79 protein-coding genes and 6 tRNA genes (1 of these 85 running past the window's edge) are annotated in these 115343 nt (G+C 44.7%); 47 read left to right on the top strand and 38 right to left on the bottom strand.

What is annotated here, in order from left to right; translation table 11 throughout:
• From kdpC to AC1DFM_RS14915, 4 genes are all read left to right on the top strand, one after another.
• On the top strand, nucleotides 1-86 hold the final stretch of the coding sequence (gene kdpC, locus AC1DFM_RS14930; protein ID WP_477077529.1) for a potassium-transporting ATPase subunit KdpC. Its footprint begins 478 nt before the window's first position; the window shows 86 of its 564 coding nt (coding positions 479-564); the start codon falls outside the window, past its left edge; it ends in the stop codon at nucleotides 84-86.
• A gap of 133 nt (nucleotides 87-219) precedes the next feature.
• Nucleotides 220-1308, top strand: coding sequence for a porin (locus AC1DFM_RS14925; protein WP_477077528.1), 1089 nt, complete (start codon nucleotides 220-222; stop codon nucleotides 1306-1308).
• Nucleotides 1309-1317: 9 nt separating this feature from the next.
• On the top strand, nucleotides 1318-2442 hold the full coding sequence (locus AC1DFM_RS14920) for a sensor protein KdpD (RefSeq protein ID WP_477077527.1): 1125 nt from the start codon (nucleotides 1318-1320) through the stop codon (nucleotides 2440-2442).
• Entirely contained in the window at nucleotides 2439-4142 is a 1704-nt protein-coding gene (locus AC1DFM_RS14915) for a HAMP domain-containing sensor histidine kinase (RefSeq protein ID WP_477077526.1), read from the top strand. Before AC1DFM_RS14920 ends, AC1DFM_RS14915 begins: the two co-directional genes overlap by 4 nt.
• On the opposite strand, the gene AC1DFM_RS14910 is transcribed toward AC1DFM_RS14915, so the two are convergent.
• Entirely contained in the window at nucleotides 4139-7081 is a 2943-nt protein-coding gene (locus tag AC1DFM_RS14910; protein WP_477077525.1) for a PAS domain S-box protein, read from the bottom strand. The two genes, AC1DFM_RS14915 and AC1DFM_RS14910, sit on opposite strands and share 4 nt — an antisense overlap.
• Before the next feature lie 282 nt (nucleotides 7082-7363).
• On the opposite strand from AC1DFM_RS14910, the gene AC1DFM_RS14905 reads away from it, so the two are divergent.
• Nucleotides 7364-8071 (top strand): porin family protein, encoded by a 708-nt coding sequence (locus tag AC1DFM_RS14905; protein WP_477077524.1) that lies wholly within the window; start codon nucleotides 7364-7366, stop codon nucleotides 8069-8071.
• A 123-nt stretch (nucleotides 8072-8194) separates the two neighbouring features.
• On the opposite strand, the gene AC1DFM_RS14900 is transcribed toward AC1DFM_RS14905, so the two are convergent.
• Nucleotides 8195-8971 carry an enoyl-CoA hydratase-related protein gene (locus AC1DFM_RS14900; protein WP_477077523.1) on the bottom strand — a complete coding sequence of 259 codons (777 nt, stop codon included), beginning with the start codon at nucleotides 8969-8971 and terminating at the stop codon, nucleotides 8195-8197.
• 22 nt (nucleotides 8972-8993) lie between these two features.
• A complete protein-coding gene (locus AC1DFM_RS14895) occupies nucleotides 8994-10979 on the bottom strand; it encodes an alpha/beta hydrolase family protein (protein ID WP_477077522.1) in 1986 nt (661 codons plus the stop codon).
• 228 nt (nucleotides 10980-11207) lie between these two features.
• Between AC1DFM_RS14895 and hflX the strand changes: the two genes are divergently transcribed.
• From hflX to AC1DFM_RS14865, 6 genes are all read left to right on the top strand, one after another.
• Nucleotides 11208-12398 (top strand): GTPase HflX, encoded by a 1191-nt coding sequence (gene hflX, locus AC1DFM_RS14890; protein ID WP_477077521.1) that lies wholly within the window; start codon nucleotides 11208-11210, stop codon nucleotides 12396-12398.
• On the top strand, nucleotides 12398-12739 hold the full coding sequence (locus AC1DFM_RS14885) for a Rieske (2Fe-2S) protein (protein WP_477077520.1): 342 nt from the start codon (nucleotides 12398-12400) through the stop codon (nucleotides 12737-12739). Before hflX ends, AC1DFM_RS14885 begins: the two co-directional genes overlap by 1 nt.
• A 68-nt stretch (nucleotides 12740-12807) precedes the next feature.
• A complete protein-coding gene (locus AC1DFM_RS14880; RefSeq protein ID WP_477077519.1) occupies nucleotides 12808-14442 on the top strand; it encodes an ArnT family glycosyltransferase in 1635 nt (544 codons plus the stop codon).
• Nucleotides 14443-14591: 149 nt separating this feature from the next.
• Nucleotides 14592-14665 (top strand) — tRNA-Asn (locus tag AC1DFM_RS14875).
• 119 nt (nucleotides 14666-14784) lie between these two features.
• A tRNA-Asn gene (locus AC1DFM_RS14870) sits at nucleotides 14785-14858 on the top strand.
• Between the two features lie 194 nt (nucleotides 14859-15052).
• On the top strand, nucleotides 15053-15349 hold the full coding sequence (locus tag AC1DFM_RS14865) for a hypothetical protein (RefSeq protein WP_477077518.1): 297 nt from the start codon (nucleotides 15053-15055) through the stop codon (nucleotides 15347-15349).
• 27 nt (nucleotides 15350-15376) lie between these two features.
• On the opposite strand, the gene AC1DFM_RS14860 is transcribed toward AC1DFM_RS14865, so the two are convergent.
• Genes AC1DFM_RS14860 through AC1DFM_RS14845 form a run of 4 tightly spaced genes read right to left on the bottom strand, consistent with a single transcriptional unit; the run spans nucleotide 15377 to nucleotide 17490 of the window.
• Nucleotides 15377-15958 carry a suppressor of fused domain protein gene (locus AC1DFM_RS14860; protein ID WP_477077517.1) on the bottom strand — a complete coding sequence of 194 codons (582 nt, stop codon included), beginning with the start codon at nucleotides 15956-15958 and terminating at the stop codon, nucleotides 15377-15379.
• 51 nt (nucleotides 15959-16009) lie between these two features.
• Nucleotides 16010-16960: a HipA domain-containing protein gene (locus AC1DFM_RS14855; protein ID WP_477077516.1), complete on the bottom strand. Its 951-nt coding sequence runs from the start codon at nucleotides 16958-16960 to the stop codon at nucleotides 16010-16012.
• A complete protein-coding gene (locus AC1DFM_RS14850; protein ID WP_477077515.1) occupies nucleotides 16953-17285 on the bottom strand; it encodes a HipA N-terminal domain-containing protein in 333 nt (110 codons plus the stop codon). Before AC1DFM_RS14850 ends, AC1DFM_RS14855 begins: the two co-directional genes overlap by 8 nt.
• On the bottom strand, nucleotides 17260-17490 hold the full coding sequence (locus AC1DFM_RS14845; protein ID WP_477077514.1) for a helix-turn-helix domain-containing protein: 231 nt from the start codon (nucleotides 17488-17490) through the stop codon (nucleotides 17260-17262). Before AC1DFM_RS14845 ends, AC1DFM_RS14850 begins: the two co-directional genes overlap by 26 nt.
• A 271-nt stretch (nucleotides 17491-17761) precedes the next feature.
• Here AC1DFM_RS14845 and AC1DFM_RS14840 point away from each other — a divergent pair, with 271 nt between their 5' ends.
• A complete protein-coding gene (locus AC1DFM_RS14840; RefSeq protein WP_477077513.1) occupies nucleotides 17762-18328 on the top strand; it encodes a dihydrofolate reductase family protein in 567 nt (188 codons plus the stop codon).
• 27 nt (nucleotides 18329-18355) lie between these two features.
• Here AC1DFM_RS14840 and AC1DFM_RS14835 read toward each other — a convergent pair whose 3' ends face one another.
• Complete coding sequence (locus tag AC1DFM_RS14835; protein ID WP_477077512.1) at nucleotides 18356-18736, bottom strand: hypothetical protein; 381 nt, start codon at nucleotides 18734-18736, stop codon at nucleotides 18356-18358.
• Nucleotides 18733-20112, bottom strand: coding sequence for an MFS transporter (locus AC1DFM_RS14830; protein ID WP_477077511.1), 1380 nt, complete (start codon nucleotides 20110-20112; stop codon nucleotides 18733-18735). Before AC1DFM_RS14830 ends, AC1DFM_RS14835 begins: the two co-directional genes overlap by 4 nt.
• A gap of 92 nt (nucleotides 20113-20204) precedes the next feature.
• Here AC1DFM_RS14830 and AC1DFM_RS14825 point away from each other — a divergent pair, with 92 nt between their 5' ends.
• From AC1DFM_RS14825 to AC1DFM_RS14815, 3 genes are all read left to right on the top strand, one after another.
• Nucleotides 20205-21065 carry an AraC family transcriptional regulator gene (locus AC1DFM_RS14825; RefSeq protein WP_477077510.1) on the top strand — a complete coding sequence of 287 codons (861 nt, stop codon included), beginning with the start codon at nucleotides 20205-20207 and terminating at the stop codon, nucleotides 21063-21065.
• Nucleotides 21066-21283: 218 nt separating this feature from the next.
• Nucleotides 21284-22054: a hypothetical protein gene (locus tag AC1DFM_RS14820; RefSeq protein WP_477077509.1), complete on the top strand. Its 771-nt coding sequence runs from the start codon at nucleotides 21284-21286 to the stop codon at nucleotides 22052-22054.
• A gap of 29 nt (nucleotides 22055-22083) precedes the next feature.
• On the top strand, nucleotides 22084-22521 hold the full coding sequence (locus AC1DFM_RS14815; RefSeq protein ID WP_477077508.1) for a hypothetical protein: 438 nt from the start codon (nucleotides 22084-22086) through the stop codon (nucleotides 22519-22521).
• A 14-nt stretch (nucleotides 22522-22535) separates the two neighbouring features.
• Here the strand turns inward: AC1DFM_RS14815 and AC1DFM_RS14810 are convergent, their stop codons facing one another.
• The 3 genes from AC1DFM_RS14810 to AC1DFM_RS14800 are packed head-to-tail and all read right to left on the bottom strand — an operon-like array spanning nucleotide 22536 to nucleotide 27979.
• Nucleotides 22536-25721 carry an error-prone DNA polymerase gene (locus tag AC1DFM_RS14810; protein ID WP_477077507.1) on the bottom strand — a complete coding sequence of 1062 codons (3186 nt, stop codon included), beginning with the start codon at nucleotides 25719-25721 and terminating at the stop codon, nucleotides 22536-22538.
• 19 nt (nucleotides 25722-25740) lie between these two features.
• A complete protein-coding gene (locus tag AC1DFM_RS14805) occupies nucleotides 25741-27243 on the bottom strand; it encodes a Y-family DNA polymerase (RefSeq protein ID WP_477077506.1) in 1503 nt (500 codons plus the stop codon).
• A gap of 1 nt (nucleotide 27244) precedes the next feature.
• Entirely contained in the window at nucleotides 27245-27979 is a 735-nt protein-coding gene (locus AC1DFM_RS14800) for an ImuA family protein (protein ID WP_477077505.1), read from the bottom strand.
• A gap of 205 nt (nucleotides 27980-28184) precedes the next feature.
• On the opposite strand from AC1DFM_RS14800, the gene AC1DFM_RS14795 reads away from it, so the two are divergent.
• From AC1DFM_RS14795 to AC1DFM_RS14785, 3 genes are all read left to right on the top strand, one after another.
• Nucleotides 28185-29276, top strand: a complete 1092-nt coding sequence (locus AC1DFM_RS14795) for a glycosyltransferase family 2 protein (protein ID WP_477077504.1) — start codon at nucleotides 28185-28187, stop codon at nucleotides 29274-29276.
• Nucleotides 29277-29416: 140 nt separating this feature from the next.
• Nucleotides 29417-30115, top strand: coding sequence for a dTMP kinase (tmk, locus tag AC1DFM_RS14790; RefSeq protein WP_477077503.1), 699 nt, complete (start codon nucleotides 29417-29419; stop codon nucleotides 30113-30115).
• 232 nt (nucleotides 30116-30347) lie between these two features.
• On the top strand, nucleotides 30348-31523 hold the full coding sequence (locus AC1DFM_RS14785) for a glycoside hydrolase family 76 protein (protein ID WP_477077502.1): 1176 nt from the start codon (nucleotides 30348-30350) through the stop codon (nucleotides 31521-31523).
• A gap of 31 nt (nucleotides 31524-31554) precedes the next feature.
• Here the strand turns inward: AC1DFM_RS14785 and recB are convergent, their stop codons facing one another.
• Genes recB through recD form a run of 3 tightly spaced genes read right to left on the bottom strand, consistent with a single transcriptional unit; the run spans nucleotide 31555 to nucleotide 40045 of the window.
• Entirely contained in the window at nucleotides 31555-34980 is a 3426-nt protein-coding gene (gene recB / locus AC1DFM_RS14780) for an exodeoxyribonuclease V subunit beta (RefSeq protein WP_477077501.1), read from the bottom strand.
• Entirely contained in the window at nucleotides 34977-38186 is a 3210-nt protein-coding gene (gene recC, locus AC1DFM_RS14775; protein ID WP_477077500.1) for an exodeoxyribonuclease V subunit gamma, read from the bottom strand. Before recC ends, recB begins: the two co-directional genes overlap by 4 nt.
• A 44-nt stretch (nucleotides 38187-38230) precedes the next feature.
• Nucleotides 38231-40045, bottom strand: a complete 1815-nt coding sequence (gene recD / locus AC1DFM_RS14770) for an exodeoxyribonuclease V subunit alpha (protein ID WP_477077499.1) — start codon at nucleotides 40043-40045, stop codon at nucleotides 38231-38233.
• Between the two features lie 182 nt (nucleotides 40046-40227).
• Here recD and pth2 point away from each other — a divergent pair, with 182 nt between their 5' ends.
• On the top strand, nucleotides 40228-40623 hold the full coding sequence (gene pth2, locus AC1DFM_RS14765) for an aminoacyl-tRNA hydrolase (protein ID WP_477077498.1): 396 nt from the start codon (nucleotides 40228-40230) through the stop codon (nucleotides 40621-40623).
• On the opposite strand, the gene AC1DFM_RS14760 is transcribed toward pth2, so the two are convergent.
• The 6 genes from AC1DFM_RS14760 to AC1DFM_RS14735 all read right to left on the bottom strand — a co-directional run bounded on the left by AC1DFM_RS14760 (nucleotide 40620) and on the right by AC1DFM_RS14735 (nucleotide 43141).
• Entirely contained in the window at nucleotides 40620-40829 is a 210-nt protein-coding gene (locus tag AC1DFM_RS14760) for a YwbE family protein (RefSeq protein WP_079471660.1), read from the bottom strand. The two genes, pth2 and AC1DFM_RS14760, sit on opposite strands and share 4 nt — an antisense overlap.
• A 73-nt stretch (nucleotides 40830-40902) precedes the next feature.
• Nucleotides 40903-41997, bottom strand: a complete 1095-nt coding sequence (locus AC1DFM_RS14755) for a slipin family protein (protein WP_477077497.1) — start codon at nucleotides 41995-41997, stop codon at nucleotides 40903-40905.
• Between the two features lie 507 nt (nucleotides 41998-42504).
• Nucleotides 42505-42579: transfer RNA gene (locus AC1DFM_RS14750), tRNA-Phe, on the bottom strand.
• 8 nt (nucleotides 42580-42587) lie between these two features.
• Nucleotides 42588-42673, bottom strand: a tRNA-Tyr gene (locus AC1DFM_RS14745).
• A gap of 311 nt (nucleotides 42674-42984) precedes the next feature.
• Nucleotides 42985-43057 (bottom strand) — tRNA-His (locus tag AC1DFM_RS14740).
• An 11-nt stretch (nucleotides 43058-43068) separates the two neighbouring features.
• Nucleotides 43069-43141, bottom strand: a tRNA-Ile gene (locus AC1DFM_RS14735).
• Nucleotides 43142-44054: 913 nt separating this feature from the next.
• Between AC1DFM_RS14735 and AC1DFM_RS14730 the strand changes: the two genes are divergently transcribed.
• From AC1DFM_RS14730 to AC1DFM_RS14715, 4 genes are all read left to right on the top strand, one after another.
• Entirely contained in the window at nucleotides 44055-44447 is a 393-nt protein-coding gene (locus AC1DFM_RS14730; protein ID WP_477077496.1) for a response regulator, read from the top strand.
• The gene (locus tag AC1DFM_RS14725; protein ID WP_477077495.1) at nucleotides 44437-44727 is read left to right on the top strand and encodes a winged helix-turn-helix domain-containing protein; all 291 of its coding nucleotides are present in this window, start codon (nucleotides 44437-44439) and stop codon (nucleotides 44725-44727) included. The genes AC1DFM_RS14730 and AC1DFM_RS14725 overlap by 11 nt, the downstream gene beginning before the upstream one ends.
• Nucleotides 44728-44839: 112 nt before the next feature.
• Nucleotides 44840-45562, top strand: coding sequence for a response regulator transcription factor (locus tag AC1DFM_RS14720; protein ID WP_477077494.1), 723 nt, complete (start codon nucleotides 44840-44842; stop codon nucleotides 45560-45562).
• Between the two features lie 106 nt (nucleotides 45563-45668).
• On the top strand, nucleotides 45669-45944 hold the full coding sequence (locus AC1DFM_RS14715; RefSeq protein WP_477077493.1) for a hypothetical protein: 276 nt from the start codon (nucleotides 45669-45671) through the stop codon (nucleotides 45942-45944).
• A gap of 85 nt (nucleotides 45945-46029) precedes the next feature.
• On the opposite strand, the gene AC1DFM_RS14710 is transcribed toward AC1DFM_RS14715, so the two are convergent.
• Nucleotides 46030-46299: a hypothetical protein gene (locus tag AC1DFM_RS14710; protein WP_477077492.1), complete on the bottom strand. Its 270-nt coding sequence runs from the start codon at nucleotides 46297-46299 to the stop codon at nucleotides 46030-46032.
• A gap of 166 nt (nucleotides 46300-46465) precedes the next feature.
• Here AC1DFM_RS14710 and AC1DFM_RS14705 point away from each other — a divergent pair, with 166 nt between their 5' ends.
• Nucleotides 46466-46678 carry a helix-turn-helix transcriptional regulator gene (locus AC1DFM_RS14705; RefSeq protein ID WP_477077491.1) on the top strand — a complete coding sequence of 71 codons (213 nt, stop codon included), beginning with the start codon at nucleotides 46466-46468 and terminating at the stop codon, nucleotides 46676-46678.
• Nucleotides 46679-46686: 8 nt separating this feature from the next.
• Entirely contained in the window at nucleotides 46687-47412 is a 726-nt protein-coding gene (locus AC1DFM_RS14700) for a hypothetical protein (RefSeq protein ID WP_477077490.1), read from the top strand.
• Nucleotides 47413-47424: 12 nt separating this feature from the next.
• Here the strand turns inward: AC1DFM_RS14700 and AC1DFM_RS14695 are convergent, their stop codons facing one another.
• Nucleotides 47425-48165: an HNH endonuclease gene (locus AC1DFM_RS14695; RefSeq protein WP_477077489.1), complete on the bottom strand. Its 741-nt coding sequence runs from the start codon at nucleotides 48163-48165 to the stop codon at nucleotides 47425-47427.
• A 202-nt stretch (nucleotides 48166-48367) separates the two neighbouring features.
• On the opposite strand from AC1DFM_RS14695, the gene AC1DFM_RS14690 reads away from it, so the two are divergent.
• The 5 genes from AC1DFM_RS14690 (at nucleotide 48368) to AC1DFM_RS14670 (ending at nucleotide 56590) form a co-directional block, all read left to right on the top strand.
• Complete coding sequence (locus AC1DFM_RS14690; RefSeq protein WP_477077488.1) at nucleotides 48368-48910, top strand: RNA polymerase sigma-70 factor; 543 nt, start codon at nucleotides 48368-48370, stop codon at nucleotides 48908-48910.
• 49 nt (nucleotides 48911-48959) lie between these two features.
• Nucleotides 48960-50102: a FecR family protein gene (locus tag AC1DFM_RS14685; RefSeq protein ID WP_477077487.1), complete on the top strand. Its 1143-nt coding sequence runs from the start codon at nucleotides 48960-48962 to the stop codon at nucleotides 50100-50102.
• 90 nt (nucleotides 50103-50192) lie between these two features.
• Nucleotides 50193-53720 carry a SusC/RagA family TonB-linked outer membrane protein gene (locus tag AC1DFM_RS14680; RefSeq protein ID WP_477077486.1) on the top strand — a complete coding sequence of 1176 codons (3528 nt, stop codon included), beginning with the start codon at nucleotides 50193-50195 and terminating at the stop codon, nucleotides 53718-53720.
• A gap of 20 nt (nucleotides 53721-53740) precedes the next feature.
• Complete coding sequence (locus AC1DFM_RS14675; protein WP_477077485.1) at nucleotides 53741-55117, top strand: RagB/SusD family nutrient uptake outer membrane protein; 1377 nt, start codon at nucleotides 53741-53743, stop codon at nucleotides 55115-55117.
• Nucleotides 55118-55120: 3 nt separating this feature from the next.
• Complete coding sequence (locus AC1DFM_RS14670; protein WP_477077484.1) at nucleotides 55121-56590, top strand: TlpA family protein disulfide reductase; 1470 nt, start codon at nucleotides 55121-55123, stop codon at nucleotides 56588-56590.
• 108 nt (nucleotides 56591-56698) lie between these two features.
• Here the strand turns inward: AC1DFM_RS14670 and AC1DFM_RS14665 are convergent, their stop codons facing one another.
• On the bottom strand, nucleotides 56699-58534 hold the full coding sequence (locus AC1DFM_RS14665; protein WP_477077483.1) for an ABC transporter ATP-binding protein: 1836 nt from the start codon (nucleotides 58532-58534) through the stop codon (nucleotides 56699-56701).
• A gap of 59 nt (nucleotides 58535-58593) precedes the next feature.
• Nucleotides 58594-60084, bottom strand: a complete 1491-nt coding sequence (locus AC1DFM_RS14660; protein ID WP_477077482.1) for an aspartyl protease family protein — start codon at nucleotides 60082-60084, stop codon at nucleotides 58594-58596.
• A 360-nt stretch (nucleotides 60085-60444) separates the two neighbouring features.
• Between AC1DFM_RS14660 and AC1DFM_RS14655 the strand changes: the two genes are divergently transcribed.
• Both AC1DFM_RS14655 and AC1DFM_RS14650 read left to right on the top strand, forming a co-directional pair.
• Complete coding sequence (locus AC1DFM_RS14655) at nucleotides 60445-61656, top strand: glycosyltransferase family 87 protein (RefSeq protein WP_477077481.1); 1212 nt, start codon at nucleotides 60445-60447, stop codon at nucleotides 61654-61656.
• 64 nt (nucleotides 61657-61720) lie between these two features.
• Nucleotides 61721-63997 carry a GH92 family glycosyl hydrolase gene (locus AC1DFM_RS14650; RefSeq protein ID WP_477077480.1) on the top strand — a complete coding sequence of 759 codons (2277 nt, stop codon included), beginning with the start codon at nucleotides 61721-61723 and terminating at the stop codon, nucleotides 63995-63997.
• Nucleotides 63998-64077: 80 nt separating this feature from the next.
• Here AC1DFM_RS14650 and AC1DFM_RS14645 read toward each other — a convergent pair whose 3' ends face one another.
• From AC1DFM_RS14645 to AC1DFM_RS14630, 4 genes are all read right to left on the bottom strand, one after another.
• Entirely contained in the window at nucleotides 64078-65166 is a 1089-nt protein-coding gene (locus AC1DFM_RS14645) for a family 10 glycosylhydrolase (protein ID WP_477077479.1), read from the bottom strand.
• Between the two features lie 52 nt (nucleotides 65167-65218).
• On the bottom strand, nucleotides 65219-66319 hold the full coding sequence (locus AC1DFM_RS14640; protein ID WP_477077478.1) for a carbohydrate-binding family 9-like protein: 1101 nt from the start codon (nucleotides 66317-66319) through the stop codon (nucleotides 65219-65221).
• Nucleotides 66316-66705, bottom strand: coding sequence for a GxxExxY protein (locus AC1DFM_RS14635; RefSeq protein WP_477077477.1), 390 nt, complete (start codon nucleotides 66703-66705; stop codon nucleotides 66316-66318). The genes AC1DFM_RS14640 and AC1DFM_RS14635 overlap by 4 nt, the downstream gene beginning before the upstream one ends.
• Before the next feature lie 164 nt (nucleotides 66706-66869).
• Nucleotides 66870-68918 (bottom strand): M13 family metallopeptidase, encoded by a 2049-nt coding sequence (locus AC1DFM_RS14630; RefSeq protein WP_477077476.1) that lies wholly within the window; start codon nucleotides 68916-68918, stop codon nucleotides 66870-66872.
• Between the two features lie 151 nt (nucleotides 68919-69069).
• Here AC1DFM_RS14630 and AC1DFM_RS14625 point away from each other — a divergent pair, with 151 nt between their 5' ends.
• The 3 genes from AC1DFM_RS14625 (at nucleotide 69070) to AC1DFM_RS14615 (ending at nucleotide 70914) form a co-directional block, all read left to right on the top strand.
• Nucleotides 69070-70245 carry a DUF5009 domain-containing protein gene (locus AC1DFM_RS14625; RefSeq protein ID WP_477077475.1) on the top strand — a complete coding sequence of 392 codons (1176 nt, stop codon included), beginning with the start codon at nucleotides 69070-69072 and terminating at the stop codon, nucleotides 70243-70245.
• A 159-nt stretch (nucleotides 70246-70404) separates the two neighbouring features.
• Nucleotides 70405-70659, top strand: a complete 255-nt coding sequence (locus AC1DFM_RS14620; protein ID WP_477077474.1) for a hypothetical protein — start codon at nucleotides 70405-70407, stop codon at nucleotides 70657-70659.
• A 6-nt stretch (nucleotides 70660-70665) separates the two neighbouring features.
• On the top strand, nucleotides 70666-70914 hold the full coding sequence (locus AC1DFM_RS14615; protein ID WP_477077473.1) for a hypothetical protein: 249 nt from the start codon (nucleotides 70666-70668) through the stop codon (nucleotides 70912-70914).
• Here the strand turns inward: AC1DFM_RS14615 and AC1DFM_RS14610 are convergent, their stop codons facing one another.
• From AC1DFM_RS14610 to AC1DFM_RS14590, 5 genes are read right to left on the bottom strand one after another with little or no spacing between them, the layout of a single operon-like run.
• The gene (locus AC1DFM_RS14610) at nucleotides 70915-72810 is read right to left on the bottom strand and encodes a monovalent cation:proton antiporter-2 (CPA2) family protein (protein ID WP_477077472.1); all 1896 of its coding nucleotides are present in this window, start codon (nucleotides 72808-72810) and stop codon (nucleotides 70915-70917) included. It abuts the gene before it with no gap.
• A 1-nt stretch (nucleotide 72811) separates the two neighbouring features.
• Nucleotides 72812-73417 carry an NAD(P)H-dependent oxidoreductase gene (locus AC1DFM_RS14605; RefSeq protein ID WP_477077471.1) on the bottom strand — a complete coding sequence of 202 codons (606 nt, stop codon included), beginning with the start codon at nucleotides 73415-73417 and terminating at the stop codon, nucleotides 72812-72814.
• Between the two features lie 33 nt (nucleotides 73418-73450).
• A complete protein-coding gene (locus AC1DFM_RS14600; RefSeq protein ID WP_477077470.1) occupies nucleotides 73451-75301 on the bottom strand; it encodes a chloride channel protein in 1851 nt (616 codons plus the stop codon).
• A 16-nt stretch (nucleotides 75302-75317) separates the two neighbouring features.
• A complete protein-coding gene (locus tag AC1DFM_RS14595; protein ID WP_477077469.1) occupies nucleotides 75318-76226 on the bottom strand; it encodes a transglutaminase domain-containing protein in 909 nt (302 codons plus the stop codon).
• A 33-nt stretch (nucleotides 76227-76259) separates the two neighbouring features.
• Complete coding sequence (locus tag AC1DFM_RS14590) at nucleotides 76260-78863, bottom strand: NACHT domain-containing protein (RefSeq protein WP_477077468.1); 2604 nt, start codon at nucleotides 78861-78863, stop codon at nucleotides 76260-76262.
• Between the two features lie 629 nt (nucleotides 78864-79492).
• On the opposite strand from AC1DFM_RS14590, the gene AC1DFM_RS14585 reads away from it, so the two are divergent.
• The 3 genes from AC1DFM_RS14585 to AC1DFM_RS14575 all read left to right on the top strand — a co-directional run bounded on the left by AC1DFM_RS14585 (nucleotide 79493) and on the right by AC1DFM_RS14575 (nucleotide 98286).
• A complete protein-coding gene (locus AC1DFM_RS14585; RefSeq protein ID WP_477077467.1) occupies nucleotides 79493-95062 on the top strand; it encodes an Ig-like domain-containing protein in 15570 nt (5189 codons plus the stop codon).
• A 92-nt stretch (nucleotides 95063-95154) separates the two neighbouring features.
• Nucleotides 95155-96162: a PorP/SprF family type IX secretion system membrane protein gene (locus tag AC1DFM_RS14580; RefSeq protein ID WP_477077466.1), complete on the top strand. Its 1008-nt coding sequence runs from the start codon at nucleotides 95155-95157 to the stop codon at nucleotides 96160-96162.
• A 63-nt stretch (nucleotides 96163-96225) separates the two neighbouring features.
• Nucleotides 96226-98286 (top strand): OmpA family protein, encoded by a 2061-nt coding sequence (locus AC1DFM_RS14575; RefSeq protein WP_477077465.1) that lies wholly within the window; start codon nucleotides 96226-96228, stop codon nucleotides 98284-98286.
• A gap of 181 nt (nucleotides 98287-98467) precedes the next feature.
• On the opposite strand, the gene AC1DFM_RS14570 is transcribed toward AC1DFM_RS14575, so the two are convergent.
• Nucleotides 98468-98977, bottom strand: coding sequence for a hypothetical protein (locus AC1DFM_RS14570; RefSeq protein WP_477077464.1), 510 nt, complete (start codon nucleotides 98975-98977; stop codon nucleotides 98468-98470).
• A gap of 492 nt (nucleotides 98978-99469) precedes the next feature.
• Here AC1DFM_RS14570 and AC1DFM_RS14565 point away from each other — a divergent pair, with 492 nt between their 5' ends.
• Together AC1DFM_RS14565 and AC1DFM_RS14560 are read left to right on the top strand one after the other, a co-directional pair.
• Nucleotides 99470-100885: an MATE family efflux transporter gene (locus AC1DFM_RS14565; protein WP_477077463.1), complete on the top strand. Its 1416-nt coding sequence runs from the start codon at nucleotides 99470-99472 to the stop codon at nucleotides 100883-100885.
• A gap of 76 nt (nucleotides 100886-100961) precedes the next feature.
• Nucleotides 100962-101885 carry a PfkB family carbohydrate kinase gene (locus tag AC1DFM_RS14560; RefSeq protein ID WP_477077462.1) on the top strand — a complete coding sequence of 308 codons (924 nt, stop codon included), beginning with the start codon at nucleotides 100962-100964 and terminating at the stop codon, nucleotides 101883-101885.
• An 82-nt stretch (nucleotides 101886-101967) separates the two neighbouring features.
• Here AC1DFM_RS14560 and AC1DFM_RS14555 read toward each other — a convergent pair whose 3' ends face one another.
• Complete coding sequence (locus tag AC1DFM_RS14555; RefSeq protein WP_477077461.1) at nucleotides 101968-102759, bottom strand: S1/P1 nuclease; 792 nt, start codon at nucleotides 102757-102759, stop codon at nucleotides 101968-101970.
• 105 nt (nucleotides 102760-102864) lie between these two features.
• On the opposite strand from AC1DFM_RS14555, the gene uvrB reads away from it, so the two are divergent.
• The 4 genes from uvrB to AC1DFM_RS14535 all read left to right on the top strand — a co-directional run bounded on the left by uvrB (nucleotide 102865) and on the right by AC1DFM_RS14535 (nucleotide 108931).
• Nucleotides 102865-104919 (top strand): excinuclease ABC subunit UvrB, encoded by a 2055-nt coding sequence (gene uvrB / locus AC1DFM_RS14550; protein ID WP_477077460.1) that lies wholly within the window; start codon nucleotides 102865-102867, stop codon nucleotides 104917-104919.
• Nucleotides 104920-105327: 408 nt separating this feature from the next.
• Nucleotides 105328-106719: an ammonium transporter gene (locus AC1DFM_RS14545; protein ID WP_477077459.1), complete on the top strand. Its 1392-nt coding sequence runs from the start codon at nucleotides 105328-105330 to the stop codon at nucleotides 106717-106719.
• Nucleotides 106720-106997: 278 nt separating this feature from the next.
• Entirely contained in the window at nucleotides 106998-108083 is a 1086-nt protein-coding gene (locus tag AC1DFM_RS14540) for a porin (protein ID WP_477077458.1), read from the top strand.
• 185 nt (nucleotides 108084-108268) lie between these two features.
• Nucleotides 108269-108931 carry a DUF2461 domain-containing protein gene (locus AC1DFM_RS14535; protein ID WP_477077457.1) on the top strand — a complete coding sequence of 221 codons (663 nt, stop codon included), beginning with the start codon at nucleotides 108269-108271 and terminating at the stop codon, nucleotides 108929-108931.
• A 79-nt stretch (nucleotides 108932-109010) separates the two neighbouring features.
• On the opposite strand, the gene AC1DFM_RS14530 is transcribed toward AC1DFM_RS14535, so the two are convergent.
• Together AC1DFM_RS14530 and AC1DFM_RS14525 are read right to left on the bottom strand one after the other, a co-directional pair.
• On the bottom strand, nucleotides 109011-109262 hold the full coding sequence (locus AC1DFM_RS14530) for a hypothetical protein (protein WP_477077456.1): 252 nt from the start codon (nucleotides 109260-109262) through the stop codon (nucleotides 109011-109013).
• A 317-nt stretch (nucleotides 109263-109579) separates the two neighbouring features.
• A complete protein-coding gene (locus AC1DFM_RS14525; protein ID WP_477077455.1) occupies nucleotides 109580-110569 on the bottom strand; it encodes an aspartate-semialdehyde dehydrogenase in 990 nt (329 codons plus the stop codon).
• Between the two features lie 147 nt (nucleotides 110570-110716).
• Here AC1DFM_RS14525 and AC1DFM_RS14520 point away from each other — a divergent pair, with 147 nt between their 5' ends.
• From AC1DFM_RS14520 to AC1DFM_RS14510, 3 genes are all read left to right on the top strand, one after another.
• Complete coding sequence (locus AC1DFM_RS14520; RefSeq protein ID WP_477077454.1) at nucleotides 110717-112420, top strand: lamin tail domain-containing protein; 1704 nt, start codon at nucleotides 110717-110719, stop codon at nucleotides 112418-112420.
• A gap of 93 nt (nucleotides 112421-112513) precedes the next feature.
• Nucleotides 112514-113182: a DUF5606 family protein gene (locus tag AC1DFM_RS14515; protein ID WP_477077453.1), complete on the top strand. Its 669-nt coding sequence runs from the start codon at nucleotides 112514-112516 to the stop codon at nucleotides 113180-113182.
• Between the two features lie 209 nt (nucleotides 113183-113391).
• Nucleotides 113392-115113: a M3 family oligoendopeptidase gene (locus AC1DFM_RS14510; RefSeq protein WP_477077452.1), complete on the top strand. Its 1722-nt coding sequence runs from the start codon at nucleotides 113392-113394 to the stop codon at nucleotides 115111-115113.
• The last annotated feature ends 230 nt before the right edge of the window (nucleotides 115114-115343 follow it).

Here is a 115343-nt window from a genome sequence, read left to right as displayed (position 1 = left end):
ATACTAAGCCAGCTGTGTTAGGTGTATTGGGAGTAACTACTGTTAATGTGTTAAAATTGAATATCGCGCTCGATGAGTTGAAGTAAGTTGAGTGCTGTCCTCTTATTCCTTTCGCCTATGAATATCCTATGATTAACTATCTTGCCTGGCAATCTGTTGCTGCAGATTGCCAGGGATTTACTAAACACCAGCAACCTATATTAAAAGTCAACTTGAAAGATGAAAAAAATTCTATTACTGGCCGGCGCGCTGGCAGCAGCTATTACTATGTTCGCCCAGGACGCTCCGAAGACAGACAGCATCAAAAACAAAGGTGTCATCACCTTCTCCGGATACGCAGAAGCGTACTACAGCTACGACTTGAGTCAGCCGGATCACCACACCAAACCTGGATTTCTGTACAACTATAATCGTCATAATGAACTGAATCTGAATCTGGCCATGGTAAAAGCTAATTATACTTCAGATCGTATGCGCGCTAACGTGGGGCTGATGGCGGGAACTTATCCACAATACAACTTGTCATCAGAACCGACTATGATGCAATATGTATACGAAGCCAATGTAGGTATTCGTGTAGGCAAAAACGTTTGGATTGATGCCGGTGTGATGCCGTCACATATTGGTTTTGAAAGCGCTATCGGGAAAGATTGTCCTACCCTTACCCGCAGCATTATGGCAGAGAACACGCCTTACTATGAAACCGGCGCAAAAGTAACCTGGACGCCTAACGACAAATGGACATTCGCAGCCATGTACCTCAACGGCTGGCAACGGATTAAACGGGTAGATGGTAATCAGACGCCCAATTTTGGTACACAAATCACTTTTAAACCATCGGATAAAATATTGTTGAACTGGAGTACTTACGTAGGTAATGATCTCCCGGATAGTATTCGTCAGATGCGCTATTTTAATGATGTTTATGGTACCTTTAATATAACGGAAAAATTCACTCTTACGGCTGGATTTGACTACGGTCTGCAGCAAAAAGCCAAGGGTTCTTCCGATCTGAATAGCTGGTATAGCCCAATTATCATCGGCAAGTATGCATTCACGAATAAATTCGCCATGGCCGCCCGTGTAGAACATTATAATGATCAACATGGCGTAGTAATCAATACCGGCACAACTAACGGTTTCCAGACAACCGGCTATTCACTGAACCTCGACTTCACCCCGGTGGATCATGTGATGTTCAGACTGGAAGGAAGAACATTTGATGGGAAGGACAAAACCTTTATGAAGGGCACAGAATTGAAGAATACCAATACCTCCATCACCGCCTCATTGGCAGTATGGTTCTAAGCACCTCCTATGACAGATAAAGAACACTCGGTACAGCATTTTCTTAACCTGGCCAATCGCGCTGGCAGAGGTAAATTTAAGATTTACATTGGCATGAGCGCCGGTGTGGGAAAAACTTATCGCATGCTGCAGGAAGCACATGCCATGTTAAGAAATGGGGTAAACATCCAGATTGGTTACATTGAAACACATGGGCGTGCGGAGACGCATGCCCTGCTGGATGGTTTGCCCCAAATACCCCGCAGGCAGGTATTTTACAAAGGCAAAATGCTGGACGAGATGGATCTCTCCGCCATATTACTACTGGCGCCCGACTGGGTGGTAGTAGATGAACTGGCCCACAGCAACATCCCCGGTTCAAAAAATGAAAAACGCTGGCAGGATGTAGTGGATCTCCTCAATGCGGGTATTAATGTGCTGTCGGCCGTCAATATCCAGCACATCGAAAGCATTAACCAGGAAGTGAAATCCATTACCGGCGTGGAAGTGCAGGAACGTATTCCGGACCTGATATTGCAGATGGCCGATGAAGTAGTAAACATTGACCTGACAGCAGACGAGTTAATTACCCGTTTGAAAGAAGGTAAAATTTATGATCGTTCCAAAGTAGAGAGTGCCCTGAGTAATTTTTTTCAGGCAGATAAAATCCTGCAGCTGCGGGAACTGGCGCTGAAAGAAGTAACCACACAGGTAGAAAGGAAGGTAGAAACAGAGATTCCCCGAAACCTGCAAATGCGCCACGAGAGCTTCCTGGCATGCATTTCTACCAATGATGAAGTAGCCCGGAAAGTAATCCGGAAAACCGCCCGGCTGGCGGCTTATTATCATGCCGATTGGTTTGTGTTGTATGTGCAGGTGCCTGGAGAAAGCTCCGATAAAATAGCATTGGCTGCCCAGCGACATCTTATTAATAACCTGAAACTGGCTACAGAACTGGGTGCGGAAGTAATCCAGGAGCATAGTGCCAAAGTTTCAGAAGCTATCATTAACATTGCATTACAAAAGCGGGTCACTACCATCTGTATGGGAAAGCCACATATCAGTCTTTTCCGTATCATTTTGCGCACTAACCTGTTTAATCAGTTATTGAAAACGCTTTCTTCAAACGATATCGACATCATCATATTATCATGAGTAAGTTCAGGCTAAAAACGAAGATTACGCTGGGGGTACTGTTCCTCTACATCATGCTGCTGGTGGTGAGCATACTTGGCTACTACTACCTGAACCGCCTAAACGAAAAGGCGAAGTTTATTCTCAAGGATAATTATGAATCGCTGGAATATTCCAAAAATATGCTGGTGGCTTTGGAAGATTTACCGGAACATCGTACCGCTGCTATGGCCGTTTTCTCCGACAACCTGAAAAAACAACAGGCCAACGTAACGGAGCGCGGGGAAAAGAATGCGACCGCTGAAGTAACCCGTATTTTTCAACTGCTACAGAAAGACACCACCACCGATATCGGCGCCATAAAAAAAAGTATTTATACCATCATGGACCTCAACATGGCCGCCATTGTTGGTAAAAATGAGAAAGTAAAGAAAACCGCCGACAATGCCCTGATGTATATTGCCATCATCAGCGGCGTTTGTTTTTTACTGGGCTTTACATTCGTGTATAACTTCCCGGGATATATTGCCAACCCTATTCATGCCTTAACGGAAGGGATCAAAGGCATTGCCAATAAGCAATACAGCAAACGACTATATTTTACTTCCAGCGATGAATTCGGGGAACTGGCGGCTGCTTTTAACACCATGGCCCAGCGACTGGATGAATATGAACATAGTAACCTTGCCCGCATTATGTTTGAAAAACAACGGGCAGAAGCCGTGATTGGTAGTTTGAAAGACGCTACCATCGGCTTTGATGTGAATAACATCATTCTGTTTGCCAACGTACAGGCGTTGCAGTTATTGAGCTTACCGGAAAAAGATTTGATTGGTCAACCCGCTGAAAGCGTGGCCAAACGTAATGACCTGCTTCGGTTCCTGCTGAACAACGGAGAAAATGCACCGCTGAAAATTGTGGTCGACGGTAAAGAATGCTTCTTCACCCGGGAAACGACGGATATAAAACATGAAGATACACGTATAGGCAACGTCGTTATATTGCGGAATATTACCACGTTCAAAGAGCAGGATATTGCTAAAACACATTTTATTGCTACTATTTCACATGAGCTGAAAACCCCGCTGGCAGCATCTGACTTTAGTATTAAGCTATTGGAAGATGAAAGAACCGGTACGCTGAATCATGAGCAAAAGGAATTGGTGGATAGTATGAAGCAGGATAACCGGCGGATGATTAAAATTGTAAGTGAGTTACTGGATTTATCGCAGGTGGAAAGCGGGAATATACAGTTGCAGCCGCAGCCGGTGCCAGCGTTTAATATTGTGCAATATGCCATGGATACGGTACAGAAACAGGCCGCTCAAAGGGAAGTAACCATTCGTATCAATGTACCTGATGATTTGCCGAAGGTATTGGCAGATGTAGAAAAAACAGCGTGGGTATTAGTCAATCTGCTGACCAATGCTATCCGGTATTCTACACATGGTGCGGCCATAGATCTGGCCGTAAGTTCTACCGGTACGGAAATGGTTTCTTTTGTGGTACAGGATTACGGAAAAGGTATTCCGGTAGCTTTCCGAGGCCGGATTTTTGAACGTTTTTTCCAGGTGCCCGGTATGAAAGGCCATAAAGGCAGCGGGCTAGGACTGGCCATCAGTAAGGAGTTTATTGAAGCGCAGGGAGGTATTATCGGCGTAGAAAGCGAAGAAGGAAAAGGCAGCCGCTTTTATTTTACGTTACCGGAAGCTACTGTTTAGCATTGATCTACGTGTTCTTTGATCAGGTGTGCATGTTGATAATAAGTATGCATAATTTCGTTGAGGCGTGGTAGTATGGTGTCGAGATTTTCTTCCAGCCGCGCGTCTCTTTCAATGGTGTAAGCCATGTTGGATGCATGTTGCAGCCCTGCCACGTTTAAGTTAAATTTCATTTGATGCGCCAGCATGTATAATGGTTGCCAGTCCTGTTCTGTCACCAGGTCGTTCATTTCCAGGAATTTTTTGGGGATGCTGTCCAGCAGTTCTCCCAGTAATATTTTCACATGTTCTTTTTCTCCCGACATCATGTTGTACACGGTGGTGAAATCCAGGGTGCTGGCCACAGGAGCGGCTGTGCCTTGCCTGGTATTGGGTTCCGGAACCGTTTCTCCCAATCCTTTGAGGATTTTATGAAATAGATCGTCTCTATCAAAAGGCTTAGAGATATAATCATTCATGCCGGCCTGCAAACAACGTTCTTTTTCTCCTTTTAATGCGGAGGCAGTCATGGCAATAATACAGGATTGAATGCCTTTATTACGTATTGCCTGGGTAGTTTGGTAGCCGTCCATGCCGGGCATTTGAATGTCCATGATGATGCAGTCGTAGGATTTGTAATCTACCATTTCCAGCCCGGCTTTGCCGCTGTTGACTACATCTGTTCTGGCGCCGGCGTTGCGTAGGGTATGGAATACTACCTGTTGATTGATATCATTATCTTCTACTACCAGGATGGTTTTCCCCTGGAGTGGTTTGTCGATACGCTCGAGGTTTACTTTTTCATCTCTCTCATTTATTTTTCCGGTACTACTGGTAAATGGTAGTTCAAAATAGAAGCAAGCGCCTTCATAGAGTTGGCTGTCAACGCGGATGGTACCATGTTGTAATTCTATCAGTTCTTTACTGATGGCCAGTCCCAGGCCGGTGCCGCCAAATTTCCGGGTATTATCTGTGTGCGATTGAGAGAAGCTTTGGAAGATCATTTTATGCTGTTCCGGGGCAATACCGATACCGGTATCCTTTATTTCGAAGCCCAACGTGAGCGTGGAAGCTTCTTTATTTTCCGCCACCAGTGATACTTTCATCATTACTTTGCCGTGATGGGTGAACTTGATGGCATTTTCCACCAGGTTGGTTAATATTTGTGCGAGTCTTATTTCGTCGCCCATCACGTAGGTAGGAACGTTGTTATCAATTTCATCAAAGAACGACAATCCCTTTTGCTGGGCCTGTAGTTTAAGCGGGAAGAGGGTATTGTCGATCACTTCATATATATCAAACGATTCGTTTTGCAGGTGTAGTTTACCGGCTTTTATTTTAGAGAAGTCAAGAATTTCGTTGATGATAACCAGCAGATGATTAGCGGATGTTTTAATGGCGCTGGTATACTCCAGTTGCGAGGTAGTTAGTTGTTGCTGCATGAGGAGGTTACTCATGCCAATGATACCGTTCATGGGCGTACGAATTTCATGGCTCATATTGGCCAGGAACATTTCCTGGGCATTAATAGCTTCTTTCGCCTGTTCGTTGGCCTCTTCTACCGCGATAATATATTTGGCTTTTTCTGTGAAGTCTGTTCCGATGCCGCAGATGCCGATCATCTCCCCTTCTGCATTGCGTAATGGGAATTTGGTGATGATGAAGTGGTAGTCGATGCCATTGTGGCTAATGATATCTTCTACTTTAACCCTCGATTTGGTGGCGAGTACTTCCCGGTCGAGCGGCGCGTATTTGGCTACCCAGTCGTAGGGCAGTTCTGCGTCTGTTTTACCGATCACATCTTTTTTCTGTATGCCATGCATTTCTGTAAACCGGTTATTGACCAGGAGGTATTTGCCGGGAACGTCTTTAATGAACATCATGGCGGGCATGTAGTCAACAATGGCATCCAGTCGTTTCTGGAGATACATGGATTGGTCCTCATTGCGTTTCTCTTTGTCGATGTCCCGGACAATACATTGGAATTCTCTAATGCGGCCGTCTTCGTTGTAGATAAGTGTGGCGAGTTGTTCCACCCACTTTTTAGTGCCTGATTTGGTGATGATTTCAAACTCGATAAACGTATAGTCGTCGCCGGTTTGCACCTGGGTGGTGTAAAATTCGTCCAGTCGTTTCCAGGTATCGGGTTCCAGGAAGATGGAATAATGTTGTCCTATTAGTTCTGCGGCGGTGAAGCCGGTGATTTCTGTGGTGCGTTTGCTCACGGAAGTGAAGATACCATCCAGTCCAGCTTTGTACAGAATGAGTTCTGTTTCTTCTGCCAGGCGCATGAAAGATTGTTCTCTTTTATAGAGGCGGTTTGCCCGGCTTTTTAATTTTAGGAAAAGACGGTATATGTAGCGTGATTCTCCCAGCAAAAGTACCAGGGTAAAGAGGCTGATAATGACGGTCGTCCAGAAGGAGTAGCGGGTGTATTCCGTATCTTTTTCTATGCGGGTGATAAGTCTTAGGCGATTTTCCTGGATATATTTATTGACGTTTTCCCGGATATTGGTCTTTAGTGTGGTTTCTTTTTCTGCGGTGACGAGTTGTTTAGCCAGTACAGGCTGGGTAGCTGCGATGGCAACAATATGTTGGTTGTAGGCGTTTTTTTCGTCCAGTACCACTTGTAGATTGGCTAGTATACGCCCTGAAACCGTATCATCTTCTGTATTGTTCCGGATATTCGTCAATATGGATTTCATGCTGTCCGGTAACAGATAGGCTGCGGAGGGAAGGGATGATTTATCCATGAGCAGCATATCCCGGATATACGTAGTGTAGTTGGTTTCGAGGATGGAGATGGTTCTGATACGGTCTATCTGGGCATTGGTTTGCGACATGAGTTCGGCCGCGCTTTTACTTCTTTTTTGTACCATCCAGGCGTAGTATACAAATCCGGAGAGCGCCATTAACACCACCAGTACGAGGACTAAAACGGTATTTACAATTTTTTTCATGCGTAGTTTTCAACGACCCATTAAAAGCATTGGCAGGGGTTCTGGCCTTAATGGAGGATTATTTATTTAAATTAGGTTTTTTTGTGTCAATATTGCTGTTCATCTTGTTCAGTATGGATGGGGAGTATCACGAAAAGATTATGGTAGTAATATCACTTTTTCTGTAACTTTCGGCCCGGGAATGTATAATACGGAACATGTTTTTGCAATATTTTAACCAATTGTGTTACAATCATTCCATTATATTTGCCTAATATTCTTTTTCCTAAGTATGTATATTATATGAAGAAAATAATTTTTACCCTTGGTCTGATAGCTGTTTCTATTGGAGTTTTCGCGCAGGATGGTGGCTCACCGATGAATAAAGCGGTTAATAAAGTTACCCATTCCAACGACTTTTTGATGATACAGTTGTCTTACGATGGCTGGGCAGGTTCGCCAGATAGTGTTAAGACCGGCCTGAACAGGGGTTTTAATGTTGCTCTGATGTATGACTTCCCTTTTAAAAAATCCAAACTGAGCATGGCAGCGGGTTTAGGCATCAGTACCAGCGGTGTTTACCTGAAAGATCACTCTATGAACATAGAGGGAACTACCACGAATAGAAGCCAGGCAACTTTCCCTACTTCTACCGACAAAAAGAATAAGGTAGCGACTACCTACCTGGAAATTCCCATTGAATTAAGATATCGTAGTGTGCCAGATAACGCCAACAAAGGCTTTAAAGCGGCTATTGGTGTGAAAGTAGGCGCTCTGGTAGATGCACATACCAAGGCTAAAAATACTGGCGCCAATGGCAGCAAGAATATTGAGAAAGACGCGAACCGCGGATTCTTTAACCCATGGCGCTTTGCAGCAACTGCCCGTGTAGGTTATGGTAACTTCGCCCTGTTTGGCGCTTATTCCCTGAACCCGTTGCTGAAGGATAATGCCAGCGGCAACCTGGATATCAGACCGTATTCAATCGGTATCTGCCTGAGCGGACTGTAATAAAGCATAAGGCATAAAGCCGAAAGCAAAAAGCTATAAAAGCGAATGACCAGAGCGAGTATTTAATTTACTCATACGCTCTGGTCATTCGCTTTTATAGCTTTTTGCTTTCGGCTTTATGCCTTATGCTCCTTTAAATACCGGCTTTCTCTTTTCAATAAAGGCCTGTATTCCTTCAGCATTATCGGCGGAATTACCGGCTATTTCCTGACAATAGGCTTCGTAGTCGAGCACATTGTCCAGGTTGTCGGTCATGCCTTTTGTCAGCATTTTCTTCATCAGGGCGATGGCTTTCGTAGGTGCGGCGGCGTAATAGGCAGYTTCGGCCTGTACGGCGGCATCCAGTTCAGTGGCCGGTACTACTTTGTTGATCAGTCCCATTTGCAGCGCTTCCGGGGCCGTGATCTTAGTGGCTTTGGTGGCCAGCTCAAAAGCACGGTGGTAGCCTACAGTACGGGGCAGGAAGTAAGAAGAGCCGGAATCCAGCACCAGGGCAATATTTACAAATATTTCAATCATGGTGGCTTCCTCGCTGGCAATAATCATATCGCAGGCCAGGGCGAGGGAGCAGCCGGCGCCAGCCGCCACGCCATTGAGCCGGCATATCACCGGCTTAGGCATGTTGCGGATGGCGCGTATAATAGGATTATAACGTTTATGTAGCGACTCGCTCAAATCACGCTTCCCCGACTCCATGGAAGCTTTGAGGTCTTGTCCGCTGCTAAAGGCTTTTCCGGCCCCTGTCAGCACTACCACTCTCACCGAGGCATCCTTCTCAGCCGTTTTTAGTGCGTCCTGCAGCTCATAACTGAGCGGATCATTGAATGCATTGTATACTTCAGGTCTGTTGAGTGTGATGGTAGCAATACCATCCTGGATATCCATTAATAAAGCCGCCATGGTAGCTGGATTGTTTGGTGATTTACAGGGTTTCTTTCAGCCAGTTAAAGAATTCACGCTGCCATGCAATGGCGTTTTGTGGTTTCAATACCCAGTGATTTTCTTCAGGGAAGTAGAGCAATTTGCTCTTGATACCTTTCAGCTGTGCCAGCTGGAAGGCTTGCAGGCCTTGCTCAATGGGCACGCGGAAGTCGATGCCTCCTTGTATAATCAGGATAGGCGTATTCCACTTGTTAGCGTGTTCACTTGGGTTGAAGTTTTTATATTCATTGGTATTAGCCGGGTCCCAATAAGCGCCGATGTCCCAGTTGGCGAACCACAGTTCTTCGGTGGTGCCATACCAGCTTTTCAGGTCAAAAAGACCATCATGGGCAATAAAGGATTTGAAACGGTTTTCGTGTACGCCTGCCAGCATGTAAACAGAGTAACCGCCATAGCTGGCGCCTACGGCACCTAAGCGGGCTTTGTCTACATAGCTTTCTTTACTCACCGCATCAATGGCGCTCAAATAGTCTCTGATGGGTTGACCTCCCCAGTCTTTGCTGATGGAAGCGTTCCACTCAACGCCATGTCCGGGCATTCCTCTTCTGTTGGGAGCTACTACAATATAGCCCTGGGAAGCCATCAGCTGGAAGTTCCAGCGATAAGAATAGAACTGGGAAACGGCTGATTGTGGTCCGCCCTGGCAGTACAGCAAAGTGGGATATTTTTTTGCCGGATCAAAATCCGGTGGGAAGATGACATACGTCAGCATGTCTTTTCCATCGGTGGTTTTTACCCAGCGCTTTTCAACTTTGCACATGCCTATTTTATCGTAGGCGGCTTTGTTAACGGTAGTCAGGGCCGTGATGGCGCCTTTCTGCAGATCTACGGTAAACAGTTCTGCAGCGTGGTTCATATCGGTGCGGGATACTACCATGGTATTGCCGGTTTGTGCCAGCATATCATTGATATCGAAATCACCGGTGGTTACCTGACGTATATGCTTTTCCGTTGTTTGAGCGATATTTTTCTGCAAGGTAATTTCCAACAGTTGTTCGGTGCCTTTGATTACCGCGAGGAAATATATTTTTTTGCCGTCGTTGCTGAAGCGGGTAGCGCCGGCAGTACCATCCCAGCCTTTGGTGAGATTGGTAATAGTGCCGGTAGCGCGGTCCATGATGATGACATCATTTTTATCGGCTTCAAAGCCATCGCGGGCCATGCTTAACCAGGTAATGTATTTGCCATCCTGGCTGAAAGCAGGGGCCATATCGTAGCCCATCATGCCTTGCGACAGGTTACGGGTAGCCTTGGTATCAAGGTTATACTCGTAGAGATCCGTATTGGTGCTGATGGCGTAATCTTTTCCGTATTTCTTTTTTGTAACGTAGATGATGCTTTTGCCATCCTGGCTCCATATCATGTCTTCAGGGCCACCGGAAGGCATTTGCGGGCAATCGTATGGCTCATCTGCCATAATATCTACGGGTGTGCCTACTTCTCCGTTATTGTAAGTAGCATAAAACACATGGGAGAAGTTTCCATCTTCCCAGGTATCCCAATGGCGGTAGTTCAGGTTATCATAGATCTGTACGTTGGATTTCGGAAGATCGGGGTAATGATCAACGCCGGAAATCTTCTTTACTTTCACTTCTTTCGAAAACAAGATATGTTTACCATCGGGAGAAATACGGATGTTTTGCATACCGCCTTCCACATTGGTTTTCTGTACCGGGTTGGTACCATCGGCATCCATTTCATACCATTGTCCTTTGAGGGAGTAGCCAATTTTATTGCCTGGCAATATGGCTACATCGCCTTCTGCACCGGCGGTTTGGGTGAGTTGCTTTGGCGCACCACCTGTCAGCGGAATAGCAAAGAGATTTTTCTCTCCTTTGTTTTCCGACATATTAATCTGAGAAACACCGTAGATCACGGTTTTACCATCAGCACTGATTGCTTCTCCACTCACCCGGCCTAATTGCCATAGCAATTCGGGCGTCATCTTATCCTGGGCTACTGCCATAGTTGATATGAATAGTCCTGTAATTAATAAAGGTTTATACATGATTTGGAAAGGTTGTTTTGGATCGGGTAAATGTAGGAAGAAAAGGGGACTGCCCGCTTACATTTCTTACCCCTGACTGCACTGATTTTGATGATTTTTGCCGAAACCAGCGTCATTTGAGGAAGAAAATCTATAGTGGCGTAACGACTAAATTCTCTGTAAATTTGCAGCAAATTCAGAAATAACTTGATTGAAAAGAAACAAGTAGTAGAAAAAGAGGAAAGGGCCGTCATTGTGGGTGTTATCACCAAGGAGCAGACAGAACGCCAGGTAAACGAATTCCTGGATGAACTGATGTTCCTGGCAGAAACCGCAGGCGCTACCGCCGTAAAACGCTTTACCCAACGCCTGGCGCACCCCGACAGGGCCACGTTTGTAGGAAAGGGTAAGCTGGAAGAAATACATCAGTTTATTGCAGGCAGGGATATATCACTGGTTATCTTCGATGATGAGCTTACCGGCTCTCAGATATCCAATATTGAAAAAGTGTTGAAAGTAAAGGTGATAGACCGTAGTGATCTTATCCTGGATATTTTTGCCCGCCGCGCCCGCACCGCACAGGCCAGGGTTCAGGTAGAACTGGCGCAGTACCAGTACATCCTCCCCCGCTTACGTGGTATGTGGAGTCACCTGGAAAGACAAGGAGGTGGTATCGGAAGCAGAGGTCCCGGTGAAACGGAGATTGAAACGGATCGCCGTATCGTAAAGGATAAAATTGCCCTGTTACGCAAAAGATTGGAGGACATCGACCGTCAATCCCTTACCCAGCGTAAGGAAAGAGGCGAATTTATCCGGGTAGCACTTGTTGGTTATACCAACGTTGGTAAAAGCACCACCATGAATTTGCTTAGCAAAAGTGAAGTGTTTGCCGAAAATAAATTGTTTGCGACCCTCGATACCACTACCCGTAAGGTGGTATTTGAACAAACGCCTTTCCTGCTCAGCGATACCGTAGGGTTTATCCGCAAACTGCCGCATCACCTGGTAGAAAGCTTCAAATCCACGCTGGATGAGGTGCGCGAGAGCGATATCCTGATTCACGTAGTGGATATTTCACATCCGCAGTATGAAGAGCAGATTGAAGTGGTAAATCGTACCCTGCAGGAGCTGAAAGCCTTTGAGAAGCCCACTATCATGATCTTTAATAAGATGGATCTGTATGAGGCCAACACCTTCGACCAATGGCTGGAACCAGAGGTGAAACAGGATATCCTGGATAACCTGAAACAACATTGGGAAACCAAGTCCCAGGGGAATTGTGTATTCATTTCCGCCACAGAGAAAAGGAATATTGAAGAGTTGCGCAAAACCATTCTGGACAGGGTATMAAAACTCTATAAGGAGCGCTTCCCTTATAAAACAGAATTCTTCTACTAATGGCCAAAGAGTATTCCTGGTATAAGTTAGATGAAGGCCAACTACCATTAGCAGAGAAAGCGATCAGCGTGATCACTGTAAATGGCAAAAAAATGTGCTGTACCCTCCACGAGGGACGGCTTTTCGCCTTTGCGTATAAATGTCCGCATGCCGGTGGCATTATGGCTGATGGAGTGATCGATGCCGCCGGTAACGTGGTTTGTCCGCTGCACCGCTACAAGTTTAGTGTGAAAAATGGCTATAACTGTAGCGGAGAGGGCTATTACCTGAAGACCTACCCCATAGAACAGCGTGAAGACGGCCCCTGGCTGGGCATGGAGAAAAGCGGCTGGTTCTGGTAAGCAATTATCTTTCTGTTAAAAGTCGCGGGTGTATTTGAAGTGCCGGCAGATGCCTGTAACTTTTCGGTATGCTGACCTCCCCTACAACTATCACACAAACCCGCAGATATGTGCTTACTGAAAAGCAGGTATGGCTGCTAATAACAGCCATGGTTATACTGTTGCAATTCAGTGCACTGTTTGTACCCATTCTGGAGCCAGATGGCGCGCTCTATGCCGGCATTGCCAAAACCATGGTATTGAAACATGACTACTGGAATCTGTATGCAGATGGTCATGACTGGCTGGATAAGCCCCACTTCCCTTTCTGGATAGCCGCTTTGAGCTTCCAGCTCTTCGGTATCCACACCTGGTCTTATAAGTTGCCCGCTATCCTGTTTCTCTTGATGGGCGCAGCTTATACCTATCGGTTTGCACGATTGTTATACGATGAAAAAGTGGCCCGCTGGGCGCTTTGTATCTTGCTAACAGCCGAACACCTGGTTATTTCCAATAATGATGTACGGGCCGAGCCTTATCTCACGGGGCTTATTATTGCCGCCGTGTATCATTTCTACCGGCGCGGAATACTCCTGGGAGCCGTTTTTACGGCTTGTGCCATTATGACTAAGGGCATGTTTGCCCTGGTGCCTATTGGCGCCGCTATAGGCGGCCAAATGCTGTTTACGCGCAATTGGAAGGAGCTGTTTCACCTCCGGTGGGTGCTGGCCTTGTTACTTATTGCTTTGTTTATTACCCCCGAGTTGTATGCACTTTACATGCAATTCGACCTGCATCCGGAGAAAATAGTTTTTGGTAACACCGGCGTTTCCGGATTACGGTTTTTCTTCTGGGATAGCCAGTTTGGGCGTTTCATGAACACCGGACCGATCAAGGGTGCGGGAGATCCGTTTTTCTTCTTTCACACAGTGCTGTGGGCTTTTCTGCCCTGGTCAGTGATGTTATATGCGGCGGTGATCATCTTCATAAAAAAATGGAAACAACAAAAGGAATATTACTGTATATGTGCAGCCCTGGCTACTTTTGCCCTGTTTTCATTGTCCCGTTTTCAGCTGCCTCATTATCTGAATATCATCTTTCCTTTTTTTGCCATTCTTACGGCGCAGTATATTTTATCGTTGGAAAGTAACAAGGGGCTGAAGTTTTTCCGGATTACACAATATACCATCATCATCCTGTTGGTCATTGGCGTAGTGGTGATAGATCTGCTGTATAAGCCCGCTATGCATTATGMCTGGTTACTGCTGGCAGCGGCCTTGTGTGCGCTATACCTCCTCCTCCACTACTGGCTTGACAAATCTACCCGCCAGGCGATATTTTATCGTACCGTGGCGGTGAGTATCCTGTTGAATTTATATCTGAATACTATTTTATATCCCGATATGATGCAATACCAGAGCGGAAGTACCGCCGCTGCTTATGCAAATGCCTATCTTCCGGGGCGTAGTATTGGATTATATCAGGCGAATTCCTACGCATTCGACTTTTATTTAAAGGCGCCTGTATTACGCGCCGATAGCGCTACACCACTCATTTTTACTACCAGAGAAGGTCTGACTTCTCTGCAACAACAAGGCTATGCTTGTACAGTGGTAAAGTCATTCCCCCATTTTTACGTAAGTAAACTGGATTTGCCCTTCGTTCGAAAGGTGACCCGGGCGGATGTTTTAGGAGAAAGAATGCTGGTGGAGGTAAAAAAATAAATTTTTTTATTTTGATGTAAATGTAGTGTGGTGGCTAATTTTACGCTATTGGGTTCAGTTTTTTTGAAAAATAATAGAATTAGATTTTGCAAAAATAAAAATTTGCCTATTTTTGCAATCCCAAATCGCGTAAGCGGTACGGGAAACACTCCTCCTTAGCTCAGTTGGTTAGAGCATCTGACTGTTAATCAGAGGGTCTCTGGTTCAAGTCCAGAAGGGGGAGCAAAAAGCTGAAGTTCTTTTAAGGATTTCGGCTTTTTAATTTAAAAGAGAGGTGGCGAATAATTTTATTTGAGGAAATAAAAATTTGTTTAGATTTGCCGCCGGAAGAAGAAAATACATTCCTCCTTAGCTCAGTTGGTTAGAGCATCTGACTGTTAATCAGAGGGTCTCTGGTTCAAGTCCAGAAGGGGGAGCAAAAACAGGGAAGGCTTGCAGAAATGCAGGCCTTTTTTGTTGGACTATTTAAGTATAATTTATCCTTATGACCCAACAATCTGTTGTTAAAATTAATTTGCTCTTATTGAGTATCTGGTTATGGTTCCTGATGTCCTATTTTGGAATGAGTAAGACAGAGTACATGGGGATTGATACAAACCCCTATTATAACATGACTATGTGGGCAATGTATTTTCTCGCCATATTATATGCCCGTCTTTTTATTTCCAGACATTTATTTTTTAATGTAGTGCTTACCACTTTATTATTTATGGTGGCTTATAGGATCAGATATATACCAACAGATTGGTTCGAAGCATACCTTTTGAAAAAAGATAAAAACAGAACACCATTAGGCTGGACATTTAAGTACAGGTTCCTGGATCTTGCGGTGATGAATGTTTTTTTGTTGGCGGCATTCGGGATAGTACGAGGCATGGTGCCGGTAAAATGGCGGCCCGCAGTGTAATATCTATGATTTAGGTAATTCGTTGACTTATCTCCCCGTTACCAGGCATTTTCTGTCTGGGTTCAGATAATCAAGCGCTTTTTCTTCGAAAAGTTGTTCTAACGCTTCGCAACCATTTTCAATCTTATAATCTCTTTCCTCTTTTGTTATTGGAATAAGCCAGTAACAGTGGATCTCATGTCCATCAACGTTTAAAACGTGAAAATCCTGTTCGTTGAGATAAGGCAATGATATAAAAGCATGGTCGCAGGTGGAGCTATCCAGCCAGGGCTGACCAATATTGATGGTGTGATGGATGTTTAAGGGAAGGCTGGTTCTATGGTAAGAAGCACAGTAAGTCATTAATTCCACCAGTTGATCAGATGGTTTGGGAGAAAATGCAAATAACTCAATCAGATTATTATCTATTCTGTCGGCAGACATGCCCACAGTGCAATATACAAACATGCCATGACGCCTGTTGGGAGGCATTTCCAGTACGTAGAAGTCGGGATGTAGTTTTTCTTTAGGGCCTTTATCAAGTACTTTTCTTGTTCCTTCAATACCGAAATAATTCTGATAATGTTGTTCGAGCTGACTGATATATTGTTTTGAATCTAATACCTGCATTTTATTCTAAAAAGATGATTGGAAAAAGATAATGAAGGAAGATGTCGGTATTTAATTGCGTACGCGATCATATCGCTCCATTAATAAGTGTATATATTTTTGTTTATAGAGGTCCGTGAGGAAAGAATGCGCTATTAAATCCAATGCTGTTTTTTCATTCTTTAGTACACGACTAAACACACCTTCTATTTGTCTGGCTGTTAATCCTAAATGTTGCCCAAATTCCACGAAACGAGAGCGATTGAATTTACTCTTTCTCCCGTTGATAGTCAATGCCAATTCTTCTTTATCTGTAGGATTTACAATGGCTACATTTAATAAATCGTAAGCGGGGGCTAAATCCCATGTATTGTTCCCTTTAACGATCATCGAGAAATTCTTCAGATGCATGTCGTTGTTTCCAGTTAAAAAACAGAAGACGGTCAGTTCAAAAAAGTTAGATAGATCCAGGAGTGTATTTTCCGCGTATTTGACAATTGCTTGCCCAACTCTTTCCATCGAACTTTTATATTTATCGAATGCTTCCAGTATCTGGAACATGTCTAGCATGTGGATTTTTTCACCAGTTGGTGTTCGGTCTATTCGCTTAGTGATATACGATAGTTCTCCTGACGACAATCGAATTAAACTTGATGGCACAACCTTTATTCCGAAGAACTCCGCCATCCGCATGGTTAAATGTTCGTTTTGCGGCATCTCGGGGTAGTTTTTGTGCGGAGGTTTAAGAATATAGTTTCCACCTAAAGCGCCTACAATGGTCAGGCGATCGGTGCTGTCATTGGCCATTGAATCTTTAACCAATGTTAAGGAAAGCTTGGGTTGGACTCCTGGGACGGTTACACTTCGTTGAACAAGGTTAGCCGCCAGTTCTGTCATTTGATCCAGACTATAATCCAGCTTCGGAGGTTCATCTGTTCCAAAAAACTCCCTGCTGCAACGTGGATGAAAATCTACCTGCCCTGCTTCCAGTGGTTGATAACAATATAAACAAGATTTATTCATGATCTATTTCTATTGGAATTACACTTACGGCACCTATGCAATTCTGGCAACAGACCAATAAAAGGCCCATTCTATCATTCGGATTTAATTTCCAATTTTTGCTAGCTATTTCCAACAACCATCCTTCTGGAATCAGTCCTTCAAAGAATGGAAATAACCGATTGTCTTGGTAAGGCTCTTTTCTGACTGGCATTGTAAAATTGAGAAATTGATTTTCGTGATGTTCGACGTAGTCTTCCTCATATTGAAACACATATTCCCCATCATCCGTTTCAGTCAGATAACCAGCTAAATCTTCTTTATAATATATCTGTGCTTTTCTCATCATTGATTTGTTTTAAGCTGATAGGCGCCAGCGCGTGTCCAAACATTTTAAGCACCTGGTTTACTTTCTCCAATTGGAGATCATTTTTCCCCTGTTCTATTTTTCGTACTAYAGTTAAAGCGACACCGGCTTTCTCCGCAAATTCTTGCTGAGTAAGCCCAACCTCTCTACGCTTTAACTTTACAAAGGCTTGTAATGACTTCATGGTGATTATATGCTTTTAGATATAAATCTATATGAAGATAAGCAATTATATGCTTTTAGATATAATCTAGTAAATATTCTCAATATTATATGTATTTGCGTATAGTATTRCAAGAGACGGGTACATTGAATATTTGTAAACGGTTTCTTTTGACCTGGATTATTACTGCGTTTAAATTTGTCTGCAAGCCCGACGCATTTCTCCCCTAAAATGTCTCATTCTCCCCTCGCCTCAGAAATCCATCTCCACTAATTTTATAAAAAATAAAACCATGAGAAAGATTATCGTTACCGAATTCATCACCCTTGATGGCGTAATGGAGGCCCCTGGTGGCAATGAAACCAATCATCCACACGCTGGCTGGCAATTCTTATACAACGCGCCGGAAACAGGTAAATACAAGGTAGAAGAGCTGGCATCTGTAGATGCGTTACTGTTAGGCAGAAAGACCTACGACGTGTTTGCCGGATATTGGCCCAATCAGACCGGCAAAGAGTTCGCTGATCCCATTAATAGTTTGCCTAAATATGTAGTATCAAAACACCTGCAAAGCGCCGAATGGAATAATAGTCATATTCTTCGCGATGTAGCCACAGATGTAGCCACGTTGAAGAACACCGCAGGAGGTAATATTCTTGTTTATGGCAGCGCCACGCTCGTTAAAGCACTGCTTCATCATGATCTGGTGGATGAGTTGCGGTTAATGGTATTTCCCCTCTCTATTGGCGGCGGCCTGAAAATTTTTGACGACAACCGGGAGTTGAAGAAATATGAATTGAAATATTCACAAGCTACAGACAAAGGAGTACTTATTCTTGAATACCAGCCGATACGTTGATCGACGCATCAGCTGGCATAAGGTGCCTTATATCCATTCTTCTTTCAGTTCCTTCCATTTTAACGTTTCCCCTTCCACCTGGAAGATGGCACTGGATCTTCTTTTGGTAGTGCTATCTGCATGTACTTGTTGCTCTTCGTAGTATACCAGCACATGAAAGAAAGTGCTGTAGGATTTTATATTGTCAAGGGTGATTTTTATGCCAGGTTTCAGGCCTCGTATACCAGGCAACCACTGGTATAGTTGTTCAAAGTTCATTAGCACACCGGAAGCGCCCTGCATGTTAAAATCATTGCTGAAAAAAGTGGCCATATCTTCCAGTGTTTCTTCTCCTGTTCCATTAAACCATTTTTCTATTGCCAGGACAAAATCAATCACCCGTTGTTTTGCTTGTTCTGAGAGATTCATATTGTTATATGTTTAAAGTAATTACGTGCTATTAACCAGCCTGCACATTGTATGAATGCCAGTATAAAGAATGACGCTATGAGCGCTGTTTCAAAAGAGCATGTTGCTATCAAAGAGAAAAATAAAGAGCCTATCACTGCCGCACCAACAACACCGCCTACCTGGATAGCGGTGCTCACAATTCCTGCGGCTTGTCCTACCAGTTCAACGCGTACGGATGACATTACCTCTCTTAGCATAGCCGGCATTACTGTACCATGACCACAACCCGCAAAAAATAACCCCACTCCCAATAATATACCCGGTTGCGAATGCCCGTAAATGGCTACTGCTGCTATGAGAAAACCTGCAGTTAATAAAAGCAAGCCTCCTTTTACTAATACTCCCGATGACAGGCCTAACCTTGGACTCAGCAACGGCGCTACAAAGAATCCTGCTGCATATGGCAATATAGACAGTCCTGCATCAAAGGCGTTCCAGTGCAAACTATTCTGCAGGTAGTATGGAAAAACTAAAAAGAACGCCGCGGTGAAGTTGTAAAGAAAAATAATAGTGATCCCTTTTAGAAAAGATTTCTTTTTAAACAAAGGAACATACAATAAGGCTGCTTTCCCCTGCTTCAATAATCTGGTTTCAAAACGAAACAAAACGATGCCGGTGATCACTGATATTATCATAGACCCAAACACCCACCAGGGCCAGTTTGCTTCACGCCCTTCTACTATCGGGAATATAAAAAGTACCAACGTTAGCGTTACTAACAGCATTCCTCCAATATCAAGTCTGGTTCGCTGTTTGGAGCGATTTTCCTCCATAAACAACATGGCAGCTACACTACACAGTATTCCTACGGGAATGTTCACCATGAAAACGCTTTCCCAGGTCCATCCAAAGAAACGTGCCTTTATCAAAAGTCCACCCAGTAGCTGGCCCGCAATGGATGCCAATCCAAATGCGGCCCCGAAAATTCCCATTGCTTTGGGCTGTTCTACCGGAGGGAAGATGACCCTGATGGTGGCCATTACCTGTGGTGCCAGCATGGCGGCGCCAGCGCCCTGTACTATCCTGGCTATAATTAGCATCCTTGTATTCGGTGAAAGGGCACAGGCTGCGGACGCAAAAATAAATATAGCCATGCCCGTAATAAATACTCTTTTTCTGCCATAGATATCCCCTAATCTGCCGCCCGTTACTACCAATACAGCATAGGTAAGGCCATAACCGGCTACTACCAGTTGCAATGCGGTATCAGTAGCCTGTAATGAAGATTTGATATCGGATAATGCCACATTTACAATGAAAAAATCTAATGGTGAGAGAAAAGCCCCCATCGACAGAATGAATAAGATCAGCCATCTATGCCTACTGTACTCCAATTGGCCTGTTGTTAAATGATTCATGGTGCAAAGGAACAGGGATGAGTACAAATAAATTAGCACTTTAAGAGGTTTGTTTGGTACTTTTGAGTATGAGTCAAATAAGTATAACAGAGCAGGCGGAGATACAGATAAAGAAGATAGCAGGAGGCGTTTTTAAATACCGCTCCCGTCAGCTTTTTGAAATGGCGTGGATATTAGAAGGAAATGGATCACATACCGGTAACGGATACGACTATCGCTATTCTTCCCGCAGACTGTTCATGATGCAAAGCGGTGAGCAATATACTTTCGTTGCTGAAAAGCCAACCACCATCGCATTTCTGAAGTTCAGCCCTGCTTTTATTGATCAGGTAAGATTTGAGAACGAAAGAATAGAAACCTGCGATAACCTTAAAAAGATCAACTACATACTCAATCACTACCATGCCAAAGCAGGAAATATTTTCCGGGATAAAAATGATCATCATATGGCTGGCGCCCTGCTGGATACCATTATGCGGGAATATGATCAGAAAGGTTATGGCCATGCGTTGATTATCCGGCAATCGCTTTCTATACTCATTAACCTGATAGCCCGTAATCTGATTAACAGTGAAGGACCGGGAGTTACTGACGGTAGTACACAACCCCTGGTCATGCAGGTGGTCAGCTATCTCCAACAAAACATTGGAGATCCGGAGGCTTTAAAAATGGAAGCGCTGGCTGCTCAGTTCAATATTTCACCTAACTATTTAGGAGAGTACTTTAAAAAGCACACCGGTAGTAGTCTACAAGATTACTTGGTGGAATACAGAATTAAGCTGGTAGAAACAAGGTTGGCCTATAGCAATATGCGGCTCAAGGAAATAGCGCTGGAGCTATCTTTTACAGATGAAAGCTATCTATCCAGGGTGTTTCGAAAACAGAGAGGCATGTCCCCGGGTGCCTATAGAAAACTGCATAAACAATAATCTGGCAATCCTTTACTGTCTTAGTTATTGGTATACTGGTTCAATTATTCAAAGATTAAAATTAAACTTTGATCAATTATCCGCGTCTATTGCAACGACTGAAATAATCAATTATCTTTATTTCAGGCAGATTCAACCAGCAGGGACTTAATGAACTAGTCCAGATGTAAATATTAAAATTCCAGACTTTTAATTTCATCTTTTTAATTAGGAAAACAATGAAACTCCCTATTGCCTTAATGGTACTCGTACTTTGCAGCACTGCAGGTATTGCTCAAAAAAATGAACTAAAAATTAACGCCAGCGCTAACACCACGATCCTTCCCAATTTTCAAAACCAGATATTTATTGCAGATGGTTTTACGATACCTAATTTTATTAACCCCGCCAATTCCAAAAATACTCCTCAGACGTGGAAAACGAACTCCACCACGAAATCGAAAGTAGGATTTGTTGTGGAAGCAGAAGCAGGAAGGAAGTTAAATAATCGGTGGAAGTTATCGCTTTCATTAGGTTTGATGCAGATGAACTATAGTTACGATACCTATATTCCTCAATCCTTTTACAAGAATGATTTTCATTTGAAGGATATTGCGAGTAACTATGGAAATACTAAACTGACTTACCTCACCTCCCGTCCTATCAATGTGGGCGTGACGTTCAATAAATTTTCTATCCAGGGAGGCGCTATTTTAAATTATCTTGTAGGTAAAAAGTATACGAATACAGTTGTGGTGTATGATAATAATGGACAAGCAGCAGGTGCGTTCTTTGAAACCAAGGGAGAGCCTAAGCAATTTCTTTTCGGCGCTCACCTCAATGCCCGGTACGAGATAGTACCTCATCTTGAAGTGATGTTAGGTGGCCAGTATTTCTTTAATTCTCTTTATAAAAAGGACGGTACTTATCAGCCAATGTATGATAAAAGTAAAGCCCTGCAGCTGCAGTTGGGATTGAGTTATAACCTGGCGCCGTTGTTTCGGAAGTAGTATGGATAAAGTAGGAAAAGCATAGTGAGATGAATAAATTTGATCTCGAAATACTGATTCCGGAGTCAATTAGAGTTATTCACATGAAGCGTAAAGTTAGGTTTTGTGGGAAGAAGGATGATATTGCGTTATTCGTAAAGGAGTTCTATAAACTTAAAGTGCTTACCGATGGACAGCTTTGCAAATTGGGTAATTATGTCTTGAAGGTTTCTGATTATCTGACGCCAGATAGGGAAAAGGAAAACTGGATTGAATTACCGGCCTTGGCCTGGGCTATTATGGGAAGCAAATTTCTGGAAGTGACATATGGAGATGAGTGCAATCCATTTTACTTTAATGACTGTGCATATACTAATCGTAATCCATTTGATATAGGAATAGAAGTCATTGATTTGCCAATTTCCTACATCAAATTTTATAAAGATGGAACTTATGAGGAGAAGACCATCATCAGAAAGCCCTTATAGCCAGTATTTGACCGTTATCTGAAGTTCCTTGACTCAGCAAAAATGTTTCCCTGCGTCACCTCTTTTTTCTGTTCCAGCTGCTGCTCACCGGTTGTTGTATTCGCAACATTGGAGGGCAGCAGCTGTTGTAATAAGCGTGATATATTGTAGCATCGCTGTACTACAATATGTACTACTTCACCTTCGCGTTGTAGCTTGCCTTCTACCATCAGCAGTCGCGATTGCACAATTTCCTTCCTGAATTTGTCGAATGTTTTTTTGAAAACAACCAGGTTGCTACATCCGGTTTCATCTTCTATGGTAATAAAACAAACGCCACTGGCGGTTCCGGGTCTTTGCCGTACCAGCACGAGGCCAGCTACTTTTACCGGTTGACCATCCAGGATGCTGTCCAGTTCTTTACTAGCGGTAATATGAAGTTGCTGCAGTTTCTCCCGTATAAAGCTGACGGGGTGGGCCTTTAAAGAAAGCGTAGTGGCATGGTAATCGTGTACTACATGTTCCGAGTCTGTCATTTCCGGCAGTTGTATATTGCTTTCTGCTACGCTATCAGACGGTTGTCCGGTAAACATGCCGGTGGGGCGGTCGTGGAGCGCGGATACTTCCCAGAGTGCGCGGCGGCGGTCTAATCCCATAGATCTGAAGGCATCTGCATCTGCTAGTTTTTCGAGTGTAGTTAATGAAAGACCGGCATCCCGTAACGCAGGGATGCTGCTGTAATGTTGGACTCTATCCGATAGAAATGTTTGGAGATCATCTTCACGAAGGCTTTTTACCTGTCGGAAGCCCAATCGTAACGCGTGTTTTTTGTCGGTGATTTTTTCGAGTGTATTATCCCAGAAAGATAGATTCACATCTACAGGTCTTACTTCTACGCCATGGTTGCGGGCATCAATCACGATCTGCGGAGGATGATAAAAACCCATAGGCATGCTGTTGAGTAATGCGCAGGCGAAAACGTCGGGATAGTAACATTTGATGTAAGAAGATACATATACCAGTAACGCGAAGCTCACAGCATGACTTTCAGGGAAACCATAGCTACCAAAGCCTTCCAGCTGTTTGAAGATGCGGTTGGCAAAGTCTTCTTCGTAGCCGTTTTTTACCATGCCGGATACCAGCTTTTTCCGAAGGTTGGCAATGGTGCCAACTGATTTGAAAGTGGCCATACTGCGCCGGAGTTCATCTGCTTCTGTTGGCGTAAAACCTCCTGCAACGATGGCAATTTGCATGGCTTGTTCCTGAAATAATGGAACGCCTAGTGTTTTGCCCAGAATGGCTTCCAGTTCAGGTTTAGGATAGGAAGGCTCCTCTAGTTTATTCCTCCGCCGCAGATACGGATGCACCATATCTCCCTGAATGGGTCCGGGCCTTACAATAGCCACTTCTATCACCAGATCATAAAAGCATTCAGGTCTTAATCGCGGCAGCATCGACTGCTGCGCCCTGCTCTCAATCTGAAACACCCCGATGGTGTCTGCGTGGCTGACCATTTCATACACCGCTTTGTCATCCTGAGGAATGTTTGCCAAGGTGTATTCCCTATTGTAATGCGCTTTAGCAAGATCGAATGCTTTGCGGATACAGGTGAGCATACCAAGTGCCAGTACATCAATTTTGAGAAACCCCAGGGCATCGATATCGTCTTTATTCCACTCGATGTTGGTTCTGTCTTCCATACGTGCATTCAGTATAGGACACAGCTCCGATAGCTTTCCTTGCGTGATCACAAAGCCACCGGTATGTTGTCCCAGCTGTCGGGGGAAGCCAATCATTTGGTCAGTGAGTTCCAGCACTTTGCTCAGATGTGGGTCATTGGGGTTGAGYCCTTGTTCGGTAATACGGTCATTGCTGAAAGTATCCCTGTAGTCTTGTTGAATAACGCCGGAGAGACGGTTAATCATATCCACAGAGAGCCCCATGGCTTTACCTACATCACGAATGGCGCCTTTGTGGCGTTGTTGGGTGACAGTAGCTACAATAGCGGCTCTGTCGCGACCGTATTTGTTGTAGATGTATTGCATGACCTCTTCTCTCCTTTCATGTTCAAAGTCTACATCAATATCTGGTGGCTCATTACGTGCGGAAGAAATAAATCGTTCAAATAGTAAATCAAATTTTGTTGGATCAACAGAAGTGATGCCCAGGCAGAAACAGATGGTAGAATTGGCAGCAGAGCCACGTCCCTGACAAAGGATATGTTGTTCCCGTGCATATCTTACAATATCATACACCGTCAGAAAGTACGGTGCGTAATCCATCTCATTAATAAATTTTAACTCATAGTTGATATTATCAATGACCTTTTGTGGAATAGATGCGCCGTAAATTTCTTTGGCTCCTTTCCAGGCGAGAAGTGTTAGCTCTTCTTGTGGGGTACGCCCTTCTGTGGTCAACTCTTCCGGGTAAATATATTTCAGCTCATCCAATGAAAACTGGCAGGCTGCGGCAATTTCCTGTGTACGTTGGATCGCATCAGGGTATTGGCGGAACAGGCGTTGCATCTCTGCCTGCGATTTCAGATATCTTTCTGCATTTTCGTGTAGCCGGTAGCCGGCAGTATAAATGGTGCATTTCTCCCGGATACAGGTTAATACATCTTGTAGTTGCCGGCGTTCAGGATGATGAAAATGTACGTCATTAGTGGCCACCAGCGGGATATTCAGCGTTTCGGATAACTGGGAAAGACGATATAGCTTTTTCGCATCATCGCCCTGATAAGAACGTGTGGCGGCGAGATACAAATTATTTTTTAAAGCGGTGCGGTATTCAGCCAATGCCTGTTTGAAATCGTCATTATAATCGAATTGTGCATTTAAGGTAGGTGGAGGTAGTACAATGAATGTAATATCCTGCGCATGTTGATATACATCTGCTTTGTATAGATGGCATTGGCCTTTCTCTGCGCGTAAATTCCCGATGGTTAATAAGCCAGATAAGCGGCTGTAAGCGGCTTTATTAGTAGGATAAGCCAGTAACGACGGGCCATCCAGCAGGTTCAGGCAGCACGCGGGAATCATGCGGATGCCGGTCTTTTTTGCCGCTACATGTGCACGAACAATACCGGCCAGGGTATTATGATCTGTGATCGCAACGGCAGTATGACCTAAGCTGGCAGCATGTTCTACCAGTTCTTCCGGATGGGAGGCGCCACGCAGGAAGCTAAAGTTGGAGGTAATTTGTAATTCGGTGTAATGCATACTTCTTCTATTTCATTCATCACGCAAAAAAGCCATGGATAAACCACCGATGGGGTTTATCCGCATCATAATGTCCTGATCTGAAAATCCAATAGCGGTTTCCTGCTTCGTCTTCTACCGTGTAATAGTCGCGGTGGGACCCTGTTTCCAGCCACCATTCGCGTTCAATTCTTTCCGGACCATCTGCTTTTTTAATCCGGTGTACTTCTCCCCTATACCGAAATAGCATCGGTGGATAATCTGGTATAGGGGCAGATACTTCCACCATTTCGGGGGTAGCCAGCAGCCGGATGGGCCGGGGGCGGTCTGTTCTCCAATGAATAGTAGGCTTCTCTTCCAGGCTGGCAGCCAGTTTTATAGAACGTTCCGGCCAGTGATGTTGATCTGGTAAGTAACGTTGTATAATACCAGGACCAATTTTGCCGGTCAGCCGGTCCAGTAGTTCGGCTACTATTACGCTTTCGAGGCCACTGTGACTCACCCACAACGCTTCCTGGGCGGGTGTGATGTCTTCTGTTTTGGTAGCTTCCAGCACAAATAATTCTATGCCTAAAGCCGGTTCAATCGTGGCTATTTTGTTATCGAACAATTTGAAAAGGTGAGCCGGGTTATGTGAGGCCCGGTTGGTCCCTATTGCTATTTGCTGGATGTTTCCATCTATGCGATAACATTTCAATACGCAGGTGCGCAGCCCTTTTCCTTCCTTAGTGAGTTGCTGACAAAGTGTAGCCAACAGCTGATGCAGGGCTATTTCAATGCCGGTGGCAGTAAGAATAGGCTCCATGCAGGGAAGTCTTTCCTGGAAAGGTTCCGGAGGTTGTAAGGGCATGATGGCTTCCTCCTCATGTCCCAGGGCCTGATCCAGCCGATAGAGTATTTGCTGGCCGAAGCGTCTGCGCAGGGCGGATCGGGGCATGGCAATAAAGTTGTTGACCTGGTACAGGCCGAGTTTCAGCAGGCGGTCTACCACAGCGGTTTCCAGGCGCAATGCAGCAGGTGGCAGGGATAGCAGGGAAGCCATTTGTTCTCCCGGGGGGATAATGGGAGATGTAGTGCTATATCGTGCAATGGCCCATGCTGCGCCAATGGTATCGGCCATGCCGGCACGTACCTGGTAACCGAAATTAGCCAGGCGGGAAAGGATATCTTCGAGGTAGGGCGCTTCGCCGCCCCATAGATGAGGGCAACCACTGATATCAAGGATGAGGCCATCCGGCGGATCAATGGCGGTGATGGGGGTAAAACGGATACACCAATGACCTAATGCGGTTAATAGCTTAACCGGTAATTCCGGTACATCATCTAATACCAGCAAGGAGGAAAAAAGTGCCCTGGCATCGGCTACAGACATTTCTGCATGGATACCATGCGTTTGTGCGGCGGCATTGGCGGCAGTTACTTTCATGCGGCCATGGTCGGGTGCTGCTAATACAAAGGGTGTATTACGCAGGTAAGGTTGCCGGCGGGTGAACCAATCCGTCAGCAAATGGCGGAACCATATTGTTACAAAGCGCCGCGACATATCAACCAATTTTGCGGATGGGTTGCTGTGGCAATACCGGCGCAGCTTTGCGCACCGGCTGGAATCTGCCGGACGACCATTCTACCTGCCACCTGCCGGGCTGGCCATGACGGATTTTCTCCAACTCAACATTCCAGCGAGGAAAGCCAACACCGGGCATATGGTCAATTGCTTCACTTTGGAGGGAGGTAATTTTCCACCGGGATACACAGGTGGTAGTACCAACGCTGCGGGGCTGATGCCGGTGAATAAAGCCGGTTACCCTGCTTTGTTCTACGGCCAACTGCAGCCGCCTCGAGTTGGTGAAGCTAAGCTCCCTTATTTCGCCGATAACAGCGGCCAGTCCTTCACATTTCAAGGCTTCTTCTATCGCCCATAAGGCATCTTTATCGCGCTGCAGGTCCACAAAAATGACCTGATCAGGCGCAATACCAAAACTCATTAAAGCCGGTGGAAAAATAGTCCGGGAAGTACTGATCCACAAACAAATGCCGCCTCCCGCCATCAAACAACCCGTTAACCCACTGATGAAACCAGTAGTGGCAGCCGCATCTTCTGCGGCGGTACTTAAAAATTCATGCACAGCGCCTGTAGGAAAGGAATGATTGGGAAATGCATTCTTTATAGGCCCAAGCCCCACATCTACGGCAGCACTGTTTAATGTTGGTTTGAGCCCTTGTAAAAGAAGGATATCTTTCTGCAGCTGCGCAATGATATCTGCTTTTGTGTCGGGCATCGGTATAAAATTTAAAGCTAATTTATTTAGCAATTATACTAATTTAATTAGTATTTTTCGCATATTATTTTCCCTCTTTTACTAGTGATTCAAAGACAAAACGTTAGCAGTAGTCACGAACAGTATCCCTGTTTTTTTAGCAAACAATCCTGCTCTCCCATTGTTATATAAGCCAGCACTCATCGTACCATTAAAGTAACCATCCATGAAACACCGGATTTCTCTATGTACAGTATGCATGAACCGGACCATGCACCTGAAACAAACACTGAAACGTAATATCTCCGATAATGAGGGGTATCCTGATATTGAGTTTGTAGTGCTTAACTACGGTTCCAAAGACGATCTACACGACTGGATACACACCGAATTACAACACGAATTAAATACCGGACGATTGGTGTATTTCGCCACCAAAGACCCGCAGTTTTTCCATATGAGCCATTCCAAGAATATGGCTTTCAGACTGGCTACCGGCGATATCCTATGCGGCATAGACGCCGATAATTACACCGGTCCTGGGTTTGCTGCATATGTAAATAACATGTTCAACCAGGATCAGGATATCTATTTGYTGCCACCCCGCATCGGTCCCAACAAAAAATGGTGGGATGTACAGGGTAGAATATGCGTAAAACAAGCCGATTTCTACGCCTTGCGGGGCTATGATGAGAAAGTGAAAGACTACGGTTATGAAGATAAAGACTTTAAATGCAGGCTGGAAGCCCATGGCCGCAAAGGCGTAACCATTAAAGATCCTGATTTTTTACAAGCCATCACACATACCGATACCATGAGAATGGCAGATGGATTTTCAACAAAGAAAACGAAGGATGTACTTGTTTCAGCTACATCAGATGAGCTCACCGCTATTATTTATCTGGAAGAAAATAATGCATTCGAAATTTTTTATGTCCCCGGGGAAACGCTTGTAAGCGGAAAACTAACCGATTGTGTACTTCATCCGAAAAAAAGATTTACAGGTACTTACCAACTGGACGATCGGGAACTTCGGCTGTACAAAGAGAATGGCAGCCCGTTTCAGACATTGACTTATAAAAATAGTAACCACTTGTCAGGAAACGCTGGTGAAGCATTTCATCGCATCAGCTCTGATTTGTTACGGGAGAACTTCCTGCTGAAAAGAGCTATTTACGTAGGAAAAAAGATCTTCTACAATAATAAAGTCAAAGKAGGAACAGTGAATGAAGATGGCTTCGGAGAAGGGACAGTATACCGGAATTTCTCCGATATCCCTATCCACCTGGGAGATGGCATCACAGTCGACCGAATTTGAATTTAGTAAAACTTTGTTACCTTCGTGCCTGAAAGTCCGCCGTAACGCGGACTTTCCCCATTTAATACCCGGTACATTTCCGGAACATCAAAAGCACGGGAGTTTTTTATTAATTTCCCATTTTTAACAGCCAGATTACAATGATAGCAAGCAACAAATTTATAGCGGTAGAAGGTTTGGATGGTGCAGGAAAATCTACACAGATTGAACTGCTGACTCAATACCTGGCATCTAAAAACGAGAAAACCAAATTCGTACATTTTCCCCGCAGCAATGAGGGCGTTTTTGGTGAGTTGATTGCCAAATTTCTCCGTGGTGAATTTGGTGACGTGAAAAGCGTACATCCGCAACTGGTAGCCCTGTTGTTTGCAGAAGACCGGAAAGCCTTTGCTGCTACAATCAATGAATGGCTCCGTGATGGCTATTTTGTGCTGGTAGATCGTTACGTACTTTCCAACATCGCTTTCCAATGCGCCAAGCTGCACCGTGACGAAGAAAAAGCATACCTCCGTAACTGGATCAACGATTTTGAATATCAATACAACCAGATACCCAAACCTCAGTTTTCTATCTACCTCGATGTACCGTTTTCTTTTGTGTCTGCCGCACTGGAAAAAAGACGCGCTAATGAAAATCGGGAATACCTCCAGGGAAAAGATGATATCCACGAAAAAGATACCTCTCTGCAACAGGCTGTAAAAAAGGAATATGAAGCCATGCTGCTGGCCGATGACAGCATTAACCGGATTGTTTGTGCAGATGATGCACAGGGAATGCGCTCTATTGCCGACATTCATGCAGAAATTGTACAACTGGTGAATAGCCGCATTCAATTATAAGCTCGCCCTCCCCTTAAAAATATTTTTTGCGTTTGTAGGGAATTCAGTTTTGTATACCTGTCCTCCGGGTATAGGATATCCGTGTAAACCCGGTTCCACTGTTATATGCCCGCATGGCCTGCACAACCAACACGCCATGGTGGCCATGATACAATAAGTATGGCTTTATCTGAAGACAGGCACTGATATTATTCCACGAAACACGATTCTTTATTCCACAAAACTGAAAAACATGAAAACTCCTTCGTGCGTAAAAACGCTTTTCCCCATCAATGCTATGGTAGCCCTGTTACTGATCTTTACAGGATGCCAGAAAAAAGAAATGATCGCCAGTAATAATACGGCACTTACTGGAACCCAAGCAAATGTAGTTACCATTAATTCCGTACAGCCGGTGAAGTCGGAAGCATTGCTGGCCATGCAATGCTATAACAATGCTTTCTATCACCAATACGGTACTTATGGTCCCTCCTTTAAAGCCTACTATTATTCCGATGTTACCCAATCTGGCCGCATGGATTTCTGGCGACAGGCAGAAGCCATTGAAACATTGATTGATGCGTATAACATCAACAATGATGCAGACCTGAAAAATAAAATGGTATACCTGTACAACGGTATGAGAGACGCCTACGGGCTGCTATGGACATCCAACATTTACAATGATGATGTGATATGGGGTGCGCTGATGTGTATCCGTGCCTTCCAGATCACCAATGATGGTGGCATGAAAGACATGGCTAAGAATAATTTTGACATGGTATGGGCTCGCGCCTGGGATACCAACCTCGGCGGAGGGCTGTGGTGGACTACCGCCAATAACACCAAAAATGCCTGTGTAAACGCCCCTGCAGCCATCTGTGCCATGTATCTCTATCAGGCCACCGGCGACATCAGTTATCAGAATAAGGCTAAACAAATCATCGACTGGATGGTCACTAAGTTATATACATCCGGTACCGGCGAAGTGAAAGGCGCCATGAATGCCGCAGGCACCATTACAGAAGGTGCACGCACTTATACGCAGGGTACGTTTATTGGCGCCTGTAGCATGTTGCACAATGCCTACCCTTCCGGTGGTTACAAAGCCATGGGCGCTAAAGCCATGGACTATACGAAAAGCAATATGTGCAATGCACAGGGATTGTTACCGGATGAGTATGATAACGACGACTGCCAGGGCTTTAAAGCCATCTTCGCCCGTTGGGCCTGTAAGTTTGTTCATGATCAGAACTATCAAAGTACCTATGCTGCGTGGCTCAATTATAATGCTGCGGAAGCCTGGAATTACAGAAACTCCAACGGCCTGATGTGGGGACAATGGTGGCACAGAACACCTGATAACTACGTGAACTCCTTTGAAACCACGTGCGGTGTGGCTATGATGAATGGTGTTTGGCTCTTTTAGAGKAGAGTCAAAAGCTGTTAACAGTTAGCTACTAACTGTTAACAGCTTTTGTAAGTAAAGATTCCAGTAATTGTATTTTTTTGAGAGAAGGCTTTGCCGTAAAAATCCCTTGCCCGCTGGTGTTTCTCACTCCACGTACAAAACAATAAATCACGCCGCCGAATTGTTTCTCATAATTGAAGCCGGGGATGCGGGTTTCGAGATATTTCTTCACCGCTACGGTATAAATGAAATATTGCAAATGGTAGTTATTTTCATTCATCGCTGCAGCTAGCCCGTCTTTGTCGTAGTCTGTTACGCTGTTGCCCAGGTAGTTCGACTTCCAGTCCAGGATATAGTATTTACCCTGGTATTCGAAGAAGAGGTCAATTTTTCCATTCATGATTCCTTCCAGTCCGAGGCTGCCATATTCGGAGAAACGTTTTACACTCACGCTGACCTCATCATCAGAAAGATTATTGAGCAGGTTAGACTGAAACACAGGTACCGGAAAATCAAATTCGAACTCTGCCAGTCGCTGATGACGCCCTACAGACGCCAGCTGGAAGCTGGTGCCAGCAATGTGGATAGTAGTATACATGACCTGTTGCAGCATTTCGTGTAGCCGTTCCAGGTATACTTCCCGTTGCCCAGGTACAAAGCGACGGATGGCTTCTTCAATCCAGTGTTCCCATTTGCTGTTGTCAGAAAAGTTGATGCTTTCAAAAATGAAGTGCAGCAGATTCCCTGTTTTGGCGCCACGACGCAGCGTGGTAAAAATGAAATTATCGTAAGGGTCTGTTTGTTGGAAAGAGCGCACCCGTGGCCGGTGTTCTGCTTTGGCGGCCAGCATGGTATAGCTCATCTTGCGCCAGTTTTGTTCCAGCAGCTCAAACTTTACAGGCGGCCGGTTTACTGCCAGCTGTCCTTTTTGTGTTTGCTGGCGGTAGGTTTGTTCCGTTTCTGCTGGAATACTGCCTTGTAATTGTATCAGCGAAGGATCAGGATTCGCTACCGTTAAGGCTTTCAGGAACACTGCCAATGAGGAGTCTTTAAACCGGGTGTAGTTGTTCCTGAACAGGTAACATTTGTACACTGCACGGGTAATGGCCACATAAATTAATCGGCGGTTTTCCTGCTCTTGTTGTTGCTGGTAAGCGGTTAGTTGATCTTCTGAGAGACGGGAACGCTGTGAGCTTAAGTAGTCTCCGCTTATTTGGTCGCGGAAGCTGATCAGGTCAATGTTTTGTGATTCTACGAAGTCCAGGAAAGGAGCCATCACAATTTTATATTCCAGTCCTTTACTTTTATGGATGGTCACAATATTCACGGCTTCCTCATCACTTTCTACCCGCTGAGCGAATTCATCGCCATCGGTGGTCATGCCGTCGATGCCGCGTTTCAGCCAGGAGATAAGGTCCCGCATGGAGAGGTTCTTACGACTCTGCACCTGATGTACCAGCTCAGAAAGCTGGTATAGATTGGTGATAATACGCTCGCCGTTTTCGGTATGACCATCCAGCAAAGTATGACGTACATTGAAATCCGTAATGAATTCCATCAGGGCGGTGTAGGCGCCGTCGCGTTGCCAGAGGTTACGGTATTTCCCGAAGAGGTCCAACATGGTTTCATCATCCAGCTTTAAAATAGTGCTGGTGTTGTAACCCGTGAAAGATCCAAGCAACGCCCGGTTAATAGAAGATCTATCCGGCGTTTCCATGGCCTCCAGGATATGAAGCAGCTGTTGCGCTTCTCCCGATCTTAATACCCTGGCCTCATCAATGGTTACTGCCGGTATGCCCAGTTTGGCGAGGGCGTGTTTAATATCTTTCCCTTCCTGCCCGGTGCGCACCAGGATACCAATGTCTGAAGGCGTGATGTTACGCGACCCTTTTTCATTTTCAATCCGATAATCTTTATCCAGCAAGAGCTGTGCTATTTGCCCGGCTACGGCCTCGCAGATGGTTTCTTTTTTATCGCAGGGAATCACCTCAATGGGCACTTCCTTGCGACTGCCTTTAAACAGATACCCTTTGGTATTGTTATCCGGACTGTTCACCGGAATATAATCTATGCTATCGCTTTGTCCGCTGAAATCGAAGGTGTCGAATCCGGGCGTAGGTTCAAAGAAGATGTTCATGGCCCGAATCAGGTTTTCGGCAGAGCGGAAGTTCTGATTCATATCGTACACATGCTGTACAATATTACGGGCATTGAAATAGGTGAAGATATCTGCTTTGCGCCACGCGTAAATACTTTGTTTAGGATCGCCGATGTAGAACAGCGTGGTGTTTTGGCCGAAGGCTTTATCAAATACTTCAAATTGTTCGCGGTCGGTGTCCTGGAATTCATCCACAAAAACAGCCTTGTACTTATTTTGCAGGTTGGCGATGAGATCCGGATTTTCGTTTTTCACCAATGCCGTATGCAGGTTGTTGATGAGATCATCATAGCCCATCATATTGCTGCGTTCCTTGAACAGGCGCACCTGCTCTCCTACTTCCCGGATGGCAGTATAAAAAATTTCCCGACGGACTTGCTGTTGATAGTCGCTGAGTTGTTGGCGAAGTTCTTCTACCTTATCCAGTTCTTCCAGTATCTCCGGGAATACGGCTTCAATATACTTAGCGTCTCTTTTGGCGATGATTTTTTTAACCAGCAGTTCCGGTTGTTTTACTAATTCCGGCCATTMTTTTTTGGTGTACCGGTTAGCTTCGCAGGCGGCCACAATGTTGGTGGCATTGGCGGTAATGCCTTCGTACAGCGCTTCTATGGCCGCTTGTATCTTGGCAGACTGCCGATCTATTTCCTGTATCCATTGCTGTTGCTGTGCTTCAGAGATGGTATCCGAAATATCGTCGTGATATCCGATATATTTTTTCCCACTGAGATGTTCCTGTATCACCTTTTGCAGGTCGGTTTTCATCTTTTCCTCCCAGATACTTTCCAGTAAATTGGTGTGGAGGGTGGTAATATTTCTGCGCCAAAACTTATTCAGTTCATTTTCTACTACCGGCGTAAGGTCCGGCACCATTTGCGCGCCAAATAGCTGGTTAGTTTCAAAGGCGTACTCGTTCAGGGTTTGCTGGCAGAAGCCATGTATGGTGAGTACAGAAGTTTCATCCAGCAGCAGGATAGCATCGCGCAGCAGTTGTTGTACCGGCTGCGGATTTTCCGGATCAATTACTTCCAGTACCAGGTCGAGGATTTTGTCATCAGCGATGTCTTTACCCATGCTGGCCTTGTATGCCTGCCGGATAAAAAGACGAATTCTTTCTTCCAGTTCGGCTACCGCTGCCCGGGTAAAGGTGACCATCAATATTTCTTTGATAGATAGCTTTTGCTCCAGGATGAGCCGCAGCACGAGGATAGCGATGGAATAGGTTTTCCCTGTTCCGGCGCTGGCCTCAATCAGGTTGCTGCCTTCCAGTGGAACTGTAACGGCGTCAAACTTTTTATATATAATGCTATCGATCATTTCTCTTTGTCTGGTTTTTCAAAATACGCTGGTAACAGTGTTGTTAGCGGCGTTATCAGCAGGTCGTAGATATCAAGGAAACCCGTCAGTGCTTCTTCTCTGTCAAAAAAACCTTGTTCATACACCTGCGCGATATAAGGATCCGGCGATTCCTGTCGCTCAATTAATCCGGTAATTTTGTTCTTGAATTTCTTTAGATCCAGTGTGAGCACATCTTTGGCGGTGATCTCCAGGTCTGGATAAAAAGGAATAATATGTGTGAATCCCGTTTTATATACTTTAATAATTGCTGTCAGGCGCCGGGTGGCTTCTTCTTGTGTCAATGCCAGCGCTTCAAAGGCATCTTCTTTCTTAGTACCTGAAATAAAGCAGAGATGCGTGATTACGCCGGCAGCTCTCCCCGCGAGATAGCGGATATAGGCTTCTACCAGGTATTTGCTTTCTCTCTTTGACCAGGACACCTGTAACAGGGTGTGGTCAAAGGTTCTGATATATCCTTTTAAGATGCTGTTGTCGATGGTGATTTCAATCGGCAATCTTTTTTCCGTGGTTCCCTGGGTGCAGGCTTCGTATAGATTGCGCACAGGTACTACCAGGTCTTCCATCCGGTGAATGGCTACTGCGGCCATGTTACGGAGAGGAAGTCGACCTTTCTTTACCATGGTAGTTTGCAGCGTTTGTTGGGCTGCAGGCGCCACAGGTAGTAATTCATTTTTAACGGACCATTGCTGTAGCTTATTCAGATCAAAAATTTCTGTTTCACTGAGCAATAGTTGGCTATCGTTGTAACGAATACCTAAAACTTTATTGTAGTACGACCGCACAGGATTTTTGAAGAAGCTGATCAACTCATCTAAAGTGATTTCTTCAAAAGTGAGCGGTGTCGTGACTTTATTTTCATTGAGAAAAGACGCGGTGGCAGCTTCTTTGGTGCTGAGGTAAGAAAAAAGCCGTTCGTCGGTGCCAGCATATTTCCTGCTGAAACTTTGCAGGGGCTGTAAGGTCACTAACTCCTGGCGGATTTTTTCCGGTTGGGTGGCGCCTGCTTCTATATAATCTATTAGTTCGTCTACCAGCGCCGATGGTGGCAGGTCTGCGTTATCTTTAGCGTTTTTGCCGAGATAGCTGATGTATAGATATTCCCTGGCGGAAAGTAAAGTTTCCAGGAACAAGTGCTTATCATTTTCCTTCACGTTACGATCGCCTTTCTGCCGGTTTTCTTCCATGATATTAAAGCTGGATTTATTTTCCCGGCGGGGGAATTTATCGTAATTCAATCCCATCAGGGCTACTACCTTAAAGGGAATACTACGCATGGGAATGAGTGAGCAGAAGGTAATACCTCCGTTTACAAACAGCCCTGCGCGGGTGCTACCAGTGAGGGTATCGAGGAAGCTATGGCTGAATACTTCAAACGTTACTTTTTCACTCATGAATTCGTTGAGTGCATTGTAAGCGGTGAGTTGTTTCACCAATGTGTTATAATCTTCATCGATATCTTCCACGGGTTCAAACACCATGTTATGCAGCACTCTTTCTGTATACGCTACCCATTCTACAATGGTGCGGGGCCGGCGCCGGTCTGTAATAGACGACATCAGCACTTCCGCGAAATGGCAGAACCGGATCACATCGTGGGCATCGCTGCCTTCGGTGATATCCAGCGGGAAGAAGCTGTCTTCCCCGTTGCCATATTCTTCTTCCCCGCTCATACAGATGCCGTACATAATCCGCTGAATCCCGTATTGCCAGCTCACAAAATGGGTTTCATCCTTTTTCTGGCCGTTGATGCCGAAGCGGATATTGGCGGCTTCTATAATACGGCGAATGAGTACCGGGTCCTGTAGATTGAACCGTTTACGGATATACGAAAAGTCGAGTAGCTGCATGACTGCTTCTGCCTTGAAATTCTCTTCGTTCATGGTGAGAATGGCATGCAGGGCATTGAATAGGTTGTCGTTATCCGTATAGCTTTCATCGGCAATGGTGTAGCGGAATGGATACGGCGCATTGTTGAATACGGCTTTGATGTAGGGAGCGTAGGCATCAATGTCGCTTACCATTACTACAATATCTCTGGGCGATAGTTGTTCTTTGCGTTCGGCTACCAGGTGTACCAGGTAGTTGTAAAGCACTTCTACTTCTCTGGCAGGCGTATAGCAGGCGTTGATGGTAATGGAGCCATCTTTAATCTCTTTTAGGGAGATAGGTTCTCGGTCTGCAGTTGTGGCTGCGATGAAGATGTCGTGCTGAATTTTATGTAGCAGGGTATCGGTGTTGGGTTCCACGGTGTCTATTTCTTCGTAGGCGTTGATGAATGCATCATACGCGAAGAAGAGGCCGAAGGAATCCTGTATAACCCTACCCCAGCCGGTTAGCAGGGCATTGCCGGCTTTGGAGTTTTCCAGTTCTTTGAGGCCTTTTTGCCGCCAGCGGGCCAATTGTTTTTCGTTGCGGTCATCAAACCAAAATACTACCGGCGATGGGTTGATGATGTGAAAATGTACGTCGATGAAGCTGGATAGCTCATGCAGAATTTTCACGTGGTACGCAGTGATAATGGATAATCCGAACAGGTGAATGACCGGCATACGGGAAGTAAGGCCAGCTTTGTTGTTGGCGGCACTGCGCAGTGCATCCAGGATAAAGTTACCTACGATGGTTTTATCCGGAAGGGCGCCGCCCGACAGCTGTTTTACTTTTACCCACAGCCAGTGTTGCCAGCCTGCGCTGACTAAATCGGGCATATGGGTATTGGTCCAGGCCTGGATCATTTCCGGGCGGTATACCTGGTATTGGTCGAATAGATCGGCTACCTTTTCCGCCAGGGCCATGCGTTTCAGGTCACTTTCGGCGTGATGATCGGCATAGTAGGCGGCTACTTTGGGAAATTTGGCCATGAACTCCTCCTGCCCCAGCAGTTTAAATACCAGCCAGGAGAGGTTTTGCGGAGAAAGTACTTCTGAGAAGGGACCTCCAAGCAGCACATATAGTTGGTATAGCAGGTCGTTGGGCTTCAGGAAGCGGCAGTTGGCTGCAATGCCCAAACGGTCTGCCAACTGGAGCTTTAGCCAGTTGTTCATACCTTCCGTTTGTGTAATAATATAATGAGGCTGGAACACGCTGTTGTCCGCATCCTGGAGGTCTTTTGCCAATCCGGACGATAAGCTATTGAGTGAGTTCGAGACTTTTAAAAACAATGCCATTGATAACTCCTTTGTTTACACTCCGCCATTCCCGAAGCATGTTATTAATTCGCATGCGTATCTACTTCTCTGAATCTGGAGGCGATACCGGAAGCTCTTTCTACGAAGCGTTCTGCTGCCATAAGAATTACTTCCGGTGTTCCCTGAACATACACTTTCTGTTTGGCACGGCTCACCGCGGTATATAGCAGTTCGCGTGTAAGAATGGGTACATCTGTAGTATCCGGCAAAAGTACCAGTACTTCTCCGAATTCGGAACCCTGGCTTTTGTGGATGGTCATGGCAAAAGCTGTTTCTGCCTGAGTCAGATAGCCGGGTAATACCGCTTTCAGCGCGCCGGTGCTGTCTTCAAACCAGGCCATCAGTACACCATTTTCATCTTTCCTGATAATACCGGTATCTCCGTTAAACAAACCATGTTCATAATAGTTACGGGTAAGTATTACCGGGCGGTTTTGATAAAATTCGGTATTGGCCTGAATCAGCCGTTTGTCGTGTAAATATTTTTCGATTTGTTTGTTAACGGTATATAATCCCTGAGGCCCTTCTCTTACGGCAGTGAGTACACGTTGTGTATTCAGCAGCTTCAGCGCTTTGGCAATATCCTCTTCTGCTATAAATGTTTCATATCCGGCGATAAAGTCGTCGAATAGTTTTGATGATATGGTTGGGTCAATCACTACCTGTTCATCTGCCGAAGGCGGAAAAAAACTTTGGATCACCGGTACATTATTGGCAATAATAGCTTTACTGAATTTACCAATGCCGGTATTACCAGTAAAACGATGACTGCGCCTCAGTTCCACCAGGTGTTGAAATAGCGGGTGCTGGCTATCGGCCTCAATAGCGGCAGGTAGCTGGCGGTTGACGTCTGTAATAAAACTATTGATGAACTGCCGGCGGGCAGGGGTAAAAAGATTTAACTGTTCCTGAGCCTGACAGAGATCTCCAAACAAGCTGCCGGCTTCCACGGAGGCGAGCTGGTCTTTATCGCCCAATAAAATAAGGCGTGTTTGCGGATGGATGGCTTGCATCAGTTTCGCAAACAAGGCGACGTCTATCATGGAGCACTCATCCACAATGACTACATCATAGTTCAGCGGGTTTTCCCGGTTGTGTCTGAAGTAGGGAGTGCCACTGATCGGTTTCAGCAAGCGGTGGATGGTGGCAGGTTGCAGCGCCCGGAATTTTTCGGCGATGGCTGCATCTACGGCAATGGTAGTATTGCGTAAACTCTCTGCCATACGGGCGGCGGCTTTACCGGTAGGTGCGGCCAGCGCTACTTTCAACGCTGGGTCGGTAGCAAACAGGATGGCCAGAATTTTGGCCACGGTAGTGGTTTTACCGGTACCCGGGCCACCGGTGATGATGGTGAAATTATTCAGTACGCCGGTAATGGCAGCGGCTAGTTGCCAGTCGGTCGGATCGTTGTCGTCAGTAGTGGCGGTAGCTGCAAACAGCTGACGGATCAGTGTTTGCTGATTTTGCAACAGCTGCATTCTTTCCGTCAGAGAAGCTTGTTCTGTTAGCAGGAATTGTTTTATCCGCTGAAGAAACGCCGTTTCGTACCGGAAATAGCGTTGCAGATACAGCCGGTTCTGATAAATCACAAAGGGCTGTTTATCGTTGCCGTGGAGGCCTACCACCGGTAAACTTTCCAGGATGCTGTTGTTGGTATCTATTTTTTGATAAGATTCCGGCAAATTTGTTTGCTCCTCTTTTACTTTATCAAGATGCAGACAGATATGTCCTTCGCTACCTTTTTTTGATAGCAGATAAGCATACGGTTTTAGCGCCGGTATATCAAAATACTCGGCAAATTGTTGATGTACATCGTTCAGCGTGGGTATGTTTCGCATTCTTATCCGGACACTTGAAAAGATTAAAGTACGACTTTTTCCGCATCGTTTGGGCATTTTAGTTTTGAGGAACAATTTGATTTTCCGGATGACCAAAATGATTATGAAACCGCTATGGAAGGGCCGGCGGTACGTTTAAGTAATTTAGTAAAGTTGTACATTCGTTACCTAAACGGAGTTATATGTCATCGCGGATAATTAAGCAGGTAATAGTGATGCGCAAGGATTTGAACATGCGCAAAGGTAAAATGATAGCGCAGGGTGCGCATGCTTCTATTGCGTTTCTGACACGGCATGCAACCATTGATGGGCATACATTGCAAACTAACCTGAGAAATCCGGAGGAGGTATCCGAGTGGATGACGAAAGGATTTACTAAAATTTGTTTGTCGGTAGATTCAGAAGAAGACCTGGAGCGGGTATATCAGCAGGCGGTGGATGATGGGCTGAATGCCACGCTGATAACAGATTCGGGGTTAACAGAATTCGGAGGTGTGCCTACTAAAACCTGTTGCGCAATAGGACCCAATTTAAATGAGGAAATAGATCGTATCACGAAGGATTTGAAATTGCTTTAGTCCTCGTCGCCAACCACGTCTGTTTCTACAACCCTGCCGACTTGTCCATCTTCCAAACGCACTTTAATACCACGGGAGTGATAGGCAGCAGAGGTCAATAAATCTTTTACGATGCCGTAAGTTTTTTTACCGCTGCGCTGGTCTTTTTTCAGTATGATAGCCACTTCCAGGCCTGGGTAGATGTCTTTTCTATATTGTCCGTCCATGCTGCAAAGCTAGAAAATTTCTATTACACTATAAATGGCTAAAGGCACTACCATTACAGCAGTGCCTTTTCGCTTATTTAGGGATAAATATTTGCCTTAACTGATCAATGAGCACACCGTTTCCGCTTACGCTGATGTTATTGATTTTTTCTGCGATTTTTTCCACATATTCCATTTCCTTCAGCTTAAATAGCATCGGGTTATCTTCCATCAGCTTAGCGGTATTCAGCAAGCTTCTGGTGCTGGCAGTTTCTTCTCTTCGCATGATAATGTTGGCCTGTGCCTTCTTTTCGGCCACTAGCACCTGGTTCATGATTTCCTTCACATCACCTGGCAGGATGATATCTCTGATACCAAATCCGGCGATGGTAATGCCCAGGCTTTCGGCCTTGGCGCTAACGGCTTGCATGATATGAGGCGCCAGTGTATCCTTCTTATCCAACAGTTCATCAAAGGTCAGTGCCGCAATATATTCCCGCAAAGCCAGCTGAAAAAGGATGTAGAGCTGCCGTTCGTACTCCTTATTTTGAAGCACGGCTTTGTTGATATCAGCGATGCGATACTGCGCCCAGGCGTTGATTCTCAGTGCAGCCTTGTCTTTGGTCAGGATTTCCTGTCCGTTCAATTCAGCCTGTAATTGTCTGGTATCAATTTTAGATACTACGATGGAGATGTTATTCTTMCACCAGAAATAAATACCTGGATACAGGGTCATGGAATATTTTCCGTCAACGAGCAGGATGGCCTGTTCGTGGTTGTCTACATTGAAGCTTCTGACGAATGGAGCTACCAGTCGGTGGCACAAGGTAGATCTGTCGATGTTATCAGGTATTGCAATACCTGAAATATCGGCCCGAACGAACTTATAGTCGATCATATTTTTCCAGAAAGTATATCTTCCGGCAGTCAATACCTGCTTCAGCAATCCATTTTCGTAGTGCAATACGATTTCATTTTCTCCCACTTCCACTACGTGCAAAGCGGCGGTGATAGCGGGATCTTGCAGCAATATATTTAATTCAACGGGGGCTACAAATGGTTTGGTGATATCGTAGATGTGTATATCTTCGTTAATCATCCAGTGTCTTCCTTCCAGCAACATTCGCTGGTAAGCACCGTTCTTAAAAACCAATCCTCTTTCGTAGGCGTTGATAGTTACTCTTTTCATTTCAATTTTCATTTTTGGGGTTAATAAAAAAATCAGTGCTGTTGCCCGTTTCGTCAATACGGAAGCAGTTGTCAACCGGCTGTTAGTCATCAGTTAGGGCGGAAGTGCTAAGTGATGGTAATGGCGCGATGTATATACCTGTTTGCTGGTATTGTCGAAACTGTTGCTATCATCCTTTTGATGTAGCAGCAGGGCCTACAGCCCTGACTTTTTTTGTTTGTTGTTAGATGCTATTCAAAGTAGCATGTTATCAGTTTTCAAGACTGACTCCTTTCCAGGGAGTTATCTGTTGCTCTGCCGCTGAGCTACCACCTTAAAGGCGGATAGGATTCGAACCTACGACCCACAGGTTATTTGGAGAGACTTGTGCCTTGAAGCAACAGCATACAGCGTGTTACTACGGCTGCACTGCAGGGCTCTTAGAAACCCTTGCCTGGTTTGCGTTCAGCGACATCAAATCTCTTCTTCCCGTGAGGGAAGCTTTTTAGTAAATGCTTTTCATTTACCTGGTGGATGAAGCAGGACTCGAACCTGCACTGGCGGTGCTTCAAACCGCTGCTCTACCATTGGAGCTATTCATCCGTTTGTTGTGTGAGTAGCAGGATTCGAACCTGCTAAGCCCGCTAGGGCGATGGTTTTACAGACCATTGCGACACTCCCGCTTCGCCGTACTCACGTGATGGGTTAACAAACATTTCAATCAACTTTGTCAGGGAGAATGTTTTTTGGGGGTTAACATTTTCCTTAGGTCATCGTTCGGGTTAACGCATTTGCTGGGTTAACGTTTTCTTTTTCCTTGTTGAGGTTAACACGCTTTTCGGGTTAACTTTTTTGTTCTTCTTTTGGGGTTAACGCATTTACTGGGTTAACGTTTTTTTTTTCCTTGTTGGGGTTAACGCGCTTTCCGGTTAACATTTTTAGGGGTTTACACCTGTTTGGATGAACAAATTTTGGGTTAACAAACAGGGTTAACAAACTTGGTTCTCGGGGTACAGGCGGGGTTCGAACCCTGATCTTCCGGTTCACAGCCGGATATTCTAACCGTTGAACTACATGTACCATTTTACAAAGTTGGCCCGACCGGACTCGAACCGGTAACCCGCTGCATATAAGGCAGACGCTCTGACCATTGAGCTACGGGCCACTTTTTAGCACAAAAAAACCGGGCGTTTTTAACGACCGGTTTTTACGTTGTACATAAGCAATTACTTATGTTCGTTGACACCAGGGTCGTTGATATTTTTTCTCATAGCCATACCACTTCGATAACAGTTGCCCGTTATGAATACCAATAAATCGTATGCTATGACAATGCGTTTGCATGCTTAGTTTTTTCGTTATAAATACAAATAAAAAGCCCCGCAATCTCTTGCGGGGCTTATGTTATATTGAATTCGTTTTTTCAACTATTCTGTAGCATAACATGCCCCGCAACTTGTATAGTCTTCCCGCAGACTAAACCAGTTTTTTATTTGTATGTGAATTGTTGAGCGGTACATGTTTTGTGATTTTTTTAACAGTGCAAAGATGGATATAATTTTTTAATATCTCCAAATTTTTTTGAAAAATATTTTTTAGCTAGATAAGTGAAGATGTTTTTTATGTATTGATAATGACTGTGAGGATAGCGAATTGTTTATGTAAATAGACAATATTGTGTCAATTATTTTATTGATAATAATGTCAATCTAAAATCTAAATAAAATGAAGTTTTATTAACAAATTCTGGTGGTAAATCTGTTACGCAAAGTATTTGTTAATACGGATTAACATATTATCTGATTTTTCGACAAAATCTTTTATAGCAAGCATTTTGAAAAAAGATGTCTTAATTCAAAATGAGATTTTTAATTAAAATTTTTCTGTTAAGGATTCAAGATGACTCCGGAATATTTTTTTCCTTTGTAAGGTTAAAATTAAAAAAATCATGATCCTATTTTTTTATGATAATTGTAACGATCCTACAAATTATCGTTTATCCGTACCATTTATAGGCAACACAACTGCAATAATATCACCTGTACGCTGGTTAAGTGTTAATGAAATCAAAACTTCCTATGAATATTCGTATTCTTCACGCTGACGATGATACCGTTTTCTCCGGTATTGTAAAGAAAATACTGCACCAGAGCCGCTTCGAGGTATATAATGCCTACGACGGAGAAGAAGCCTGGGGGATTTTTAATGAGCAAAGCTTCCATTATTGCCTGTTGGACATTATGATGCCCCGGCTGAATGGCATTGATCTGGGTGAAAGAATCCGGAAAGTAGATAAGCAGATGCCTATTTTTTATTTATCTGGGGAAGATCCTTTAATAGTAGAAAAAGAGGTGTTTGGTCGCGGCGGGGGAAATGGATATTTTAATAAAACATTCAATATTAAGCAGTTGTCGGATATTCTGTTGCATTATTTTATATGTCCACCTATAACCAAATCTTATGGCACTTGAGATCGGAGCAGCCAAGTATGACGAAACCAATCGTGAATTAACAGGTCCCAACAAGAAGAAGGAAAAACTTCCTCCAGGTATTCATGACCTTTTAATGTGTCTGATGGCCACCCCTGATGTAATGGTAAAGAAAGAGGTCTTATTAAAAGTTGTATCCGGAGATGAAAATCAATTGTGGGTCTATGTATCCAGACTCAAAGGGTATTTTGAAAAGGTAGGTGCACCGCAGGATATTGAGAACATGTATGGAGAAGGATATGTGTTGAGTCTCCCAAAATAACCACGGACCGGCTGTCGAAGAAGCCTTGAAAACCTTTACCCTCCTACTCCTCCCGAAGGATACTATCTCGTACGTAAAATGAAAAACCGATTTTTCACATAAACATGTACTTATGGCAAATCATAAAAGACGCAGGGAACCCATGACCATTCTATACGCAGAAGATAACGTCATTACCGCCAGATGCCTGAAACAGGCATTGGAGCAAGCAGGTAACTATGAAGTGGTTGTTGCTACAAACGGAATGGAAGCCTGGCAATACTTCAGCAATAAATTTTTCGATGTTTGCTTACTCGATGTACACATGCCGGAATTAGATGGTGTAGAACTGGGTGCAAAAATACGTGGAGTCAATACCATTGTTCCCATCGTGTACATATCCGCTGATGCCCACCGGGATACTCAATTGAAGGGCTTTAACGTTGGCGGCGCAGACGACTATTGCGTTAAACCTATTGACGTCCCCGTGCTGATTCCTAAAATGGAGGCACTTTGCCGCAGAGCAAAGGAGCAGCTCGAAGCTTGTGAAACCATTGTGCTGGACAGCTACATTATTAATACGCGTCTGGCTACGCTTACTGTTGATGATATGTCTATTTCCATTACAGCCAACGAAATACGAGTCCTAAAGTACTTGCTAGCCAATGTCAATAAAACCGTAGAGAATGATGTGCTGAAACTGCTGGTTTCCGGCGTCGACAAGCAACGAACGTTATATACCACTATTTCTATGCTCAGAACGCATTTCAAGTATAGTCGTAATGTCGAAATATTTACCATTCAATGTTCCGGATACCTGCTTTCAGTACCCAAAGATATTATCCGATATTTTTAATGTTTAGTTCGTTTTCCTCATCAAATATTTTCTTATATTCGGTACCTGTTTAGTAAACCCAAAAGAGAATGTTAACCATATTTTTAAAAACTCAAAAACAATGACCATGAAACTCCACAGAACATTACATCATCCAGATGGTGGGCGTTCATTATCAGAATATGAAATCAGAGATAATCATGTTTTTACTACCATACACCATCCGAAGGGCTCCAGCTCCCTCCCCTGGTATGAGGTCAGAGAAAATAAGTTATACCCCACCATGCATCATCCCAATGGCAGAAGTTCATTTCCCTGGTTTGAAATTAATGGGAATAATATAACGCCGTCTATTCATCATCCGAAAGGGGTGGATGGATTGGCCTGGTATAAGATTGTATAGTATTTTATTTCACATGGGTTTATAAATGGAGGCCTGGCACATGGTTGTCAGGCTTTTTTGTGGGAGAAGGATCGGACGTGGTTGGTTATATGGTTTCTTTTGCCAGGCTTAATAAATAGCTGGCATCTATTAATCTTAATACTTCATGGTAAAATAATAATAAGTCCGCCCGTGATTGTGCATCTTCGTACTGCGTATCCGCTGCCGCAAGGGTTTCGGAAAGCCAGAGCCAGAGTGTTTGTCGTGCTTCGGTGGGTGGGAATAACTCCGAGAAGTGGGCCAGGACGAGTGTTGGGTCATTGGATTCCTGTTCAGAAAGGTGTGTGTGGTAGAAGAAAGGATGTGAGGTTTGCATAACAATATATTTTAAATGTATCCCTAATTTACATATAAATATCTGTATAAAGGCTATTTAGCTCCTGAATATTTATATAAATATGCTTATTAGGGATACTTTTTATCTGGTTTCATAATTTCTATTATGCTTAGATTGTAGAAAAATATGCTTTAAAAGCGTTTTTATGAGCGATAAAGTATTAAATAGAATAAAAGCTGTATTGGCCGAAAAGGCTAAGGCAAATAAGTGGTTAGCGGAAGCAATAGGCGTGAATATTAATACCGTATCGAAATGGTGTACGAATAAAATACAGCCTTCGGTGGAGACACTATTTGAAATAGCAGAGGCATTAGAAGTGGAAGCGAGAGAGTTACTAGTCCTTAGAAAAGGTCAATGATTTTAAAGATGGAATACAAAGAACAACTCGATACCCTACGCCAGCAAATGCCCATTGGTATTCGCCAAGGACTTGATCTACTCCGCAAAACCGGCGGAGACATTGTTGCAGCCCGTTCCCTGTTTGAAGAAGAAATCACAGCGATTATTATTAGCAAAACCTCCGTTTCGCGTGAAGTGGCTCAAAAACATTTAAAAGCTGCTAACTATGACATCCCCAAAACGCTTGTTAGCATTGAAGAGGAACGTTTCTCTTTGCCTGAGCGCATATTGCGTAATACAAAAGATAAAGAAGCAGCGTTATCTCTGCTGGCGCAGAACCTGGAAGATGCAAAAGGTATAAAGCGCGATCATTGGCTGGCACTGGATCAATTGCAACATTTATCGCCGGTGCAGCAATGTTTACTGGTAGTAATGGACTGGCTGGATTATGAAGATTATGAAGGGTTTGACGCTGCCATTTACTTTTATCTGGATCTTGTCATTACTCAAATAGAGGCGCAGCTATTGCTTCCCGAATTGGCAGACACACTACGTCATGCAGGAATACGACGTGACGAAATCAAAGCAGGGCACAGAGCCAAGAATGCAGTAAACAAGTCATTTTTTTTAGTTAATAAGCTTAGTAAGGACAGGAAATTGTTGAGTTATGAAGATGCTTTTAAAGCATCTAAATCTGCTATTGTAGATAAGCTTTATGATTTAGTAACGAATAATATCAAAGAGTTTCAATGAGGGCCGTTGACGCTACATTGGCCGCATCCCCGGTTTTAATTGCTCTCTCAGCCCTTCTACAGACATCACATTTATGTTTTTATGAAGCATCCGATGACAATTAGAACATACTAATGCCAAATCTTTTAAGCTTGTCTGTGTGGATGCTATTATGTTTGCAAGTGGTGTTTTATGATGGCATTCAATAAACCCTTTTCCAATTTCTCCATAAGAATCGTAAAAATCAAATCCACAAACCTCACACAACAATTTCCCATTCCTCTTTAGTACATCTTGCTTTTTCTGCTTAATAATTTTTGGTGAACGCTCCCTTACTTTATGGAGTTTATACAGGATGGTACCCTCTTCTACTTTATCTTCAAAGGTTTGCTCATCGTCTTCAATATGAAAAATTTCTTCTTTAATGCCTTCGTCAGAAATAACAGCCTTGATTTTCTTCACAATGTCGCCGAGTTCTTCTTGTTTATGAAAGAATTTATTAAATAGAATCTCATCAAGCTTGGAAGCGCCCTTCATACCTTTACCTGGATATCTTTCATCTATAAATAAGAAGTTGGAAAGTTTCAGTGTAACGCTGTTGGGATTTCTGAATTTCTCTTCATCAATACGGTTAGTAATTAAAGGAAGGCTAATCAATAGTTTACTTAATGCAATTATTTGAGGATTCTTTTTGTCAATACTGCCTCTATTTGGAGAAAAGTACAGTTGAAGCGCAAGTAAAATCTCATCGCTATGCCACTTTGGATTGTTCATATTAATACAATGTTTATCGGTACAGTACGGACGCTCAAATAATGATGCAGTAAATAGTCTTCACATAAATGTGATCTAATCAAGATGAAAACTATAAACTCATTTAATTATGTCAAATTTCAAAATGATAAACAAATATAAAAAATAAGCAACATCCCCCCACAATTGCAAATCCCCCCTATTCTCCCTAAATTTACCCCACATGCATACCGGCCAGTCACACCGCTCCCATCACCAACTAAAGTCATTATTTGACCTGCTATACCTGCGCCTATGCCGATTTGCTGACCAAATTATCTCCGATTCCGCTACTGCAGAGGATATCGTTCAGGAAGCATTCATAAAATTMTGGCAACGCAACACCGAAATTCCAGACCTTCCAGCCATTAAAACATTTTTGTATGTAATGGTGAGGAATGCTTGTCTGAACCACCTTAAGCACCAAAAGGTGGCAAAAAAATTTGCAGAAACACAAGTCACAGAAGCAGAAGATGCCGCGGTATTGAAAGCGGAGGTATGGGGAGAAGTGCATCGGGCGATTGCTTCATTGCCGGAAGGCTGCCGTAATGTTTTCAAGCTCAGTTACCTGGAGGGACTAAAAAACCAGGAGGTGGCAGATGAATTGAAGATTTCTGTTAATACGGTAAAAACGCAAAAAGCCCGTGCATTGGCATTGTTGAAACTGCGATTAACACCAGAATCCTTTATGGCATTGTGTATCCTCGTTTCAGAAAAATATTTTTAGGTCTTTCACCCATTTGAGGTTAGTAGATTGTTTATAGATATAGTAGCACATGGAATCATATAATCACCTGTATCACACGTCCCGGTTAATAGTGAAGTATTGGGATAATACGTTATCTGAAGAAGAGCGCGTATCGTTAGAGGCATGGATAGCCGAGAGTGAGCATAACAGGCTGTTATTTGAGGAATTGAGCAAGGAAGAGGTGTTGAAGGAGGAGATGTTGGAGATGGGGAAATATCATCCGGAGCAGGCCTGGGATCGTATCCGGGGGGAGATGATGGTAAAGCGCATAATTCCCTGGGGACGGATAGCCGCCGCGATGGCGCTGTTGCTGCTGGCCATTGGAGCCAGGTGGTGGTATACGAGTACGGAGGTGGAGAAACAACAGCMGGTGATTGCAACCACGGCGCCTGTGAAAGGCAAGCCGGTATTGGTGATGAGCAATGGAGAGGAAATGGTGCTGGGCGCTGCGAAAGATACACTGCTCACGGGTCAGAATGGGGCCAGTATCCGGCAGCAGGGCAATAAGCTGGCGTATAACAATACAAGCGGACCGCTGGTATATAATACGCTGAAGATCCCGAGGGGCATGGATTACAGTCTTACGCTGAGTGATGGCACACAGGTATGGCTAAACGCTGAATCGTCGTTACGGTTCCCGGTGCACTTTACGGAGGCTGACCGGAAAGTATATCTTACGGGAGAAGCCTACTTCGTAGTGGCCGCTGATGCCCGCAAACCCTTTAGCGTGGTAGCCAAACAAGCAGAAGTGGCCGTATTGGGAACGGAGTTCAACATCATGGCGTATGAAAATGAGCCAACGATGCAAACGGCTTTAGTGAGTGGCAGCGTGAAAGTTAAGACGGCAAGCGGCGAAACGCTGCTACAACCGGGGTGGGTAGGCATTACGGAAAATGGTACCACCACCGCGAAGCAAATGGACATTAACGCGCTGACAGGCTGGAAACGTGGACTGTTTGTATTCCGAAACGCTGATATTACTACGGTATTACATCAGCTGGAGCGTTGGTACGATGTAACAGCGGTATATCCAAAAGAGAATGTCGGTAGCCAGCATTTTACTGGCGCTATTAAAAGATACGATAATATAGAACAGGTACTGGAGATGCTAAATCAAACAGGAGGAGCCAATTTTAAACTAAGTGGTAAACAAATAAACGTAGCATTTTAATCAACAACCAACCAGTGTAATGTCAGATGTGTGCCCGGAACGTTACGGGCGCGATTGTCATGCTCGCTGAGCCAAAATCTCTTGTAGTCAATGAAACGATTGTCGATGTTACTGCTTTGTATGCAGTATATAGGGTCGCTATGCGCGCAGTCAGTCACGACCAGCCTGCAGCAGGTGCCCGTTGAAAAAGCGTTTGCTGTTATTCAGCAACAAACCGGGTATGAATTTTTATATAACAACGAGTCTATAAAAAAGGCGGGAACGGTGAGCTTGTCGGTAAAGCAGGTGTCGCTGGAAGCGGCATTACAGCAATGTTTCAGCCAGATTCCATTTACATGGAAGGTGGTAGATAAAACCATTGTGGTAACGCCGAAGGGCGCCACCGCAGCGGCGGAGTATACCATCAGTGGCAGGGTGTTGTCGTTTGAGGGAAAGCAGCCGTTGATAGGCGCTACTATCCGCGTACGGGGTACTGATAAAGGCGCTACCACCAATAGCAGTGGCGCGTTTACTATTACTACGGGTATGCAGCATCCGGTATTGCAGGTGTCTTTCCTGGGATATATCACCAAAGAATTGAGAGCGGAGGATAACGAGGTTATTTATTTAGAGGAAGATAAAAAGAAGCTCAACGAAGTAGTGGTGACTACAGGATATATCACCCTGCCGAAGGAGCGCGCTACGGGCTCGTTTTCACAGGTAGATAAATCGCAGTTGGATAAACGCGTGTCTACCAATATCCTGGATAAACTGGAAGGGTTGAGCACTGGTTTGTCTTTTTCAAGGAGTGTAACTTCTGATAAGCCCAAGCTGAGTCTCCGTGGCCGCAGCACGCTGTTCTCCGAAGATCAGCCACTGATTGTGGTAAACGGCTTCCCCATTGAAGGCGACCTGAATAGCATTGACCCCGACGATGTAGAAAGCATCACCATCCTGAAAGATGCTGCTGCGGCTTCTATCTGGGGTGTTCGTGCAGCCAACGGCGTTATAGTGATCACTACCCGCCAGGGTAAAATGAATCAGCGCCCTACGGTGGAAGCTAGATCCAACATCATTTTCGGGAAGAAACCGGATTACGGACAACTGCGCCTGATGAGCACCAGTGATTATATAGATGCCCAACAGATATTGTTTAAAGCAGGTAGATTTAATCAACTGTTTTCTCCCGGCAGCCGCCAACCTATTCCGGAGGCAGTACAGATCTGGAAAGACGCGAAGGACGGAAAAATCACCAATGAGGTAGCTACGCAAAAAGTAGATGCACTCCGCAACATCGAAATCCTGGACGACTACAGCCGTTTATTCACCCGCAACACATTAACCCAGCAGTACCAGGTAAATGTTAGTGGCGGTAGTGAAAACATGCAATATTATCTCTCCGCAGGATATGATAAAAATGCTAACTACATGGTGGGCAACGACTACGAGCGTTTCACACTGAATACCAGCAATACCGTACGCGTAACAAAAAAATTAGAACTGAGCATCGCCGGGCAGCTTTCTCAAGGCAATACTACCAACCCTTTTGATGTGAGTAGTGGCTCTCCTTTCGATATGATCAGCGGCTCGCGTAATGCCACCAACGTATCAGCGCAGATCCCCTCCCCTTACACCCGCCTGATTGACGACAAAGGCAATGCACTGAAAATTCCCTGGATGTACAACGATGCATTCAAGCAAAATGGCTACGATCAGGGCCTCCTCAACATGGATTACTATCCATTGACGGAGTACCAAATGATGAACCGCCACATAAAAAGTATGGCCGTTAACGTTAGACTCGGTGCTAATTATGAAATCGCGAAAGGCTTAAACCTTGATCTGAAATATAACCTCGAAAAAAATACCGGATCAGACAGAGACCTCGCAGATCAGCGCCGGTTCTGGGTAAGAGACAACGTGAATGTCTTCTCTGAAACCATCGATGGTGAACAGGTACGACATCTGCCATTAGGCGATATCTTAACACTGGGCAAAACAGAACTAACCGCGCAAACATTCCGCGGTCAGCTGAATTTTAACCGTATCTGGGGCAAGAAGCACGCCATAGCTGCTATTGCAGGAGCAGAGGCCAGGGAGATTTTGAGAGAAGGAAATAAACAACGCCTCTTCGGTTATAACGATCGTACGCTGCAATATGCAGATGTGGATATGGTCACACAATTCCCGGATCTATATGGTTTCACCAATTCTATTGGTAGTGTGTTAGGCGTAGGTACGCCCATCACCTACATAAAAGATCGCTTCGTTTCTTATTTCACCAACGCTTCCTATACTTATCTGAACCGCTACACCTTATCCGCCAGCGGACGTGTAGACGGTTCCAATCTCTTTGGTGTACAACGCAACCGCCGCCTGAATCCATTGTGGTCAGTAGGTGGCGCGTGGCAGGTGCAGCGCGAAAAGTTTTTCCATGCCAACTGGGTAGATATGCTGAAACTGCGTGTAACCTATGGTTTTAACGGTAACATCAACAAAACCGCTACAGCGTATACCACCGCCAGCCTCATGCCTTCCGGTGAAAACTCTACTTCGTTCATTCCCTATGCTAATATTATCAACCCTGCCAACCCTAACCTGCGCTGGGAAAAAGTAGGACAAGTGAATCTGGGCGTAGACTTCGCATTGTTCCACGAAACATTGAGCGGATCATTGGAATACTTCAACAAGCGTGCACAGGATCTGTTTGGAAGCGCCTTCATGGCGCCTTCTACGGGCTTCAACAGCGTTAGCAGCAATATTGCCGCTATGCGCACCAACGGTTGGGAGCTGAAGCTGGACTCACGTAACATCAGCACCAATCATTTCCGCTGGAACACGACGTTTATGTTGAGCATCGCAAAAGATAAGGTGACCAAATTTTACAACACCGGCGGTGATATGAATCCATCGATGTTCCTGCTCTACGGTGGCCGCGATGATGATGATAAGTCTACCTACCTGCCAGTTGAAGGATATCCGTTATTCGGTATCTGGGCTTACCCATGGGGCGGACTGGATGCAAAAGGAAATGCTACTATTCTCGGACCGGATGGCAAAACCATTACCGATCGCTTTGCAGCAGGCCGCACCTACGATAACATCTACAAGATGAAATATATGGGAGCGGTGAATCCGCCGGTATTTGGTAGCCTGGCGAATACTTTCACCTACAAGCAATTAAGCCTGACGGTGAATCTCCTGTATAAACTGGGGCACTACTACCGCCGCAGCGACCTCGGATACTATACCATGGCGGTGATGTACCAACGTGGTCCGGATAGCTTCAAAGACCGCTGGAAGCAACCTGGTGATGAAAAGAAAACCAATATTCCTGCCTTTACAGCCGTAAGAGCGCAGGACAGAGTGAATAATGATTTCTATCAATATTCAGATGTAAATGTGGATAAAGCAGATCATATCCGCTTACAGGATGTACTGTTAAGTTACGACATCACCCGGCAAACGGTATCCCGCCTGCCGGTGAACCGCATCACACTGTATGCACAAGCCAGCAACCTGGGTATTATCTGGAGAGCTAATAAAAATGGAATAGATCCTGATTATGCGCCGCAAACATTTTCATCGGTGATGCCACCAGTGCGTACACTGGCTATTGGCGCCAAAGTAGGTTTCTAATCACATCAAATGACTAAGAAATGAAAAGGAGTATATATATCATATTTGCTTTTATAGCGGCGGCGTTGGCAGGTTGTAAAGACTACCTGGATATACAGCCGAAAGACAAACTCATTCCCGGCACGGTAGAAGATTTTCGTTTACTGCTCGATGATCAGTGGACGATGACGCTAACCCCGGGCCTGGGTGATATTATGACCGATGACCTGTCCTTATCAGAAAGCCAATACGGCGATCTGTCGCAGGAATATCAGCAACGCCTCTACACCTGGAGCAAAGATGTTTTCGCACCGGATGAAGATATCCGCGACTGGAGCGGTCCGTATAAAGTAATTTTCTATGCTAACACCATCCTGGAAGGGCTGGCGGCTAATCCCGCCGGGCTCCCGGAAATACGCAACCAGATTGAAGGAGAAGCGATGTTCTATCGTGCTTATGCCTACTTTAATTTGCTGAACACCTTCGCGAAACAATACAATGCCGCCACGGCAGATAAAGATCTGGGTGTGCCACTGAGATTATCGTCTGATGTAACGGTATCGGTTACACGCAATAGTGTACGGGAAGTATATGGCCAGGTGCTCAGTGATGTCAACAACGCCATCCGCTTACTGCCGGTAAAATCATCTTTTAAAACAAGACCTTCCCGCACAGCTGCCTATGCGTTGTCGGCACGTATTAACCTGCAGATGGGTAAATATGATCAGGCCATGGAACAGGCAAACAGTGCGTTGTCTTACCAAAATACCCTGGTAGATTATAAAACGGTAGATCCAGCCAACTCCACATTTGACGCGGTATTCCCGATAAATATTGTGAATAATCCGGAAGTGATTTTCATTTCATCTACCTCAGGTTTATATGCTAAAAATCATTTCATCTCTCCTGATGTGTATCAGCTTTATGATGAACATGATTTACGCACGTCATTATTATTTAGAGAGATGCCGGATGACGGGAACTATCAATACATAGGTACTTATAACGATGGTGGCCGTACGGATGTGCCTTCGCCATTTTCGGGCTTTTCGGTGGCGGAACTTTACCTGATCCGGGCAGAATGCTATGCGCGTAAAAATGACGCGGCCAAAGCCATGAGCGACCTGAATACCTTACTGGTAAACCGTTTTGAAGCAAATACTTTCCAGCCGTTAATTGCGGCTTCTGCTAAAGATGCGCTGAAAACAGTACTGCTGGAACGCCGCAAGGAGTTAGTGTTTAGAAACCTTCGCCTTATGGATCTCAAAAGGTTGAATATGGACCCGGAACAACAGGTAACGTTAACGCGTACACTGGATGGCCAAACGTTGACATTAACACCAGGCAGTAACCGCTACGTGTTTCCTATTCCCAACAAGGAAATTACCTCCAGCCACCTGGAACAAAATCCAAGATAAATCATGCGAGCAACCATCTTTTTACTTTTTGCCCTCGCTGCCACATCAGTAGTAAAGGCGCAAAACAAAGGAAGCAAGCCACAGCGAAGCACTATTACTTTAAGTGCTACACATATAAACGGAGACTTCTACGTGGAGCAATTGCCCCCCGTAAACGAAGTATTGGTACGTAAAATGAAAGCCGTTAGTGAGCGTTTCCCTGCAGATAGTACAAAGTACATCACCTGGAGTACTAATATCACATCACCGGTAGTAGTAACAGTGGCTATACGTGGAAAAGAAGTCAGCTCATCACAGAAGGTATATCTGAAACCCGGCGACTCGCTGAGCCTTGTGTTCAATGGGAAAAACCAAGGTTTCCTGATGGATACACTTCATTCCAAAGCAGGTACATTCAATAATGTATTGGCATGGTACGACTATAACGCGTCCGAAGTGATCAATGATCTGTGGACAGGCTTAGACGAAAACAAAGCCACCACCGCTACCATGGAAGCCTTGCTGCAACGCGTGAACAAACTATACACCACCGCAAAGCAGCGGACCGGTAATAACACTTACCTGGAAACGATGTATGGATTCAATCTCCTCACAATCCGTAACGCTTACGGTTGGTATTATGAGGAGAATAAAATCACACCGGGCCTTCCTCCTGCGTTAATAGGGCCGGCCTATGACGACAAAGCTTTTGCGCAGATGAACTCTCCGGTTTTTGTGCAATATATTCTTCCGGAGGAAGCCAGAAGAGGATTCTTTTTTACTTACGACTGGATGCTGAATCAGCGCTACAAAAGCGCTCTGGCTGGTAAAAGTGATAGCGCCAAAGTGGCTTTCCTGGGACAGAAAATATTGCAGATAAACAAGTACGCACCATTTAGGGAAGTGGCGCAATTTGTCTATACAAAAAACACCTATTTTGCTTATCTCAATAAACATTACACCACAGACCAGCTGCCTGTTGCCCGTAAGCTAGCCATGGCGGCGGCCGCGCCTATAAAGGATACTGCCTTTCAAAACCGTTTGCAACAACTGATTGCCACCATGGGAAATGTATTGCCTGGCTCACCAGGACTCAATTTCGCCCTGGAAGATCATAAAGGTAAGATCTGGCATTTCAGCGACCTCAAAGGAAAAGTAGTGTATATAGATGTATGGACTACGTGGTGTGGCCCTTGTCGTGCGGAAGCGCCGCTGTTTGAAAAAATGGCTGCTGATTATGCTGGTAAAGATGTCGTGTTTTTAGGTATTTCGGCAGATAGACCTAAAGACAAGGCTACCTGGGTGGAAATGGCCGGCCACAAGCAAACTTTACAGCTGTATTCCGGCGAAAAAACGGCTTTCATGCAGTATTATCAGGTGCCCGGCTACCCTACTTTTCTGTTATTCGATAAAGAAGGAAAGGTTGTAAGTGCAGATTCACCGCGGCCCAGCACAGAAAATACCATCAAAGAAGCTATCAATAAACTTTTGTAAACGCATATAGGGGTACTCGCCGATTAGGTGCGTCATGCATACAAGAGGTATTAGCTCTTCTTCCGCCATAGTTTTTCTTTAGGGGGGACGCCAAAAGCGTCCCTCTTTTTATTTGTAGCCTGCAGCCTGTAATTCAAACAGCTCCGCATATCTCCCCTTTTTCGCCAGCAGTTCTTCATGACTACCAATCTCTACTAAAGTGCCATTCTCCAGCACCAGTATGCGATTGGCCATGCGCACGGTGGAAAACCGATGGGAAATTAACACCGCTGTTTTATGGCGGGTAAGATCTGCAAACCGGAGAAATACATTGTATTCCGCACGGGCATCCAGCGCCGAAGTGGGCTCGTCGAGAATCAGTAGTTGGGCATCTTTCATGTAGGCTCGTGCCAGTGCAATCTTTTGCCATTCGCCACCGGATAATTCAATACCCTGATGGAAGCGGCGTCCCAGCATCTGCTGATATCCCTGCGGCATTTTTTCGATGAGCGGATAGGCCAGGCTTTGTTGCGCGGCATCTTCAATCCTCTCCTGGTTGCTGCTTTGGTCAATATTGCCCACTGCAATATTTTGCGATACAGTCATCTGGTAACGCTGATAATCCTGGAATATAACGCCAACATGTATACGTAATTCTTTCAGATCGTATTCCCTGAGGTCAACGCCATCCAATAAAACGCGGCCTTCCACCGGATCGTATAATCGGGATAATAGCTTTACCAGCGTGGTTTTACCAGCGCCATTCTCTCCTACCAGCGCCAGTTTTTCGCCTGCATGTAAGGTGAAACTCAAATGACGAATGGCCCATTTGTCGGAGTTGATATATTTAAACCCTACATTTTCAAATGTAAATCCCTGTTGAATGGGATTTGGAAATGGCCGCGGTTGCACCGGCGACACCATTTTGGGCTGCATCTCAAAATATTCAAACAGGTCGCGCAGGTATAATGCACCTTGTGTTACACTGGAGAAACGAATGAGGATACCCTGAAAAGTAGTGCGCAGCTGCCGGAATGATCCTGCCAGGAAAGCCAGATCACCGATGCTCAGTTGCCCGCTGATGGTACGTAGTATGATGATGACATAAGCGGCATAGTAGCCCGCAGCGCCCAATATCGCGAACACCGTGCCCCAGGTGGCGTCTCTTACCTGAAGGTCTTTTTTATCAGCATAAAATTTATCGGAGATCGTCCGGAAGCGATTAATCAGGAAATTAGAAAGATCAAATACTTTCACTTCTTTCGCCGTTTCATCGCTGGCGCCGAGGTAGCGGATATAGTCCAGCTCCCGCCTGTCTGAGGTTTGGCCCCAGGCCAGTTTGTAGGAGAGGTCGTTGAAATGCGATTCATTTAAGAACGCAGGAATAACCGCCAGCAAGAGTAATAAGATCAGCCAGGGATTGAATAATACAAGGCCCGCTGCCAGAAATATGATGGTGATAATATCCTGTACCTGGCTTAATACCTGCGCCAGTAGTATGGTTCGGCCAGTAGTTTGTTGACGCGCACGCTCCAGTTTATCATAGAAATCAGCATCTTCAAATTGATCTAAATCCAGTGAGGCGGCATGTTCCATGATTTTTACCGAGGTGTGGTTGGCGAAGAGATCGCCCAATAATCCATCCAGCAGGGAAATCACACGCCCCAATCCATCAGATATAATGGCCAATCCAAATTCTATGGCTACCAGCTGCCACAGCCAGGTGGTGGAATGATGGGGATCTTTATTCAACAATACTACCTGGTCTATAATCAGTTTGCCTACATAAAGTAACGACAACGGCATGGCGGATTGCGCTACCCGTAATATACTATTGGCAATTGTAAAACCGGGGCTCGTTTGCCAAACCATACGGAAAAATGCGGGTAGGTTCCGTAAGGCTGCCAGTCGCTCTTTAAAGGTTAATTTTTCGTCCTTGCCAGAACGTCTTCCTTTTGCACTCATGGAAGTAATTTACAAAAATTGTTTCTTCCAACCCGGCCAGCAGGTTGGAAGAAAACAATCTATTCAATATCTACCTTCCACGGCTTCCCGAATTTGTTGATTTCCAGTTGCAGCGGACTGTTTTTCCAGGCAGATAAATACTTTTTGATATTGTCCACATTTTTAAAATCAGCTGCTTTTATACCGTTGATGCTCATCACCACATCTTTAACAGAAGCCCCGCTATTGGCGGCCGAAGATCCGGTAGTAATCTGTTTGATGACCATCTCCCCATTATCAAATCCCCATTGAACATCCCGCAGCCAGAAGTCGGCAGGCTGGAAATAGTTTTTATTGGGCGTAAGATAAAACTGCTTGTCGGCAAGATTGATAATGCAGTTAAAGTTCCGGATCAGTTCAATACCGAAGCTACCATCGCCCGCTGGTGACCACTTTTCATCGCCTTCGCGATAGGATTGCAGGGTGCCGGTGAAGTAATTCAATTGCAGGTCACCTATTTTCAGATAGTCGAAAATGCCGGAGGATACCGGAGAAGAGTGCCCCATGCTATAGTTGGTGCTGTAATACTGCACCTCAAAGTTGTCTGTTAAATGATGCTTGTTTACTGAAGGTCCGAACAGAATAAGTGGATAGCCAGCGCCGGTATCGAAATGAAAATCGCCTTGCACTACTTTTTGGTTATTGAGTTTCACCTCGCCTTTGATACCAGGTACGCCCTGGCTGTAATCCAATGCTACAGCGGTTCCGCCGGTAGGATAGTTGAACTGGCCAAAGGTATACAACCTGATTTCTGATTTATCAAAATCAATTGCGGTAATGTAATTGCGGAGGAAGTTAGCGCCAAATAATCCGTCGAGTTCTTCATCGAAATTGGGAAACAGGGCGCTGTTCTGGTTCGCGATGGTGAGAGTATCAAAGTGCATGTCAATGCCGGAGGCAATGCCAATTTCGGTAGAAGCGCCTACCACACTGGCTTGCTGCTGCCTTTTTGCAACAATGCCCAGTTCATCGGCTACCGATTTTTTGAGTCCCATGCCGTCTGCCCCGGTGTCAAACAGGAAGCGCAGTACCCGTTTGCTATTGTTCAGTGTGAGCTTCAGCACAATCTTTTTCTCCGTAAATTCAAAAGGAATTACTGCTGCCAGCCTGGATGCTTTAGAAAGATCCACGCCATAAAGCCGGTCAAAAAAGCTGATCCGCATAATTTTGCCGGCGCTGTCCAGCGGCAGGGTGGCTTCAAAAGGAGGTTGCTGTTGATAATAACATTTTAGCAAGATGCTTTTGCCTTTTGGCGTGGTGATCACTTTTTTGAATTGTAACTTTTCCAAAGTGTCATAGGAGGTGATCAGTCGTTTCGCGATGCTCAAAGCATGCGGCGCGCCGTAAACGCCTACACTAAAATCTTCCGATAAGTAAGGCAGGATGATGTCTGGCTTCCTGTCCCGTAGGGCGGTCTCCAGTGTTTTGGTGATGCTGGCTGCGTCCTGCGCAATACCAGACAGCGTGATACCCGCCAACAGGCAGGTACACAGCAGTAGTCTCTGTAGCATTTTTTAATGGTGGTTTGGTAAGGCGAAATTATTCTTTAAAATTTATATCATATAACCGCTTATATATATTTAAGCCGTTAATCATTACATTTGAGTTCATGTGAAAAAATCGGGTTTGCTATGATTTTATTGATAAGTTCCTTGGTAATTGGCTGTGCAGTGGTAGTGGCAGCAGTAGTATACGCTATTAATACGCAGTCCAAACAGTGGGCGGAGTCGGAAAATTAGGATCATATCCTTTATTCGTTGCTTCAATACCTGATATTTGCTGATTAATTAGGCTTTCAGTAGGGGGATGCGCGCTGCAGCTGCGTCATACCTGCGTACTGTGGCTTTTTATTTTATCTAGTAACTGTTGATATGCGCGAAAAAAGGAATGTGCTGACTTATCTGGCTGGGCGGGAATGGCTGATCCTCACGTTGTGGTTCGGACTGGCTTTCCTGGGTGCCGTTATGGAAATATCCAGAGGAAATATTAATAATTTTCTGATATTTAAGAATGTATTTTTCCACGTCCTCCATCAGCAACCCCTTTATATCCCCTACCCTGCAGAGTATTACGATGTAAATCTTTATGGACCGGTGTTTAGCATGGTGATAGCGCCATTTGCTGCGCTGGATACGCATATAGGGGCTTTGGTATGGGCGATGTCTGGTGCTGCCGTGCTTTTTTATGCCATTCGTCAGCTGCCGCTTAACCGCATGCAGCAAAATATTATCCTGCTGTTATGTACCCAGGAACTCATGGGAGCCAGCGGATGGTTCCAGCTTAACCAGTTTATTGGCGCCTTTATCATATTAACGTTTACATACACCATCAAGGGAAAGGAGCTATGGGCCGCCTTTTTCATCGTTTTAGGTACGCTTACGAAGTTTTACGGTATTGTAGGACTGGCATTTTTCTTTTTCAGTCCCAACCCAAGGCGCTTTATTAGTGCGCTGTTCTTATGGGGGGCAGTACTGTTTGCCCTGCCCATGATTATTTCTTCTCCCCATTATATCATTAATTGCTATTATGAATGGTATGCTGCATTGGTCCATAAAAATCAGTTGAACCTGGGCGATATACGCAGCTTTCAGGACATTTCTGCAGGTGGCTTTATCAAACGGGTATTTCAAATACCTGAGCTGAACAGCCTGGTGGTATTGATTCCGGCGGTAGTGATATTCCTGTTGCAGTATACGCAGTTGAAGTATCGGTATAATTCCCGCTATCGCTTATACATTTTATGCTCTACCATCATGTTCCCGGTGCTGTTTAGCAGTAGCTCAGAGTCGCCTACCTACATTATTGCCATCCCCGCCATCTGTATCTGGTATGTGATGCAACCAGCTACCAGGTGGAATAACATATTTATCTTTTTTGCCATTTTGTTGGTAAGCTTCTCGCATTCAGACGTGGTAACGCCCTGGGTAAGGAAAAATCTGGCAGTCCCATATGCGCTGAAAGCATTGCCCTGCCTGGTATTGTGGCTCATGATCGCTTATGAGATCTTTACTAAGAAGTTTTTATTGAAGAAAGAAGATGTTACTCCGCCTGTGCGCGAGTTAGCGCCCATCGCCCAATTATAAAAAAATTAACTAAAAAAGTTAATAATCAGGCCGTAAATTGCCAGATTATTAAAGGTTTTTGATTATGAACACGGGATTCAAGATTGGTGGCGCATTGGCGTTATCTGCATTGCTGACTCACGGCATTCAGGCAGATGCTCAGAAGAAGGAAACATTTGTAGAAAGTAAATCAGTAGCTTCAGTAGATCCATACATAGGCTCCGGCGGACATGGACACGTATTCGTAGGCGCCAGCGTTCCTTATGGCGCGGTACAAACAGGACCTACCAATATTGTAAAGGGCTGGGATTGGTGCTCCGGCTACCACTACTCAGACAGTGTGCTGATAGGCTTCTCCCAGATGCACCTGAGCGGCACCGGTATCGGTGACCTCGGCGATGTATTGGTAATGCCTTACACCGGTAAAGTTAGAACCAATAGAGGTACACAGGAAGATCCTACCTCCGGATACGGCTCTCACTACTCCCACAAAGGAGAAACCGTTCGCCCAGGCTACTACGCCGTACAGCTGAACGATTACAACATCAAAGCAGAACTCACCGCCTCAGAAAGAGTGGCTTTACATCGGTATACTTTCCCGAAAGATCAACAGGCAAATATCATCATCGACCTGAAAGAAGGTATCGGCTGGGATGCACCTGTTGAAACTTTTATTCGTCAGGTAGATGAATACACACTCGAAGGTTACCGCTACTCCAAAGGATGGGCGGAGGACCAGCGCCTGTGGTTTGCCATCAAATCTTCTGTGCCGGTAAAACAATTCCTGGTATTTGATGGAGATACCCAACAAACCGGTAATTCCGTAAAATCAAAAACTGCCAAAGGTGTGATCGTTTTCGATAAGTCGCCCGGACAGGTAATGCTGAAAGTAGGCATCTCCCCTGTAAGCAGCGAAAACGCATTGGCTAATATCAAGGCGGAAATTCCAGGATGGGACTTCGCTAACGTAGTGAATAGCGCCAATGCCAAATGGGATAAAGAATTATCCAAAGTAAAGATCGAAACAAAAGACGAGGCCGCACGCCGCGTATTCTATACCGCACTGTATCATACCATGATTGATCCTGCTTTGTTCAATGATCATGATGGCAGCTACCGCGGCACCGACAAAAAAGTATATCCTAATCCAGGCTTCGATAACTATTCTGTTTTCTCACTCTGGGATATCTATCGCTCTTGCGCGCCATTGAGTACCATTCTGCATCCTGATAAAGTGAACAGCTTTGTAAACTCTATGCTCGCTATCTACAAACAGCAGGGTAAATTACCCATCTGGCACCTGAATGGTAACGAAACCAATTGCATGGTGGGCTATCATGCCGTACCGCCAATTGTGGATGCTTACCTGAAAGGCTATACCGGCTTCAATGCAGAAGATGCATTTGCTGCCATGAAAGCCTCTTCCACCCGCGATGACCTCGGCGTGAAATACGTGAAAGAATTAGGCTATATCCCTGCCGATAAAGAATATGAATCCGTTTCAAAAGCGCTGGAATATGCTATCGACGACTGGTGCATCGCTGCCATGGCTAAGAAAATGGGCAAAACAGCCGACTACGAATACTATAAAAAGCGTGCAGGCTACTATAAAAACTATTTCGATAGCAGCATCCGTTTTGTACGTCCACGTATGAGCGATGGTAGCTTCAAAACACCTTATGATCCGTTTAACTCTATCCACGAGAAAGGCGATTTCACTGAAGGTAACGGCTGGCAATATACCTGGCTGGTGCCACAGGATGTAGAAGGATTAATCCACCTCATGGGCGGCGACGATGCCTTCACCCGTAAACTCGATAGTCTCTTTACTGCCAAAGGCGATATGGGTGCAGAAGCGTCCAGCGATATATCCGGTCTGATTGGTATGTATGCACACGGTAATGAACCTAGTCATCACGTTACCTATATGTACCCATTTGCCGGTTACCAATGGAAAACCGCAGAGAAAGTAAGACAGGTAATGAAAGAATTCTATTTCGATAAACCAGATGGATTGGCCGGTAATGAAGATTGCGGCGCCATGTCATCCTGGTATGTGTTTTCTTCCCTGGGCTTCTACCCTGAAAACGCTGCCAGCGGTGTATATGTATTAGGCAGTCCGCTGTTTGATAAAGCCACCATCAATGTAGGCGGCGGTAAAACATTCACGGTACAGGCCATCGGTAACAGTCCGGAGAATATTTATATTCAAAGCGTTACCCTCAATGGAAAGCCTTACAGCAAAAGCTTTATCACACACCAGGATGTGATAAAAGGCGGTACCATGGTAGTGAAAATGGGCAACAAACCTAACTACGATTTCGGTAAAGCTGCAGCAGACAGACCTGCTAATGTGTTGTAAAAACCGGGAATAAGATAAAAGAAAAGGGAAGATATAGCCAGCTATATCTTCCCTTTTCTTTTATCTTCTAAAAAATCTGCTTACGCACTTTCTCCCAATACCCGCAGTACTTCCGGCGTTACTTCACCAAAAATAGACACCCCGGCAGCGCCATTTTGAATGGCTAATCTCACTGCTTCCGCTAACTCTGTATAGTTGCCGTGGAAGTCGGGCAAATAAAGACCTGCATACAGCGGGAATGCGCCATGTAATCCTTTTACGCCTTCTGCTACGGCATCGCCAATCCAGCTCACATTTTCACGATAGAAGCCATGATAAATCATAGGGCATACTGCATTCAACGGCCAGTTGGTCCAGTCTTGCCGCACAATGCGTTTGGCAATTTCTGGCGTAGGGAATACTGCTGCAGAGATGGGCTTCTTATGTTGCCGCGCTACCTGTGCCAGATTGTTCACTACATTGGTAATACGATCATAGCGAAACTTGCGCCAGGAAGGGCTTTGGTCGGGATGCTCTATCTGCAGCGGATCAATACCATTCTTTTCTTTATAGGCATTGCGGCATTGTTCGCAGTAGCAGAAATCATATTCCGGCAATTCTTTCGACTGATCAATACCATAATGGCTCCAGAGGTTTACAGGTAATATCACATCGCAGAAGCGTACATAATCCAGGTGAATACCATCTACATAATCCAGGGAAAGACTCTTTTCCACCTGGCTTTTCAGGTAGTTCACCACTTCGGGTTTGCTGGGGCATAGCCATCTGTAGTAGTCTACATAAGGTGGATGATCTGCGCAGGATTCGCCTTTACGGTTTTTCGCATACCACTCCGGATGACTGGCCAGCAAGTCTTTCTCACCACGATTCATGGTCCATATCCAGCGATGTGCTTTGATACCGTTGGCTTTCGCAGTTTTGAAATGCAGTTCGCTGTCAGCTTCAAACATGATATCCGTGATGCCTGCTTTTCTGTAAGTGGCATACCTGGCCTGCAATACAGCGGCAGTATCTTTAAAGTCAGGATTAATCCACACACGGTGTTGTACCGCCGTTTTCTCCAGACGCGGCGCCTTATTATCAGTGGCGGCAGCACTTACCGGCAAAGATGGCTTCATTAATGCCAATCCGCCGATACCTAATGATTTAATAAAAAGACGTTTGTCCATATCCGTTATTTTCTGTTTTTTAAAACGTTCCTGCAGCTGGCCAGGTTACAATTTATTTTCTGTCGCTGGTTACTTTCCCTTCCTGATTAATACTCACTGTTCCCCGGAAATTGCTGCCGGTAATACTGGCAGTAAATTGTGTAGAGATGCCTTCCATCGACAAACTATATACCTGTCCGTTGGCGCCGGTTTCTTTAGCAGGAATTTTCAATGCTTCCAGGTTAGCGGCATATTTGCCATTGCTGTATCTATAAGCCAGTTGTGCATAGTAAATCTTCCACAGGTAAGCTTTGGCATCCTCTACTGCGGGTAGTTGAAACTCAGCTTTGGGTTGTGTGGTAAACAGCAGATAGCCCCATCTTTCAGGTGCATGCATGTTAATGATATCCTGCGGTGACCATACCCAGTTGTTTTCTGGTTTTTGTTGCTTTACATATTCGCCGTTTTTAATATCGGTGTCCCACTCTACCCTGGAAAAATTAATCCGCCATAATGTGTTGTCGGTAGGACGTGCGTTGTTATTGAAGAAGCTGAGCGCGGTAAAAGGAATGGCCATTTCTACGGTCCATTCTTTATCCGTGTCTTTCGCATTATTAAGTGTACCGTTTACGTGTACCGCCGTGCGAATGCCTTTAGTATCCCAGTTCAGGAGGGCTTCACCTCCATTACGATAAGGCTTGCCCATAAAGAGGTCCATAACAGTATTAAGGGCATTGATCTCTATTTCATAATATTGATGGGTATCGCCATCGGGGTCAATGAATACTTCAAAGTCGTTGTCATGAAAAATGATGGCGTCGTGATCGCGCAGGGTGGCCCATATATGCGGTTCCTGCAGTTCTGCAGCAATATAAAGGTATTGATCATCCCACATCATTTTTACCCGGGTACGCAGCCGGGGTACGGGTTTGGCTTTCCCTTCAATATCTTCAAAATCTGCGCTCCATGCTGCTTGTTTCCAGACCGCTTCATCTATTTTACCATCAATGGTTACACTACCTTTGGCCTGATAGCAGATGTAGTGTTTAGGTATGCTGGTAAAGGGTTTGAAGGCATCAGAGAAGGTCTGGGCGAAGGTTGTCTTCCCCAGGATTATACTGATTATACTGATTATGCCGATACTCTTTTTTAGAAATGGATATTTTGTTTTCATTGACATTTATCGTTGAATAGTCGTCTAAATTCAAGGCTTGAGGTGCCAAAGTTAATAAGTAATCCTGTTTCCACATTGTAAGCTTTAAGATAACTTCTTGCCTGCGATAAATGTACTTGCTCTGTAATTGCTAATGCTTTTAGTTCTACACAAACAACATTTTCAACAATAAAGTCAGCTCTACGCCCTCCCACATATAGCCCATCGTAATATATTGGGCTTTCCTTTTCTCTTTCGAAAGTAATTCCCTTTTTTGTCATCTCAATAGCCAATGCACGTTGATATATCACCTCTTGAAATCCAGGACCTAGTGTCCGATGAACATGCATAGCACATCCTATTATTTTACCAGTAAGCGCAGAATGCTTGTAGTCGGGGTTAATCATAAAGTAAGTGAAGGTTAAACAAACAATTCTCCCAATTTAGCTCATTCACCACATTAAAAAAAGAGCCGGAATAAAATCCGGCTCAAGAAGTATAAAAAATCAACTGGAAATCAAAAAAAGAAAATCAGTCTAATCAGTCTAATCCTGATCCAGACAAAAACTCGCTACCAGATCCGCACTCTCACGCTATCCGCTCTATACATTCCATCTCCTGGCTTAAGGCCATATACTTCATAAAAAGCATCAACATCACTAAACGGTCCATTTACCCTGTATTTGGCAGGTGAATGTACATCGGTCAGTAACTGCTTAGCCAATGCTTCTTTTTTAGTATGCCCTAACCATCCCAATGAATAGCCCATGAAGTAGCGTTGCGCTGGAGTGTAGCCCGCAATTTTTTCGTTTTTCTTATACTGTTCAGTTTTCTTGAAGGCTTCCCATCCCAGCAATATACCACCCAGGTCAGCGATGTTTTCGCCGAGCGTGGCTTTACCGTTGATGTGTAAACTATCTACTACTACGTAGCCGTCKAATTGTTTTACCATTACGGCAGCACGATCATTGAATTTCTTTTCATCTTCTTTGGTCCACCAGCTTTTCAGGTTACCAGCAGCATCAAATTGTCTGCCTTCATCATCAAAGCCGTGTGTGATCTCATGGCCAATGGTAGACGCGCCGGCATAGCCATATACAACGGCATCATCCAGTTCTTCGTCGCGCTTACCAGGAACGGTGAAGATACCAGCAGGCAATACAATTTCATTGTTGCTGGGGTTATAGTAGGCGTTGTACGTTTGTGGCGTCATATCCCATTCTGTACGATCTACCGGTTTGCCCAGTTTGGCAATGCTGTAGTTTAACCACCAACGGTTGGCAGCACGTACATTCTCATAGTAGGATTGATCCTTGATATCCATAGCAGAGAAGTCTTTCCACTTGTCAGGATAACCTACTTTCTTGGTAATTTTCGACAGCTTATATAATGCTTTTTGTTTGGTGCTATCACTCATCCAATCCAGGTGTTCGATACGGGTTTTCAGTTCTCCGCGTATTTCTTCTACCAGGTTTTCATATCTCTTTTTAGCAGTGGCGTTAAAGAATTCTTTCGCAAAAAGTTGACCCAGTGCTTCGCCGATAGCGCCTTCTTCTGCATCCAGTACGCGTTTCCAACGAGGTTTCTGTTTGTCTTGTCCTCTCATCAGGGTACCATAAAAGGCAAAGTCAGTGCCGGCAATGGTATCGCTTAAAGTACTGGCAGCGCTGTTGATGAGGTTCCACTTCAGATAATTTTTCCAGGTAGCGAGTGGCTGTGATTTCAGCGCGTTGCTTAAAGTCGTATAAAATTCCGGTTGACCAACAATCACGGTATCCGCGTATTGTGTAATACCTTGTTGTTTGATGAAGTCTGCCCAGTCAACGTTGCCGGCAATTTTGTTCAATTGGGTTACCGCCATTTTGTGGTAGTTAGCTTCCGGATCACGGAGGGCTTCCAGTTTACGGCTGGATTTGGCCAGTACGGTTTCCAGTGCTACTATTTCCGCTGCAGCTTTTTTAGCGGCGGTGCTGTCCATACCAGTGAATTGCAGCATTTTCGCCACATGCGCCGGATAGGCATTTCTTATTTTAGCAGTGCGCTCATCGGTATTAAAGTAATAATCGCGGTTAGGTAAACCTAAGCCTCCTTGTCCAAACTGTACAATGATTAACTCGCTGTTTTTGGCATCTTGTCCTATGCCCAGGTCACAGAGGGAGTTGGTATAGTGGTGCATTTTTGCGGCCAGTTGTACCAGTTGCTGCAGATTGGTAACGGCATCAATAGCTTTCAATCCTTCCTCAATAGGCTTGATCCCATCGGCATTGATTTTCACCGAATCCATACCACTTTTCCAGAAAGCGGCAATTTTTTTAGAAGTAGCATCAGTAGGGGCTTCCGCTGCTTTTTCGTTGATGGTACGAAGACGTTTATATAACTCTTCCTGTACCAGGTTACCAATTCCCCAGGCGCTATATTCCGCAGGAATAGGATTGCGTTTTATCCAGCCACCGTTGGCGTAGTCAAAGAAATCTTGCGCGGGATTAACCGTGCTGTCTACGTTGGCAGCTACGGCATCTGGTGTAGCTTGTTGGGCATCAGCGCTTTTTTGTCCCTGGTTGCAGGCTACAAAACAAGCCATACTGGCTATGCCTGCTCCGGTAAGGATATACTTCATCATAAGCTGTAAAGGATTTTGTTGTCGGGAGAAAGGTAATTATTTTTTTGTGACCTACCGGGGTAAAAAGGGCTAATGGTAGGAGGATAATTTAAAGTAAATATTCATTTTATGTTGTATTTTGTTTGGAAGTCAACTCCTAACCCACTACACTATGATCAACAGACTTACATCTGGTCGTATTTTATCCATCGATGCATTTCGCGGTATCACTATTCTTGTCATGATTTTCGTGAATAGCGTATCCGGTGTAAGCGGTATTCCTTCCTGGATGCAACATGCACTGGGGCCGGAAGACCGGATGACATTTGTAGATGTGGTGTTTCCTGCCTTTCTTTTCATTGTGGGCATGTCCATTCCATTTGCTATTAACAGCCGTTTAGCAAAGGGCGATAGTTTCTGGCAACTACAACAGCATATTGCCTGGCGCACATTGGGGCTGTGGGTATTAGGTATTTTCATGGTCAATGCAGAAGAATTAAATGCATCGGCAACCGGAATGAGTACGGCGTTATGGGCGTTGTTGTTTTATGCGTGTGCCATACTGGTATGGAATGTATACACGTTCCAGCAACGCTGGATAGGTTGGGCGCTGAAAGGTATTGGGCTGCTGGGATTACTGGTGTTGGGAATTATTTATCGCGGCGGTGATGGAACCGCGCGCTTAAGTCCGCAGTGGTGGGGCATTCTGGGATTGATAGGTTGGGCTTACCTATACGCTTGTATTATTTATCAATTGTTCAAAGGTAATGCGGGTGGTATCATGTTGATGATTGCTGGCTGTATTGGTGGCTATATATTTCTTCAGCATCATCATAACAGTTTGAGCATATTTACTTCACAAAGCCGGAATATGGCGCATGCTTCCATCGTATTGTGTGGAATGGTGGTATCATTGTTTTATTTTGATGAAGACCTGGGTTTAAAAGGTAGTAAGCTAGTGTCCAGGGTGACTGGATTCTTAATTATTATTTTGGTGGCAGCATTCTTCCTGCGACCGGCATTTCAGGTATCGAAAATTCGTGCAACGCCCAGTTGGTGTTTGTATAGCGCAGCTATTTGCATCGCTGTATTTTCTATTTTATATTTTTTAATAGATGTAAAACGTATCAGCAAGTGGACCACATTTTTCCGTCCTGCAGGAAGTAACCCCCTGCTCACGTATATCCTGCCCGACATCGTTTTTTATGGTATGCTGTTGGCCGGAGTTGGCTTGCCGGCTGTATTGGAACAAGGAATTCCTGGTATCCTCTGGTGCGCCTTTTTTGCAGTAGCCATGTTGTTTGTCGTTAAAGTTTTAAATAAGCTGGGAATCCGTCTACAACTGTAACATTCGGATATTCTCCCCCGTTATAATACGCGTAATGTAGAAATATATCTACGTGAAAACACAACGGTACACCTGAATACCAGTCAGTAATGTGATGGCATTTCGTTTGTCTCCATTACTACGGGTACAAAATTGTTTTACCCCAAAAAAAGTTCCCCCATGAAAAAAATCGCCGTGATATTGGTGATCGCAGGAGTGATTTTAGCTATCTTAGCGCAGTATGCCTACATCAACGACTGGGTATGGTTTAAAGTATTCCATACGTTGGGATTCATAGGCTACATATTTATCATCAGCGGTCTTGCTTATTTTTCCCTGTGGTTAATTCATCAGTTTTCACGAGATGAAAGAAACAGGATGAAGCGTTACCACCACCGTCATAGCGGTGAGGAAGCCAATACTGCGCAACAGTAACAGTTTATGTCAGATATTTTCACGCTCAAGTTTGAATATAAAGGTCATCCGCATATCGTGGAAGTGCAAACAGGTCATCAGCAATTTAAAACCGTGTATAAGGTGACGATTGCCGAACATGAAATAGTTTTTGAGCCAGATGAAGAAGGCTTTGTGCGGGCGATCTCCAGCAAACCATTACACGATCACTTAAATACAGTTGATGTCGGGCTGTTACACCGGGTAGCGGAATTGATTGTGGAGCATATTCAATAATCATGAGGAGGCAGCTTCATTGCTCTCTCCCCTGATTTCATCCCGTAATGTTTCCGGGTCCCAGCCCTGCCCTTCGTCCAGCCAGGTTTTTACACGATCAGAAGAAATGAGTTTTTCCATTTCTTCAATGCGCTCTTTCATGGAGTTGATGTACTGTTTTTTATCATCGCGCAAAGCGGACAGGCCTTTCAGTGTACGTTCATCCTGCCGGAAGAAGGTACGGGCAGCGCGTTCGCTATGATACGCCCGTTGCCCCAGCATGCGTAAAGCGTCAACGCCTACACGCAGTGAGGTGTCTACTGTTTCCCGGTAAATATGCAGTACCCCCAGGTCCATCAGTTCAAAGGTATCCTCATTATTTTCAGCTCTTACCAGCAATTGCAGATGAGGGAAATATCGTTGTGCCATCTTTACAATGTCGCGGGTTTGCTCCGGATGATCAGTAGCAATAATCAGCATTTTAGCATCGGCGGCGCCCGCAGCTACGAGTAGGTCATAGCGGGAGGCATCTCCATAATATACTTTAATACCCATGTTATGTAAAGCATCTACCCGGTCAGAGTCCAGGTCAAGAATAGTGGCATTAATACCATTGGCACGAAKAAACCGCCCCGTCATACTTCCAAAACGGCCGAAACCGGCTATAATCACCGGGTTCTTTTCATTAATAGTATCCGCTTCCCGCTCTGCGGTTACTTCAGAACGGGTAGAATAAGGCTGTATCACTTTTTCGTATAGTAACATGATCAATGGCGTAAGTGCCATACTAATGGCTACCACAGCCGTCATCATAGCACTCATCTCTGCACTCATCAAATGCGTTTGACTCGTAAACGATAACAACACAAATGCAAATTCTCCGATATCCGCCAGCGCAAAGGCAAACAGCATATTCTGATCTAAGTTCAGCTTAAATATTTTACCCAATATCAGCAGCACAATACCTTTTAATACCATAATACCGACTACTAAACCCATGATCAGCCAGGGTTGCGCCATGATCAGCTTAAAGTCGATAGAAGCGCCTACGGCAATGAAAAATAGGCCCAGCAACAACCCTTTAAAAGGTTCAATATCACTTTCCAATTCATGACGATATTCACTGTTGGCAAGTACTACACCACCTAAAAAGGCGCCCAGTGCGGAACTGAGTCCCACGAGATTCATTAGCACGGCAATGGCCACTACCATCAATAATGCAGTAGCGGTAAATAATTCACGTACCCGCGTACGGGCTATAATCCGCATGATAGGCCGCACGAGGTACCTGCCAGCAATAATAATAGCAGCTACTGCACCTAATACCACTAGCGTTTGTCCCCAGCCAGGCAGGTTATCACGCAGTGAATGTGTATGAGAGGTTTCTGCGGCCGCATTGCCCGCCAGTAAAGGGAAAACCGCCAGCATCGGAATCACGGCGATATCCTGAAATAGTAATACCGAGAAGGCGCTTTGTCCTGCAGCAGTACCCATCCACCCTTTTTCATTCAGCGTTTGTAACACAATAGCCGTAGAGGAAAGCGATAAAATCATGCCCAACGCCAGTGATGTATTCATGGGCTGCCCAATTAGGAAGGCAATACCCGCTATGGCAGCAGCACTCAACACCACCTGTAGTCCGCCCAGCCCGAGAATAGACGCCCGCAATCGCCATAATAGCGCCGGTTCCAGCTCTATTCCAATTAAAAATAACATCATCACTACGCCAAATTCCGCGAAATGCATGATGTCTTCTCCCTCTCTTCCTATAAAACCCAGCAGCGATGGACCTATAATAATACCCGCTATCAGGTAGCCTAAAACGGCGCCCAGCCCCATTTTCTTGGCCAGCGGTACAAATACAATGGCCGCAGCCAGGTATACCATCGACTGAAATAAGAGTGAATGTTGATCCATGTTAACGGGTTTGTGCGGGTAGTTGAAGAATTTGATTCAGATAGTTCAAATCAGGTAGCGGCGTTGGATCAAATTTTTTGTCGGTTAACTTTTCCAATACCTGTGTCAGCGCAACTGCATCTTCTTTGATATCCGAAATATCCTGGCGGTGCACGCCATAAATTACATAGGGTGCTATATAATGCATGTTACACAACTTCGCCGTTTGCGAAAATGGGAGCAAAAACTCATGTATCGTATGCCCATGATGGCCTTCCGGATGATAAGATTGCTCCGGACCGCCGGCACTGATAATGTTGCCGAAATATTTTCCCTGCAATGCTTTGCCCGTATGGCCATATGCCCAGCCGTGTTCCAGCACCAGATCCTGCCATTGCTTGATAATGGCTGGCGCACTATACCAATAAAATGGATGCTGCAGGAATATAATATCATGTTGCTCTAATAGCTTTTGTTCACGTGCTACATTAATATCCAGGTCAGGGTATTGCTCATAAAGGTCGTTGAAAGTAATGCCTGGTATACCTTTGATGGCATGTACCAGCTGCAGTTGTACCCTGGATTTCTCCAGTGCAGGGTGTGCAAAATTTATCAGAACCTTGGCCATTTGTAAATCAGATGTTTGATGATAAAAGCAGTGCTATCCTTCAGAATATTCCTGTAATAATAGTCTGTATTTATTAAGAATACTGGATTTGGAGATAAAGCCTATCAGTCGTTTATCCTGTACCACGGGCAGGTTCCAGGCTTGTACCTCATCAAATTTTTTGATGACCGTGTCAATATTATCTTTTAAAGATACCACTGCCGGCGGCGGTTGCATTAGCTTCTTAACAGTCACAATATCATAAAGTTCCGGATTAAACATAATCGGACGGATATCATCCAGCGTAATAATGCCTTCAAACAGTTGTTGGTGGTTAATGACTGCAATAATATTTCTATGTCCTTCTTTTACCAGCTCAATAAGTTGACGCAGTGTAGCATCAATAGAAATCAGTTGCACATCTTTTTCAATCACGTCTTCCATCTTCAGGAGCAGCAGGATGTTTTTGTCGTGCGCCCTGGTAAATACTTTCCCTTCTTTTGCCAGTTGTTTGAGTTCCGGAGAGATGGGCGAAAACCATTTCGCCATCAGAAATGAAATGGTGGAAACAATCATCAACGGAATAAAGAGATCATATCCGGAGCTGGATTCAGCAATCAGGAAGATGGCGGTAAGCGGCGCATACATTACCCCGGCCATTACCCCCGCCATTCCTACAATCACGAGGTTGGTCACCGGAATATCCGTCAGCCCCATTTGCTGGCATACCATCGCATAAAAGAAACCCAGAAATCCGCCGGCAAACAGCGAGGGAGCAAAGTTACCGCCATTACCACCGCTCTGGATAGTTACCGAAGCAGCCAGCGCTTTTAATAAGCACACACAGCCGGTAAAAACTACCAGCATCCAGCTTTGCATGGGGAGGTACCGGAAAAAGCTGTTCTGTAAAATAGCTTCTCCATTGCCGGAGGCCAGCGATTTTACACTGGTATATCCTTCCCCGAATAAAGGAGGTAAGGCCACGCAAAGTGCCGACACCAGGATACCTCCGAGTATAGCCCGCTGTAAGGCTGTCCATTTAAGGTGATGGAAAAAATGTTCTATTTTTTGGGAGATGACTACATAATATCTCGCATAAAATCCACTGATAATTCCCAGGGCTATATAGTAGGGAACATTGTGATAATTGAAGGCCACACGCGATTCGAAATGAAACAGGGCTTCTTCCTGCAAAATTACTTTCGATAACAAACTACCACATACGGCAGCAACAACCAAAGGCATGAAGTCGGAAAACACAACACCGGTCAGCAATATTTCGAAGGCAAACATCATCCCGGCAATGGGCGCATTAAAGGCAGCGGCAATACCTGCCGTAGCGCCGGCAGCCAATAGCAGTGTTCGTTCTTTATAGCCAAGGTGATAGGTGCGCGCGAAATTAGAGCCCAGCGCGGCGCCGGTCACCGCAATCGGACTTTCCAATCCGGCGGAACCTCCCAATCCCACTGTGATGGCGCTTTGTACAATCTGAGAATACATTTTTACCGGTGGAATMAGGCTGGAGTTCAGTGCTATTTCGTGTAGTATCGCAGGAATGCCTTTCCTCGACTGACCTTTGAAAAACCAGATCACCATTAAGGTAGTCAACACAATTCCCAGAAACGGAAACACCAGGTAAAAAATAACCTGCGTTTGGAAATGTACTTTGTAGGTGATGATATAATGAATGTAGTGAACCAGGCTTTTTAAAATAACCCCGGCCAATCCAGCGCTACAGCCTACCAATATACCGGATAGCAACAGAAACTGCTGACGGTTCATTTTACTATGCAACCAGTGTAGCACCAGTTCATAGCTTTTAGCCCGCCTTAAACTGTACTGTTCGAAATCCTTTTTAAATCGAAAAAATTGATGGTACTTCCGGAGGCGGCTAAATTTACTCATGCAGCAAATTTAAGGATCAGAGCTCAATCAGTGCATAAACTTTATCATTCATGTATGGTCCGCCGGGATGCCGGGCGGTGTAGTCCAGGTTAATCCAGTATTCACCTTTTAATTCGTGGTAGTATATTTCCGTCACCACGGGCTTCGGGAAAAGCGTGACGATGGCTTGTTTCATAATTTCAAAATCTTCCCTATCTCCACAATACAATTCCGGGTAAGCATGTCCTTTGATCAGTACAATACGGCAGCGGGCGCCAATGGACTGCAGGCAGGAAGTCATTAAAATAGAGTGATCATCGCAGTCGCCGCCCAGTCCATTTTTAATTGTTTCCTGTGGCGTGGCAAAATATTCGTCGCGACGGGAATCCAGTACATATTTAAAATGACTGTTGATATAGCGGAATAGCGAGAGAAAGCGGGTGATTTTTCCGTATTTATAGAAATATTGGTCGTAATAATCGAGGGAGTGTTGTACAGAGAAGTTACGGACTACTGAATCCTGGAAATTGATTTTTTCCCGTATACCCCTCACCGTTTTATCGCGATAGCTCTCTACCCTTCTGGGATAGAAGCTAAGGATATCCTGCTGTTTGCTGTCTTTGGCGCTGAGGTTACCCCGCACCATGCCTTTATAATCGTTGAGTACATTGTTGAAAGTATAGCGACCGGTATATTTATTAAATACCATTACGCTGCAGGCGAATAGAAATACAGGAATGATGAGTGGACGGAATATCCAGCGGAGCAGATATACCACACAAAAGCTCGCGGCCACTGCTACCAACAAGTCCACATGCCATCCATTGGCAACCAGTGGAGGAATAAAACGGTTAATGTAAGGTGCAAGTAGTGCTAACGTTAACAGACTCAATAAATTGAGCAGTAGTAACTGTACCCGCRTGTATTTGCTTTCGTCAATGGCCATTATGCTACGCAATAAAGCAAAATTATGCCATAATTATCGCGCAAAATTTGAAACTGCCTGTTTAAAAGAAGTACTTTTTCTGATGAGTTCTATTTGCTGTACGGTATCATTTTTCTGTTTATCCATCTGCAATTCCTGATAGATTTTATTCAGCAAACCAAAATTCATCAGCGCCAGTACTTTGAAATCCAGCTTTTGTGCATTCTCTACGGCTGTTTCGGCAGTGCGGATGGCCTTGTTGAATTCGTGTTCATTAAAATAAACACCGGCGTATAGCAACTTCTGCACAGATTCCAGGTATTTGCCGCCGAAATAGTCGGAGGAATATTTCTTAATTACCTGGTCGGTATGTCTGCAAATTCGTGCAGCCGACGCCGTTTGTCCTAATCCAAGGTAGGCCTGTGCCTGCCAGCAAAGAAGGGTCAAACGGAGAGAATCTGTTTTACGATGTTGTAAGGAAGGGTACGTTTMGAATATACTGGTGGTGAAATTCAGCAGATGTTCATGGTCTTCCAGCAGCGTAAATACAATACCCATATTCCGGAACACAATTTCCTGTGGTTCGGTGATTGGTTTTTTCCCGCCTTTCGCGCCTGTCCAGTAGCGGAAATAGTTGTAAATCTTCTCCCGGATATCTTCATTAACGATACCAAATTTGAGGAATTCATAAATGAACAGTTGTATTTCATAAGGAGTTACCCACAGTTCATCTTCAAATTCATCGGCGTTGTATATCTTTTTAATATTGTTAAGCTCTACTTCACATTGCTCTGCATCCAGTTGAAGCAGGGCCATGGTGAAGAGTTTGCTCCTGATTTTAAGTTTATCTTCCCGGGCTTCCGCCAGTCCGAGCAGTGCCGTTAGAACTTTCCTTTTTCTGAAATGAATAAATTCATCGCTGATAAAGGGTCCTATCGTGTTCTTTTTAAAGAAGCCTGCCGGGAAGATAGATTTAAGTTCTCCCTGGTTATTGCCATCATGTTGGTAATGTAGTACGAGGTATTCCAGCAGATGGGATTTTTCTATATTGGATAATGGTAAATGCAACATTTTGATGATGCCATCAATCTGGGCATGATTGATAGCATAGCGTAACAGCCATCTGAAAACGCCGATCCGATAAGGAGATTGTGGCAGATGTGCCAGTATGGCCATCAGCAGGGATTCATTGATTTCCTGACCGTTTTGTTTCAGGTAATGCATGGCCACAAAATATTCCAGCAGCATGGTATGGGCGAAGCGCACCTTTACGTTGAACATAATTTCCTGGCTCAGGTTTTCTTCTACCAGGATATTATCTGCCAGTAATTCCTTGTAAGCGGGGAATAATTCGGCGTTTTGCGTGAGCAACAGGTTTTTATCTGTATAAATACCGGTTCTGCCGAGATCCAGCAGGGCCAGTAATTTTTCAATGATTTTTATTTTGAAAGAATTGCTTTGCGAGTTGAACACCCTGTTTTGAATGAATCGCGAAACAATCTCGAATAAGCTGAGGTGTTCATCTACAAATGTTTGATCCGGGCCTGTATTTAGCTGGCAGAACAACTGCAGATAATATGGATACCTTAATTTCTGAAGGAAGGTTTCAGAAAAGAGGCGTACGGTGGCTGGATCAAATTGATGGTTATATAATATGGACTTCACCTCCTGCTCTGTCAGCTGAGGCATATTGATATTGGTTTCTTCATCCATTTCGGCGCCCAGGTACCAGTAGCGCCGGAAGGCGGGGTACTGTTGTGAGTGCTGGAATATTTCTGACCAGGTACTGCTCCGGATAGAAAGAATCACTTTCACCCATGGATACAGGTCGTTGGAGTATACAAAGTCTTCCAGTTTGGAATAGAGCACACGAAGCTTTTCACCGGCAACGGCAATTTCATCAAATCCGTCTATTATTAATATAAGGCGTCCCCCCTTCTTATCGAAGTGGCTGGCGAAGTATTCGCGGAAGTTTTCACCGTTGCCCAGGTTCATTTGATTATCCAGCCAGGTGGAAAGGGAAAAGCCTTTCAGCAGCAGGCTGCCGGCAGCATGGGCATGAATAAACCAGCAGATATCTCTTTTATACCGGGCTTCTCTTCCAAACCAGCAATGTTCAGCCATGTGAACGAGGGCGAGCGATTTACCCCATCCGGATGGTGCAATTAAAGCGGTAGCTGCATAATCGCTTTCCAGGAACTTCTCAATGTGTGCATTACAATACGGCCGGTGTACGGTGTACGGGAAGGCAATACCTGAGYGGTTTTTGAGGGTAAGGATGGTGTAGTGGGAAACGGCATCCGCTTTACTTTTAAGGTCGAGCCATTTGGTTGGATCGAATACAGGAACATTCGGGTTCTCGCTGGTGAACATCGGTTCACTGTTGAGTATCCTGTAATGATGTTGCTGAAAATCGTCCCAGTCCTTATACTGGCAGTATTGCGAAAGCGTGTTCAACGTATATCTGGAGAAGCTGTGTTGAGCCACAGCAAAACCAAACACCCGTTTGAGCGTAGTTTCGCTCACCAGTTTCGTGGTGTCATCCAATATGGACTGAGAGAGATGTTTGCAATCTCCTGGTAGTATGACTTCAACACCGAACCTGCGCAAAACTTCGTTCTGCAGAGTGACGATAAAGTCATAGGATAGATCAATCATAGGGGACAATAAAATGGATTTTCGAATTGTCGGTACTTTTTTAATTACGTATGGTATCTGCGTTTAGATTTACCAAAAGTCGAATGAACAAAATGAACAGAAAATATTAAACTGAATTATATATATAAAAATAATAAATAAGATTCGCGCGCACTTTAATTATAATCTGAATACCATATATAAATATGAGTATTACAATATACTATTATTATATAAAATATTATTATATATTATTTTTTTGTTTTTTGACCGTCCAGCAAAGGTTCCTAAATATTTATTCGGCAGGCAAAAAAAAAATAGTCAATCGGAGTGCGAGCCGGCGCTCCAAACTGCTCAGTTCCCCAAAAGATGGCAAATCGAAAAGTCGAATGAATGAAATGAACAGAAAATATTGAGATTGAACAAAGTGAACTGCCAAAATGGAATGAACAAAAAGAGCCTTCAATAAACCACCCCTTCAATATACATTCGTACCGTTTTCTGTAACATTATTTTAACAAATACGCAAGGAAGTATACTTTTTATCAACCAGTATCCTTTCCCCAAGACATTCCTAACCTGCCTGCCTCCAATAGAGTTTTGTTGTATCGCAATAAAACTGAACAATTTTTATTCAAATATTTGATGCTATGCATTCAAAAGCTACTCCTAATAGCCCTTTTACTGCTCTCTTTTCTCTCCCTCACCCAAAGGGAACGGCTACTGCTAAAACCAGCTTCGCCTATATCTGTTTCAGCGCCGGTTCACTGGCCTGGAAAAGTCTGCTGGTATTGCTCCTACTATTTGGTATAAGCGCTAAGGAGGGCTGGGCGCAAACATATGTTACGCGCGTCTACGCTAATAGTCAGGCCAACCAGGCCAGTGGGGTTTGCCTTCTTTGTAGTGTGACTAATCCCGCGCAGGCAGTGGATGGCAATTTGAACACAGCATCAACTATCAATACAGTGGTAGCGGCTTTGGGCGCTACAGAATATCAGGAGTTGATTTTTCCAGCCGCGGTTACCAATAATACCCCGGCAATCGTTAAAATAGGCGCCTCTGGTGCACTTGGCAACATCGTGTCATTGAACCTATTGGGAGGAATATATATACAAGCCTTTAACGGGGCCACTCCTGTAGGTGCCAAAGCATTTGCCAATCAATCAGTACTGAGCCTCCTCGCCAGTGGCAACCAGGCAGAAATATTTCTGACTGCTCCCGGTGGAACATATGATCGTGTAAGGGTAACCGTAGATGGTGGTTTGGCGGGCATTGCAGGCAGCATCGATGTATATGCTGCTTATTACAATGTACCCGCTGTCGGCACAATCGCCTGTGATAAAGCCATCGACGTATTATATGGCGTAACCGGTTCTGTTGGCGCATTAGGAAGCGTTACCACTCCGGCATTGGCAGGCGATGGTATCGTTTCTCCTACCAACTATGCTACACTGAATAGCACCGTTGGTCTGCTGAACAGTAGTGCAGAAGTAACTGCCGTATTCCCTGGTCTTTCCAAACTCGGCGACTCTGTACGCGTTATTGCATCAGTCCCTTCTTCCCTGTTAACACTACAAGTACTTGGCTCCATTAAAGTCACTACTTATAATGGCCCCAACGTAGTAGATAATATCGTTGGTTCCAGTGGGTTACTAAACCTCACTTTATTGAGCGATGGTAGTGGCCTGCAATCACTGAGCTTCCAGGCTTCTGCTCCGTTTGATCGTGTGGAAGTAAGTTTAGGAGCAGTCGTCGCGGGTGCCCTTTCGTCTATACGAGTCCATGAAATACAACGATTCCCGGCAGGACCGGCAACAGGTGGCAGCGCATTGCGAACTACCTGCTTAAATAATGCGATTACGTTAAACATCAGTAGCCCTGATGCTGGGCTTACTTATACCTGGTACGACTCAACGCAAACTACAGTAGTGGGCGGTGGTACCAGCTTTAATCCTCCGGTGACTGCCATCGGAACTTTCCGCTATTATGTGTCCGCTAAAAGACTGAACTGTTCTACAGAATCAGCTAAGACACTGGTAACGGTAAAAGTGAATAATTTTGCAACAGCCGCTGATATCACGGTGCCAGCTAATACAACTGCCTGTACCAGTGATACCGTTAAGCTGACGCCTACTTCTACTACCGCTAATCTAAAACCGGTATTTAAATGGTATAAAGATGCTACTAAAACTACCGCCATTACTAATGGTTTGGTAGAAGGCTCCGTGAAATATACTATTGATACTACCGGTAAATTATCTATTACCGGTCTTGCTGTAGGTACTTACCATTATTTTGTAAGTGTTACAGATAGTAACCATTGTGAAAATGCAGCGAACGCTCTCGCACAGGCAACCGTAACAATAGGTGCCGGCCCTGCTCCTGCTTCTGTGGCTCCGGCATTTTCTGTTCCTACCGGTCAGACAGTAACCCTTACTGCCGCTCCGGTTGCCGGCTCCACTATAGTTTGGTATAGTGATACAACACTCGCTTCTATCGGTACCGGTACATCCTTCCAGGTAGGTCCATTCAGCACTCCAGGTACTTATACCTTCTATGCTGGTGTAAAAACTGCCAGTGGATGCGAATCATATCGTGTACCTGTAGTAGTAACTGTTACCGGCCCGGTTACAACAACTGGTTGTAACGTGCCTACCAGCCAGCTAACCGGTACTACACTGGGTTGCGTTTTATGTAGTGTTGATAACCCTACTAATGATATTGATGCAAATCCAACCAACTTTACCCAGCTGAATCTTCCGGTGGGACTGTTGGGCGGATCGGTTTATCAGCAATTGATATTCCCTGCCGTTGGAGCTGCAACAGATAGTATCCGGATAGACCTGGGTACATCTGCTCCTCTTGCCAACGTAAGTTTGCTCGGTGGTACCATTATTACTATTGCCAATGGTACTACTGTGGTAAGAAGAGATACCCTCTCACAAATTCTTACCCTGCGCCTGTTGAGCAGTAACCGTTACTCCGTAAGTATTCCGGCTACGGGTCCTTATGATCGAGTACAGATCCTGATGACCGGTACCGTGAATTTGCTGAATGCATTGCAGATATATGGTGTACGCGCTGTGGGTGCAAATCCAACCATTAATCCGGCCGGATTCTCTACCTGCGTAGGATCTACTGCAACATTATCTGTGACGCCTGCTCCAGGAACAAGCGTATTGTGGTTTGCAGATTCTACCACTACTACCTCACTCAGCAATCAGGCTACTTATACTACTACCACACTGAATACACCTGGTAAGGTAACTTACTACGTACAAGTGGTAGACGGTACATGTAACAACCCTGAAAGAATTCCGGTAGTTGTTACTGTAAATGCACTGGGTACTCCTGCAGACATTACGCTGCCAGATACTACCACTACTTGTGGTAGCGCCGCTGCAGTGCTCACGCCAACAGCAACTGGTGTAACTACCCCTGTATTTAAATGGTATGCTAATGCCAACAAAACTTCTCCGATTATTAACGGAACAGTAATTGGTACTGCTACCTTTACAATAGATACCACTGGTAAACTCAGTGTTGTTGGATTAGCCCCAGGTGACTATACTTATTATGCCAGCGTATCCGGTACCAACCGTTGTGAAAACGCGGCAGGTAGTCTGAAATCAGCCACTATTAAAGTAGTAGGTTCACCAGCACCTCCGGCATTGATACAAACTTATACGGTTACCACTGGCCTGCCACTCACACTGGTAGCATCTCCAGCTCCTKGTGCTACTGTAGTATGGTACAGTGATACTACCCTGGCGCCTATTGGTCGCGGTAGTTCTTTTACACTGCCTCCATTCACTACACCAGGTGTATACAAATATTTTGCTGGCGACAGCATTGGAGGTGGTTGCCTTTCTAACCGCTTGCTGGTAACAATCACCGTAACTGGTCCGGTAATTCCAACCAGTTGTAATGTACCTACCAGCCAGGTAACCGGAACCACTTTAGGTTGCGTACTGTGTAGCGTAACTAATCCAACCAACGATATCGATGCAGATCCAACCAACTTCACCCACTTGAATATACCAGTAGGTTTACTGGGTGGCTCTGTATTCCAGCAGTTGGTATTCCCAGCAACTGGGGCAAGTACAGATAGCATCCGCTTCGACCTGGCTTCTCCGGGTGGATTGGCTGATGTAGCAGTATTGGGTGGTGCACAGATTACGGTATATAATAATAACACCGTGGTTAGCACACACACCTTGTCACAATTACTCACATTAAGATTACTCGGCGGTACCCGTTATACTGCTACAGTAGCAGCAGGTGGCGCTTATAACAAGGTAGAAGTAAAACTCACCGGTGTTGTCAATCTGCTGAACTCTCTGGATATTTATAATGTACGTGCAGTAGGTGCTAATCCAACAATTGCTGCCGGCCCTGTAACAGTATGTGCTGGCCAGCCAGCCACGCTGACCGCTACTCCGGCTGCAGGTACTACTATACAGTGGTATAAAGATTCTACTGGTGGCGCTTCTCTGAGCAATCAACCTACTTATACAACAGACAGCCTGAAAACAGCTGGTACTGTTACTTATTACGTCCAGGTGTTAGATGGCACTTGTGCAAACCCTGAACGTATACCTGTTAACATCACAGTAACCCCACTCGGCTCACCAGCTGATATTACAGTGGCTGATACCACAACTGTATGCGGAAGCGCTACTGCATTACTCTCTCCAACTGCAGCAGGCGTAACTACTCCGGTATTCAAATGGTATGCAAACGCTAACAAAACAACGCCGATTACAAACGGTGCTGTAATAGGTGGCGCTACCTTCACCATTGATGCAGCAGGTAATCTGCGCGTTACTGGTCTTACTCCAGGTAACCATACTTATTATGTAAGCGTATCCGGTACTAATCGTTGTGAAAATGCAGCAGGTGACCTGAAAGCAGCTACTATCAAAGTAACCAATGCACCGGCTCCGCCAACATTGGTACAAACATATACCGTAACAACAGGCTTACCACTTACACTGGTAGCTTCCCCTGCCCCAGGTACTACTGTGGTATGGTACAGTGATACTACCAAAGCTTCCATTGGCAGTGGTAGTTCTATCACGCTACCTCCATTCACTACACCAGGTGTGTACAACTATTATGCTGGCGACAGTATAGTTGGTGGATGTCTTTCTAATCGCTTACTGGTAACCATTACTGTAACTGGTCCGGTAATCCCAACCAGTTGTAATGTACCTACCAGCCAGGTAACCGGAACTACTTTGGGTTGCGTATTGTGTAGCGTATTTAATCCAACTAATGATATCGATGCAGATGCCACCAACTTTACCCGCCTGAATATACCGGTAGGTTTACTGGGTGGTTCTGTATTCCAGCAACTGGTATTCCCAACTAACGGAGTAGGTACTGATAGTATCCGCTTTGATCTGGCTTCTCCAGGTGGTTTGGCTGATGTATCCTTACTGGGTGGCGCACAGATTACTGTGTATAATAATAACACCGTAGTTAGCACACATACATTATCTCAATTACTCACCTTAAGATTACTTGGCGGTACCCGTTACACCGCTACAATAGCAGCAGGTGGCGCCTTCAACAAGGTAGAAGTAAAACTCACCGGTGTTGTCAATCTGCTGAACTCTCTGGATATTTATAATGTGCGTGTGGTTGGTGCTAATCCAACCATTACAGCTAACAATGTAACAGTATGTGCTGGTCAACCAGCTACCCTCACTGCTACTCCTGCAGCCGGTACTACTGTACAATGGTATAAAGATTCTACCGGTGGTGCTTCACTGAGCAATCAGCCTACTTATACTACCGACAGTCTGAAAACAGCAGGTACCTTTACTTACTACGTACAGGTAGTAGATGGCACTTGTCCAAATCCTGAACGTATACCAGTAACCGTTACTGTAAACCCACTGGGCTCTCCAGCGGATATTACATTGGCAGATACCACTGCTGTATGTGGCGCCGGAACAGCGTCTCTGGCTCCAACTGCTACAGGCGTAACAGCACCAGTATTCAAATGGTATGCAAATGCAAACAGAACAACCCCGATTATTAATGGTACCGTAATAGGTGGTGCTACCTTCTCTATCGATGCAGCTGGTAAACTGACTGTAACCGGACTTGCAGCAGGTAACCACACTTATTATGTAAGTGTATCTGGTACTAACCGTTGTGAAAATGCAGTTGGTAATCTGAAAGCAGCTACTATCAAAGTAACTACGGCGCCAGCTCCACCAACACTGGTACAAACATATACTGTAACAACAGGTTTACCACTTACGCTCGTAGCTTCCCCTGCTGCAGGCGCTACTGTGGTATGGTATAGTGATACTACCAAAGCTTCTATTGGCAGTGGTAGTTCTATCACATTGCCTCCATTCACTACACCAGGTGTGTACAACTATTATGCTGGCGACAGTGTAGCCGGCGGATGTCTTTCTAACCGCTTACTGGTAACCATTACAGTAACTGGTCCGGTAATCCCAACCAGTTGTAATGTACCTACCAGCCAGGTAACCGGAACTACTTTGGGTTGCATACTGTGTAGTGTATTTAATCCAACCAATGATATCGATGCAGATGCCACCAACTTCACCCGCCTGAATATACCGGTAGGTTTACTGGGTGGTTCTGTATTCCAGCAACTGGTATTCCCAACTAACGGAGTAGGCACCGATAGCATCCGCTTCGATCTGGCTTCTCCAGGTGGTTTGGCTGATGTATCCTTACTGGGTGGCGCACAGATTACTGTATATAATAATAACACAGTAGTCAGCACACATACATTGTCTCAATTACTCACCTTAAGATTACTAGGCGGTACCCGTTACACCGCTACAATAGCAGCAGGTGGTGCCTTCAACAAGGTAGAAGTAAAACTCACCGGTGTAGCTAATCTGCTGAACTCACTGGATATTTATAATGTACGTGCGGTAGGACCAAATCCAACAATTACAGCTAACAATGTAACAGTATGTGCTGGTCAACCAGCTACCCTCACTGCTACTCCTGCAGCCGGTACTACTGTACAATGGTATAAAGATTCTACTGGTGGTGCTTCTCTGAGCAACCAGCCTACTTATACCACAGACACGCTGAAAACAGGAGGTACCTTTACTTACTACGTACAGGTAGTAGATGGTACCTGTCCAAATCCAGAACGTATACCAGTAACCGTTACTGTAAACCCACTGGGCTCACCAGCTGATATTACTGTAACAGATACTACTGCTACCTGCGGCGGAAGTGCAGCCACATTGGTTCCAACTGCTACGGGTGTAACAGCACCAGTATTTAAATGGTATGCAAATGCAAACAAAACAAGTCCAATTGTAAATGGCACTGTAATAGGTGGTGCAACCTTCACTATAGATGCTGCAGGTAAACTCACTGTTACCGGCTTAACACAAGGTGCACATACTTACTATGTAAGTGTATCCGGTAGCAACCGTTGTGAAAATGCAGCAGGTAATCTGAAACCAGCTACTATCAATGTAACTGGTGCACCAGCTCCGCCTACAGTTGTACAGAATTACACTGTTACCACAGGATTGCCACTTACCATAGTGGCATCTCCTGCCCCAGGTGCTACCGTAGTTTGGTACAGTGATACTACCAAGGCGGCCATTGCTACAGGTAATTCTATTACATTACCTCCATTTACAAATCCAGGTGTATATACTTATTATGCAGGCGATAGTTTGGCAGGTGGCTGTTTATCCAGCCGTCTGCCAATTACCATTACAGTAACTGGTCCGGTAATCCCAACCAGCTGTAATGTACCTACCAGCCAGGTAACCGGAACCACTTTAGGTTGCGTGCTGTGTAGCGTATTTAATCCAACTAATGACATCGACTCTGTCAACACTAACTTCACCCGCCTCAATATACCAGTAGGTTTATTGGGTGGTTCCGTATTCCAGCAATTAATCTTCCCTGCTACTGGTGCATCATCAGATAGTATCAGATTGGATCTGGCTTCTCCAGGTGGCTTGGCAGATGTATCATTGCTGGGCGGCTCAGTGATAACAGTTTATAATAATAATACGGTAGTGAGCACCCATACTTTATCTCAGCTGCTTACCTTAAGATTGCTGGGTGGTACCCGTTATACTGCTACTATAGCAGCCGGCGGCGCTTACAATAAAGTAGAGGTGAAACTCACCGGTGTGGCTAATCTGTTGAACTCTCTGGATATTTATAGTGTACGCGCTCTGGTAGCCGAGCCAACAATTACCACTAAGAACGTGACTGTTTGCGCTGGTCAACCTGCTGTATTAACTGCTACACCTGCAGCCGGTACTACTGTACGCTGGTATGCAGATTCTACTACGCTGGTTATACTCAGCACACAAAACAGCTTTACAACAGATACACTTAAAACAGCTGGCACATTCTTATACTACGCACAGGCGGTAGGTGCAAATGGCTGTGCTAATCCTGATCGTATACCGGTTACCGTTACTGTTAATCCGGTAAGCAAAGCAGGTGATATCACAGTGGCAGATACCACTATTGCCTGCACCAGCAATCCTGCAGTGATTACACCAACAGCAACTGGTGTTACTGCACCGATGTTCAAATGGTATAAGGATGCAAACAAAACTGCACCAATTACAAATGGCCTGATAAATGGCACTGTGAAATATGCAGTGGATAGTGCAACCGGTAAACTTACTATTACTGGTCTTACTGCCGGTAACTACACTTACTATGTAAGCGTATCAGGTACTGGTCAATGTGAAAACCCTGCTGGCGCGCTGAAAGCAGCCACCGTACAGGTCGTAACTGCACCTGCATCTCCAGTGGTAACCGGTGATGTAGTAGTACAAACCGGTGTGAAAGCGACGCTGAATGCTACACCAGTAGTAGGTGGTAACGCTACCATTGTATGGTATAGCGATTCCACAAGTACTACTCCAATAGGTTCCGGCGCTTCTATCCAGGTAGGACCGTTCAATAATCCAGGTACATATACCTACTTCGCAGCTATACAAATTACAGGCGCCTGCTCTTCTGCACGCGTACCTGTACATGTGGTGGTAACAGGACCAGTAATCCCATCTCCGGATTGTAATGTGCCAACCAGCCAGAACTCCGGTACTACCCTCGGTTGTGTATTGTGTAGCGTAAATGGACCTACTAACGACATCGACAGCGTTCAGACTAACTTCACCAGATTGTCTATTCCTGTTGGATTACTGGGTGGATCAGTTTATCAACAACTGATATTCCCGAACCCAGGTAAGGCAACAGATAGTATCCAGATCCGTCTGGCTACCCCTGTAGGCCTGGCTGATGTAAGCCTGTTGGGTGGTACACTGATTTCACTGTACAACAACAACACGCTTGTGAAAGCAGATACCTTATCACGTCTGCTTACTTTACGCTTGCTCCAGGGACAGCAGTTTACTGCAACTATCACAGCACCTGCTGCTTACGATCGCGTAGAAGTAAGATTAACGGGTGTGTTAAATCTGTTGAATTCAATAGATATCTATGGTGCCCGGATCTTCTATCCTAAACCAGTGGTAAATACAACGAATGCAAGTGTTTGCATCAACAATAAAGCAACACTTTCTGTAACTCCGGCAGCAGGTACCTCTGTACGCTGGTATGCTGACTCAACCAGCACTACCGTATTAAGCACACAGGCAACTTATACTACGGATACGCTGAAAACAGCAGGAAAAATAACTTACTATGTTGCCGTACTGGGTGGACCTAATAACTGTCCAAACCCTGAACGTGTACCGGTAAGCGTTACAGTATCTCCTGCTCCGGCAGTACCAGGTGCTCCGGCTACCGTTAATATCTGCCCAGGCTCTGATGCACTGTTGCAGGTAACTAATCCGGATCATAAACTCACTTATAACTGGTACAATGTTGCCACAGGTGGCACTAAGCTGAATACAGACAGTGGTTTCGTATTCAAGGTGCCAGCAGTAATGAGAGATACAACATTCTATGTAGAAGCAGTAAGCAGCTGTGGTGCGGCGTCTCCAAGACAAGCCATCAGTATTGTACTTTCTTCTTCATTGAGTGCACCAGTTGTATCACCAAATCCAGATACAGTGGCTATTGGTACACAAGCAGTACTCACTGCTACTTCCAATGCCGCTAATGTGGTATTCAAATGGTATGGCAGTCAGGCAGGCAACGATAGCCTGTTTACAGGTCAGATCTTCGCACCAGCCACGCAGAATACATTAGGATCTGTTACTTATTGGGTAGAAGCTTCCCTCACTGGTGGTACTACTTGTAAGTCAATCAGGGTACCTGTAATAGTGGTATATGGCCCAACAGGTCCTCGTCAGGGAGTACCTTGCGAAGGCGCTTCTTCTCAAACTATCGGCGGTAGCGGATTGCTGATACTGGGTAATGTATATAACCCTGCCCTAGCAGTGGACAATGATGCAAACACGGCATCTTCCCTGGTAATCAACCTGGGTGCACTGAATGCACAGGTATGGCAGAGAGCTAAATTCAATGGCATATCCGGTGCGGGTGATACGGTAAGAGTATTACTGTCTAACCCAAGTCAGGTATTGTCTGTAGGATTACTGGGTGGTGTGCAGTTAACCACTTATAATGGTAACACACCAGGTGATTCTGTAGCCATCAATAACCCGCTGATTAAACTGACACTCCTGAGCAGTGGTAAACAAGCGATCGTTGAATTCGTACCAACGAAAGCATTTGACGCGATAGAAGTGAAACTGAAATCAGGTATTGCAGGAGCATTAACAACAATAGACTTTAACTACGCACAACGTGCCCTGGTAGCACCAACAGTACAGGCCGCACAGGTAACCGTTTGCGCAGGAAATACTGCTACACTGAATGTACAGAATCCGGTAACAGGAGTTACTTATCGCTGGTACAACAGTAACGGTATTTATCTCACTGGTAAAGACGGAGCATCCTTCACAACTGGTGCGCTCACCCAGGACACTACCTTCTATGTGGAAGCATCCAGAAATGGTTGCGTAAGCAAAGGACGTGCAAGGGTTGATGTAAAAGTAACCGCGGCACCAACAGCGCCACAGGTACAAGCTGCTAACGTAGATGTATGCGCTGGCTCTGATGCAGTACTGGCAGTAGTGAACCCTGTAAAAGGATACACTTATGGATGGTACAACGTGGCACAAGGTGGCGCTAAACTGAATACCGACAGTGGCTTCACTTATAAAGTAGTGAACGTTACCACTAAGGTCATTTACTATGTGGAAGCTATAAATGATAGCTGTCATACAGTATCTGCTACAAGAACAGCCGTAACTGTTAACACAGCTGCTGCATTGGCTCCTCCAACTGTAACACCAACAACAGATACAGTGGTAGCAGGTCAGCAACCAGTATTCAGGGCAAGCGCAGCTACTGCAAATGCACAATTCTACTGGTTCGCTACGCAAACAGGTACTGATACCCTGTTCAAGGGATCTACCTTTGCGCCGCCTGCCTCTAATGTATTAGGAACTATTACTTACTGGGTAGAAGCCGCCCTGCCGGGAGCAGCTACCTGTAAGTCAGCAAGAGTGGCTGTGAACGCACTCACCGTAAGTGGTAACCTGGATCTGGTGCCTTGCGAAGGCGCAACTGGTCAAACGATCGGCGGATCTGGTCTGCTCATACTGGGTAATGTTTACAACCCTGCGCTGGCAGTAGATAATAATAAGAATACCGCATCTTCTCTGGTAATTAACCTCGGAGCAATCAATGCCAGTGTGTTTGAAAAAGCTACATTCAATGGCTTGTCTACACCAGGCGATACCGTGAGAGTGATGCTGTCTAATCCAGGTCAGGTGCTTTCTGCCGCAGTACTTGCGAGCGTACAACTGACTACATACAATGGTAATACCGCGGGCGACTCCGTAGTAGTATCTAATCCGCTGATCCATTTCGAACTGCTCAGCGGTAGCAGAGGTGCAGTACTGTCATTCGTTCCAACGAAAGCATTCGATGCAGTAGAAGTGAAACTGAAATCAGGCATCTTAGGTGCGCTGACAGCGGTAGACTTCAACTACGCACAACGTGCTATCGTACAACCGACCGTACAGGCTACCAACGCTACTATCTGTAAAGGAAAACAAGCTACACTCAACGTAGTGAACCCTGCTCAGGGTGTAGTATACAGCTGGTACAACAGTGCGGGTAACCACTTGCTTGATAGTATCGCATTCGTAACACCAACTACCCTGGATTCAGGTACTTATACTTACTATGTAAGAGCTACCAGGAATGGTTGTACGGGAGCTGCTTCTGCACCTGTAATGGTAACAGTGAAAGGAATACCATCAGTACCAGTGCCGGTAAATAACAACGTATCTACTTGTCTGAATACACCTGTAACCCTCAGCGTAAAAGCTGTGACCGGTGTTCAGTTCAACTGGTACGATGCAGCAACCGGTGGAGCTATACTGTTCGCAAACAGTAACACATACACTACTCCAGCCAATCTGCAGGCAGGTACTTATAACTTCTATGTAGAAGCCGTGAATGCAGGTAACTGCACCAACGATAGCGGACGCGTGAAGATCACCCTGACAGTAGACAGCGCATCCACAGCAGCCGACATTCAGGCAGCTGACCAGGTAGTCTGCGCAGGCGGTGTGGCAGTATTAACGCCAACCAGCACCACTGTTCAGAACCCAGTGTTCAAATGGTATGCAAACCCTGATAAAACAGGCCCAATCACACAGGGAGTAAGTGCTGCCGGTGTATTGACCATCTCAGGCCTGGCTACCGGAACATACACCTACTATGTAAGTGTAAGCAATGCTGGCAAGTGTGAAAATGCTGCCGGTGCACTGAAAGCAGTGAAAGTAACAGTAAATGCAAACGCAACAGCAGCAGACATCATACTGGCAGATTCAACGATCTGTGCAAACAGTACCGTGAAACTGACTGCTACCAGCACAACTGTAACCAACCCTGTCTTCAAATGGTATAAAGACGCAGCACTCACTACATTGCTGTTTACTGGTCCATCATATACCACCGGACAAATCACCGCTACTACTTCTTACTATGTGACAGTAGAAGGTGCTAACAAGTGCGCTAACACAGCCGCCAATGCGAAAGTGGTAACAGTAACTGTACGTGACGTACCAGTACCAATCATATCCGCTTCTGCTATCAGCATCTGTGTGGGTGATACTACAACCTTAACTGTTCAAAATGCAGATAATACGCTCACTTACCGCTGGTACAATGCGGCAATAGGTGGCACATTATTATTCACCGGACCAGTGTATGAGGTGAAAGGCCTTACCACATCAACAGACTTCTACGCAGAAGCATCTGCCGGTGCATGTACCAGTGCTACCAGAACCAAAGTATCCATAGGCGTAGGTGTAGCACCAACTCCGATCCTGGAATCTAATAATGTAACAGTTTGTCAGGGTGGAACAGCGGTATTGAAGGTGACTTCTTCCGTAAATAACATCACTTACAAATGGTACACTCAGGCTACAGGCGGTACCGCAATATTCACAGGTCCGATTTATACTACCGGAACCATCAATGCTAATACTACCTTCTATGTAGAAGCAATTGGTGATACTTCGAAATGTGGTAAGCCATCTGCACGCGCCGCCGCGAAAGTAACCGTGGTGCCAGTGCCGGGAGCTCCAACCCTGGTAAGCAATAACGTACAGGGTTGTATCGGTCAGCCAGCTTCACTGGCCATCCAAAACCCTGCTGCAGGTACTACCTACCAATGGTTCAACGCAGCTACCGGAGGTACATTAGTATTCGAAGGACCAGTATTTAATATCACTGCGCTGGATAGCACCGTCACCTATTATGTACAGGCATTGGTAAATGGAGGCTGCCCAAGCGCCACCAGAACCAGCGGTACCATCAAGGTGAACAGTATACCAACCGCACCGGTTATTACTTCTTCTTCCCTGTTCGTTTGTCAGGGCGGAAGCGTAACACTGGCCATTAAAGATCCGGTGCCAGGTACTACCTACCGCTGGTTTGATGCTGCCGCTGCCGGTAACCTCCTGTTCACAGGCACCAGCTTTACTACCGGTGCACTGAATGCGAATACTGATTTCTATGCAGAAGCCAGCAATGGTAACTGTAGCAGCACGCAAAGAACCAAGGTTTCCATAGGCGTAGGACAAGCACCAACACCAATACTGGAATCTAATGCAGTAACCACTTGTCAGGGTACTTCAGCTACACTCCGTGTAACTTCAGCCACCAATGGTATCATCTACAAATGGTATACTCAGGCAGCCGGTGGTACTGCAGTATTCACAGGCCCAATATTTACAACAGATCCGCTGAATACCAGCATGGACTTCTGGGTAGAGGCTACCGGTACTACAGGTCAATGTGGTAACCCATCCGCAAGAGTGAAAGCTACCGTAACTGTGGTAGTAGCACCAAATGCACCGGATGTGGTAGCATCTTCTCTCAAAACATGTGCAGGTACAGGCGTTACCGTAGCAGTGAAAACTATACAGCCTAATATTACCTACCAATGGTATGATGCGGCTACAAATGGATCATTGCTCTTTACCGGTCCTGTTTACAGCGTACCAGTAGTAACACAGAATACCACTTATTATGTACAGGCTAACCTGGGCAGTGGTTGCTCCAGCTCTACCAGAACTGCGGTGAGCGTATCTGTTGATCCGGCTCCGCCAATTCCAACAGTAGACCTGGATAATGTAGTCACCTGCATAGGCGGTACTGCTACATTTACTATCACTAATCCTGATCCTGCTATGACTTACCGCTGGTTCGATGCACCGTCTAACGGAACACTGCTGGCTACCGGTAACGCATATACTACCGCACCACTCGCACAAACAACTGTCTTCTACCTGGAAGCATTGAATGGCGCAGGATGTAGCAGTGCACGTAAAGGATTAACCGCAACAGTAGTAAGCACCATAGATGCACCACTGGCAGATCCGATCACCGTATGTAGCGGTCAAACAGGAGTGCTGACAGTGAAGAACAAACAAGCTGGTGTGATCTATAAATGGTATACTTCACTCGTAGGTGGTACGGCAGTATTCACTGGTGGCGACTTTACTATCAAGCCAACATCGAATACCGTATACTACCTGGAATCTTCTACCAGTGGTGGTTGTGTAAGCGCCAGCAGAACACAGGTAAATGTATCCGTGAATCCGTCACCATCAGCACCGGCTGTTGCAAATGCAACCCTGCAGGCTTGCCCTGGTCAAACGGTAACACTCAATGCACTCAACCCTGATCCTGCGCTTACTTACCAATGGTTCACCAGCGCAGTAGGTGGTACACCAGTAGCTAACGGAGCAACATATGTTACACCTCCGGTAAATGCAAATCAGATGTACTATCTGCAGGCAACCAACAGCAACGGCTGTTCAAGCCCAACACGCACCGCAGTAAGCGTACTCGCTACTCCGGCACCTGGTAAACCAACTGTAACAGGTAACGATGCTGGTGTATGCCCTGGTAAAACAGCTACCCTCATCGCAGCTTCAACAACTGCAGGTGTAGACTTCCGCTGGTACACCCTCGCTACAGGTGGAACGCCAATATATACCGGCGCCACATTTGTAACGCCAGCGCTGAATAACAACACCACTTATTATGTGGAAGCATTTACCACCGGTGGCTGTATCAGTGCAGGTCAGAGAACAATAGTAGAAGTTGACATCGCACAACCACTGCCAGCGCCAGTAGTTACTGTGGATAACACCACCGCTACTACAATTACCTTCCGCTGGGCACCGATAACCGGAGCACAACGTTATGAAGTAACACTCGACAACGGTGTCACCTTCATCGCACCAAGTTCCGGCGCAAATGGTACAACGCATACGGTAACAGGCTTACAACCTAACCAGAGCGCAACCATACAGGTAAGAGCAATCGGCGCTTCCGACTGTGAAACCAGTGCATTGTCTACTGCCGTTACAGGTAAAACAACTAATCCTCAAGGCAATAACATCTTTGTACCGAACCTCTTCAGCCCGAATGGAGACGGTGTAAATGATATCGAGTATGTGTACTCAACAGCTATTGCACAAATGGAATTCAGGATTTACAACCAGTGGGGTCAATTGGTATTCACATCCAAAGATCAACGTCAGGGATGGGATGGTACCATGAGTGGTCAGAAACAACCAGTAGGCGTTTACGTATACATCCTGAAAGCTACTATGCAGGACGGCACTGTAATCACGAAGAAAGGTAACGTAACACTCATGAGATAATGATGCTTCATCAGCGTAATATAAAGTCAATCATAAAACCGGGGTGCAACTATGCATCCCGGTTTATCCAGAAAATGCTAAAAAATGTTCCTATGAAAAGGATTTTTATAGTCGCAATAATTTTATGGAGCAGTTTGTTGCCCAGGATATGTGCTGCCCAGGTAGATCCACACTTCTCACAATATTATGCCTACCCGTTATGGTTGAATCCTGCGCTGACGGGCGTAATAGATGGTGATTACCGCATTAGCGGTGATTATCGTAATCAGTGGGCGAACTACGGCAAGCCATTCTCTACTGCCGGTGTGTCTATTGATGCCGCCACGGATAAAAATGTTGGTGTGGGATTGAACGTAATGAATATGTCGGCAGGAGATGCCGGCTATAATTACTTTAATGCCATGGCCAGTGTTTCCTATAGTGGTGTGAAATTCGGGCCTACCAAAACGAGCCAAATCGTGTTTGGTATCAATGCGGGCCTGATTAACAGACGCCTTGATCCGGCTAAATTTCAAACAGGTAGCCAATACCAACCAGTAACAGGTTTTGATCCCAGCATCTTTAACGGAGAAAATGTAAGTAAAACATCTTCTACACAGTTTGATGCCGGCGCTGGTGCGGTTTTCTTTGACGGTAATCCGAATCACATGTTCAATCCATTTGCCGGATTTGCCGCCGCCCACCTTACACAACCTAAAGATCCTTTCTCTTCTGATGGTACAGAAAGAAAATTGCCAATACGCTATCTGGTACATGGTGGTACAAAGATTAAACTGAATGATAGGATACACCTTACCCCCACAGGGCTTTATATGAGACAAGGTAATGCAGAGGAAATAGTGGCAGGCATGTATGCTCAGTTGATGGTAAACCCCGAATTTGATTTCCTGGTAGGAGGTAACTATCGCTTTAATGATGCGGTAATTCCTTTCGCCGGATTCCATTTTAAAAGCTTTACACTGGGATTGAGTTATGATGCCAATACTTCTAACATGCGCCGCCTGGTAAATGGCAGCCAAAGCTTTGAAGTATCTCTTTCCTTTATCAGCCGCAAAAGAAGAGTGTTGAACGAAGAATACTTTATTTGTCCCAGGTTATAATCAGCAAGCAACCGGATCAGAATGGAGGAAAAAACTTATACTGAAAAAAGAAATGGAACCCTCATGAAAAAAATTACACTCTGTTGGCTGGTAGTTTTTTTAGGAATAATGAATGCGATACAGGCGCAATATGTTTACGATTACAAACATACTGCGGATGTTTTTTACAATTCAAGAGATTATTATTCCGCAGCGCAATATTATAATAAAGCGCTTGGCACTTTCAAGATCAAACCAGAACAGGTATTACCCTATACCCTTGCCGGTTCCGCTCCTCCCAGTGGGAAATTGAAAGATTATCAACAGGTAGTAGCCAGATTGGCTGAATCTTACCGCCTGTTCTATGACTATGGTAACGCAGAAACCTGGTACGCTCAGCTGGTAGGCTTCAATAATCCTGCATTTCCCCAGGCACGCTACTGGTATGCAGTATGCTTGCGCTTCAATGGGAAATATCAGCAGGCGTTGGATGAATTTACCAAGTTCAAACAAAGCTATACTGCTGCAGATGAGCTATCTGTAAGAACCCCACTTGAAATTGCCTGCTGCCAGTTCGCTTTGTCTGAAGCGAATAAAGAACCAAGATTTACAATCGTAAAAACATCAGGGAACGTGAATGAAGGAGGCGCCAACTACGCCCCGGTAGTACTGGATGGAAGTACTTTAATGTATACTTCTTCCCGTTCTGATAATCCACCCTTGCCTACCCCTGCTACTAAATCAGCTGCAGCTAATAAGAAACAGCCTAAGGGTACCCCCTATGTAAACACATTGTATACTGCTACCGGCAGTGATAATAATTATAACAATAGTCAGAAAGTAAAAATACCTCTTGCTAAAGGTTATGACCAGGGTGTATCTGCAGTTACACCAGATGGTAACTCCCTCTATCTTACCCGTTGGCAAATGAAGGAGGGGATAAAGCAATCTGCTATTTACCTCAGCACCCGTCAAAATGGGGTATGGTCTGAACCTAAAATACTGGGAGATAATGTAAACGTACCTGGATATAATTCCATGCAGCCGTATATCACAGCCGATGGAAAATACCTGTTGTTTGCTTCCAACAGACCTGGTGGTATGGGAAAGAATGACTTGTGGTATTGTATTATGACCAATGGAGTGCCAGGTGGTGCACGTAACATGGGAACTGCTATTAATACCAAAGATGAAGAACAGGCACCTTTCTATGATGCAGAAAAGAACCTGCTGGTATTCAGCTCCGACGGTCGCGTAGGTTTAGGTGGACTGGATTTCTTCCAGAGTGAAGGCGATTTCGGTACCTGGTCAACACCCGTGAATATGGGAAAGCCATTGAATTCTCCTAAAGACGATATCTATTATACAGCACTTGATAATACGCATCCTTTCGCGGCAGGTTTCATTAGCTCCGACAGGGAATCTATCTGCTGTCTGGAAGTATTTGGTATTCAACGTATCCGTAAAATAGCGAGTGGACTTATCGTTGATTGCGATACTCATCTGCCATTACAGGGAGCAACTGTTACCCTGCTGGATACGGTGAGAAGAAAAACGATTAAGAAAGTAACCCTGGGCACCGATGGCAGATATACCTTTGAAGTAGACCCACAACGCTACTACAAGATAATCGCCGAGAAAGATAACTATTTCACCAAAGCACTCTATTTCAATACAGACGAATTGCAACGGGTAGATTCTATGGATAACCCAACGCTCTGTCTCAAGCATTATGAAATTGAGAAACCAATTGTGCTCAATAATATTTACTACGATTTCAATAAAGCCACGCTTCGAGAGGAATCGAAAATGGTGCTGGATACCGTCGTGGATATGTTGAAAGACAATCCGAAACTGACCATTGAGATGAGCGCACACACAGATAGTGTGGGTTCTGTAAAGTATAATGAGAAGTTGTCTCAGGCACGGGCGCAGTCTTGTGTTGACTACCTGATAAGCAGAGGCATTTCATCTGATAGGCTCATTGCAAAAGGTTATGGTAAATCAAGACCAATTGCACCAAATTCATTGCCTAATCATAAAGATAATCCGGAAGGCCGTCAGCTGAATCGTAGAACAGAATTCAAGGTGTTGAAAAGACAGGTGCAGGTAAAAGAAGAATACGATAATAGTAGTAGTCAATAATATTTTTTCTAAGCACGGTCGTACACCGATTGCTTCCATATCCTACATTTACCATAGCCGCGCAGTGTATGCGCGGCTATTTTTATTTAGTAAGGTTTCCTGCTTAAATATATCAATAGGAAAAGCATATCCCTTTTCAAGGATATGCTTTTGATAGTTTTAATGTAAACGCTAAAAAATATTAGTTGGTTTTTCCAAACAGGCCAATAGCCAGCGTGTCATTACCTTTCAATACTTTAATGTGAGAAGCGATAGCCACTGCGTTGTTATATTTGAAAGCAGTATCTCTTTGAGGACCACTTTCTTTGCTAACCTTGATAGATTTTACATTTTCGAAAATCTTTACAGCTTGTACAGCGCCGGTTCCGGTAAAGTTACCTTTGTACAGGGTATCTTTAAGAGGCACAGTAGGAGTACCGCCAATCAGGTAAACATTATGTACGGCGTCTTTAGTATTCTTAGTAAGGTTCAATACCACATTAACAGAGCTATCAGTATTTTCAGTCAGTACGAGGCTACCTATTTTAGTATCCTTGTCAGCGCCAGTACCTTTCAGATCAAAGGTTTTAGAGCGTGGTGTTGGAGGAGGTGTAGGTGCATCATCATCTTTTTTGCAGGATGTGAAAGTGATACCCAATACAGTAGCGAGCACTACTCCCGTCAGGAGCGTGTTTTTGTTGAACATAAGCATGATTTCAGTTTTATAAGAGTTTTTTAGATTGCGATTTTCACAGTTGTAGTTTTACAACTGATGTTGATCTTGTGATTTTTTTGTGATGATTTTTTCTATATAGGTTTTCAGCGCTTACTAGTAGATGTTAAACGAGGCATGAAATAAAAAGTTACAGCTATAAGTAGAAATTTTTTTAAATGTTTATTTTAATCTTATGTAATCCTTGCTGGTAAAGAATTGCAGAGTGGTAAAAAAATATTTTTCATAACATGGTAAGTATAACTACATGTTTAACCATTTATATTTTTGTGAGCTAAATTTTCTCACAAGATCATTTTGAGGATTCAGAAATTGAATTACATTTGTAAGGCATCTTATGATGCGCCAACTGATGGAAATATGAAAAACTAATTAGACACGGTACTTCCGTTTGTCGCCCTCCCACTTCTACTTTTCTAGTTTGCTACGCCCTCACGGCGCAGTGTCTCCCCTTATTTTCAAATTTATTGTATGCATGTTTTTAAGAAGATGCTATCTGGCGTAGCTCGTTTCTTTCAATTATTTAAGATAGCCGTTACTGGTAGCGAAAAAGACTTTACAACAGGTAGTATTAACCGCGCTATTTTTTTGTTATCTATCCCAATGATCCTGGAAATGGCCATGGAATCGCTGTTTGCAGTAGTGGATATTTATTTTGTGAGCCACCTGGGAGTAAATGCTATTACTACGGTAGGGTTAACAGAATCGGTATTGTCACTGGTGTATACCGGTGCTATGGGATTGAGTATGGCGGCTACCGCTATGATTGCCAGACGAACTGGTGAAAAAGACCCGGATGGTGCTGCACATGCCGCTGTCCAGGTACTATATCCGGGCCTGATGGTTTCAGTATTGATAGGTATAGTTGGGATATTTTTTTCGAAAGATATATTACTCCTGATGGGTGCCGCCAAAGAAGTTGTTGACTACGGTGTTGTATATACGAAAATAGTACTTGGTGGAAATGTGGTAGTTATCTTGTTGTTTTTGATCAATGGTATTTTTCGTGGTGCCGGTGATGCTGCATTAGCGATGAGAACATTGTGGTTGGCCAACGGATTGAATATTTTGCTCTGCCCGTTACTGATCTCAGGCTGGGGGCCTGTTCCTGCCCTGGGGTTGGAAGGAGCGGCCATTGCTACCCTTATTGGCAGAGGTGTTGGTGTAACTTATCAGTTGTATCACCTGGTGAAAGGAAAAGGATTAATACGAATAGCAAAACGACATTTGGCGCCAGTGTGGTCATTGATTGTTGCGGTGCTGAAAATAGCCATCGGCGCAACCGCTCAAATGCTGATTGCTTCCGCGAGCTGGATTTTCCTGGTGCGTATCATTTCTCATTTTGGAAAAGATGCCGTAGCCGGTTATACCATCGCCATCCGGGTGGTTGTTTTTACCATTTTACCTGCATGGGGAATGGCCAACGCTGCTGCCGCACTGGTGGGGCAAAACCTGGGGGCGCAACAACCGGATCGGGCGGCTACTTCAGCATGGCGGGCAGCATTCTTCAATATGATTTTCCTGGCCATCGTAGCTATCTTTTTTATGACCGGAGCACCTGCCGTTATAGGTTTCTTTACTGACGATGCCAACGTAAGGGTAATTGCGGTACAATCTCTTCAACTCATGAGCGGAGGTTATATTTTTTACGCGTTCGGCATGGTATTAACCCAGTCTTTTAATGGCGCCGGTGACACCCGAACGCCCATGCTAATCAACCTTGTTGCGCTGTGGATGTTCCAGATGCCGATGGCTTATACACTTTCGGTAGTGCTAAAAATGGGACCTAACGGGGTGATATGGGCAATGGTACTGGCAGATTCTGCAGCCGCTATAGCGTCTATCCTGTTGTTCCGCCGTGGGGCCTGGAAGGCAGTAAAGATTTAGCTTTCCGCTTTCTATAGAAGTAGTTACCTTTGCCAGGTTTTGTATTAAATTTTAAAAATAAAAATCACTAAATAGCATGTCACTCACGGTCGTAGGCACTATGGCGTTCGATGAAATCGAAACCCCCTTTGGCAAATCAGGTAAAATCATTGGTGGTTCCGCCACTTACATCGCATGGGCTGCGTCTAACTTTGTTCAGCCAATTAACCAGGTATCTGTTATTGGGGAAGACTTTCCTCAATCAGAGCTGGATGCACTGGCTGCAAAGGGCGTAGCACTGGATGGTGTGCAACACAAACCGGGAGAGAAAACTTTCTATTGGTCAGGAAAGTACCACATGGACATGAATACCCGCGATTCACTGGCTACAGAACTGAATGTACTGGCAGATTTTAAACCAGTTATTCCTGAAAGCTATCAGGGAAGCGAATTCCTGATTTTGGGTAACCTCACGCCACAGGTACAAATGAGTGTATTGGATCAGTTGAAAGTACGTCCTAAGCTGATCGTAATGGACACTATGAACTTCTGGATGGAAGTAGCACTGGATGATCTGCTGAAAGTGTTAAAAAGAGTAGATGTGCTGATGGTGAACGATGGAGAAGCCCGCCAGCTGAGTGGTGAATATTCCCTGGTAAAAGCTGCCCGTAAGATTATGGAGATGGGTCCTCGTTACCTGATCATTAAAAAGGGAGAACATGGCGCATTGTTGTTCTACGAAAACCATGTATTCTTTGCACCTGCTATGCCACTGGATGATGTATATGATCCAACCGGTGCTGGTGATACTTTCGCGGGTGGTTTTATAGGTCACCTGGCTAAGACAAAGGATATCTCTTTCGAAAATATGAAAACCGCTATCATCGTGGGTTCTGCCCTGGCGTCTTTCTGCGTGGAAAAATTCGGTACAGAGCGTATCCGCGAAATTACGCATGAAGATATCTCTGCCCGTCTGGAGCAGTTTGTGCAGCTGGTGAATTTTGATATAGACCTGGTATAGTAATCATCTTCATAAGATAAAAAACAAAAGAGAGGAACACATATGATGTTCGTCTCTTTTGTTTTTTATCTTATGAAGATGATTACTGATAAATACTGTTCAGAACAGCGGCCAGTCTCAGCCCTCCTTTCAATAATTGTTGGTTCAAATCAGCTACAAAAACATAGTTGTAGCGATAGCTGAGTTTAGAATCAGGTTTAGTATAGCCATAAACCCTGTCCGCCAGCAAATGCGACTCAAACATCCAGTCGGCGATAGAACCCTGCTGTAAGCGCTTAATTTCGCTAGCAGAAGCAATATTCAGGGCTTTGGTATATTCGGTATAGCTCAGCTGCTGGAAATCGATCAGTTGTTCATCCCATACCCGGTGAAGGTTAGAGGCTTTATCGAACCACATTACGTTGATTTTGTTGCCGCCCATGTCTTCATCACGGCCCACATGCAGGGGCTGATGCATATCTCCCATCATATGTACCAGGAAAGTGAGGGCAAATAAATGCTTTTCCTTAGTCAGTGTACGGTTTTTCAGGTCTTTAATCATGGCCTGGGTTTCGGCATACAGGTTTTCGCCGGTAGCCGCTGCCAGTAATTGATTGAACTGCTCGCGCTCAACGCCTGCAGGGAAATCAAGGTAGTGCCATGAGTTGGTATGGTCATATTGGTGGGTGGTATCCGACTTAATAAAGTCAGGCCAGTTGGCAATCATGGCCATGCTTTGTGGTCCCAGGATCTGCATCACCGCTTTACGCGCTTTGGGCGTCAGATGAAGCCAGGCAATTTCAGCGGTAATACGGTGACCATTAGGGCCCCAGGCAAAGGTGGCAAGCGGAAGCAGGAAGGCCGCTATCAGGCCCATTAAAATTTTTTTTCTCATAAGTCTGTCCTTAGTCTAAGCCGCAAAATTAAAGCTTCTTTTTTAACACTTTAACTTCCTTATTCTTTAGTATTTTTACAGATACTGCTCAAATATCATTTCAATATGCCTTTTAGTATCCATGCACCATATTCTCCTGCTGGAGATCAGCCGGAAGCTATTAAACAATTAACCCAGGGCCTCAACGAAGGAGAAGCATTTCAGACCCTGCTGGGGGTAACCGGTTCTGGAAAAACCTACACCGTAGCCAATGTAATACAAGAGGTACAACGCCCTACCCTCGTTTTGACACATAACAAAACGCTGGTAGCACAGCTGTACGGCGAATTCAGACAGTTTTTCCCGGATAATGCGGTGGAATATTATGTATCCTACTACGACTATTACCAGCCGGAAGCTTATATGCCGGTGAGTGATACTTATATAGAAAAAGATCTGGCCATCAACGAGGAGTTGGATAAACTCCGGTTGAAAACCACCGCTAACCTGCTTTCTGGCCGTCGCGATATCATTGTGGTAGCCAGCGTGTCCTGTATCTATGGTATCGGTAACCCTACAGATTATGAAAATGGGATTATCCGCATCCAGAAAGGACAAACCCTGAGCCGTAATACGTTGTTGCACGGACTGGTAAATTCCCTGTATAGCCGTACCACAGCCGATTTCAATAGAGGCAACTTCCGGGTAAAAGGAGATACGGTAGATATTAACCTGTCTTATGTAGATTATGGCTACCGGATTACTTTTTTTGGAGATGAGATAGAAGAGATAGAAACCATTGATGTACAAAACAGCAAGCGTATTGCCGTTGTGGAAAATGCCGCCATTTTCCCGGCTAATATGTACCTGGCTCCTAAAGAGATGATGCAACAAATCATCTTTGAAATACAGGATGAGCTGAATGCACAGGTAGAGTATTTTAAAGCCAACGGTAAACTGATAGAAGCCCAACGTTTATCCGAACGGGTAAATTATGATGTGGAGATGATCCGTGAACTAGGCTACTGTAGCGGTATTGAGAACTATTCCCGGTTCCTGGACCGCCGTAAACCTGGTGCAAGGCCATTCTGCCTGTTGGATTATTTTCCGGACGACTTTCTGCTGGTAATRGATGAAAGTCACGTAACGATTCCGCAAATCGGCGCTATGTATGGCGGTGATCGTTCCCGTAAACTGAACCTGGTGGAATTTGGCTTCCGTTTACCATCAGCAATGGATAACCGTCCACTCAATTTTTATGAGTTTGAGAACCTGGTGAACCAGGCCATTTTCGTGAGCGCTACCCCCGGTGATTATGAGTTGAAGAAAACTGAAGGGGTGGTGGTAGAGCAGGTGGTGCGTCCTACTGGTCTGCTGGAGCCACCTATTGAAGTAAGACCCAGCATAAACCAGGTAGATGACCTGTTGGAGGAAATAGATAAACGGGTTCAAAAAGGAGATCGTGTGCTGGTGACTACGCTCACCAAGCGTATGGCCGAGGAAATGGACAAATACCTGGGACGCATTAATATTAAGTCGCGCTATATCCACTCGGAGGTAGATACGCTGGAGCGTATCGAAATCCTGCGTGACCTGCGGTTGGGTAATATAGATGTATTAGTAGGGGTAAACCTGCTGAGAGAGGGGTTGGACTTACCGGAAGTATCATTGGTGGCCATTCTGGATGCCGATAAAGAAGGCTTCCTGCGCGATGAACGTTCATTGACGCAAACGGCGGGTCGTGCGGCTCGTAATGTGGATGGATTGGTAATTTTCTATGCAGATACCATTACGGAGAGCATGCAGCGCACCATAGATGAAACAGATCGCCGTCGGGAAAAGCAGGTGGCTTTTAACCTGGCGCATAATATAACCCCCAGAACGGTTCGCAAAACCAAGGAGCAGATTCTGGGACAAACGTCTGTATTGGAAATTAAGCACTTCGATGAAAATTCTCCGATGGCAGTACATGATGAGGTACAGCTGGTGGCGGAAGATGCGATGGAGTATGCGAAATCTTCTGCTGCAGCGGTAAAGACGATCCCACAGATGGAGAAATCTATTGCGAAGGTGAAGAAGGATATGGAAAAGGCGGCCCGCGATCTTGATTTTATGGAAGCGGCTCGTTTAAGGGATCAGATGTTTGCGATGGAGCGGGAATTGTTAGAAATGAAACAATAAATGGCTTTGTCTGATTATAATATTATATAGAATTAATTATAATATAATTATCCTCTTTTCCATATTATAATAATTATTATTTAATTTATATTTAATTCTTTATCAGGTGTTTGGGCAACTATTCTTCACTACACTGTGGCACATGCACCTGATAAATTTGAAAATTGTTAACCTTTCCGTAATGTTTGTATAATTAATTAATAACCAAATACTTATGTCTATTTTATTCCTTTGAGAGAAGACGATATTCCAAAAAAAATATAATTAATATTATTATTAATTATAATATAATTGACTTAATCCTAAATATCGTACCGTTCATTCAAATATTTCTATTTTTAGCGCCTTCTATTTGATGTTTTAAATTTCACACCTACTTTTATTTAAGAAATTTAAAAATCAAACGCTATGAAGAAAATATCACTACAGGACTACCTGCCCTTCATTTTTCTTGCGATTGTTGCAATTGTTGGAATTTTTATCCCTACCCTACCGAATTTTGCAGATACCAGTAAATATAATTCCGCTGATATTGCCTGGATCCTGGTAGCGTCTTCCCTGGTATTTTTGATGACCCCCGGTTTGTCCTTCTTTTATGGAGGCATGGTAAATAAGAAGAATGTTATTTCTACCATGATGCAAAGCTTCATAGCAACAGGCCTGATAAGTGTAGTTTGGCTGGTAGTTGGTTTTAGTCTGGCGTTTGGTAAGTCTCACGGAGGTATTATAGGTGATCCCCGCACATTCTTCATGTTCCAGAACGTGAGTTCAAGCGGACCATGGAGCCTTGCTCCCTCTATTCCACTGCTGCTGTTTGCACTTTTCCAGATGAAGTTTGCCATCATTACACCGGCGCTGGTAGTAGGTGCGGTAGCGGAAAGAATTCGCTTTACTTCTTATGTACTGTTCATGGTGCTGTTCAGCTTATTAGTATACGCCCCTATTGCACATTGGACCTGGCATCCGGATGGTATCCTGTTTAAATTAGGTGTACTGGATTTTGCTGGTGGTACGGTAGTACACATTACTGCTGGTTGTGCGGCACTGGCCGGAGCGCTGGTATTGAAAAGAAGAAAAGATCATATTGAGAAGAAAGAACTGCAACCAGCAAACATTCCGTTTGTGTTACTGGGTACCGGTTTGCTCTGGTTTGGCTGGTTCGGATTTAACGCAGGATCTGCATTATCTGCTAACGCACTGGCGGCATCAGCTTTTGCTACTACTAATACTGCTACTGCTGCTGCTGGTTTATCATGGGTGTTTTTTGATGTAATCCGCGGTAGAAAACCATCAGCACTTGGTTTCTGCATCGGTGCAGTAGTTGGACTGGTGGCTATTACACCTGCTGCAGGTTTCGTTGCTATCCCACAAAGTATATTTATCGGATTCATTGCTGCTATTATTTCTAACGTAGCAGTTCACTGGAAATCAAAAACAAGCATTGATGATACGCTGGATGTATTCCCTTGCCATGGCTTAGGTGGTATGGTAGGTATGTTGCTCACTGGTGTTTTCGCTACTAAAGCAGTGAATGATGCTGGTAACAACGGCTGGTTCTATGGCAACTTTGAGCTGTTCAAAAATCAGGTGCTCGGTTTGCTGCTGGTAGTGGGTTACAGCTTTACTGTCTCCTATGGTATCTTTAAGCTCATCAACTTTATTCACCCGCTCCGCGTATCGGAAGAAGAAGAAGAACTGGGACTGGATCTTACTCAACACAACGAACACTATCACCCTTCTCTGATCAGCGTTTCTGATAATGGCTCACTGAAAGAAGAAGATGAACTGATACACTCTTGAAAAACAATAGTGATCAGGCAGGAGTTCACACTCCCTGAATTCGATCTTTATCAACTTTATTAAACATATACTTTATGTTGTAAGAACCTGGAATGGATAATTGGTAGATAAGTCGCTGTAAAAAGTGAAACTCGCATCCAATCATTGGCTACCGGTTATCCATTCCTTCTATTCTGATTGTAGCATCATCAGAAAGCACGCGTACACCCTCCCCGAAACAATCCACGAGCAAGACAAGGCCGATTAGTACATACATTTTATCAACCAAACTCACAAGTATGAAGAAAATGTTAACGACCTTATTTGTCATGGGCAGCAGTCTCGTTGCCATGTCTCAATCTACAACGGATACCACTGTGGCTCCAGCGTTCAAGCTATCCGGATCTGCTGATGTATATTACAAGTATAATTTAAACGGCAACAATACAGATAATAAAACCAGCTTTACCAATTCACATAATTCTTTCGAGTTAGGAATGGTATCGCTGAAGGTAGAGCATGGATTTAAGAAAGGAAGCATTGTGGCAGATCTGGGATTTGGTAGAAGAGCAGGAGAATTTTCATATAATGATACGCCTGGCTCATCAAATGGGTTATCCATGGCCATCAAGCAATTGTATGTGGCCTATCAGCTAACGGATAAAATAAAAGTGAGTCTGGGTAGTTTTGCCACCCACATAGGATATGAGTTGGTAGATGCTTACGCTAACAGAAATTATAGCATGAGCTATATGTTCAGCTACGGTCCTTTCTTTAATACGGGTGTTAAAGCAGACATTGCCATCACATCTTCCTTAAGTGCCATGGTGGGAGTATTCAATCCTACTGATCTGAAATCAGTATCCCAAAACAGTCATAAATATATTGGGGCACAACTGGGCTTTGCTCCCGCTGAAACGCCTATTAAATTGTACCTGAATTACCTCGAAGGAAAAGATACCTCCGGCGTGCAGAATCACCAGGTAGACCTGGTAGCTACTTACCAGATTAATAAAGTAATTGGCCTGGGCTATAACGCTACTTACAGTACTTATTCAAATACACGTACTCCGAAAAATATCCGTGAAAATGCAAAGTGGTGGGGAAATGCGCTCTATGTAAATCTTGACTTCACGGATAAAGTAGGACTCACTGTGCGCGGTGAATACTTCAGTGATAAAGATGGGCTGAAAGTGTTTAGTGCTGTACCTGGTGGTGGAAATGTAGTGGCCGGTACAGTTACGTTGAATTATAAGGTAGGAAACCTTACTATTATGCCGGAATTCAGATTAGATAAAGCATCTGCTGATATATTCAGCAAGTCTGACGGGAAGCCCTATGATATGACTTCCAATGTATTGTTAGCCGCCACGTACCACTTTTAGCGAAAGCGGAAAGCGGAAGGCAAAAGCATAAAGCTATCGAAGCGAATGATGGAAATTAGATGAGTAAAATTAATACTCACTACTGTCAATCGCTTCGATAGCTTTATGCTTTGTTTACAGGTGCTTTAGCACTTAGCCTTTTAGCTTTCTGTGCTTTTGTATTATCTTGAGATTAAAATAAAATAATGATGTTGCAACCATCCACGTTAAAATTTTTAAAATCGCTCAAACTGAATAACAATAAAGTTTGGTTTGACGAACACCGAACCGAATATTTAGCAGCAAAAGATGATTTTGAAAGCATGGTACAACAACTCATAGATGGGTTGGCTAAACAGGATGCGACAGTGCAGGGATTACAGGTGAAAGATTGTGTGTATCGTATTTATAAGGATGTTCGGTTTTCAAAAGATAAAACGCCTTATAAAACTAATCTGGGTGCTGCCTTTCAGCCAGGCGGGAAGAAATCAACTTTGGCGGGGTATTATTTTCAACTGGAACCGGGAGGAAACAGTTTTGTCGGTGGTGGTATCTGGATGCCAGCTGCACCAGATCTAAAAAAAATCAGACAGGAAATAGATTATAACTTCCACGAGTTTGAGCAAATCATTTCCAATAAGGAATTTATCAAACACTTCGGAAAGGTAGATGGAGATGCATTGAAAACAGCTCCGCAGGGATATCAACCGGATAATCCTGCTATTGCCTACCTGAAGCTTAAAAGCGTATTGGTGTCACGCCCTGTTACAGATGAATCCTGTACGCAGCCTTCCCTTGTGAGAGAAATACTGAAAACATTTAACATCATGCAACCATTAATCCGGTTTCTCAACCGGGCAATGGATTAACATAAAAGTGGTTTATTAGTTTATAAAAGTTAATACATCTTCCATAAACCAATAAACCACTTCCTGGTTTCATCCAGGATTAATTTTTGTGAATCAGGAATTCGAACGGACGAGCTTTACGATGTTTTAAAAGATTTTCTTTGTCCGTACGCGCGTGGGCAAAACGTTGATTATAAACATTCGCCACCTCAATAATAGGTATAATTCCGTCCAAAGTATCCTGCTGATCAACGATGTTCATGATCCGTGATACCTGTGAAGAGAAATTGGTGCTCCACTCTTCGGTGAACTTGTGCATTAACAAAAGTTCGCGATTGGTGTTGGTTTTCATAGGACTTAAGGGTGTTTTCTGATTAGAAAATAACGAAAAATACCGGCATCTCTAAAATTGGACTACTCTTCTTTTTCAAAGAGTTTTAGTTGGCATAGGATTATTGTTTCCAAAATTGGATTTTATCCCGCACAAATCAATACTACTTCCGTGTAATTTTTAAGCTTTTTGTGTTATCGTTTTATGAATCGCATAAAAAAGAGCAAGCGGTAAAGCGCTTGCTCTTAATGAGTTATAGATCTGTTTTCGTATAGTCATCTGCGAGAGATGCATTTAAGGGTAATTTAGCCCCTTAATTACATAGCACAACAGTATGATTACAGCCAGTGCTTACCACTGAGGTATTCTGCAATCTGTACTGCGTTAGTTGCTGCACCTTTACGGAGATTGTCCGCTACAATCCACATATTCACTGTTTTAGGCTGTGTTTCATCCCTGCGGATACGGCCCACAAACACTTCATCTTTATCGTGCGCGTCTTTAGGCATTGGATACAGTGCTTTAGACGGATCATCTACTACAATCACGCCCGGTGTTTGCGCCAGTAAAGCACGTATATCTGCTACTTCGTATTCATTTTCAAACTCAATATTCACGGATTCACTATGACCACCCATTACCGGAATACGTACAGTCGTAGCCGTTACCAGGATGCTGTCATCTCCCATAATTTTCTTCGTTTCATTCACCATCTTCATCTCTTCTTTCGTATAGCCGTTGTCGAGAAACACGTCTATCTGCGGAATAACATTCAGATCTATCGGATAAGCATAGGCCATTTCACCGGTAATGCCTTGTCTTTCATTCATTAACTGTGTTACCGCTTTTACACCAGTACCCGTTACGGACTGATAAGTGGACACCACTACCCTTTTAATTTTGTATTTCTCGTGCAATGGTTTCAGCACCAGCACCATCTGTATCGTTGAACAGTTAGGATTGGCAATGATTTTATCTTCCTGGGTAATAGCATCACCATTTACTTCCGGTACTACCAACTTTTTGGTCGGGTCCATTCTCCATGCGCTGGAGTTGTCGATTACGGTAATACCAGCTGCCGCAAATTTAGGCGCCCATTCCAGGGAGGTACTACCGCCGGCAGAAAAGATAGCCACATTAGGCTGCATGGAAATAGCCGTTTCAGCATTTACCACCTTCCAGGTCTTGCCCTTAAATGTTACTTCCTTACCTACGGACTTCTCAGAAGCCACTGGAATCAATTCAGTAACGGGAAAATTTCTTTCCGTTAACACTTGTAACATTTTTGAGCCTACCAATCCGGTCGCTCCTACTACGGCAACTTTCATTTGTTTTTACATTTTAAATTTTGGAAGCCCAAAATTAATATATAGCAAGCGGTTTTCATAGCATTAAGATTTTTTTTTACTGTTTACATCGCATTAACAAGGTGTAATATTTTGAATAGTAAGTTTGAGGCCCATAAAACCCCAAATATGAGAATGCCCATTGTTTGTGGCTGCATACTGTTGCAGGCCTTCGCCGGTTTTACCCAAACGGCTCACCGTTATGACGTAGTCATACACGAAATAATGCCCAAAGCCATTCCTGTTGCCGGTTTACCGCCTTATGAATTTATAGAGCTCCGAAATGTGAGCCAGCAGCCGGTACAACTGAAAAACTGGCGCCTGGCGGTGAATAAGCGCGAAGTAGTACTGCCGGAATATCTGCTCCCCGCAGATAGCTTGTTGTTGTTATGCCCGTCCATCGCAGTGGATAGTTATCATTTGGCCAATGTGCGGGGATTGGAGCGTTTTCCTGCTATAGCGGACGATACAGCGCTGATAGTGCTGTATAATCCCTCCAGGAGCGTTATACATGCGGTAAGCTATCACCAGGGCTGGTATGGACCTGTTAAACCAAAGGGAGGCATCAGCCTGGAAATGATTAATACTGCGCTGCCCTGCAGCGGAAAAATGAACTGGCGGGCCAGCACGGCGGTTGCCGGAGGCACTCCCGGCAAAGCCAATGCGGTAGCCGCTACCACCGTAGATGATACCCGGCCGGACTTGCTCTTTGCTGCTATAACAGATAGCCTGCAGCTGCTATTGCAATACAGTAAAACGCTGGATAGCGCCGTAGTAGCAGATCCTGCGCATTATCAACTGAGTGGGGGCATAAAAATAACCGGCTGCGAGGTGCTACCTCCGCTGTTCACCAGCGTAACATTGCGGCTCTCTGCACCAATACAGGCGGAACAAAACTATTTGCTAAATACAACAGGCGTTACCGGCTGTTACCAGGAAGAGAGTAATATCCATACCAGTGTTACCATTGGCACGCCGCAACTGCCACTGGCGCAGGATGTAGTGATCAATGAAGTTCTTTTTTATCCACCTCCCGGTGTACCGGAGTTTATAGAAATCTACAACCGCAGCCAGAAAGCCGTTGCGCTGAAGCAATTATATTTCGGGGTACGAAAGGACGGAAAGCCTGCGTCCTTAAAGCCTTTAAGTACAGCAGGCCGGCTATTAATGCCGGGACAATGGCTGGCTATCACTACGGATGCGGCATTGTTATGTCGCCATTACCTTTGTAAGGCCCCTGAAAATATACAGGAAGTGAGTAGTTTACCCACTATGCCTATGGCTGCCGGAGATATTTTGCTGTTAAGGGCAGATAGTACCATTATAGATGAATTGCCTTACCAGGATAGCCAACACTTTCCCCTCGCCAGTTCCTTACAAGGCATTTCCCTGGAGCGTTTGCAGTATGATGTTCCCGCCAGCCAGGGTAACAACTGGCATTCTGCCGCGGCAACTGCGGGTTATGCTACCCCTGGCGCACTTAATTCCCAGCGCCGGGTGGAAGCAGCGGATTCCCTCAATATTGTAATCGATCCGTCCGCGTTTACGCCAGACAACGACGGAATAGATGATATGGTGAAAATTTCCTGGCAGCTACCTGGCCCCGGCTATCTTGGAAATATTACCATCTTTGATATACGAGGGAGGCCCGTGCGCTTGCTGGCGCGTAATTTATTATTGGGAAACAACGGATATTTGCAGTGGAATGGAATTGGCGAAAATGCAGTAGTTTTACCGTCAGGGATTTATATATTTTTTATAGAGATATTTAATCTCAAAGGAGAGGTCAAACACTGGAAACGCACAGTGGTCATGGCACGAAAGTTGACCTGACCGACTCCCCCGTTGCAGGCTTTTTAGCCGTTAAAAATACCAGCGGTCAATCTATTATAATTATTTATATTTGCGCTTCCTAAAAATTTGAACATGCAGTACAGAGAAATTGTTGCAGTAACCGGATTGGGCGGTTTGTTTCAGTTAGTAGCCAGCAAACAAGATGGCGCCATCGTAAGGTCACTGGAAGATAAAAGTACAAGGTTTGTATCTTCCCGCGTGCATAATTTTACTCCACTGGAAAGTATTGAAGTATTCACTACCGGCGAAAACGTAAACCTGGCTGAAGTATTTAAAGCCATGGATGAAAAAGCAGCGGCATTCCCGCTTGTAGCAGGTAAAGCAGATAACAATGCTATCAAAGCTTATTTCAAAAACGTATTCCCTGAATTTGATGAAGACAGAGTGTATGTGAGTGATATGAAGAAGATGGTAAAATGGTTCGGCATCCTCAAATCAAACGATCTGTTGAAATTTGACGAGATCCTGGCCAATGGTGAAGGTGAAGTAGAAGAAGTGGCAGTAGAAGAAACCGCTGCTCCAGAGAAAAAGACAAAAGCCGCTCCTGCCGCTGAAGCTGCAGAAGTAGCCACAGAAGAAAAGCCTAAAAAGCCACGTGCTAAAAAGGCTGTAGAAGGCGAAGAAGGGGCCGAAGAAAAAGCGCCTAAAAAAGCCAAAGCAAAGAAAGATGACGCGCCGGCAGCAGAAGGTGAAGAACCTAAAAAAGTTGCAAAGCCACGCAAGAAGAAAACAGAAGAATAGTAAGAATCAGTTATTGATGGATAACAGATCGTTTCCAACAATAATATTATAGGTCAGGCTTCTATTTACAGAATCATATTTCTGTGAATAGAAGCCTGAATCGTTTTAGCATTCCCGTTTTTTAACGATTCTTTTAAGCCGATTCGCCCTGCATTCGCACAAAAATTCCTAAATTTCTACATTCGAAAAATTTTAAAATATTTGATAGCATGGATAATTTAAGTGCAGATATAAAAAAACTCCCCCGTCAATTTCTCCCCGAAACATTCACGGTAACTACCTGGGATACGCTACAGCCCTACTTCGAAGCCCTGCAGCAAAGACCCATCAACAACGTTGCCGACCTGGAGAAATGGTTGGAAGATATGAGCGAACTGGAAGCAGTCATCAGCGAAGATGCCTGCTGGCGCCAGATTCGTATGACCTGCGATACCAACAACAAAGAACTGGAAGAAGCATTCACTTACTTCTGCATGGAAATTCAGCCTAAGCTGCAACCCTACGCAGATGCACTCAATAAAAAACTCCTCGACAGCCCTTTCCGCAAAGAACTGGATCAGGACCTCTATAAAACCTACCTCCGCAATGTGGAAAAACAGGTAAAACTGTTCAGAGAAGAAAATATTCCCCTGCAGGCAGAACTGAGCGTGATGGCGCAACAGTACGGTGTTATATCCGGTAAAATGAGCATTATCGTAAAAGACCAGGAATATACCCTGCAACAGGCGGCAAAATTCCTGGAAAACAGCGACCGCTCCCTGAGAGAAGAAGTATTCACGAAAACGGCTGCACGTCGTTTGGAAGACAGGAAAGCTTTAGATGAGTTGTATACCGGACTGGTGGTGAAACGTGATCAGGTAGCTAAAAATGCAGGATTCGCTAATTACCGCGATTACAAATTTGAAGAACTGGGTCGCTTCGACTATACCAAAGAAGATGCATTTCAGTTCCACGCTGCTATTAAAGCGCATATTGTACCGTTGGTGCAGCAAATCCTGGAAAAGCAAAAGGAAAAATTGCAACTCGATACCCTGAAGCCCTGGGATACAGATGCAGAGCCGGTTGGCGTGAAACCATTGGAACCCTTCCAAACTGGTGATGAGCTGGTAAATAAGGCCATTGCCACTTTTGATGAACTGGGTCCTTTCTTTGGAAACTGCCTCCGCGTCATGAAACAAATGGGTCGCCTGGATCTCGAAAGCCGCAAGGGCAAAGCACCCGGTGGTTACAACTGTCCTTTGGCAGAAACAGGCGTGCCATTCATTTTCATGAATGCCGCCGGCCAGATGAAAGACCTTACTACTATGGTACACGAAGGTGGCCATGCTGTACACTCTTTCCTGAGCCATCATTTGTCGCTCAGCGCATTCAAAGAGTATCCCATGGAAATCGCAGAAGTGGCCAGCATGAGCATGGAACTGTTTACCATGGATCACTGGAACATTTTCTTCGATGACGCTACCCAACTACGCCGTGCACGTCTGCAACAGCTGGAACGCGCTATCACTATCTTCCCATGGATTGCTACCATTGATAAATTCCAGCATTGGATATACGAACATCCGCAACATACTACCGAAGAGCGTACTGCTAAATGGCTGGAGATTCTGAATGAGTTCTCCCCTGCAATAGTTGACTGGAGCGGTAATGAAGATTATCGTGCTATCACCTGGCAGAAGCAATTGCACCTGTTTGAAGTACCGTTCTACTATATTGAATACGGTATTGCACAACTTGGTGCTATTGCGATGTGGAAGCAATACAAGGAGAATAAAACACAGGCCCTGAATAATTACGTGCAGGCATTGAGTTTAGGTAATACCAAAACGCTGCCTGAATTGTATAAAGCAGCGGGTATTAAGTTTGACTTCTCCCCTGCATACGTAAAGGAACTGGCTGATTTCGTAAAAGCAGAAATAGAGAAAATATAAGTTAGAGCAGAAAGCGTAAAGCTGAAAGCATAAAGCTATTAAAGCGAATGACCAGAGCGTATAAGTAATTTTTAGGGACTATTTCACTAAGTGTGTAAACTTAAAAATCGGGGGATCAAATTAAAAGTTAGATTCTCACTCTTTTATCAAAAATAGTTAAAAACTGATTTAGGATCATGCCCCAGTTTCTAATGGGCATGGTCCATTTTTTTGATACATTTTTTTGATAC

The organism is Chitinophaga sp. 05T412, assembly GCF_056396465.1.
This window is presented reverse-complemented; position numbering and strand designations above follow the sequence as displayed.

What these genes read in the sequence shown, in the direction of transcription:
- AC1DFM_RS14665 (WP_477077483.1), bottom strand. Translation starts at nt 58,534, where the DNA reads ATGAGTGCAAAAGGAAGACGTTCTGGCAAGGACGAAAAATTAACCTTT.
- AC1DFM_RS14695 (WP_477077489.1), bottom strand. Translation starts at nt 48,165, where the DNA reads ATGAACAATCCAAAGTGGCATAGCGATGAGATTTTACTTGCGCTTCAA.
- AC1DFM_RS14895 (WP_477077522.1), bottom strand. Translation starts at nt 10,979, where the DNA reads ATGGCAGTAGCCCAGGATAAGATGACGCCCGAATTGCTATGGCAATTA.
- AC1DFM_RS14710 (WP_477077492.1), bottom strand. Translation starts at nt 46,299, where the DNA reads ATGCAAACCTCACATCCTTTCTTCTACCACACACACCTTTCTGAACAG.
- AC1DFM_RS14905 (WP_477077524.1), top strand. Translation starts at nt 7,364, where the DNA reads ATGAAGAAAATAATTTTTACCCTTGGTCTGATAGCTGTTTCTATTGGA.
- AC1DFM_RS14725 (WP_477077495.1), top strand. Translation starts at nt 44,437, where the DNA reads ATGGCACTTGAGATCGGAGCAGCCAAGTATGACGAAACCAATCGTGAA.
- AC1DFM_RS14705 (WP_477077491.1), top strand. Translation starts at nt 46,466, where the DNA reads ATGAGCGATAAAGTATTAAATAGAATAAAAGCTGTATTGGCCGAAAAG.
- tmk (WP_477077503.1), top strand. Translation starts at nt 29,417, where the DNA reads ATGATAGCAAGCAACAAATTTATAGCGGTAGAAGGTTTGGATGGTGCA.
- AC1DFM_RS14580 (WP_477077466.1), top strand. Translation starts at nt 95,155, where the DNA reads ATGAAAAGGATTTTTATAGTCGCAATAATTTTATGGAGCAGTTTGTTG.
- AC1DFM_RS14525 (WP_477077455.1), bottom strand. Translation starts at nt 110,569, where the DNA reads ATGAAAGTTGCCGTAGTAGGAGCGACCGGATTGGTAGGCTCAAAAATG.
- AC1DFM_RS14760 (WP_079471660.1), bottom strand. Translation starts at nt 40,829, where the DNA reads ATGGACGGACAATATAGAAAAGACATCTACCCAGGCCTGGAAGTGGCT.
- AC1DFM_RS14540 (WP_477077458.1), top strand. Translation starts at nt 106,998, where the DNA reads ATGAAGAAAATGTTAACGACCTTATTTGTCATGGGCAGCAGTCTCGTT.
- AC1DFM_RS14920 (WP_477077527.1), top strand. Translation starts at nt 1,318, where the DNA reads ATGACAGATAAAGAACACTCGGTACAGCATTTTCTTAACCTGGCCAAT.
- AC1DFM_RS14700 (WP_477077490.1), top strand. Translation starts at nt 46,687, where the DNA reads ATGGAATACAAAGAACAACTCGATACCCTACGCCAGCAAATGCCCATT.
- AC1DFM_RS14650 (WP_477077480.1), top strand. Translation starts at nt 61,721, where the DNA reads ATGAACACGGGATTCAAGATTGGTGGCGCATTGGCGTTATCTGCATTG.
- AC1DFM_RS14615 (WP_477077473.1), top strand. Translation starts at nt 70,666, where the DNA reads ATGTCAGATATTTTCACGCTCAAGTTTGAATATAAAGGTCATCCGCAT.
- AC1DFM_RS14815 (WP_477077508.1), top strand. Translation starts at nt 22,084, where the DNA reads ATGAATAAATTTGATCTCGAAATACTGATTCCGGAGTCAATTAGAGTT.
- AC1DFM_RS14555 (WP_477077461.1), bottom strand. Translation starts at nt 102,759, where the DNA reads ATGAGAAAAAAAATTTTAATGGGCCTGATAGCGGCCTTCCTGCTTCCG.
- AC1DFM_RS14785 (WP_477077502.1), top strand. Translation starts at nt 30,348, where the DNA reads ATGAAAACTCCTTCGTGCGTAAAAACGCTTTTCCCCATCAATGCTATG.
- AC1DFM_RS14885 (WP_477077520.1), top strand. Translation starts at nt 12,398, where the DNA reads ATGGCCAAAGAGTATTCCTGGTATAAGTTAGATGAAGGCCAACTACCA.
- AC1DFM_RS14835 (WP_477077512.1), bottom strand. Translation starts at nt 18,736, where the DNA reads ATGAATCTCTCAGAACAAGCAAAACAACGGGTGATTGATTTTGTCCTG.
- AC1DFM_RS14910 (WP_477077525.1), bottom strand. Translation starts at nt 7,081, where the DNA reads ATGAAAAAAATTGTAAATACCGTTTTAGTCCTCGTACTGGTGGTGTTA.
- AC1DFM_RS14730 (WP_477077496.1), top strand. Translation starts at nt 44,055, where the DNA reads ATGAATATTCGTATTCTTCACGCTGACGATGATACCGTTTTCTCCGGT.
- AC1DFM_RS14625 (WP_477077475.1), top strand. Translation starts at nt 69,070, where the DNA reads ATGATCAACAGACTTACATCTGGTCGTATTTTATCCATCGATGCATTT.
- AC1DFM_RS14680 (WP_477077486.1), top strand. Translation starts at nt 50,193, where the DNA reads ATGAAACGATTGTCGATGTTACTGCTTTGTATGCAGTATATAGGGTCG.
- AC1DFM_RS14635 (WP_477077477.1), bottom strand. Translation starts at nt 66,705, where the DNA reads ATGATTAACCCCGACTACAAGCATTCTGCGCTTACTGGTAAAATAATA.
- AC1DFM_RS14545 (WP_477077459.1), top strand. Translation starts at nt 105,328, where the DNA reads ATGAAGAAAATATCACTACAGGACTACCTGCCCTTCATTTTTCTTGCG.
- AC1DFM_RS14565 (WP_477077463.1), top strand. Translation starts at nt 99,470, where the DNA reads ATGCATGTTTTTAAGAAGATGCTATCTGGCGTAGCTCGTTTCTTTCAA.
- AC1DFM_RS14560 (WP_477077462.1), top strand. Translation starts at nt 100,962, where the DNA reads ATGTCACTCACGGTCGTAGGCACTATGGCGTTCGATGAAATCGAAACC.
- AC1DFM_RS14840 (WP_477077513.1), top strand. Translation starts at nt 17,762, where the DNA reads ATGAGAAAGATTATCGTTACCGAATTCATCACCCTTGATGGCGTAATG.
- pth2 (WP_477077498.1), top strand. Translation starts at nt 40,228, where the DNA reads ATGTCATCGCGGATAATTAAGCAGGTAATAGTGATGCGCAAGGATTTG.
- AC1DFM_RS14860 (WP_477077517.1), bottom strand. Translation starts at nt 15,958, where the DNA reads ATGCAGGTATTAGATTCAAAACAATATATCAGTCAGCTCGAACAACAT.
- AC1DFM_RS14605 (WP_477077471.1), bottom strand. Translation starts at nt 73,417, where the DNA reads ATGGCCAAGGTTCTGATAAATTTTGCACACCCTGCACTGGAGAAATCC.
- AC1DFM_RS14805 (WP_477077506.1), bottom strand. Translation starts at nt 27,243, where the DNA reads ATGTCGCGGCGCTTTGTAACAATATGGTTCCGCCATTTGCTGACGGAT.
- AC1DFM_RS14520 (WP_477077454.1), top strand. Translation starts at nt 110,717, where the DNA reads ATGAGAATGCCCATTGTTTGTGGCTGCATACTGTTGCAGGCCTTCGCC.
- AC1DFM_RS14645 (WP_477077479.1), bottom strand. Translation starts at nt 65,166, where the DNA reads ATGGACAAACGTCTTTTTATTAAATCATTAGGTATCGGCGGATTGGCA.
- AC1DFM_RS14850 (WP_477077515.1), bottom strand. Translation starts at nt 17,285, where the DNA reads ATGAGAAAAGCACAGATATATTATAAAGAAGATTTAGCTGGTTATCTG.
- AC1DFM_RS14515 (WP_477077453.1), top strand. Translation starts at nt 112,514, where the DNA reads ATGCAGTACAGAGAAATTGTTGCAGTAACCGGATTGGGCGGTTTGTTT.
- AC1DFM_RS14800 (WP_477077505.1), bottom strand. Translation starts at nt 27,979, where the DNA reads ATGCCCGACACAAAAGCAGATATCATTGCGCAGCTGCAGAAAGATATC.
- AC1DFM_RS14675 (WP_477077485.1), top strand. Translation starts at nt 53,741, where the DNA reads ATGAAAAGGAGTATATATATCATATTTGCTTTTATAGCGGCGGCGTTG.
- AC1DFM_RS14570 (WP_477077464.1), bottom strand. Translation starts at nt 98,977, where the DNA reads ATGCTTATGTTCAACAAAAACACGCTCCTGACGGGAGTAGTGCTCGCT.
- recC (WP_477077500.1), bottom strand. Translation starts at nt 38,186, where the DNA reads ATGGCATTGTTTTTAAAAGTCTCGAACTCACTCAATAGCTTATCGTCC.
- AC1DFM_RS14620 (WP_477077474.1), top strand. Translation starts at nt 70,405, where the DNA reads ATGAAAAAAATCGCCGTGATATTGGTGATCGCAGGAGTGATTTTAGCT.
- AC1DFM_RS14655 (WP_477077481.1), top strand. Translation starts at nt 60,445, where the DNA reads ATGCGCGAAAAAAGGAATGTGCTGACTTATCTGGCTGGGCGGGAATGG.
- AC1DFM_RS14865 (WP_477077518.1), top strand. Translation starts at nt 15,053, where the DNA reads ATGACTATGTGGGCAATGTATTTTCTCGCCATATTATATGCCCGTCTT.
- AC1DFM_RS14670 (WP_477077484.1), top strand. Translation starts at nt 55,121, where the DNA reads ATGCGAGCAACCATCTTTTTACTTTTTGCCCTCGCTGCCACATCAGTA.
- AC1DFM_RS14660 (WP_477077482.1), bottom strand. Translation starts at nt 60,084, where the DNA reads ATGCTACAGAGACTACTGCTGTGTACCTGCCTGTTGGCGGGTATCACG.
- recD (WP_477077499.1), bottom strand. Translation starts at nt 40,045, where the DNA reads ATGCGAAACATACCCACGCTGAACGATGTACATCAACAATTTGCCGAG.
- AC1DFM_RS14820 (WP_477077509.1), top strand. Translation starts at nt 21,284, where the DNA reads ATGAAACTCCCTATTGCCTTAATGGTACTCGTACTTTGCAGCACTGCA.
- AC1DFM_RS14825 (WP_477077510.1), top strand. Translation starts at nt 20,205, where the DNA reads ATGAGTCAAATAAGTATAACAGAGCAGGCGGAGATACAGATAAAGAAG.
- AC1DFM_RS14855 (WP_477077516.1), bottom strand. Translation starts at nt 16,960, where the DNA reads ATGAATAAATCTTGTTTATATTGTTATCAACCACTGGAAGCAGGGCAG.
- AC1DFM_RS14530 (WP_477077456.1), bottom strand. Translation starts at nt 109,262, where the DNA reads ATGAAAACCAACACCAATCGCGAACTTTTGTTAATGCACAAGTTCACC.
- AC1DFM_RS14925 (WP_477077528.1), top strand. Translation starts at nt 220, where the DNA reads ATGAAAAAAATTCTATTACTGGCCGGCGCGCTGGCAGCAGCTATTACT.
- AC1DFM_RS14535 (WP_477077457.1), top strand. Translation starts at nt 108,269, where the DNA reads ATGATGTTGCAACCATCCACGTTAAAATTTTTAAAATCGCTCAAACTG.
- AC1DFM_RS14640 (WP_477077478.1), bottom strand. Translation starts at nt 66,319, where the DNA reads ATGAAAACAAAATATCCATTTCTAAAAAAGAGTATCGGCATAATCAGT.
- AC1DFM_RS14575 (WP_477077465.1), top strand. Translation starts at nt 96,226, where the DNA reads ATGAAAAAAATTACACTCTGTTGGCTGGTAGTTTTTTTAGGAATAATG.
- AC1DFM_RS14715 (WP_477077493.1), top strand. Translation starts at nt 45,669, where the DNA reads ATGAAACTCCACAGAACATTACATCATCCAGATGGTGGGCGTTCATTA.
- AC1DFM_RS14510 (WP_477077452.1), top strand. Translation starts at nt 113,392, where the DNA reads ATGGATAATTTAAGTGCAGATATAAAAAAACTCCCCCGTCAATTTCTC.
- AC1DFM_RS14915 (WP_477077526.1), top strand. Translation starts at nt 2,439, where the DNA reads ATGAGTAAGTTCAGGCTAAAAACGAAGATTACGCTGGGGGTACTGTTC.
- AC1DFM_RS14720 (WP_477077494.1), top strand. Translation starts at nt 44,840, where the DNA reads ATGGCAAATCATAAAAGACGCAGGGAACCCATGACCATTCTATACGCA.